The organism is Paenibacillus sp. UMB4589-SE434 (assembly GCF_030226685.1).
Classification (GTDB): Bacteria; Bacillota; Bacilli; order Paenibacillales; family Paenibacillaceae; genus Paenibacillus_B.
Genome location: NZ_JASOYK010000011.1, coordinates 1 through 101896, shown reverse-complemented (window position 1 = coordinate 101896; position 101896 = coordinate 1). Strand labels below are relative to the sequence as shown.

Below are 101896 nucleotides of genomic sequence, written 5' to 3'. Positions count from 1 at the left end.
GGTGCCACGGGCGCTACTGGTGCTGCCGGCGCTACTGGAGCCACCGGGGCTACTGGGGCTACTGGGGCTACTGGGGCTAACGGTGCTACGGGTGTTACTGGAGCCACCGGAGTTACTGGCGCCACAGGCGCTACTGGTGCCACGGGCGCTACCGGCCCCACTGGAGCCACCGGGGCTACTGGCCCTACTGGCGCTACCGGAGCTACTGGAGCCACAGGCGCTACCGGGGCTACTGGAGCCACAGGCGCTACCGGGGCTACTGGCGCTACTGGAGTCACTGGAGCTACCGGAGCTACCGGCGCTACTGGCGCTACCGGCGACACTGGAGCTACCGGCGCTACCGGAGCTACTGGCGCTACCGGTGCCACGGGCGCTACTGGTGCTACTGGGGCTACTGGGGCCACTGGCGCTACCGGTGCCACTGGAGACACGGGCGCTACCGGTTCTACTGGTGCCACTGGTGCTACCGGTGCTACCGGAGCTACTGGAGACACGGGTGCTACTGGTGCCACTGGGGCTACCGGGGCTACTGGTGCCACCGGCGCTACCGGAGCTACCGGCGCTACCGGCGCTACTGGCGCTACCGGTGCCACGGGCGCTACTGGAGCTACTGGTGCTACTGGGGCCACTGGCGCTACCGGTGCCACGGGTGCTACTGGGGCTACCGGAGACACTGGAGCCACTGGCCCTACTGGCGCTACCGGCGCTACTGGCCCTACTGGTGCCACCGGTGCCACCGGTGCTACGGGCGCTACCGGCGCTACCGGCGACACTGGAGCTACCGGTGCTACGGGTGCTACGGGCGCTACTGGAGCCACTGGCGCTACGGGCACTACTGGGGCTACCGGCGACACTGGAGCCACTGGCCCTACCGGCGCTACCGGTGACACGGGCGCTACAGGTGCCACAGGCGCTACTGGTCCTACGGGCGCAACCGGAGCCACTGGTCCTACCGGTGCTACCGGAGCTACCGGAGCTACGGGCGCTACGGGCGCTACTGGTGCCACCGGCGACACTGGCGCTACTGGGGCTACCGGTGCTACTGGGGCTACTGGAGCCACTGGGGCTACCGGTGCTACTGGCGTTACTGGAGCTACCGGCCCTACTGGTGCTACCGGCGCTAACGGTGCTACTGGCGTTACTGGAGCTACCGGCCCTACTGGTGCTACCGGCGCTAACGGTGCTACGGGTGTTACTGGAGCCACCGGAGTTACTGGCGCCACTGGCGCTACCGGTGACACGGGCGCTACTGGCGCTACCGGGGCTACTGGAGACACCGGCGCTACCGGAGTTACTGGCGCTACTGGAGACACGGGCGACACCGGCGCTACCGGCGCTACCGGTGCTACTGGAGACACGGGTGCTACTGGCGCTACCGGTGCTACTGGCGCCACCGGTGCTACTGGCGCTACTGGCGCTACCGGCGCTACTGGCGCTACTGGCGACACTGGAGCTACCGGCGCTACCGGAGCTACTGGCGACACCGGGGCTACTGGCGCTACCGGCGACACGGGAGCTACCGGAGCTACTGGAGCCACGGGTGCTACTGGCGCTACTGGAGCCACCGGCGCTACCAGTGCTACAGGCGCTACCGGTGCTACGGGCGCTACCGGAGCCACGGGCGCTACTGGCGCTACCGGTGCTACTGGTGCCACCGGCGCTACTGGCGCTACCGGTGCTACTGGTGCCACCGGCGCTACAGGCGCTACCGGTGCCACGGGCGCTACTGGTGCCACCGGTGCTACGGGCGCTACCGGTGCTACCGGTGCCACTGGCCCTACCGGCGCTACCGGTGCCACGGGTGCTACCGGCGCTACCGGCGACACTGGAGCTACCGGTGCTACTGGAGCTACCGGTGCTACTGGAGCCACTGGCGCTACCGGCCCTACCGGCGCTACTGGCGACACTGGAGCCACAGGCGCTACAGGCGCTACTGGGGCTACCGGAGACACTGGAGCCACCGGTGCTACTGGAGCTACCGGTGCCACTGGCGCTACTGGGGCTACTGGTGCTACTGGAGCCACCGGTGCTACGGGTGCTACGGGTGCTACCGGTGCTACTGGCGCTACCGGCGACACTGGAGCTACCGGTGCTACCGGTGCTACCGGTGCTACTGGAGCTACTGGAGCTACCGGCCCTACCGGAGCTACTGGCGCCACGGGCGCTACTGGCCCTACTGGTGCCACCGGTGCTACGGGCGCTACCGGAGCCACTGGGGCTACTGGAGTCACTGGCCCTACTGGTGCTACCGGTGCTACCGGTGACACGGCCGCTACTGGAGCTACTGGTGCTACTGGTGCCACCGGCGCTACTGGCGCTACCGGTGCTACTGGTGCCACCGGCGCTACCGGTGCTACAGGCGCTACCGGTGCTACCGGTGCCACTGGCGCTACTGGTGCCACCGGTGCTACGGGCGCTACCGGTGCTACCGGTGCCACTGGCCCTACCGGCGCTACCGGTGCCACGGGTGCTACCGGCGCTACCGGCGACACTGGAGCTACCGGTGCTACTGGAGCCACCGGAGCTACTGGCCCTACTGGCGCTACCGGCGCTACCGGTGCCACCGGCGCTACTGGAGCCACCGGCGCTACTGGTGCTACCGGAGCTACCGGTGCTACTGGTGCCACCGGCGCTACTGGTGCTACCGGTGCTACTGGTGCCACCGGCGCTACCGGTGCTACCGGCGCTACCGGTGCTACCGGAGCCACTGGCGCTACCGGGGCTACCGGCGCCACGGGCGACACTGGCGCTACCGGCGCTACCGGTGCCACGGGTGCTACTGGTGCCACCGGCGCTACTGGTGCCACGGGTGCTACCGGCGCTACTGGCCCTACTGGCCCTACTGGAGCCACCGGCGCTACTGGTGCTACTGGCCCTACTGGGCCCACCGGCGCTACTGGTGCCACCGGCGCTACTGGTGCCACCGGCGCTACCGGTGCTACTGGCCCTACTGGGCCCACCGGCGCTACTGGCCCTACTGGTGCCACCGGCGCTACTGGCCCTACTGGTGCCACCGGCGCTACTGGCCCTACTGGCGCCACCGGCTCCACTGGGGCTACCGGGGCTACGGGCGCTACTGGTACCAGTACAACAGCTACTTCTGCATTTGCTGCCAATACAACTGGTGCGGTTATTGCTGTTATTCTCGGCGGCACAAATATCGCCCTGCCTAACGCGCAGAGCATTGGTCCAGGTATTACTGTGAATGGAGCCAACACCGTGTTTACAGTAGCAGTAGGAGGAAGATACTATATCACCTACCAAATCAACTTAACAGCTGCATTATTAGTCAGTTCACGTCTCCTTATTAACGGTGCTGCCAACCTTGCTTCAACAATTACTCCAGTACTATCTCTATCTTCATTTAACAACGATATTATCGTTCCACTCACAGCTAATTCCACCATCTCATTACAACTATTTGGACTGCTGGGCGCAGCCACACTGCTAGGCGGCAGTGCCGGAGCTGCATTAACAATAATCCAATTAAGCTAGCTAAGTGTTATTATTTCATTATTAAAAAGCTCACCTTTATTCATGAATATGAACGAATAAATACACGTTTTCAGCCATGAAGAGCACCTCGTCCCACGCTTTCTAATGGGGCGAGGTGCTTTGATCATCATGCAAATAAGCTCACCTTATCCTTACGGACTGGTGAGCTTATTCATTGCTATCGCATGCTCAAGTGTTATGTGCTCTTAATCCTCATCGTCAGCCTGTTTCCGGTGTTTGGCCTTATTTTGCAATCGGAATAAAAAAATAAACACAGCAGACAAAACGGATACTGACAAACGGTAGCCAGTGGAAGTCATACCCGTCCATACAGGAACAAGGAGCAGCAGTGCAGCGATCGTCTGAATTTCAGTACTGAGATGTAATACCGCCTTTGTTCGAGCATCCTTTTCCAGCGGGTACAGCTGCCTCCATACATCATGCCGGTGCATTTGATACAACGCGTTACATTGTGCACTAATCGCTGTCAGGAACAACAGTATTAATAGCCCATTCCACATCGTATTCCTTGTCCACCAAAGCAATAGTAGACCAATCGCAATAAGACGCAAAATGATCCCTAACAACTCACTTCGTAAAAATGTCTTCGTCAGTAAGTAACGATAGGCTTGATCCCGTCTAAATGCAAAACGGTTGCCTAACCAATCCAGCCAAGGCCGTGCGAATCTTCGCTCATTCATCGTAGGTAGATCCACAAATCCACTTAAAAAAGTATACACTCGGTTCACGTGAACCCGTTCTGCCTCCATATGAGCTTCCCATGGAAAGCGTAAAGCTGGGATACGACGTGCGCAAAAAACATACATAATTCCTGCAGCCCCTGTAACGATGCCCGCCAAAGACACATCCAGCCACAGCCAACACGCAGTTGCCCCCCATGCCCATATATATCGGGCTGTACGCATGATGAATCGCCAACGCACATCCGAAATATGACGTTCTACCCAAGACCCATACAAAGCAACCAGCTTCAATACCATCAGCACGAGAAGCATAACAACAAATGACTTGGGCTCAGGGTCTGCACGATGGTAAAGCGGCCATAACACAGCCCAACCCATCATAAGAAACAGCATTCGAGGAAACAAGCTGTAACGAAGGCTCTTCCTCAGATAAGTTCCCAATTTATGTTCCTGACGAAGGAGGAACACCAAGTCTGCCGGAACCAAAAATGTTCTTAACGTCATGTAGGCAACCAGAGGTGACATCAGCACCCATGCTAACTCCCTTACTGGAAACTGCGGCGGGATATGTTCAATAAAGGAAGCGTATAATGCAATTCCGGCGACAATGCCAAAAACAAGCACCATGCCAAGGCCACTCTGTACGACATAACGCAGGTAAGGTGCTATTTCCCCCCAGAACGTGCTAACTCGTTTCGCCCACAGATTTTCAGGTGTTAACAGCCGCTTTATGTTCGATCCTGGTGAAGACTGGCGGCTAGCCTCTACTCGTGCCATGACAGACCCCCGTCACTGTCCAAGCCTTCGTTCCCTACCCATGCATAAAATACGTCTTCTAGTCGATCAGTCTCCTGCACATGGCCACCACGTTGAAGCAATTGCTCCTTTAGCTCCTCTGCTGTTCCGGACGCCAAGACTTTGCCTTGATGGAGAAGTACAAAGCGATCACAATAATGCTCAATCGTCGATAAAATATGGGAGCTGACTAGCAGCGAAGCCCCTTCTTGCTTCATCTGGCTCATAAATTGCAGCAGCGAACGAATACCAAGTGGGTCAAGCCCTAGAAAGGGTTCATCGATAATATACAAAGGAGGCCGCACGGCAAAGGCACACATCAACATTGTCTTCTGCTTCATCCCCTTGGATAAGTGCTGGGCCGCTTTATCCAGGTGTGACGTCATATGAAACAACTTGGCCAGGTGCTCTACCCGCTTCTTAAAATCATCCTCATCCACTCCGTAAGCAGTCGCGCTCCAGACAAGATGCTCTCGTACCGTGAGTGCTTCATATAACAGTGGTGATTCTGGCACATAAGCTATCCCTGATCGATACTCCTCTGGTTGTTCCGCCAGTGTCATCCCTTGGAGTGTGACTTTGCCCTTTTGCGGCTCCATTAACCCTAAAATATGCTTCATTGTTGTGCTTTTCCCTGCACCGTTTAAACCAATCAAGCCAACCATCTCTCCTGGATTCACAGTAAAATTTACATCATGCAGCACAGGCTTGCCTATGCTGTATCCTCCAGTAAGATGATGTACATTTAATAAAGGATTCATCTTCCATTCACCTCTCTTCTGTATTATAGCGAACCAAGGGCGAGGAAGCGAACGCTATCATTTATGGTTCCTTAATATTCGCACGCGCGTACTGCCATGAGGAACAGTCTGGTCATCCGCCAACCATGTATGACAGCATGAATTGAAGAGCATATTAGGTGCAGGGTGATGCAGATGAACATAACAAGAATCATGGAATGGGACATATGGGCTGGCGCAATTGTCATCTTTGCAGGTCCATATGGGATGTATCTGCTGATGCAGTGGCTAAAACAACTGAAACGTCAGTCAGGAATGCCATACAACCAAGCTGCTAATTTATATAACAACAGCAATCAACATTCAACATTGGATTCATCCGCTGGCGATTCGTCTTTAAATCAGACAAATGCCGATTATGAGCGGCACAATCCAGCTATAAGCAGCTTTTTGCATCAAAATGTCGACTATGTTTGTAACCAATTGGGCCATAGCAGTGACTTAACCATCAGATATTTGACGTTATGTGACAACAGTTCCCGTAATAGCGCTGTCTTGTTTATTAATGGCTTAGTTGATGAAAAAATGATCAGCGACTTTATTATTTCTCCTATCATGCAGAACCGAGATTCTATCAGCTCAATCCTGTCAAAGCAGCCGGAACAATTACTGTCCACGCTGCACGAGTCCTATATACCGATATGCAAAGGAGAACTTTCTCCTAACTCCGAGGATGTTGTATCCAAGCTTCTTAGTGGGTCAGTCGCTCTGCTTGTTGATGGGGTAACAGAGACACTCGTTATGGATGTGAAAACTAGCAATGGCAGAAACAGCGAGGAACCGATTTCCGAACCGTTGGTCAGAGGACCGCGTATCGGTTTCGTGGAGTCTATTGGGGATAACATCTCTATGCTTCGAATTCGTGCGGCAGATCGAAATTTAACCATTCAACCATATGAGTTAGGAGCTCGGATCAAGACTCAGGCCGCCCTTATATACATAAGAGACCTAGCAAATGCTGAATTAGTGGCAGAAGTGGATCGGCGTATACGAGCGATTGATATCGATGATTTGCCAGAATCGGGTTATTTGGAACAGCTCATTGAGGACGACTTCTTGTCCCCCTTTCCACAAATGCAAAACACGGAAAGGCCAGATCGAGTCATTGCGGCGCTGCTGGAAGGCAGGATAGCCATTCTACTGGATGGAACGCCTTTTGTACTCCTTGCACCTGTGACATTTAGTATGCTGCTGCAGTCCCCGGAAGATTATTACGAGCGCTGGCTGCCTAGTACCCTTATTCGAATGTTGCGATATCTTGCTGCCTTTATCGCGATGTTTGTGCCGGCTATCTATATATCGTTTGTTTCCTTTCATCACGGCATGATCCCAACCAAACTGGCAGTGTCCATGGCGGGGACCAGAGAAGGAGTACCTTTTCCCCCTATTGTTGAGGCGCTGTTGATGGAAATATCCATAGAAATACTACGAGAAGCAGGGTTGCGTCTACCTAAACCTGTCGGACAAACAGTGGGTCTTGTGGGCGGGTTAGTCATCGGCCAGGCAGCTGTTGAAGCGCGTATTGTCAGTCCAATTATGGTCATCGTGGTCGCTTTGACCGCCATTACCTCTTTTGCTATTCCACATTACGAAGCCGGAATGCCGATTCGAATTTTACGTTTTGTGGCCATGTTTTGTGCGGCAACGTTGGGTCTCTATGGGGTACTGTTATTTTTTATTATGCTGTACACCCACATCGTCCGCCTTCATAGCTTTGGTATTCCTTATGATTCGCCCACAGCTCCGCCTCAAGCTGCTGGTTTGAAAGATTGGAAGGACTTTTTGATCAGAGTTCCTCTGTTCCTATTGAAGAGACGGCCAAGAATGAACCACCCGAAGGATGCTGTGCGCCAAGATCCTAATCCTAAGCCCAAAGGATGATACATGTGAAGACACGGTCCCAGTCCTTGTCCGCGATGCAAATAGCCATACTTCTGGCGAATAACATTTTAGGCACCAGCATCCTTCTGCTGCCTGGCAGTCTCTCATTAGCTATGGATACACCTGACGGATGGCTGTCCATTCTAATTTGCGGGTGTCTGGTAATAGGCTGCTGCTACCTGCTGCTCTGGTTTAGCAAACGTTTCCCCGGAATGACGCTATTTGAATGTACGGAGCTTATTATGGGCAGATGGATTGGCAAGTTCATTAACGGGATATTAATAAGTTACTTTATCATATTATGCAGCTATGAGATGCGAATTTTGGCAGAAGTGGTGAACCTGTTCCTGCTCGAGCGAACACCCAAATCAGTTATTATCATCGCCATGATGGCGGTGTCTCTTTATCTACTATTTGCTGGCTTAAATGCGATCACCCGCATGCTGACTTTTATTTTACCGTTAACTCTTTTTGTACTGGCGATTTGTCTTGCACTTAGCTTAAAAGTGTTCGACCTTAACAATTTGCGTCCCGTATTAGGTAAAGGATTTGGACCTGTATTAAAAGGCGTCAAGGAAACGTTTCAATCGTTCCTTGGTATTGAAGCGCTGCTCATCTTACCTGCTTATCTGAAACAATGGAAGAATGCTTATCATGCAGCTTGGGTGGGTGTTGGTATTCCAACGATCGTTTATTTTCTAACAACTGTTATTGTCATCGGCGGGTTGACGTTAGATGGAGCCAAAATAAGCGCTTGGCCAACGATCTCCTTAATCCGTTCCTTTGAATACACAGGCGTTCTCGTTGAACGCTACGATTCTTTTCTCTTGACGGTTTGGATCTTGCAAATATTCACGGTTTATGTCCTCTATCATTTTTTTATGGTAGAAGTATTAAAGACTTTCCTAGCACAGTCTAAACCAACCATTTGGATTTTTGTATCCCTGCCTGTCATTTATATACTAGCTATGCTTCCTAACCATATAGATGACGTCTTTTCTTTGCTGAAATACATCTACATGCTCTATTACTTTATGCTGCTGTTGCCAGTACTGTTGATGCTTGTTAGCTTCTGCAGAAAGGATATTCGATATGGCCGTACATCCTAGTTTAATCAGTAAATGGAAGCTGTTGTTCGCCCTTTTGATCATCATAAATATAAACACCGGCTGTTGGGATAGTCAAAAGATTGAAGACCTCACCTTTTCAATTGGTGCGGGATTCGATCTAGTCACCGAAGAGAATGGCGATCAATCAGCTGCTTCACCACCGTACAAATTGAAGGTCACATACCAGAATCTCATTCCAACCCAGACTAGAGGAAGCTCCAGCGCTGGCGCTAGTACTCCGTCCGAATCCTATCACAACATAACAGCTATAGGTGATTCAATACATGAGTTGACGCGAAGAGTGTCTTTACTAACAAAGCCTGTATCCGGAGAGCACGTAAAAGTAATTGTCATTGGGCGAAAATTAGCCGAAAGGATTGAGATGGAGACGCTGTTAAATTTATTTTTTCGGGATGAGGAATTCCGCGAGAGCTGTCTTATCTTTATCGCTCGCGAGGATGCTGCTCGTACCTTAAGCAGCTCTAAAATAGATATTCCTTCCTATTTAATCAAGTCCATCTCAGATAATCAATACCGCTCCACGAAAATATTGCCAACTTTCACGCTGCAAAAAGCAATTTCCAAGCTGCAAAGCAACTCCAGCTTTATTTTACAGACCATTGATGTTCAAGAGGGCAACATCGTTTTTAGCGGCGGTGGCATTATTGACGGTAACACTCATCTATTAACAAACTTCTTTAGCCCAAAGCACGCGCAAGGCTTGGCATGGATAACAGGGCATAAGCAAGGGGGACTCTTAACGATCCGTAATAAGAACAATCAGACCCAGTTTATATACGAAATATCAAGGATTAAATCTAAAATGAACGCGATTGTTCAAGGAGATAAAATTTCATTTCATATCCATATCCAGTCAACAGGGCGTATTTCTGAAGATTGGCGTAACCTGAAAGTAGATCCCAAACATGCGATACAGCTCGTACGTCAATCGGAAGGACAAATAATATCGGAAGCTAAAACCTATATCCAAGACACTATAAACGAAATGCAAAAGACGAAGGCAGATGTAGCTGATTTCAGTACGACCCTTAGAATTCAGCACCCTCACGTCTGGAATAAAGTAAAACGAGATTGGAACCGTGTATTTTCCACAATCCCGATCACGTACGATATTGCTATTCAGATCGAAGACTATGGACTGGAGAATATGGGGTTAAGTCAAGATTAAACAAATAACCCGCAGGTCGTGGCACCTGGTTTAAGTGCACCTGCGGGCTATTGTTCCTATTCCCTTTATTATCAATTTCATAAATTAAATGGATTTGATGATTGTTACTAATAACACATCCACGAATATTAACTTTTTGCAGGTATAGTGTATTCGATCTCTTTTTAGATCCAGTCATCTTTAACATTATGCTGTCTTCGTTTAAGATACTTCTTGATAAATCGGAACAGCACATATATCACGATCGACAAGAAGTATAGACAATACACCACACCGTATAAGTACAAATAATATATTGAAATACCGCCGTTGTCTTCTCCATCTCGACTCCAACTTGTATTGATCTCAAATTTATTTTCCAGTCTGTTCAATCGTAAATCATTAGGAAAACACAAAAAATCTTCAAGTAAAATATCTTTTCTCCCATATCTGCCTTCTAGGTGTGGAACTTTTGAGGATGTCGTATTCGCGATCCAATATTCCTGTAGCCCACCGGGTAATATCGTCAACTTTTGTATAAATTTAACCTGTACCTCCACAGTTACATCCTCTTTGCAATAGTCTTTATACAACTTGACCAACCCTACTTTAATATCATGCTTCGCTTTATAGTGCAGACCTACTTCCGTGATTAAGGGTAAGCTGATCACTACAAAGATCAATATAAATTTAAATGTTGCACTTTTAAGAAACTTCATGTCTAATTTTTCTCCCTCATAATTCAATAGAGATACTGCTACAATCTGTCGCTATTATGGCGCAGTTTTCTTCGTTTTATCACATTTTTTACTTTATTAACAAAATAAAATACTGCATAAGATACTATAATGATCAAATACATCTCCACATACACAAAAATAATTTCAATCGGAATACCTCCTTTATCATCATGCACCTCCATAAAATTTTCTCTTGGAATAAACCGCTGTAAGTCCTTATCTAGTCTGAACATCTCATTCGAACATCCAAATTCCGAGATTAATATGTTTTTCTTACCATAGTCACCCGAAACAGAAGGAAATCTCTTCGAAGAGGTAACTGCGTAAAACTTGTGCTCCCTATATCCAAACATAAACCCACTCTCTTGGATCAGGTTTGCATTCACCGTAACTTCCACAACTTCATTGCAATACTCTTTATATAATTTTTCCAGACCAATTTTAATTATGTTCTTATTGCTATAATCGACATAGACTTCAAAAATCAAAGGAAGACTGGTAAGTAGCACAAATAACAAAATAAACATTCCTCTTTTAAGATATTTCATCGAATTTCTCCTATAGTTCTTCTTCATGAAAATTATCGATCTTGTACCTTCTCTCTGAACATACAATACCATCCAAAATCTGTATATGAGAACAGATTCCATTTTGAGCAGCACACCTCTATTAATAGAACTGTATTGTATAAGTTCAACAAAACAACACAAATAACCCGCAGGACATAGTACTTAACTTAAGTGCATCCTACGGGTTTATATGAAGCACCATCAGGTGCATCGGTTATAGATTACTTCTTTGGACTGTTCTCAGCAGCATTACGGTGCGTATCCAGCTTCATCTGCAGCTCCTGTTGTATTGCTGCCAATGCTTCATCAATACTTTTCTTATTGGCAACTACATCATCAATAGCTTGTCCCACCAAAGTGCGAATAGTGGTTTCAAAATCTTTGGGTACATCTTTATTTCTAAAATTCCGAATATTTTGTACTAAACTTGGCTTCAGCATGGTAAAGGCTTCCGCACTCTTACCACTACCACCAATTTCTTTTAAGTATGTCGTACGAATCGGAAGGTCACCTAAGTTCTTGGAGGCTGCCTTAGCCATCTCTGGTCCACTCATAAACTTCAAAAATTCCCATGCCAGAGGCTTATTAGGTGAGTCTTGGTTTATGGCATAAATCCCATTAAAGCTAATGTATGGCGACTCATCTGGTCTACTCGGGTTGACAGGCATCGTCACCATGCCCCACTCAAACGGCTTATTATCTTTCTCATATTTGGTCATATTTACAATATTGTAAATAAACCATGAACCTTCCATAGCCATTGCCGCTTTGCCTGACATAAACTCGTTGTTGTTAAAACTCGAGTACCCGCCATTGTTGTTCTGCTCTGGCAGTTTATAGGCTTTGTTCCGTATAGCATCCGTCACCAGTTTAAATGAGTTTTTCCAGCCGTCTGTATGTAGCAGCACTTTCTCATTACGAGAATCCAGTACTTGCAAATTAGTCGATTGAGCCACATCCATCAAAAAATCATAGCTTTCTGAAAACTGATTGGCAATCCCATACGTCTGGTCCTCCCCAGAACCTTTATTAAAACGAGCCGCAAGATTCAACAGCTCCTCCCATGACATTTGGTGTTTTGGCAGTTCGACACCTTGCGCCTTAAATAAGTCTGCGTTGTAGTAAACCGCTGAACCATAATAGTAAGGTGTCAGTGCATACAAATTGCCATCTCCGAGCTCGCGGAACATATCGATCACACCTGGCAGCATATCTTTCATATCCACCTGTTCCTGTGCGAGTATCGGATCCAGATTATATAGCTTGCCTTTCTCAGCCAGCTTAGGCAGCTGCTCCTGATCTAACATGATGATATCTGGCTTCTCCTTCTCAACAAATTCCAGCAGCTTCTGATTCGGATCTTTGAATTCCTTATCCTGATTCTCCTCATCCATGGCGTTCATATTAACGACTTCAAAATCAACATTCTGATACTTGATAGAAAAGAAATTACCATAAAATCGGTAAAATAGCTCCTCATCCCAATACATAACTTTTAACTTGCCACCATTCTCTGGCATTTTCTCCAACACTGGCTTCTCACCCATACATCCACTTAATAACACCAAGATCATCATACTTGCCAACAGGACCTTCCAACTCTTATGTAATTGCAACAACTGTAGTTCCTCCTTTATTTTACACCTGAATGGTTATGATCTATCTATTTTCTTTTCTTCCTTTAACTCAATCCATCCTCACACACGACTTTTCTTCAGCTTGAAATGTCAGTTATAGACCCGGCAATGAATCAAATCGTACCACATAAAAACATGAAAATTATGATATTAATAGAAGGTTAAGAACTATTTAAGGATTTCATAAAAGTATTAAGAAATAATGATCTCTCCCCACTCGCTGAACAACATAAAAAAGCCACAATTGCAATTCATGCAATCATGGCTTTTCTTCCTGGTTACTTTTTGGTTGGTTGTTCTGCCGCTTTCTTCTTACTTGCATCCAGCTTGGACTGTAAATCCTGCTGCAGTGCAGCTAACGCCTCATCTACACTCGCTTTGTTACCTACGATATCATCAATAGCTTTCAGTATGGATGTATTGAGGTTGCCGTAGAAGTCCTGCGGAACTTTATTATTTTCAAATGCACGATACATATTAATGGCAGCTGAAGAAGGCTTTAACATCGTAAACGCTTCCGCGCTCTTGCCACTAATTTCTTTAAAGTAGGTCGTGCGGGTTGGTAATTCCCCACTTATCGTCTTGGAGGCAGCCTTAGCCATCTCAGGGCCATTCATAAATTTCAGGAACTCCCAAGCCAGACGTTTATTAGGCGAGTCTTGATGGATAGCAAAAATATTATAAAAACTAATGTATGGCGACTCATCTGGCTTGGCCGGATTTACAGGCATCGTCACCATTCCCCATTCAAACGGCTTGAGCTCTTTATTGTTGCCGTATCTGTTCATATTGACAATATTGTTGGCATACCATGAGCTTTCCAAGGCCATCGCGGCTTTGCCCTGCATAAATTCATTTTGATCAGATCCCATATAATTGCCGTTGCTATCTGGTTTTGCCGCTTTATAGGCTTTGTTGCGGATCGCATCCGCTACCAGCTTAAACGAATGTTTCCATCCATCTGAATTCAGCAGTACTTTCTCGCCCCGCGCATCCAATACCTGCAGATTAGAAGCTTGAGCGATGTTCATTAACAGTTGGGAACTGTCTGAGAACTGGTTGGCTATGCCGTACATCTGATCTTCCCCAGATCCTTGATTAAAGCGCGCAGCCAAGTTCAGCAGTTCTTCCCATGACATCTTATGTTTAGGTAGGTCGATCCCTTGCTTCTTAAATAAATCCGCATTATAGTATACAACCTGCGTATAATAGTATGGCGCCATGCCATACAAACCGCCGCCCCCAAGTTCACGGAACATATCAATCATACCTGGCAGCATATCTTTCATGTCCACTTGTTCCTGAGCAATAATCGGGTCCAGATTATATAACTTGCCCTTCTCGACCAATTTTGATATTTGCTCTTGGCTCAACATAATGACATCCGGCTTTTCTTTATCGATAAATTCAAGCAGCCGTTGATCCGGATCTTTTTTCTCATTTTCCTTCTCTTGGTTTTGTTCAAACATGGAATTCATACTAACAACTTCAAAATCAACATTCTGATATTTGATGCTAAAATAGTTGCCAAAAGATCGATAGAATTGCTCCTCGTCCCAATACATCACTTTTAGCTTGCCGCCATTCTCCGGCATTTTCTCCAATACGGACTTCTCACCCATACAACCACTTAATAAGACAATCACCATTATACTCGCTAACAATGCTTTCCAACCCTTATGTAATCGCAACAACTTCTATTCCTCCTTTTCCCACTTATATACCAGTATAAAGAGCTATTTTCCAATATTCAACTACAGAACCGTAATATAGGTATCCTAACTCTAGCATATCTTCACTTTTATCTGATCTGATAGAATGCAACATCCCCAGCTACAACGAGGAATATCATAAATTTGTTATTATATGAACGCACTGTTCTGAATGCCCAATTGGGTAGGTGTATCAAGGGAAGAACAACAAAAAGTCCAGCAATATTTAATTGCGGGAGTAGAGTAGAGTCGGTTATCGATGAAAATTACGGCGAAATGATGAACATCAGGCTTCAAGCTGTTGATACCAACATAAAAAGATGAGTTCAATATCGCACTAAAAAAAGACCTGGCATTCTAACCAGATTAGAATAATTGTCAGATAAACAGATGATGATCTTACAATCACGGAAAGAGGCCTGGTATTTTGGGGGTCAGCTAAACTGACAGATCGACCCTAGCGTGCTACCGACCAAAGATAGAAGCTGTCCTGCTGCTTATCTTTTTCCGCAGCGGACAGCTTCTACACATTTATTCAGGCTTCGGTTGATTTTGCTTTTCCTTCAGCCACTTCGGCGCCCCCTTGTTCTTACGGTCACGGTGACGACCATTGGAGCCTTTGTCCCGAACAACCTTCTCACGCGACGGCTTGTCGGATGTAAAGGATGGCTTGGCAGTACGTGGTTTTGCACGGAGATGGTCTGCTTCCGCTTCCGAAATACGACCATCATAGAAGCTGCGTTCCTTAATGGGAATATGCAACTCACGTTCGAACTTGCGTATAATAAAGCGTTCACGTTCCGTAATGATACTTACCGACACTCCCTGTCGTCCCATACGACCTGTACGTCCCGAACGGTGCACATAATGCTCCGCATTCAGAGCAGGCTGCAGGCTGAACACGTATGGCAGCTCGGGAATATCAAGCCCCCGTGCAGCCACGTCCGTGGCAAGCAGCAGTTGGAACTCGCCCTCGCGAAAGCGACGGAGCACGTTCACTCGCTCTTGCTTCGGGGCATCGCCGTACAGCGAGCCAACGGACAACTGTGTATAACTAAGCTTCGACTCCCATTCGCCAATCATCTGCGAATCGTTCACAAAGACGATAGCCTGCTTCGGCTTCCAATGTCGAACCAATCGGCGCAGCAGGTCGATCTTGTCACGTTCTTCCGTGACAAAGAAGAGATGCTCGATCGAATCAGCAACCCGCTTATCTGGCTCGATGCCGATAGCAACGGGTTCGTGCATCCACTTCTCGGCGAGCCGCTTCACATCTGCCGGCAGCGTAGCAGAGAAGAACAACAACTGGCGGTCGCGTTTCGCACGATTCAGTATAATGTCCGTATCGCTGGCTCCGCCCTTTTGTAAAACATGATCCACTTCGTCCACTACAATTGTGTTCACTTCGTGAATTTTCAACTTCTTCATCTCGACCAGCTCGCGGATTCGTCCAGGCGTTCCCACCACTAATTGCGGACGCAGCTTCAGCTTGTCCACCTGACGATGCAGCGCAGCACCGCCAATTAGCGGCTGCACAATCGTATCGCTGCCCTCCAGAAGCGCCTCCGCTTCACGTACAATCTGCATCGCCAGCTCTTGTGTCGGTGCAATCACGGCAGCCTGCGTTCGTTTCTCATCCGCTTGCAATCTCATAATAAGCGGCAGCAAGTAGGCAAATGTCTTGCCTGTTCCTGTCTGGGATTGTGCCAGCACATCTTTGCCTTGCAGCGCTGCTGGAATCGCTTCTGCCTGAATCGGAGAAGCCGTATGGATATCACGGGCTTGCAGGCGTTCTACCAAGCCCGCGTCAACTTGTAAATCAGTAAATGAAACGGTCACATCACTCTTTCCTCTCTATGAAGCAATACCTGATCGCTTGTCTTCTTCGTCTCATTATAACGAATTCCGACGTTTCCTCCAACTTTCATCTGTTGACCAATTATGTTAGCCTGAACATGTCACTCATCTTAACAAAGGAGTTATAACATGGATAAAATATGGAACGATACAATAAATGAAGCGTTTGAGCAGTTGCTGCTCACCTACAGCGAGCGTTTAACAGGCAAGGACGATGAACAGACCATACAAATGCTTAAAGTATGGGCTACGTTTAGTCATATTCACAAAACAATGCCCCACCTGACTCGCCATTGGAACGAGCAGCACCCTGAAGCAAAGGCCGCTATTCGCACAATCTTTGAGCAAGTAAAGTCATTGCATGAGGCCCAGCAGAAGGCTCACCCGACCAACGGAAACACTTAGCTGTCTCAATCCTTTGACAAATTTTTATACATGTCGGTGTGTGGACCGATTGGGGAAAGATCAAACGAATCGCCATGCGCCGACAAGCCAAGTTTAGGGTAATAGCCGCCGACAGATGTACGTCCGCTGCGCAACCACATATGCACCTCTTTCATAACATATGTAAAGAGTCCGCCTTCCCGTCAGGACAGCGGACTCTTGTTATGTAAGCAGCGCGTTATTTCTTATTCAGCATCCTGCCTGCAACGCGGTTTGATATACGCGGAAACAGCTGCATAAACTTGGTTCCTGCCGCAGCCAACCATGGCAGGTCCACCTCCGAAGTGCCGCGCTCCATCACACGAAGAATCCGTTTGGCTACACGTTCTGGAGGCATCATAAACCACTTGATATTGTTCACGTAATGGCCCGTCGGATCTGCCACGTCAAAAAATGGTGTATCTATCGGGCCCGGATTTACGGCCGACACGGTTACCCCAGTGCCTGCCAGTTCCATCCGCAACGAGTTCGTAAATCCGAGTACAGCATGTTTAGAAGCAGAATACGCCGATGACTTGGGTGAACCAATCTTGCCCGCCATAGAAGCCACATTCACGATCCGGCCTGATCGTCGTTCCAGCATCGAAGGCAATACTGCCTTCGTACAGCGGACAGTCCCCATATAATTAACGTCCATCATCGCTTCGAATTGACCTAATGTCAGATCAGTTGCTCGTTCAAACAGGCCAAAGCCCGCATTGTTCAACAAAATGTCAATACGTCCATATGTTTCTATGATCCGTGCCATGACATGCTCAACTTCTTCCGCATTAGTAACATCGAGTTGAACACATTCATGCTGTCCTTGTATTCGGGCAGACACTTGTGCCAGCTTATCTGTAGAACGCGCTGCCAGAACTGGTATTGCTCCCGCTTCAGCGACAAGTTGGGCGGTTAGAGCACCAATTCCGCTTGAAGCACCTGTTATGACAACGACTGATCCTTTTATATCCATCTCGGTCTCTACCTCTCTAACCAATACGCATCATAATATCAAATCGCCCAATGTCCCGCACGTGCAACGGCACCGTCATCGCCGTTGAACCACAGTTCGGCGCTGCCCCGATCAGCAGCAGTTGCGGAGGTGTAATATCAACGTGAATACCTTGATTATACAATAAAGTGGACGCATTACCACTTATCATATTGCCAAGCTCGGAAATAGCACTCTCCCCCATCGTATCCAGAGCCTCCAATTGGAAGCCCCCCATCATAGCCGAGGCCATTTTGAGAGCAGCACCTTCATTTAAGCCGAATGCGACATGAGCGGTCATCTGTCCAGTCAGATTGAATTGAATACGTAGATCATGTGCGCCGCTCCAAGATAACATTTCAAGCTCCCCACGTTCAGGACGAACCTGTACAATCTGTTCGATCACATTGCACGCCGATTGTAAAAAAGGCTGAATCCATTCGGCTTTCATATCTGTAGCTTTCGCCCCTTTCCGACACTAAGGGAGTATATTCGACAAAATCAAACCGTCCTCATACACCCAGAAACTCTAAGACTATTATACTGAAAACGTTTCAGAAAGCACTACTCGTTTTTATATTATTATGTGAAAAAGCTGCAATAACAAGCCCTTATTACAGATCAACAAGCAATTATTCGTGAAAAATGGGTGTTCGATGAACTAAAGAATGGAAATTAGCCAAGTAATACCTGGACGAAGTCAAATCTAAGTGGAGGAATGAAGAAATAGGACGAGAACCCCTCGCCCTATTTCGAATCGTTACAAATCCAGACATGTCCTACTTCTGAATCGCTAAGCTCACGATGATGTTTCTGGACAACTATTTAAGCAGACCACGCTTCATCGCTTTGTACACGAGCTGTGAGAACAAGCTGTTGGACCATGCAAACCATGCACGTGTAAAGATGGAAGGATCATCTGAGTGGAAGCCTTCATGCATAAAGCCAGTATCTGCATCCGTCGCTTCAAGCAGGTTGATCATCTCGACCATTTCTTCATCTGTTGAAGCCGTCAAGCCTTGCATAGACAATGCCATGTGCCATACATATCCATCTGGTGTATGCGGACTACCTATTCCTTTGGCAGCTTTGCCTTCAAAATAGTACGGATTTTCTTTGCTTAAAATAAAGCGGCGCGTATTTTGATAGATCGGATCTGTTTCCGAAGCATATCCCAAATACGGTATGGACATTAAGCTAGGCGTACCAGCGTCATCCAACAAAATCTGGTTGCCAAAGCCGTCTGTTTCATAAGCATATATCTTACCGTATACCGGATGATTAACAACACCGTACAATTGAATACCGTGGTTAATTTCACCCTCCAGCTTCTTCATTTCAGCAACAAATAGCTCGTCGCGGAATCCATACTTAGCAATCTCTTGCATCTGACGTAAGGATACGACTGCAAACATGTTGGACGGAATATTATAATGGAAATCACACGCATCGTCACTAGGGCGGAAGCCCGACCATGTCATTCCGGTATAGTTGACCGGCATACCCATGCCATCGTTGCGAAGCGTGTCGATTTCTGGGCAATTTTCACGATTAAAGCGGTATGGCGACTGTTCGAAATGACGCTGCTCCGTCTTCCATACTTCGACAATTTTCCGCATAGCGGATTTAAAGTTGGAATCAAAAATATCTGTGCGACCCGTTTCTTTCCAATACATATAAGCAAGTCGGATCGTAAAGCACATCGAGTCAAGCTCATATTTGCGCTCCCATACCCATGGAGACATTTCCGTTTGATCATTTGCATCCCAATGCCAGTCGTTCGCTGTTTCATTGAATGCATTTGCATAAGGATCTATATTGATATAATACATATGGCGCTTGATCAGACCACCAATAATACGCTGCAAATCGGCATCATCTTTAGCCAGCGGCACATAATGGATCACCTGCTCAACGGAATCACGCAGCCACATGGCAGGAATATCACCTGTCAATACAAAAGTCGTGCCGTCATCTAACAGCTTCGTTGTTGTTTCTAACGTGTTTGGGAAGCAGTTTTTAAACAATTTTAAGAGCTTCGGTCGATGCGCCAGCTCCTGCTCTGCTTCTGCCAGTACTCGTTTTACGGCCTCTGGCAGTTCGAATTTGGGAACGTCAATCTTAGGTAAGCGGAATTGTTCCATGATGTTTCCTCCATTTTTCTATAGGTTGAAAAGTATATTTGTGAGTAGGTATAAATAGAGTGCCTGGCTATGCTGATAGGGTACTCTCCGTTAGCATTCATGCGCGCGGTCTTTAGGACGCCCTAGCTACGTAATTTAACATATAAAAGAGAACGCTTACGCAAGGAACGGTGGTACCGTTAACCTTATCGTTCTGACCCTATCAGTTTACATGGAAACGCTTTATCAAGCCACCCCTTGCGGGTGTATAAACTTTAGATTATTTGTCAAATAAAAGTTTAGTTTGAACACTCCATCTGCTCGTATATAAAAAAGGCATATCTAGCATCTTATCGCATGAATCTCAACACTTTTACGGAATCTTTTATGGTATTGTGAATATAAAAACATTGACAACTTTATATATGGCCTTCATCGTTATGCCTATAGTGTACAAACTCATTTTAATGTAATACATATGTATTAAAGGAGGACCGGAATGCCTAATATTTGGACACATCTCATTTTTGGACAGGAGGCCATGAGAGCGGCTGGATTAGACACTTGGCTTCAATCCCCCTCTGATCTCAGACTCTTTAATATGGGCTGCCAAGGACCTGATTTTTTATTTTACCATCACTTTCTCCCCTGGCAGACAGATAAAACGATGAACCTGGTAGGAAGCCTGATGCACAATGAACATTGTGGGCCTGTCCTGCTGGACTTTATAACCGAGACAGACCCCAAAGATCGCCAAAGGTCCGTCTATATGCTTGGTTTTATGCTTCATCACGTGCTCGATCGCAACATGCATCCCTACGTCTTCTCCCGTTCCGGCTCGCGAAAATGGGACCATCAGCGCTTCGAAGTGCTGATGGATACGCATGTCGTCAAGCGTAAGCTTGGGCTTGAGACGTGGAACACGCCGGTGTGGAAAGAGATTGATACCGGCGGATCGTTTCCTGAGGCGGTCGTCGACGCTTTCGAGCGGATGACGGAGCGCCACTACGCTGCGTATCGCGGCCTTGTTCGCCGCGAAGCATGGAATGAAGCGAATCGCGCAATGATTGGCGCGCAGAAGCTGTTCCATGACCCGCGCGGCTGGAAGCGGGTCATCACCTTTGGGCAAACCGAACCGCTTGTATACAAGCGCAGGGTTGCCCACTATGATGTCATGAACGAGGCGAATCGCCCGTGGCTTGACCCTACGGGCTCGGGTGAAACCTACACGACAAGTATTTGGGACATGTGGGAGACAGCTGCGAGTGATGCTTCATCCGCTATTGCGGCGGCTTTGGCATATTGGAAAGATTCTTTTAAGCCAGAAGAAGGTACGATTGCTGACGCAGTACCGTCAAACGCACTTGCCAACCTGATCAAGGCAATCGGCAATCGTTCTTATGAGACAGGGCTGTCGCTGGAGCAGAATCGTCCAATTGTGGCTGAAGATCCAATCTGGGAACGTTAAAATAAAAGGCAGCAGCTTCAAAGCTCTCGAGTTAGTCTGACTCGAGAGCTTTGTTTTAGTCTGTATGCTCGGCAGTCTTTCTTTGGTCTACCGCCTGGTTATATCGTCTATCGCCTCGTGGTATTACATCGGCTACGATGACCAGATCATGCTTCAGCCACTTACGGAAGCTGGCTCGCAGCGAATACGCCTCCGATACCTCCAGGAGCAGCGGCGTATCCGCCCGCGCATGCAGAACAACATCTTGTCTGTGTATTTCACAGCGAATCGATTCTACCGATGACGTCCGCATGCGGTCAAAACCGACCGCCAATCGCAGGAGCAGCCCCAGCACCCGTACTGCCTGCTTGTCTTGAGGCAGCAGCAAAGCGTCATAAGCTTTCCAAGATTCGTTCAGCTTCTGCTTACGATCCATGGAAGCAATTAACCCGCTCAAGATAACTTCTCTCGGTGTTAAGCCATACAAATCTGCATTCATAATCATATAAAAAGCATGACGCTCCCGCTCCAAGTGATGGATCGCAATCCCTGAGTCATGCAGCAAAGCACTTGTTCTCACGATTCGTTTCCATTCTGGCCCAAGATCATGCAGCGGCTGAAGTTGGTCAAACAACATGTCCATTAGTTTATCCACTTGATAGGCATGTCGCTCATTTAAATGCAGTCGATGCATCAGGTTGTGCACCGAGAACATCAGCGGCTCGTCAATGCTCAGACCTTCTTTACGCAGCACTTCAAACAGCGCCCCATCTCTGACTCCCTTGGCACTAACCAGCAGCCTGGGAATCTGAAGAGCACGTATCCACACCGATACAAGGGTAAACGAGCCCATTATAATATCTGCCCGGTCCTTTGCCAATCCTGGTACAGCCTCTTTTTGAGCAAGACACATTCCCTTTAATCGTTCATGCCAGTTCAGTACGTCATTAGAAACCACTTCGTAATGATGCAGCGAGTCAAATGGATATCGGCGCTCTGCCTTGTCCATCTTAGCGATCGTACGCATCGTTCCCCCGACGCCAATTAAAGGAAGTCCCTTGGTTCTCTCCAGCCATGGAACCTGTTCAAGCCACTGCAACGAGGCAGCAGTCAAATTGTCTTCTTCTTCCGCAGACAGCTGATCTCTGACATCGAATTCCCCTGCAAGTGTCAGCGCGCCTACGGGCAAGCTGATGCTTGCTCTCATCTCCCGATTCTCAATCCATACCAATTCGAGTGAGCCGCCACCAATATCAAGCATGAGCGCATCCTTAACGTTCATTGTTGATATTACAGCCAAGTAATCCAAATAAGCTTCCGCTTCACCGCTAATGATACTGAGCTGGATACCTGTTTCTTCTTTAATTCGGTGCAAAATAAGTTCCTGATTGGTCGCTTTGCGCAGCGCAGCCGTAGCAACAGCTATTATTTCACAATTCAAATAACTTTCGCCTAGACGTTTAAATAAGAGTAGCGTTGAGATCAAATGATCACATTTATGCTCTGGAATTGCTCCAAGCTCATCGTATTCATCCCCGAGTCGAAGCACTTCCTTCCATTGATCTACAACCTGAAAAGATAAATCCGAATGAACCTCTGCTAACATAAAGCGGACCGAATTCGAACCAACATCTACGATACCGATATGTCGAAGCGGCTGACTCCCTCGGGCCAACTGCAAATTTGTCATATACCCTCACTCCTGACGCTAATAAACTTACGGTCTATGATCCTTGTACAGCCCTGCTGCGTTACGAACCATTTAATCATGTATTTCGTCAAATGACCATTATATGATCTATTTATTTACATTTTCTTTATATATAAGCCTGTAAAATAAAATGAGCTATGCCAGCGGCTTCAGCTTGGTTCTAATAAATGTTTACTTACCTACTGCATACACTACGTAATAAAGTTTCTATGTTCCCACCCACATTGGCTAGTACATTTCTTTCATTCCATTGTCCTGCTTTCCTCAACCGACATCAGTAATCGAAACCAGCAAGCAATGAAATACTCTCCCGCTCTGCAATCATACAGAGGGCCGTCATATCCGCTTTCATTCAAGGCGTCCGCACGCTATTCCTCTTATCCTTATTTAAGTACGTCCAATGCTTTCATCATGATTTACACATTCATATTAAGTATTTGTAAATCTATGACCTGCATAGGAAAGATGCATTAATCTACATTTAAAGACGCATAAGCCGAGTATCTCATATACGTTGATAAATTTCGGCATTTTTTGCGTAGTCAAGACATCGGTTAAGGAGATGTGCAGATGAGTCAACCGAAAATAGCCGCAGCAATCGATATTGGTTCTAATGCGATAAAGATGCTCATTGCAGAGATAGAGGGCCCAGGGCAGCTTCGGGTGCTTGAGGACGTCAGACTAGACTCTCCCATCGGCGATGACACCTTTACAAATGGGCGGATCCGACCTGAGGCCATGTTTAGCGTGTGTCGCTCTCTCAAGCATATGTCACAGTTGATGAAGGATTACGGCGTAAGGCATTACCGTGCTTATGCCACTAGCGGAGTTAGAGAAGCCAGCAACAGCTTATATTTTTTGGAACATGTCCGTCAGGCAACACAGATGGACGTAGAGCTCATCGATCGTTCGGTTGAACGATTTTTGACCTATCAATCTTTGAATTATGGCTTGACAGCTATGCCGACCCTACGAGCAGAAGGCCTGCTCATGGTCGAGATAGGCAGCGCAGGGGTGCAAATGAGCGTATTTGCCGATGGCAAGCTCCGTTTCTCTGACCATGTAAGAATCGGCACTCTTAAGCTGAAAGAAATTCTCGATTCCCTCCGGGGGGAATCGCTTCAATATACAGAAGTATTGCAGCAATACATCGAAAGCCAGCTTGGTATGCTGCATGAGCGGATACAAGCCTATAATCTCCCCCATTATCTTGTGTTAGGTGGAGAAACGGCTTCCTTGGTTCAACGCACACATGAGCTAGTGCTTGACGTCCGTGGCATGAGTACTGATGTGTTTAATCGATATCACCGCGATATTATTCAGTCCGGCACCTTTAAGCTAGCTCACAAGTTTCAGTTGGATGAAGAGCGTGCTGACCAGATGATTCCGACCAGCATTATTATGTCCGAGTTATGGAAAGCAACAGCTGCGGAGCATGTTTTGATTCCTGACCTGTCGCTGAGACATGGCGTGCTGCATCAACTCGCAGCGGAATGGTCCGACGGTACGCTGAGCGATACTTATGTCGCAGATATGATAGCAACAGCTCTCCATACGGCTGAGCGCTACCAGCTTGACATCGCTCATTCTTTAAAAGTCAAAGAACTAGCAACGAAGCTCCTGCACAAGTGCAACGCTTCTTTTCATTTAGACGCATCATACGAACTATGCCTCCAACTGGCAGCTATTTTACACGATATTGGCAAGCACATTTCACAAGAAGGACACGCAGCTAATTCCTATCACATGTTGAAATCGATGGACATGTTAGGGATAACGGACAAGCAGAAAGAGATTATTGCGAGCATCGCACTCTATCATCCCCGTGGCACGATGGTACCTATTCGACCGGAACTGTCCACTGAAGAAAATATCGCTTTGGCTCGACTCACTTCCCTACTTAAGTTGGCTGATGCCTTGGACTGTTCCCATAGACAGAAAGTGCAAGACATTAAGATAACTTGGCAGCATGGAGAATATCTGCAAGTGAAGCCCCTTTACGAAGGAAGCCTTGAACTGGAAACTTGGGCCTTTATGCAGGAAAGCCCATCCTTTGAACAAATAAGCGGATACCCGATCCGTCTAAAACCCTAACTTCCGGTAAGGAGTGATACGATGCGAAAGACACTGATTAATCGAGAATGGAGCTTGCTCGCCTTCCATCGGCGCGTATTGGAAGAAGGCTATGACAAGTCAAATCCATTAATGGAAAGGTGTAAGTTTCTGGCGATTAGCTGCTCCAATGTAGATGAATTTTTTATGGTGCGCGCAGCATCCGTTGTTGATCAAATATTAGCCGATTACCATAAACAGGATCACTCCGGATCAACGCCACAGGATACACTGCGAGGCATCGAGCAGATCGCACGGCAGATCGTAGCAGACCAATACAAGCTGTATGAGCATCTGCGCACCAAGCTCCGTGAGTCAGGAGTACACCTGAAGAGAGCGCACCGCTTAAGCTTACCCGAGAAACAATTTCTAAAAAGTTATTTTACGGAGCATATCTTTCCCGTCCTAACCCCTATGGTCGTCGACCAGAGTAGACCGTTTCCACTCATTCAGAACAAGAGTCTGAATATCGGCCTGCTCGTGCAAGACCCCGAAGATGGCGAAACCGCTTTTGCTACCGTAGCTGTGCCTGAAGTACTGTCTCGATTAGTAGAGCTCCCTTCACATGGCCAAGGGCGGGAATTTGTGCTTTTGGAAGATGTGATGAAAATGCATATGGATATGTTGTTCAGCGGCTATGATATTACCGAGATAAAAGCTTACCGTATTACACGAAACGCTGATCTTGATATAGACGAGGACGGTGCAGAAGATCTCCTGAAAGAGATCGAGCAATCGTTAAAAATGAGAAAATGGGGTAATGTGGTCAGACTTGAGGTGGAAGCTGAGTCAAGTAAAGAGATGATCCGCATGATTACTCAAGATGGAGAAGACGATCCTGATGCAGGCATCAATTACGTTGATGGTCCGCTTGATCTGACTTTTATGAATAAGATCACGCAGCTTACAGGATATGACCATCTGCATGACGCCCCATTCCAGCCACCTATGCCGCATGAACGTGAGGTTGACCTGCTGGAATGGATTCGAGAACAGGATCGGCTGCTTCATCATCCATTCGACAGCTTTGGCGTAGTTGTTAATCTAATCCGACGCGCCGCTAAAGACCCGGATGTACTTGCCATCAAGCAGACACTTTATCGCGTATCTGGCAATTCACCTATCATCCAAGCCCTGATTGAAGCAGCCGAGAACAAGAAGCAGGTTACTGTGCTAGTAGAGATCAAAGCGCGCTTCGACGAAGAGAACAATATTCATTGGGCCAAGCGGCTTGAACAGGCAGGCTGCCATGTCATATACGGCCTTGTTGGCCTGAAGACACACCTGAAGATGCTTCTGATCGTCCGCCGCGAAGAAACCGGCATACGTCGATATGTCCATCTCGGTACAGGCAACTATAACGATGTGACGGCCAACTTCTATACCGATATGGGGCTTCTGACTGTGAATGCCCAGATTGGGAGTGATGCCTCCACCATCTTTAACATGTTGTCCGGCTACTCCGTCCCTTCCAGTTTGAACAAGTGCTCAATCGCTCCCTTGTTCCTCCGCAAACGTTTGGAGCAATTGATTGAATATGAGATCGACGTCGTCAAAAAAGGCGGAACGGGACGAATCATGTTAAAAATGAATGCGCTGGTTGACGTCAAACTGATCCACCTTCTCTACAAAGCGTCCAAAGCTGGTGTGCGTATTGATCTTATTGTACGTGGAGTATGCTGTCTGCGACCCGGCGTCAAAGACCTAAGTGAGCATATTACAGTCAAAAGTATTGTCGGACGCTTTCTGGAGCACACACGTATATTTTATTTCCATCATGGCGGAAAAGACTTGACCTTCCTGAGCAGCGCAGATTGGATGCCGCGTAATCTGGATCGGCGTGTAGAAGCGATGTTTCCGATTGAGCTTCCTGAATTAAAGCACCGTATTATGGACATTTTGTCCCTCTATATGAAAGATAATGTCAAAAGCCGTTATCTGCTGCCCGATGGCAGCTATTTAAAGCAGAAAACCAAACCGCAGCTGCGTATTCATGCCCAACAGCTGCTCATCAAAGAAGCGTCCCGCTCGCATCTGCAGCCTGTCACGTTACAATTACAACCACGTCAAGCTCCTGATCGCGTTATGACGTTAAAGGTATCTGCGTATGACCACTGACCCCTTTAAATTAAGCCATTTTTCATATGAATAATCATTGGAGATATTTGCAGGAGCTTGTTCCCGCTTTGACGGCCAATCTGTAACGGTGATCAGCCAAGTGCAACCAATCTATGCGCGAACTGTATCATTTCGATCAAAGGGGAAAGATGAGCAAACCATAATTATGATCTCGTGCGGATTGCCTGACGGCAGTCCGTTTTTTTGATCGAAAAATTTTGAATTTCTCGCACCTATCCAACCGCGCATTCCCTCATCGTCTAACTAATCACAATGCCAAGAATGAAGATGAATATTTATATATGATAGCTTCTATCTTCTGTCTGCTGTAGTTTCTTATGTGTTCTAATCAATCTATTGAGCACCTTTTTCCTCAGCAAAGTTACCGAACTAGTTGTGCTGCTATCGTATGCAATAACAGCCCTACATCTCCCAACATCTTTATTTATATGTGGAACGCTGTCCGGCTGGTAATATTTACACCCAATGTTCATACATGTATAGAAAGCGCTTACAGAATGTGTGTTTACAAACCCTTTATGCCCAGATGACACCCGTTTAACTTTGATGATTTACGATTGTGAAGGTAAAGACAAGATGTATGCCTTACAAAGCAACACAACCAAACATCTTAAATCAAAGGAGTCCACACATGAAAAACGCATTTATCATTCGTTGTTCCACTGTATTGCTCGTCTCGATCATGTTGTTGACAGGATGCACCAGCGGTTCCACTAGCAGCGAGAGTCTGGATACATCCAAGCTTACGCTAGAACAGATCACAGAGAAGGCAAAAAGCGAAGGTGAAGTGAATTCTGTCGGAATGCCGGATACGTGGGCAAACTGGGTGCAATCATGGAACGATCTGAACAAGAAATACGGCTTGAAGCATATTGATACAGACATGTCGAGTGCCGAAGAACTGGCGAAGTTCGAATCGGAAAAAGATGATGCAACAGCAGATATCGGAGATGTTGGGATTGCGTTTGGTCCATTAGCCAAAGAAAAGGGTTTAACTCTCCCTTACAAGACTTCCTATTGGAACGATGTCCCGGATTGGGCTAAAGACGAAGAAGGCCACTGGCTGCTTGGTTATACGGGCTCACTTGCATTTATTACAGATAAAAATAAAGTTGCCTCTCCTCCAAAATCATGGGCAGACCTGAAAAATGGCGGTTATAAAGTATCTGTCGGTGACGTGATGAAAGCCAACCAAGCTCAATTTGGCGTACTTGCAGCTGCTTTTGCTAACGGTGGTGATGAGAAGAACATCCAGCCTGGTATCGATTTCTTTGCAGAACTGGCCAAGGCAGGACGTATTAATCCTATTGATTCAAGTGTGGCTAATCTCGAAAAGGGTGAAGTCGAAGTTGGTATCCTGTGGGACTTCAACGCCCTAAATTATCGTGACCAAATCGATAAAAATCGCTTTGAAGTCACTATCCCTGCCGAAGCTTCTGTCATTAGTGGTTACACAACACTGATTAATAAATATGCCAAACATCCGCATGCCGCGATGCTTGCTCGTGAATTCATCTTATCTGACGAAGGTCAAGCCAATCTGGCGCGTGGTTACGCGCGACCTATTCGTGAGAATGCCAAGCTGCCAGATGACGCCAAGAACAAGCTGCTACCAAGTGAAATGTACCAAAATGTTCGCCCAGTCAAAGATATGAAAGCGTGGGAAGCAACGACCAAGCAGCTTCCGCAGCTATGGCAGGAACAGGTACTTATTCATGTTAAATAATATGCTAACAAATCAACTTATCTTTATTATGCTAGACGGCCTGAAATACAGCACGGCCGTCCAGCAGTTGGGCTACATGCATCATCTTGTTGAAAACGGCTTAGCGGCAAGATTCAAGGTCAAATCCGAGCTGCCGAGCCTTTCTAGACCGCTTTATGAAGTACTGCTCACAGGCACACCTGTCTACCGACATGGCATTACGACAAACCACACCGTTAGACTGTCTCATGAGCAAAGTCTGTTCCATCTCACACGACAGCATGGCTTAACCAATGCAACCGCTGCCTATCACTGGGTCAGTGAACTGTATAACAAAGCACCGTTTAATCCTATGACAGACCGCTACCAATGGAACACAGATCTTCCGATCCAGCACGGAACCTTTTATTGGGAGGACCATTATCCGGACTCGCACCTATTTGCAGATGCCCAGCATCTTCTACAAACCGCTAAGCCCGATTTCTTATACCTTCATACGATGAACATTGACGACGAAGGTCATAAACATAGCGGCAATTCTGCGGCTTATCGTAATCGAGCTATAGCAGCTGACATGCTGTTAGCACATGCATTGCCTTATTGGACATCACTTGGTTACCAGATCATTGTCACAGCCGATCATGGCATGAATGATGATGGCATGCACAACGGTACCACAGACGATGAGCGTTCCGTACCGTTATATGTAATTAGCAGCAAAGTTCAGCCAGGTGTATATGAAGAGGCTGTATCCCAGCTGCAAATAGCGCCGCTTGCTTGTCATCTGCTGAATATACGTGCTTCAAACGTAATGCTGCCACTCACTATACTTCAAGCAGAGCCTGTGCCTTCCGTGTAACGGGGGCACTTGTTATTTCCTCGGAAATAAGTGTGGTTTGTCGTACATTGTCTATTCGATAACAAAGGAGTGTCAGCTATGAGAAAGTGGAATGGACTGCTGGTAACCACACTAATTCCTTTCTGCTGCTTTATCGTTCTATTTATGCTTGTGCCGCTGCTGTCTATGGTCATTGGCAGCTTTCAAGTGGAAGGCGGCACTGGCTGGACATTGACGCACTATAAAGAGATTTTCAACAATCCGTTCTATAACCAGGCCTTTAAGAACAGCTTACTCATTTCAGTTTGGTCTGCTACAATGGGTATCATTTTATCGGTGTTTGCTGCATATGGCGTCACTCAATTCCCGATAAAATGGCAGCAGCGCATTTTGGTATTTACTAACCTAACGTCGAATTTTGCTGGAATTCCGCTCGCATTTGCCTTTATCGTCCTGCTGGGAAACAGCGGCTTATTTACAATCCTGCTGCAGCATTTTGGCATTAATCTGATGGATTCATTTCATTTATTTTCATGGAGCGGATTGACCGTTATTTATATTTATTTTCAATTGCCGCTAGGTGTACTGCTGCTATTTCCTATCTATCATGGTATTCAAGATAGTTGGAAGGAATCAGCCTCCCTGCTTGGTGCCTCCCCCTTTCAATTCTGGCTGCGCGTAGGTGTTCCAGTGCTGCTGCCAAGTATTGCAGGCACATTCAGCATTATGTTCGCCAACTCCATGGGGGCATACGCTACCGCATACGCACTGACGGGGAGCACGTACAACTTGCTGCCAATCCGCATTAGCGGATTAGTATCGGGTGACGTGTTCGCACGACCAGAGCTGGGCAGCGCATTAGCCACTATGCTTGGGCTCACTTTAGTCGCAGCCCTGCTCATTAACGAGTGGCTCACACGCCGAATTCGGAGGGATCTGCGATGACAAGTGCAACGAATCATTCGAATAATCAATCGCTGAACAAATGGCGTCGTTTTCATTTCTACCATTTGGTGCTGCTCATTTGTGGTCTATACTTACTCCTGCCGCTGCTCGCAACTGTATTGTACTCGTTCGCTACCGAATGGAATAAGACTATATTGCCAGAAGGATTGACTTTGCAGTGGTTTGCGGCCTTATTTCAGGATTTGCGCTTCCTAAATTCCTTTGGACGCTCCCTGATACTTAGTGCCAGTGCTACTGTTATTTCGTTGATCGTGACAGTTCCAGCCATATTTGCAATCGTTGTATATGCACCTCGATTAGAACGATATGTACAGGCACTAGTGATGACCACTTATGCCCTGCCTGGTGTAATTATGGCTGTCGGATTAATTCGTGCTTATGCAGGCAAAGGAATCTCTATGCTAATCGTAGTTGGTGGCGCATATGTAGTTGGTATGCTTCCGTTTATATACCAGGGTACACGCAACAGCCTACGTACAGTGAATGCCGCCTCCTTAATGGAAGCCGCTGAATTACTCGGTGCAAGCCGCTGGCATGCATTTCTTCGGATTATCGTTCCGAACATTATGCCAGGCATTCTTGTATCTGCATTACTTTCTTTTTCGATGCTGTTTGGCGAATTTGTCCTAATCAACATTTTAGTAGGGGGCAAGTTTGAGACATTGCAAATTTACTTATTCGGTGTTTTAAACCGCAGCGGTCATATAGCAAGCGCGCTTATCGTGTCGTATTTCATTATTATGGCTATCATTAGCGGCCTATTGATGAAGCTGGGTGCAATCGGACAATCACAACAAAAGGGGGATTCCCAATGACATACGTGACAATTGAGCAGTGCTCCAAATCTTTTGGCAAACAAGCCGTGCTTCATCACCTCGACTTAAGTTTTGAGCAAGGCGAATTTATTACTTTGCTCGGTCCAAGCGGATGTGGGAAAAGTACACTGCTGCGTATTATTGCGGGTCTAACGACGCAAGACAGCGGCAAGCTATATATAGATGGCAAAGAAGTCACTCATACCGCTCCACGCGATCGACAGGTAGGTATGGTCTTTCAGTCTTATGCTTTGTTCCCCAACTTGACGGTTACGGACAACATTGCGTTCGGATTAAAAATGAAGCGACTTGAATCAAAGAAGATTGAACGAGAAGTAGCCGCAATTATTGAGCTTGTCGGCCTTCCAGGCAAGGAAAAAGCATTTCCACGCGAGCTGTCCGGCGGGCAGCAGCAGCGAGTCGCACTCGCACGGTCATTGGTGACTAAGCCTAAGCTCCTGCTGTTGGATGAGCCGCTAAGCGCCCTAGATGCTCAGATCCGCAAGCATCTGCGTAAACAGCTTCGTGATATTCAACGCAGTCTAAATATGACAACCGTGCTCGTCACGCACGATCAAGAAGAAGCCATGTCAGTAAGCGATCGTATTTATCTGATGAACGGCGGTCGGATTGAGCAAGCAGGTACACCGCATGATATCTATACGCGACCCCGGAGTCCATTTGTTGCAAGGTTTATCGGCAATTACAACGTAGTCTCACGCGAAGAGCTGCGTCGGATGCTGCCATCCCTTGCTGACACAGGCAGCCTAGTGGAATCTACTGCTTCCTTGTATGCAATCCGACCGGAAACACTGAGTGAAGTGCCCTTTGAGCAAGGCATCGCACTGACAGGCAAGGTGGATCATCTTTCCATGCTAGGCAACATTACTCGCTGTGAATTTATTACAGAAGGCTGTCGTCTTTATGCCGACCACCTGCATCGCACATTTGAACACGCAATGATAGGAGAGACCAAGACTTGGTATATTGACCCGAAGGATGTGATTCCCCTCTATGACGATGCTGCCTGAAGAACGCAAGCAATTTATACTGGAAGAAATTCAGCGGCATGGCAAAGTAGGCGTCGTAACCACGGCCAACACCTTGCAAGTGACCCCAGAGACGATACGCAGAGATCTAGCTGATCTAGAGGGACAACAACTTTTAAAACGAGTGTACGGTGGTGCCATCGGCTTCACGCATGCCAAAGCGGAACCTCGATTTGAGAAGAAGCAAAACATGATGCGCGAAGCCAAAGTCGCTATTGGCAGCAAAGCCGCTTCTTACATTCAGGACGGCGATACTATCGTTCTAGATGTTGGCACCACTACACTAGAGCTTGCACGCGCCATCAGAGGCGTGGTGCGGGTCACCGTTGTAACCAACTCGCTTGCCGCCGCCAATGTTCTGATGGAAGCGCTTGAGGCGCGCCTGTTCGATGGCCGTGTTATCATGCTGGGCGGTACAACCCAGCCTGCCCAGAAATCCGTCACCGGCGCATTGACGTATCAGATGCTATCGAATTTCCGCTTCGACAAGGCGTTCCTTTCCTGTGGTGGCATTACACCAACTACTGTTAGCGACTACGAAATGGAAGAGGCGTTATGCTCCTCCGTCATGTCTGCTAATGCAGAGCAGGTATTTGTGCTTGCCGACCATACCAAGCTCGACAAATCGCAATTTTACAACATATGTCCGCTTGCTCATGTCAGCACGGTCATCAGCAGTGACAGGATGCCGACCAACTGGACAACACATGGCATTGATACCGCTTGGATTGTTGCTTAAAGTACCAGACGAAACTACTTTATAGGCCGAATACTAAAATGACCCCTGCCAGACAAGCTGCCTCTCAGCAGTCTATCCAAACAAGGGTCTTTTTTATAAATTATAGACAGTAAATGTCATATTAGAGCAGACATATCCAATGTGAATCAAGAGTCCAGCTCTAACACGAGCGCTTCAAATGGACGAAGCCTACAATCCTGCATCCTGTCGATCTGCGTATCATCATAGTTGCCTGTCATGCGGGCAAAGCTGCGGCCTTGCCAATGATCCGGACAACTGAAAGATACTTCGTGGCGGGCAAAGTTAAGCACAATCGCCCACTCCTTGCCTTCCCATTCACGAGAATAGGCATAGATATTTTCATCATTTTCAAGATAAAGAGAATACGCCCCATACACCATGATTGGATGCTGCTTACGGAGTCGAATGAGCTCTTTATAATAATAAAATATAGAATTAGTGTCCTGAAGCGCGGCTTCCGCATTGATGTCCGTGTAATTAGGATTAACCCCCAGCCAAGGCGAGCCTGTCGTGAATCCGCCATTAGCTGATGCATCCCACTGCATTGGTGTACGTGCATTATCCCGACCTTTCACATGGATCGAACGCAGCACATCTGCTGGAGCTTTGCCATGCAGTTCAGTCGCTTCCCGATACATATTTAACGTCTCAATGTCTTGATATTGGTCAATACGCTCAAAGCTTACATTCGTCATTCCCAATTCTTCACCTTGATAAATATAAGGAGTTCCCTTCAGTGTATGCAGAAGTGTGGCCAGCATCTTAGCGGACAGGACACGATATTCACCATCATCACCGAAACGCGACACCATCCGTGGTTGATCATGATTGTTCAGGTAAAGGCTATTCCAACCTTTGTCAGCCAATCCAATTTGCCACTTGTGCAAGATGCCCCGTAGTTCATGCAGCGTCCACGGCTTCAAATCGAACTTGCCTCCTGGACCTGATCCGATATCAACATGCTCGAATTGAAATACCATGTTAAGCGCACCGTTCTCTTCATCTGTAATCTCTACGGCCTGATCCGCATTAACACCCGGCATTTCCCCTACCGTCATGACCTCGTAATGATCCAGCACTTCTCGTTTCATCTCCAGCAAGTAATCCATCAGTTTCGGCCCGTTCATGAAGTGATCGCCGCCCCATGCGTAACGGTCTTCCCCGACACTTGGAAGCTCTGGTGTTTTCGAAATAAAGTTAATCACATCCATGCGAAAACCGTCGACGCCTTTATCGAGCCACCACCGCATCATCTCATATACTTCGCGGCGAACTTTAGGGCTCTCCCAATTGAGGTCTGGCTGCTTCTTGGAGAACAAATGCAGGAAATAGGCCTCAGTTTTCTCGTCATACTCCCATGCAGAACCGCTAAATACGGAAGTCCAGTTATTTGGCTCCTGACCATCCTTGCCTTCACGCCAATAATAATATTCCCTAAATGGACTATCCTTCGATTCCCGCGATGCCTCAAACCATGCATGTTCATCAGACGTATGGTTAACGACCAGGTCCATTACTAACTTCATCCCTCGTTTATGAAGACCTTCAGTAAGCGCTTCCCAATCAGTTAATGTTCCAAACTCTTCATGAATATTCCGGTAATCACTAATATCGTAGCCGTTATCATCATTAGGTGAAGAGTAAACGGGAGACAACCAAATTACATCGACCCCCAGTTCCCGCAAATAGTCCAGTTTTGAGACAATGCCTGGAATGTCACCAATGCCGTCACCGTTGCTGTCTTTAAAGCTGCGTGGATAGATCTGATACACAACTGCTTCTTTCCAAAATGTCTGTTTCATCGTTCTCCACTCCTTCTCCCACTCTGCGTTAGTATGCGTGTTGCCGGGATAGCTCCTGTTCGCGTAACACTTTGAATACGAATAATTATCAAACGCTCAAAGGTACTTTCCATCTTTTAATGGAATGCATTTATTCTTACCGTAAAATTTCTCGTGTCTCATGCAAGCGCCTCACACACATCGTGCAAACGATTGCATAAAAATTATATCATGCTTGCCCAACTATTCAAGTTACGAAATGCACACCATCTATAAATGCTCACTTCTATATTAAGGTATAGTTATTATATTTGATTATTTCCGAATCCCTTTCTTGCTTGTCAAATGGATAACGTAACTTCCCTATTCCTTAAACATATGTTGCCTCTCCCAAATTCAGAAGATAGAGTACTGAGCCTACAGGACACTGTGCAAGCGCAAATTAGCTTATTTTGATTCTCTTCATGCGAATCCCAATACCGATTCCATTCCTTCTTTATCCTATATGCCTGCTTGTTCAATGCTAATTTTCACCAACTTCAATTTAATGACATCTATTAACTGCAACCATATGCCATTCAAGAAGTAAGACTGAACTGGGGATCTGTCATAAAATATGATAATTTGCATAAGATACAGCGCATCCGACCTGCTACCACTCGCTGCTATACCGCTTACGCTCCATCACTCCACCATTAGATCCATCCTCGCTGTTAACGCACAGCTTGAACCGCCTGATTGGGGGTATTATAAATATAAATGCTCATATTTTCCCCCATACATAATCTGACGAATCTACACTCAAAATAGAAGTGGATAGGAGATGACAGTATTGGAAAATGAACAATCTCACTCACAGCAAGACCAACCCATTCAGCCTTATCATACGTGGAGTACATCCGACACGCTTGATCATCTAGGCAGCAGTGAGCAAGGGTTATCTACTGCTGAGGCAGCTAACAGAATAAGCAAGTATGGCAAAAACGCGTTGCAGGAACAAGAAGGCAAATCTATAATCGCCAAGCTGCTGGCCCAGTTCAAAGATGTAATGATCGTTATTCTTCTGGCTGCCGCCTTGATCTCTGGCATTTTAGGAGAATGGACAGACGCCTTTATTATTTTGTTTGTTGTCGTGCTAAATGCCGTACTTGGTGTCATTCAGGAGAACAAGGCAGAGCAAGCACTCGCTGCGCTAAAGCAGATGTCTTCCCCTAATGCTCAGGTGCGTCGCGGTGGCGAGACGATCACGATTCGAGCGGAAGATCTTGTTCCTGGCGATATCGTTCTGCTTGAAGCTGGCAATGTTATACCAGCAGACATCCGAATTTTGGAGTCTGCATCTCTAAAAATCGAAGAAGCAGCCCTGACCGGTGAATCTGTCCCGGTGGAGAAAGATGTTGAACCGCTCGACAAAGCCGACGTCGTCATCGGCGATCGCAAAAACATGGCCTATATGAGCAGCAATGTTTCCTATGGACGTGGTGTAGGTGTTGTAACCGGCACAGGTGCCAATACCGAGGTTGGTAAAATTGCAGGCTTTATCTCGCAGGAGGAAGACGAGGTCACGCCTCTCCAGAAGAAGCTTAATGAATTGGGTAAATATTTTACCATCATTATCGTCGTAGTAGCTGTTATCATCTTTGTAGTTGGCTACATGCAAGGTCGAGAACTGCTGGATATGCTGCTTACCTCCATCTCGCTTGCTGTGGCTGCCATACCTGAGGGACTGCCTGCTATCGTGACGATTATTTTGGCGCTGGGCGTACAAAAGATGGCCAAACGCAAAGCCATCATACGCAAACTGCCTGCTGTTGAGACACTTGGAAGCACCGAGATTATTTGTTCAGATAAGACAGGAACACTAACACAGAACAAAATGACGGTACTGCAAGCCTATGTGGGGGACGTGATGCAGCCTTCTCAAGAACCTGTGCAGCAGCTAGCCGGGCATGAAGTATTTCTGCAAGTCATGGCGCTTTGCAACGATTCAAAGATTACAAGCGGCGATCGTGCAGATGGTATCGGCTTTATTGGCGATCCAACAGAAACGGCCCTGGTCGATTTTGCGTTAAAGCAGAGCTTTGACAAACGTGATGCAGAAAGCCGTTATCCACGCCAGGCGGAGCTTCCGTTTGATTCAGACCGGAAGCTAATGACAACCATACACGATATGACTGCGGATCATGCACAGCCATATCGCGTCATGACAAAAGGCGCGCCAGACGTGCTGCTTGAACGATGCAGCGGCATATTACGCGATGGCAGCATTGAGCCGATGTCAGACGTCCATCGAACAGCAGTTGCTGCTGCCAACAAAGCACTTGCAGACAAGGCGCTGCGTGTGTTGGCCCTTGCCTATCGTGACTGTGAGTCTCTGCCTGAGCAGCTGACACCTGATGCGGTAGAACGCGATCTCGTATTTATCGGTCTCGTCGGCATGATTGATCCACCGCGCGAGGAAGTCAAGGAAGCCGTCCGTGTGTGCAAGGCGGCGGGTATTCGTCCGGTCATGATTACAGGCGATCATCGGGATACGGCTGCTGCAATAGCCAAGGAACTCAACATTATCCAAGATGATAGCGGCGTACTGACTGGCAGCGAACTGAACAAGATCAGCGAAAAAGACTTTGAGCAGAAGGTAACGGAGTATTCGGTATACGCGAGAGTGTCTCCGGAGCATAAAGTTCGAATCGTACAGGCGTGGAAGAAACGTGGCAAAATAGTCGCGATGACAGGCGACGGTGTCAATGATGCACCCGCTTTAAAGACATCTGATATCGGTGTTGGCATGGGGATCACTGGAACGGATGTGTCAAAGGGTGTTTCTGATATGGTGCTCGCCGATGATAACTTCTCGACAATCGTAGTAGCTGTTGAAGAGGGACGTAAGGTGTACAGCAACATCCGCAAGACTATTCAGTTTCTATTATCTGCTAACTTAGGCGAAGTGATAACCTTGTTTATAGCTACAATGCTCAATTGGAAGATTTTATTCCCAATCCATATCTTATGGATTAATCTTGTGACAGATACTCTGCCGGCATTAGCGCTTGGATTGGAAAAAGCTGAGGCCGATATTATGAAACGGCCGCCGCGCAAGTCATCTGAGAGTGTCTTCGCAGACGGTGTTGGCAGTGGGATTATTTATCAAGGCCTAATGGAGGCCGCCTTGACGTTGTTTGCCTACTACTGGGGCCACACACACTACGCCGAGAATATTGCGGTGACGATGGCATTTGCCACACTAGGCTTAATTCAATTAACGCACTCATTTAACGTGCGATCCAATCGAAAGTCGTTGTTTACGATAGGCTTTTTTTCCAACAAATATTTAAACGGCGCTGCAATCGTATCTGGCTTGCTTGTTGTGCTCGTTATCTTGCTGCCATTTATGAATGAGCTGTTTGATGTTGTGCCGCTTAACGGCGAGCAATGGCTAATCGTTATTGCTTGTGCAGTTGCGATCATACCAATCGTGGAGATCGTAAAACTTATCGTTCGGGCAAGAGGGCGCGATTCCTAAGGCAGCAGTAGTTACTCCTTAAAAAATAGGGGCACAGTCTTTAGAGGGATTGCTCACTGCGAGGACTGAGCTATCACACGTTGCAACGTCTATGCGCTCATCCGCAGCGAGGTTCTACTCTCGTCATTGCGAGGCATAAGCTACCAATCGAGGCGAGCCTCCTTAAGGCGGTTATCCCGCCTTATCAGGCGCTCATGCGCATCTGGATCCTCAACTAAGGCGGAATATCAGCCTTAGTTGACCTTGCGGGGGATAGGCCCGTTGCCATGCTTGAGCTTTAGCTCGCTGCGAGAACTGTGCTATCACACGTTGCAACGTCTATGCGCCCAACCGCGACAAGCTTCTACTCTCGTCATTTCGAGGCATTAGCTACCACTCGAGGCTAGCCTCCTTTAGGCGGGTATCCCGCCTTATCAGGCGCTCATGCGCATCGGGATCCTCAACTAAGGCGGAATATCAGCCTTAGTTGACCTTGCGGGGGATAGGTCCGTTGCTATGCCTGAGCTTTAGCTCGCTGCGAGGACTGATCTATCACACGTTGCAACGTCTATTTGCCCAACCGCGGCTAGCTTCTACTCTCGTCACTGCGAGGCTTTAGCTACCACTCGAGGCTAGCCTCCTTTAGGCGGGTATCCCGCCTTATCAGGCGCTCATACGCATCAGGCTACTCAACTAAGGCGGAATTTCGGCCTTAGTTGACCTTGCGCGGGATAGGCGCGTTGCCATGACTGAGCTTTAGCTCGCTGCGAGGACTGCGCTATCACACGTTGCAACGTCTATGCACTCATCCGCAGCGAGGTTCTACTTCCGTCACTGCGAGGCATAAGCTACCAATCGAGGCAAGCCTCCTTAAGGCAAGTATCCCGCCTTATCAGGCGCTCATGCGCATCTGGCTCCTCAATTAAGGCGGAATTTCGGCCTTAGTTGACCTTGGCGTGGGATACGCGCGTTGCTATGCCTAAGCTATCGCACGTGGCGAGCCTCCTTTAGGCGGGTATCCCGCCTTATCAGGCGCCCATGCGCATCTGGATCCTCTACTAAGGCGGAATTTCGGCCTTAGTTGACCTTGCGCGGGATAGGCGCGTTGCCATGCCTGAGCTTTACCTCGCTGCGAGGACTGCGCTATCACACGTTGCGAGCCTCCTTTAGGCGGGTATCCTGCCTTATCAGGTGATCATGCGCATCTGGATCCTCAACTAAGGCGGAATATCAGCCTTAAGTTGACCTTGACGGGGGATAGGCCCGTTGCTATGCCTAAGCTATCGCACGTGGCGAGCCTCCTTTAGGCGGTTATACCGCCTTATCAGGCGCTCATGCGCATCAGGATACTCAACTTAGGCGGGATTTCGGCCTTAAGTTGACCTTGCGTGGGATAGGCGCGTTGCCATGCCTGAGCTTTACCTCGCTGCGAGGACTGCGCTATCACACGTTGCAACGTCTACGCACTCATCCGCAGCGAGGTTCTACTTCCGTCACTGCGAGGCCCGTTGCTATGCCTAAGCTATCGCACGTGGCGAGCCTCCTTTAGGCGGGTATCCCGCCTTATCAGGCGCTCATGCGCATCAGGCTACTCAACTAAGGCGGAATATCGGCCTTAGTTGACCTTGCGCGGGATAGGCGCGTTGCCATGCCTGATCTTTACCTCGCTGCGAGACCTGCGCTATCACACGTTGCAACGTCTATATGCTCATCCGCAGAGAGCTTCTACTTCCGTCACTGCGAGGATAAGCTAACACTGCGGCAATCCTCCTTAAGGCGGTTATACCGCCTTATCAGGCGCTCATGCGCATCTGGATCCTCAACTAAGGCGGTATATCAGCCTTAGTTGACCTTGCGTAACAGAAATATATCGATCATAGTAGCGGAAACCTACTATATATCGTGACATGTGGCATTTGTACATACGGCACGTCCACAGCCAAATGCAGCCACACAGCAAAACGGAGCTGCCCCAACAACATCACACATAGGGCAGCTCCGTCTCTTATACAGTCGGCGTATGCGGAGGAGAAGATGATGAAGACGTATGACCATGTGTGTCATCCTGCTCTTCATTATGTTCCGCTTCAAGGCGACCTTTCTCAATATTAACGGTAACGAGCATCGCGATTCCAATGATAAAGAACAAAACAATCGATAAGATAGCCAGACGTGAAGAACCCGTCATAAACGCTACCGTCCCGAACACAAATGGTCCGATGGAAGCAGATACTTTACTTGATAAGCTCAAGAAACCAAAAAATTCAGACGAACGCTGCTTCGGCACTAATTGGCTGTAAATGGACCGGGCTACAGCCTGGCTCCCACCCTGCACCATGCCAACCATAAAAGCAAGAATGTAAAAGTGTACAGCCGTTTGCATAAAGTATCCAAAGCATACGATAACTACGTACATGCTGAGTGATAGATATAATGATCGCTTAGAGCCTAACTTTTTTGCATATTTTGCAAATATAAAAGTAAACGGAATGCCGACGAACTGGGTAATAAGAAGTGCCGCGATCAAATGCGTCGTTCCAATGCCCAACTCTGCACCATAAATCGCAGACATGCCAATAATTGTTGATATCCCGTCGTTGAAAAACCAAAATGCAACGATATACTTTAACAACTCAGGATACTTTGGCAGACGACGTACAGTCCGTATGACACGCCCGAATCCATTCTTGGCATACGTTCCTGCTGGTAATCTTACAGTCCGCTGAGGATCTTTCAGTGAACGGAACATCGGTAGTGAGAACAGCAGCCACCATATACCGACAGTTACAAATACGGCTTGTGTAGCTGCAAGCTTATCTGGGAAGCCAAACCAAGCGTACTTTTCCAGCATGACGATGTTAATTGCCAAGAGTACACCGCCACCGATATAACCAAACATATATCCTTTTGCAGAGACTTCATCTCTCTGATCCGGAGGTGCAATGTCAGGCAGCAGCGAATCATAAAAGGTATTGCCACCGGAAAAACCAATCGTACCAAAAATAAACAGGATCGACACGAGAATCCAGTCGCCATTACCTGCAAACACCATCAAAATGCAGCTCAATGAGCCCAGCCAAGTAAACAATCGCAGAAATAACATCTTCCGCTGTGATAGATCCGCCATTGCACCAAGCAGCGGCGAAGACAATGCAACGAGGATCATCGCGATCGTCTGGGTATAAGACCAGAAGCTGGTTGCTACATGCTTATCTAGTGAAGATGCCGCAACCGTCTGATAAAATACCGGCAGTACAGCTGCCATCATCGTGGTGGCAAAGGCCGAATTGGCCCAATCGTACATCATCCAGTGACGTACTTGCTTCGTCTGCATAAAGTTCCTCCAGTAATTGATTTCAAACTGTGACGTGCTCTTTGTCCAGCTTGAGCAGTTTAATAACTATTACAGCCTAATTTTGCAGCAAGTCCATGAAATGGTCAATTCAAGGATTTGTGAAGCTTGTACATTGTATGTTCAATTAGTCGAGGCTATGTAGGCAACATTGCTCATTTGTAACCGTTACTCTATAATTTAAATTGTGAGTATTGCTCATGAGTGCTCATCTACACTTGTTGTATGGAGATCACAATGACCGGCTAGTCGTCACCACATACTGGAAGGAGGGTAATGGGTATGAACTTAAGCCAATTGGAAACGCTGATTACAATATCCAAGACAATGAGCTTTCGCAAGGCGGGGGAACTGCTTAACTTGACGCAACCTGCCGTGTCCGCTCAGATCAAAAGCTTGGAGGATGAGTTCAAAACGGTGCTGATTGACCGCAATCAACCCGTCACGCTGACGGATAGCGGAAAAGTATTTCTAGCGCACGCCGAACAAGTACTGAATATCGTAGATGATCTAAAACAGAAGCTTGCCGACTTGAATCAGATTCCACAGGGTCATATTGTGCTGGGAACAACAACTTCCATTGCGATTCAGATTCTGCCGCGCATCCTTTCTTACTTTCAAGACCAGTTTCCACTTATTAAGACAACGATCCTGTCTATGTCCTCATCTCAAGTCGCTACTCAGATTGAGAACAGCACGGTTGATATTGGGATCGGTTATTTAACGGACAAGAACCCGAATCTCATTACTTCCGTCCTCTACTACGACACATTTGAGCTTGTGGTTAACCCACAACATCCACTGGCACAACACAAACGTGCCACAATCGACATGTTAAGGGACGTCCCGCTTATTATGCTGTCACCAGATACAGTAGGCCGACGTTTTGCGGATGAGGCGTTCCGCCAGCATGGTATACAACCTCATATTGTGATGGAACTGTCAAGCAGCGAGGAAATCAAGCGTATGGTTGAATTGAATATGGGTGCTGCCATCATATCCAAACTGTCTGTCAGCAGTGAGCTTAAACGGGGCACTTTGCAGATCGTTCCCATTTATGAGTTGGAAACTTCGCATCCTGTGGGTGTTATTTATCGGGCTGGACGTTATTTAAATACGGCGATGCAGCAATTTTTGAGCGACTTAAAGGGTATGCCGGAGAATCAATTTTACGGATCGGAATAATAAGACGAGGGACGGCATACAGCACGCATCAATGAAGAAGGAGCTACTTGCTGATGAAATTTGACTTACATACACATCATGTTCGCTGCGGCCACGCTAACGGTACCATTCGTGACTATATTGAAGCCGGAATCACATCAGGGCTTGACGTGATAGGCATTTCCGACCACACACCCTATTTTGGTCATGAAGACGATCAACCCTTCCCCAACATTACGATGAGAAAGAGTGAATTCGGAGCCTATGTTGACGAAGTATTAAAGCTAAAAGTCGAGTATGCAGGGCGAATTGACGTACTCCTTGGCATTGAATCCGACTTCTTCCCAGAGTATGCCAAGCTGTATCATCAGACACTTTCTCGCTATCCCTTTGATTATATTATTGGCTCTGTCCACCATACACATGGCGTTAGCATCTTTAACAAAAATCGTTGGCGCGACTTGTCGGAAGAAGATCGCATCGAAACCAAGACCGCATACTACCGTCTTATTCGTGAGTCTGCCCAAGCTAACATGTTCCAGATTCTCGGGCACATCGACGCAATGAAGGGAAACTATCCTGCCTTCTCTGACATTCAAACGCCAGCAGCCATTGACCAAACGCTGCAAGCTATCGCTCAACATGGCATCGCCATTGAGATCAACACCTCTGGCAAAACTAAGCTAAGCGGTGGCTGGTACCCGTCTGATGATATATTGGAACGAGCACTTTATTACGCCGTTGATGTCACCTTTGGCTCGGATGCACATAAGCCAGAACGTGTAGGTGAAGAATGGGAAGATGTGCGACAACGACTGCTGGAGATCGGTTTTAAGTCTTGGGTGTATTTTAAGCAGAAACAAAAACAAGTGGTAGCGTTAAACTAGATGATCGCTTGCCCTCAAGCATTCAACATCTAGAAATGTTTATCGCATGATCAGATTTGTCAAAAGGTAAAGAGGCTGCCTGAGAGAGCAAGCACAACGCTTGTTTGCTCCCTCGGATAGCCTCGTTTTTATTTCATACATATTCAACAGCATCAGATTATCTTCACATGCAGTGGGGGCGGACGGCACAAATTAGCTTGACGCTTCCGCATTACGGAGGTATTATGTAGTAAGTAATTATTTATAATAAATATAAGTTAATAATAATTATCATTTAGAAAGAAATGCTGTTCTAGCATCTATTACTGCCTTTATCATTTTACTAACATTCCAGTATGTACAACGTATCATTTGTCACTTCTGTTTCTTTTAATGATTGTAAAAAAAAGAGACCTGCATATCGCAGGTCCGACAAAAGGGATATATTTTCATCAAAAGGGGGTCTTGCTATTACTATACCCCTATTACATTATATAACGTTAACAACAAGATTACGGTTATGTAACAAATACTAAAGAACGGTTAAAAAGAAAGGTGATCCTATGGGCAACATAACTCAAGAACATGTAGATTTCCATCATCTCCAGCATAACAAAGTCCAATCCGCTTCACTTAAGACGTTATGGATTACGCTTAGCTTGACGTTGTTTTTTACAATTGTTGAGGTCATTGGCGGCATCATGTCCAACTCACTCGCCCTTTTGTCCGACTCGGCTCATATGATCTCCGATGTTCTGGCTCTTGGTCTCAGTATGGCAGCCATTTATATGGCTAGAAGAGCCTCTAACTCGAAGTATACATATGGGTATTTGCGATTTGAAATATTGGCTTCTTTCCTAAATGGCCTGGCACTAGCTATTATTGCTGTCGGGATCTTTATCGAAGGGGTCAGACGTTTCATTACGCCGCAAGACATTAACTTTCAATTAATGCTGATCATCAGCTCCATTGGCCTAATTGTGAACATCGTTCTAACAATCATACTCAGCCGCAGCATGAAGGAAGAAGAAAACTTAAACATTCAAAGTGCCTTATGGCATTTTATTGGTGACTTATTAAGCTCCATCGGCGTTATCATATCTGCTGTGCTTATTTATTTTACAGGCATGCTCTGGTTTGACCCACTGATTAGTATGGTTATTGGCTGCATTATTTTTGTTGGCGGCTTCCGTATTATTAAAGAATCCTACCTCATTCTTATGGAAGCAGTTCCTGATAAGTTTGACCTGGAACAGATTAGACAGGACCTTTTGGAAGTTGAGGGAGTTGAAGATGTACATGAAATGCATCTATGGGCGATCTCTAGTGATCATTATTCCTTGACTGCACACGTATTTGTTCGCGAAAACATTCAACCGTTCTGCATCATATTAGCCATTAACGAGACGCTTGAGAAGAAATATAGTATCACCCACTCAACGATTCAAACGGAACATGCAGATATTCATCCGCACGGTGATTACGGAAGAACATTTTCACAGCGCAGCAGCCGAAACACGTAGGCTGGACCTTAATCTAACTAAATAACGGCCTTCGACCACTCAATAAGATTGGACGAAGGCCGTTATTTATATTATGACGCCGTTTGGTTAGAAACGTCCTTCCCGGTTGTGGGCCCGTCTAGATAGTTCTTATCGGCTGCTTGGGCAGGAGATCGATTTACGACCAGAATTCCCGCCACAACGAGCAGCAGGGCCGCTAAAGTCCATACATTAAAGTGCTCGCCCAGCAGCATAACTGACAAAAACACGCCAAATACAGGTATCAAAAATAAATACATCGAAACTTTACCCACGGCATTATACTTCATAATCATATTCCATAGCCCGAATCCAGCCGCAGACAAAAATGCCAAATACGCGAGCAGCAGCAGGGTCTGCATTTCCCACTGAAACGGTGTTATGCCAGCCTTCATAGCCCCCACGATCATGAGGCCAATACCACCAAGCAACATCTGCCTGCCTGTCAGCCACAGCACAGGCAAATCGCGCGATTCATGTTTGGCCAGCACGTTGCCTAAACCGCCAAACAAGGCAGACAAAATTAAACATATATCCCCGAGGCCAAGTCTAAAATGGAGACCGCCTTGTGTTAACGTAACAACAGCTACCCCAGCAAATCCGAGCAAGAGCCCTACTGTCTTGCGGCGGGTAAAATGCTCATTTTTGTCAATAAATCTTGCGACTACCATCTGGAAGAAGCAAGTGGCTCCCGATATAATCGCGCCTTGCATGCCCGTGCTTAAACTCAAACCGATATAAAAGCATAAATATTGCATAAAAGTCTGCACCGCGGCTAATCGCGAAACTCGGAACCAGGTCAATCTAGGTGTCCCCGTTGTCCCCTTATGTTCCGTTGTTCCTGCACCATCCCTGTCCGCTTTGTTGAGAGTACGTTCCACTACAGACGCAAATATAACAAGCATAATTCCCGCCAAAGTAAATCGATAACCTGCGAATACCCATTGTTCAAAGGTTTGCCCTGTTGCGATTTGTAATTTCTCATATCCAATCTTGACTGCCGGCATCGCGCTGCCCCACAAGAGCGTAGTCATAACAGCGCTCACCGTAAGTCCAACAGGATGGGTGAACCATTGTTGTGCTTTCAATGCTGCTGACACCTCATCTTTCTTCTCTCTATTCCTTCACATCTTCCGTGCTCCATTCACTCCGGTAACCATCGACGCTTATTAAGCAACAGCGAGAAAGCCAGCGTCATATACGCTGGCTTGTGCTGGATTCATTCGTTTATCGTATCACTGATTGTTCCGGTTGAAAAGAGAGGCTATGTTAAGATAAGATATGTTATCCTTCATCAACAGACTTCTGCAAGCCTCGGTACACCCCTGTACGGAGCTCACGCACATAATGCTTAACACCTGGTATATCCGTATGTTCGGCTGCCCATACTGCCTGCTCAATGTCATAAGGAACCCGACGAAATTGGATTGAGAATGGAGCTTGATCTACATCCCCATATTCGCCTTCCAAAATGACATAGGATGCCTGTGTCATATCAAGCGGGTTGCCCACACTGCCGCAATTAAGCAGGGTCTTCCCCTGGATATGCTGTAAATACGCTTGATGAATGTCTCCATAGATGACGATATCTGGTGATTGGCAAGGATGCAGCGGCTCATGCAGCGAAGAAGTAAAGTCAAACATACCCAATCGCTTTTCTATTGGATCCCATGGCTGTACACGGTGATACACGCTCTGCGGAGAAGCATGCACCATACGGATATGCCGTCCGCTTATGATGCAATCATACGAGAACGGCAGCGATGACAGCTGCTTCACGCGCTCTTTTCCTAGTTGATCTGCATGCCAACGGAACTGCATGTCATCTTCGATCCGAGCTACAAGTTCATCCCAGTTTCCTCTGACAATAACATCGCATTCCTGTAATACAATATCGGTCACTTCCACAGCATTTGGTCCTTTTCCCACCAAGTCCCCAAGGCAAAAAATACGGTCAACTCCCAGCCGTTTTAGATCGCTCATTACGGCTTCAAGCGCTTGCAAGTTACCGTGAATGTCTGAAAGGATGGCCACTGTCTGCATGGTGATTCTTCTCCTCTCGTTATCCGCTTTCCATCAAGCTCTAATTGTTGTCTTTCCCCTAATCAAGTTACGGCTTTGAACGTTCTGTATCTATCTGATCATGCTATATCCATACTACATCTCCGATTGGAGTGTTATCATCGTCCATTCAGGCGGGCAAAACAACCTCAGCGGCAGCAAAGTCGTGCCAAGGCCTCTGCTCGTATGTACCATTAAGGGATGGTCATGCTCTCGCGGAAGGGTATATACGCCGTCGGGATATCGTTTGCCCATCTCCGGTAAAAATATAGGGCCGTAAAACGGAGCCCTGATCTGCCCCCCATGGCTGTGGCCAGATAATTGCATATCAACGTGTGAGCTAACCGTATAGTCGGCCCAGTCTGGCTCATGAGCCAGCAGCAGTGTCCACATCTCGTCCGGCACCGACGCAAGCGCATTCCCCATTTCAGGAGTTCCGTCAAGCGCATCATCTATTCCTGCAATTGCCATTGAGGAGCCGATATGGCTTAATATTCGCGCTTTGTTGGTCAACACATCAATACCTGCTTCTGTCAGCACTTCCGTTGCCAGATCTGTGCCGCGCCGATAGTCATGATTGCCAAGTACCGCATACTGGCCGAATGGAGCACGCAGCTTCTTCAAATAAGGAATAATGGCCTTCCCTGATACTTTATGATCTTCTACCAGATCACCTGTAAAGCATATCATATCAGGCCGTGCTTTCATCACACGACTAATTAATGAATCCACTTCTTGTTCGGATGTATGGTCGCCAAAGTGAAGATCTGACAAATGTGCAATCCGCATGCCTTGAAATGCCTGCGGCAAACGCTGCGTAGCTATCGTCAGCTCTCTGCTTCTAATCCACTTAGGCTCAACCCATCTTGAATAGGCTCCCATCAAAAATGGAGCAGCTACAATACTGCCTATCATACTTTTTAAAAAGCGACGCCTGCTCACCCGCTGCTGAGATGTACGCAACTTAGAAGTTTCAGATGAAGTGTCTACCGGCGGGTCCGCTTTATCGGACGTAAGAGGTTGCAATTGAGATCCCCCGCTTTCACTCACTATCTTTTTATTATGAAGCAGAGGACCATGCAATGCAAACGAATATCCAGTATGATAGCAAGAGAGCATGATTCGTTAAGGAGGCTGAGACGGATGAGCCGTGAACAGATCAATCAGCTTATACAAGCACAGAAGCAGTATTTTGCTGAAGGGCATACGCGGGATATAACAAAGCGTCAACAAGCGTTATATACGCTTATTGACGCCATACAACAACATGAAGCAGCTATTGTTCAAGCCTTGCAGCTTGATCTACGGAAGAGCGAGACAGAAGCATACGTAACTGAGATCGGGTTTACGTTAGCAGAAGCTCGTCACTTAGCCAAACGACTCACACGCTGGGCGAAGCCACGCAAAGTGAAGACCGCGCTAACACATATCGGCAGCCGCGGGATGGTTGTTCCCGAGCCTTACGGCACTGCACTGATTATTGCGCCTTGGAACTATCCATTCCAGCTTGCGCTTGCTCCGCTTATCGGCGCTATCGCAGCCGGCAACACCGCTGTGCTGAAACCATCAGAATGGACACCGCACACAAGCGCGGTGCTGTCCACCATCATAAGAGACAGCTTTGATCCACGATATGTCGCGGTTGTTGAAGGCGCGGTTGAGACCAGTCAGACACTCCTTGAGCTTCCATTTGACTATATTTTCTTTACAGGTAGTGTTGGTGTTGGCAAAAAAGTGATGGAAGCAGCCGCTAAACGTCTAATTCCCATCACGCTCGAACTAGGGGGCAAGAGCCCTTGTATCGTACATCAGGATGCCGATATCCAGTTGGCAGCACGTCGTATCGCGTTTGGCAAGTGGACAAATGCAGGGCAAACTTGTGTTGCACCCGATTATATATATGTACATCACACTCGTCGTGAAGCACTTGTGCAGGCGCTTCATGAAGCCGTTGTATCATTCTATGGACAGAAGCCGTTGGAAAGCAATCTGTATCCTTCCATCGTCAGCAACAAGCATCTTGCCCGGCTCACGACTTTCCTTGACGAAGGCAGCATTGCTTGGGGGGGACATGTCGATGCAGACAATCGTCGTATGGAACCTACCGTCTTAACAGATGTGGACTGGACGATGAAGGTAATGGAGGAAGAGATATTCGGCCCTCTCCTTCCAGTCCTGACGTACGAACATTTAGATGAAGTCATACACGCCGTCCGTGCTCGTCCGAAGCCACTTGCACTGTACTTGTTTACATCTGAACGCGAGGTGCAGCACAGCATCATTGAGCAACTATCTTTCGGGGGAGGTTGTGTCAATGATACATTGATGCATCTTGCTACGCCATATCTGCCTTTCGGAGGTGTAGGCGAAAGTGGAACTGGTCGCTATCACGGCAAATACAGCTTTGATACGTTTAGTCACAACAAAGCCGTATTGTATCAAACCACTGCGTTTGACCTCTCACTTCGCTATCCCGGTGTTAAGAATGGTCTTCGCTGGATGAAAAAGCTTCTGCGCTGATTTAACCTATATCGTTGCAATTAAGCGGCTGTCCCCAATACGTCGATCTTTGTCTCCATTTAATTGATCGCGTATTGTGGGTACAGCCGCTGCCTACATCTGAGTCATATCAGCTCGTACGTTCTATTATGGAGGGCTATGAATCCTGAGGTGAGGACGAGGTACATGCGGTTCTCAATTGCGGCAGTTGTTCCACAGGAGGATGAGCTTCTGTAAACGATTGCAAATATTCCGATAGTGGCTTTCTCAGAGCTATCATCACGGAACAAAATGATTCGATCTGCATTCGCCATCGCTTAGCTCGCTCTGACTTCATCATAGCAGGACCCACACCGAAGTGTTCCTCGATAAAGTTCTCTAGCTCATCGGCAAATTGGAAAGCATCATACTCGTTGAAGAATATCCCCGCTAGAAAAGCTGTCAAACAATCGTATTCATCTTCAGGTGCTCCTTTGGCAAGCAAGCTCAATGGGTCCCAATCGTCAACGAGCGGCTTGAGGCACTTGCAGAGACGAATAACAGGCCAGCTTAACCTATCATCTTCACACCAGCGAACCATCATTAATGATGTCCCCCCATCGTTCAACTACTTATTAATTTAAGCTTAGGCATCCGTATATGGGTTGACACACAATAAGCATGCACGCAAGCTCTATCCATTTCTTACTATATCGCAATTAAAGTTATTCGCAAACTGTAATTTGTATTATCTATGAATTTTTTTAAAGCGATTACATTTATGATCGAACGGGTCGCTTAGGGAATGCTTAAACCTGAGTATCGTTAACCCGAAACTATCATTACTCTAAATATGCAGCATCAACTTGTTACAAAAACAGGGCTGTTTCCTCATGAAGAGGAGACAGCCCTATTGCTTCCACCTTTCAATCAAAGTGGCATCTATTCATTGTGATAAGCATTTCCCTTTGGATTACATCTTGAACCAACGCTTAAACATCAGCTTGGTTGTATCCTTGTTCATTTCCGCTATGGAAGTCGTAAGCGGAATTCCCTTTGGACAAGATCGAACACAGTTCTGCGAGTTGCCGCAGCCTTCGATGCCGCCGTCTTCCAGCAGCTCTTCCAGCCGTTCCTCTCTGTTCATCTCACCAGTTGGATGAGCGTTGAAGAGACGCACCTGCGAGATTGGTGCTGGCCCGATAAAGCTCGTCTTATCGTTTACGTTCGGACATGCTTCCAAGCAAACACCGCACGTCATGCACTTGGAGAGCTCGTACGCCCATTGCCGCTTCGGTTCAGCCATACGCGGCCCAGGTCCCAGATCGTAAGTTCCATCGATCGGAATCCATGCTTTAACCCGTTTCAAGGAGTCGAACATACGCTGACGGTTAATGACCAAGTCGCGCACGACAGGAAACGTCTTCATCGGCTCCAGGCGAATCGGCTGCTCCAGCTTATCGACCAACGCCGAACAAGCTTGTCGAGGCTTGCCGTTGATTACCATCGAACATGCTCCGCATACTTCCTCCAGGCAGTTCGATTCCCAGCAGACAGGCGCCGTCTTGCCACCTTTTGTGTTGATCGGATTCCGTTGAATTTCCATTAACGCGCTGATGACGTTCATGTTCGGGCGATACGGAACTTCGAATTCTTCCGTGTAAGCCTTTGCATCCGGAGCATCTTGGCGCGTCACAATAAACTTAATCGTGTTAGGTCGAGTCATCGTGTCCGCCATCGTTATTCTCCTTTCTTCTTGTCGGTCGTGTAGTCGCGCTTACGCGGCTTCAACAAGGATACATCGACTTCCTGATACGTTATTTGCGGACCTTCTGCCGTCCACGCCGCCATCGAAGTCTTCAAGAACTTCTCATCATTCCGTTCCGGGAAATCAGGTTTATAGTGAGCTCCTCGGCTCTCATCACGCAGCAGCGCACTGAGTGTCATTGCGTCAGCGAGCTCCAGCATGTTCCATAATTGACGAGTAAAGGCCACCCCTTGATTGCTCCAACGAGCCGTGTCGTTAATGTTAATACTCTGGTAACGACTCTTCAGCTCCTTAATCTTATGAATCGTATCCTGAAGCTTGCTATTATAACGAACAACCGTCATATTGTTCGTCATCCATTCACCAAGCTCTTTGTGAATAACGTAGGCATTCTCGCTGCCATCCATCTTCAGCAATTTCTCGTACTTGTCGGTTTGACGTTTAGTTTCACGGTCAAATACAGACGAAGCAACGTCCTCCGCAGATTTTTTCAAACCACGTACGTACTCGACCGCCTTCGGTCCAGCTACCATGCCGCCGTAGATCGCGGACAAGAGCGAGTTTGCGCCTAGACGGTTCGCACCATGGTATTGGTACTCGCATTCGCCAGCCGCAAATAGGCCAGGAATGTTTGTCATCTGATTGTAGTCAACCCACATGCCGCCCATCGAATAGTGAACGCCAGGGAATATTTTCATCGGAATCTTGCGCGGATCGTCACCCATGAACTTCTCGTAGATCTCAATAATGCCGCCAAGCTTGACATCGAGTTCCTTCGGATCTTTGTGAGACAAGTCAAGATACACCATGTTCTCGCCATTAACGCCAAGCTTCAAGTCTACACAGACACTAAAGATCTCACGGGTTGCGATATCACGCGGCACAAGGTTGCCATACGCAGGGTATTTCTCTTCAAGGAAATACCATGGCTTTCCGTCTTTGTACGTCCAGATGCGCCCGCCCTCACCACGTGCCGATTCCGACATCAAACGAAGTTTGTCGTCACCTGGAATGGCAGTCGGATGAATCTGAATGAATTCGCCGTTGGCATAATGAACGCCTTGCTGATATACCGCACTTGCTGCAGTTCCTGTATTAATAACAGAGTTGGTCGTTTTCCCGAATATAATACCCGGGCCGCCGGATGCTAGAATGACCGCGTCTGCAATAAATGTCTTCGTCTCCATTGTGCGCAGATCCTGAGCACTAATGCCTCGGCAAATGCCTTCGTCATCAAGGACTGCAGACAAAAATTCATAATGCTCGTATTTAGTCACCAGACCCGCTGCTTCCCAGCGTCTTGCCTGCTCGTCTAGAGCGTACAATAACTGTTGGCCTGTTGTGGCACCGGCAAATGCCGTACGATGATGCTTTGTGCCTCCGAAACGACGGAAATCAAGCAATCCTTCCGGTGTACGGTTAAACATAACTCCCATCCGGTCCATCAAGTGAATGATGCCTGGTGCTGCCTCGCACATCGCCTTAACAGGTGGTTGATTCGCTAAAAAGTCGCCACCATATACCGAATCATCAAAATGCTCCCATGGGGAGTCACCTTCACCTTTTGTATTTACAGCCCCATTAATGCCGCCCTGCGCGCATACGGAATGGGAACGTTTTACAGGTACTAAGGAGAACAGCTCTACGTGCACGCCTGCCTCCGCTGCCTTTACCGTTGCCATCAGGCCAGCCAAGCCGCCTCCGACAACTATAATTTTCTGTTTAGCCATTGCGCGTCATCCCCCTTAACCTATCATCGATTGTGCAGCATTCCATACATGCGCCGCTTCGAATTCCGTGCCACGGAAAGCGAACAGCGACATCACAAACAAGACGGACATCACGACGAATAAACCCGTGCAGATAACAGAAGACACCTTCTGAGCACGTGGGCCAATCGTAATTCCCCAGCTTACGAGGAATGCCCATAATCCATTTGTGAAATGATAAGACGCCGCTACAACACCGATTACGTATAAAATGAACATAGCCGGCTGCGTTACGATCTCATTCATATGAGTGCCTAGCTCCTCATGTGTAATGTTGCCGACCGCAACTTGGAATCGAGTCTGGTAAAGGTGCCAGATAACAAACACAAATGTAATGACGCCAGTAATCCGCTGCATCATAAAAGCAACATTGCGTCCATAATTGTAATTGCCCACATTGTTGCGGGACGTATAAGCGATATAAAGTCCGTATACCCCGTGATATAGGAGCGGAAGCCAGATGCCAAACAACTCCAAGAAGAATACCAGCGGTAAATCATTTAGAAACTTAACGCTCCCTTGAAACGCTTCCTTTCCACCTTCATAGGCTGCATAGTTCGTCAGCATGTGCTCAATGATAAAAAATCCCAGCGGCATGACGCCGAGCAGCGAGTGGAGTTTACGCGAGTAAAAATATCCCCGTTTCATATGTGTGCCGTTTCCCCTTTCCGATGCGTACCAGTAGATTTTGGTAGTAAAACATCCTCATTTTACCTGTGCCTGTCGAAAGCGTCAATATTTTGTCACATGGCTTCTACAATCTATTTAACGCTATTTTCGCCGGTTAAGCCAGGTTTTTGTAACCGTTTTCTCTATTTGTGACCAAGTTGTGACACTACCATATTACTCCTTAACGGCTTATAATGGAATTGCAATGTTTTTATATAAATCATAACTAAAATGCATAAGCCAGTTCTGACAAGGCCTGAGGCAGCCTGTAGCAGCAATATATCCGAGCGCTTTATATGATAAATATCATTGAACATATTTTCACAAGTATAACTCCAAACTCAAGGAGGAATTCTATATGCTTGATCTGCTAGAGGCATTTGCCACTGTCGTTGAACATACCAGCTTGAATCAAGCCGCCAAGCGGTTGAATATTTCGCAGCCTGCCTTGTCTCGACAAGTGTCACGTCTGGAAGAAGAATTAAATGTCGAATTATTCGCCCGCCATGGCAAACGACTCGAGCTTACCCGGGTTGGTCAGATGACTTATGACTTTGCGCTTGATATCCGCAGCCGACAGCTTTCCTTTATGAAATCAATTACCGCCTACAAGACCGAAGGACAAACCAACGTTACAATAGGCGCCAGCCTTACGACGTTACAAACTACACTGCCGTTATTTGTATCTATGTTTAAAGAGCAGTACCCCGACGCTCAGTTAAAGGCCGTTACGGGCAAGACACATGAGATCGTCTCTTATGTCCGCAACAAGAAAGTCGACTTTGGTATCGTAGGCGACGCCATTCGCGAGCAGGGACTCGTCTCTATTCCGCTGCTGTCCGACCATCTGATGCTCGTGCTGCCGAGCAGCCATGAGCTAACACGAGTTAAAGATTGGACAATGTCACATCTAAACGGTGTCCCTATGCTGCTATTCTCTAACGGAACCTGGTATCGCAAGCTTATTGACGACCTGTTCCGGCGCTATCGAATCATGCCTGATATCCGAATGGAAATTGACTCATTCGAAGCGATCGGTCGACTGCTTGCCACATGCGAAGCCACTGCCTTGCTTCCCAAGTCCTACTTGCGTCCCGAATGGCTGCTGGACAACCGCCTTATTGCTGTTCATCTCAAGGAGCTTGAACAGACGGAACGTGTCACGTCGCTTGTATATGCGGAACAGGCCATGCTGACTGAATCCGTCCGAAAGTTCATTGCGGAAGCGGTAATCCGTTCCGAGTGGCTGGGCAATTAAAAAATAAGAATTCTTTCATTCTTTGTCAAAATATATGGTTATAATAGGATATGTACTTATGATAATAGATTCAAATTCTAGGAGGTAAATAAAAAATGAATTTTTGCAATCATTGCGGCGCCAAGTTGGAACAGGATGTGCCCCATGCGTGCAGCGAGATCGCAGCGTCAGCTGGCGCTTCTCATCCTGCTTCGTCAGAATCTTTCAACCTAAGGAAGGAACCTTGGGGATCAGCGGCGTCAAATGGCACCGACGGGCAGACAGCACAGCAAACCTATACCGAGCATTCACAGCCTCAACATTCGATGGGTCAATTTGCTCGCGAGGCAACCTCTGCCTTTGAGACACGAACGCTCTTAACTCTGCTTAAGCAACCGACCGAAGCTGCCCGGCTTCACCCGCAGCGCGATTGGTTATATGCCGTGATCGGCATCCTGCTTTCCAGTTTAGGTTTCGCAGTATGGGCATATATCGTTTCGAAACATTTCTTTGGTTTCTTATTTGGAGCATCTGACATTTTATCGTTACTTGATCGTGGTGCGCCTAGTATCCCGTTCTCATTCTTTATCCGTTTTCTAGTGATCGCTATCCTTTCTATTGGTGCGTTGATTGGTGCTCTCTGGCTTACCTTATCTTTTAAAGGCAAGGAACGACCAGGCTTATTGCCTGCCTTTGTCCGCTTAGGGGCTTTACAAATGCCCTTTGCCGTAGGCTTCCTGTTGGCTGGTCTCGTTAGCGTCATTTCATTCACACAGCTATCTTTCTTCATGGTCGGCTGCTTGCTCTTGTCTTCCGTCGTTCTAACGACTACTGAAATGGCGGAACTAGGCAAGGTTGAGCGCTCAAACCGCTTTGCTTTTATTACCATTGCTATGGGGATGCATATGATTATTTCCCTGATCCTGTTTAAGATATTTTTCTAATCTTATTTGGTATGCAACATTGTGTTATATAACAAGAGGCTCTTGTGCCTCTTGTTTTTTTTATATTCCAGTCTTATAGTCAAATACATAAGTAATGAACCAGATATCTATTAAGAAAAATGACAACGGCACCTAACAATCGGGTTTAGATTGTGCTTTTGTCCTTTGTAATGGCAAAGCTATTTGGCCTGCTGTATGAAATGGTGGTGTACAAGTAATTGAGAAATGAGGTAGCGATTATGCAGCTAGACGAGTCTAAATCAATTTATTTACAGATAGCGGAAAAGATTGAAAATGATATATTAAGCGGTGCTTCAATGGAGGAGAGTCAGGTTCCTTCTACCAATCAATTTGCAAAAGTACTGCAAATCAATCCTGCTACTGCTGCCAAGGGTATTCATTTACTTGTAGATGAGGGCATTCTATATAAAAAAAGAGGAGTTGGCATGTTTGTAAGCCCAGGGGCTAAAAAGCTCGTGCAAAACAAACGCAAAATTCATTTTGCGGATATTGAGCTGCCCCGTATTTTGCGAGCAGCATCAGCACTGGATATCAACAAAGAACAACTGATTAAAATGATTAGAGCTGCCGAATAATCCTACATGTATTGCCTATCGCCGAAAACAACCGTACAACTTCAAAAGCCACCTGACAGTTCCAACACAACAATCTGGACACTGACAAGTGGCTATAGTTCTATCCGCTATTGATGATGATGACGAAGCCTGGCTGACCGACTGAACACCTGCTACACCAAGAGACGTTCTTCAAAAGCTTCAATTTGCCGATTCGTACCGATCATGACCATAATATCCTTCTCTGCCAACGTATCTTCAGCTGAAGGTGCGATAATGATGCCCCCAGGCTTATTTAAGGCTACGATACTGCAGCCGTACTTGGCACGTGGATCCAGCTCCTTGAGCTTAAGCCCGTGCAGGCACTTTGGTACACTCAGCTCTGCAATCGTATAATCCTTAGACAATTCAATATAATCGAGCAAATTAGGCGACACAAGGTGATGCGCCACCCTTATTCCCATATCCCGCTCTGGGTAAATCACGCGATCTACGCCCAATCTTTCCAGAACACGTCCATGCAGCTCGCTTAACGCTTTGGCCACCACTTTCTTGACCCCAAGCTCCTTCACCTGGATACTGATCAAAATACTAGTCTGAATGTCATCACCGATCGCAACAATGACGCAATCAAAATTACGAATGCCCAAGGAACGCAGCACTTCTTCATCAGCAGCATCCGCTACAACCGCATGGGTCATCTCGGAACTCAGTTCGTCAATGATTTCTTCATCCTTGTCAATACCAAGAACCTGATGCCCTAACTTCATTAATTCTTTTGCCAGACTGGAACCGAAGCGTCCCATTCCAATTACCGCAAACTGCTGAGCGTCCATAATAGATGTTATCCCCTTCATCCTTGCTTACTATATATCTATATATTCCAACTAAACATAATCCTCATGCTTACGCCGTACTCTTAACCTATCGTTATTTTACCTTCCGGGTGGCGATACAATTCACGTTCTGCCTTCGGTCCAAGCGCATACGCAAGCGTAATTGGTCCGAGTCGTCCTGCAAACATCGTAAGGGCAATTAACAATTTCCCTACATCCGACAGACTAGTTGTGATTCCCATCGTGAGTCCGACCGTACCAAATGCCGATGTTGTCTCGAACAAGATGGCAAGAAATTGCCGATCTTCTGTCGTAGACAATATCATAGACACGAAGAGAACCAGCCCCAGTGCCAGCAAGGTTAATGTAACTGCTTTGAAAATACGGTCTTTAGCCAGACGGCAGCGGAACATAACGATGTCTTCCTTGCCGCGCATCATCGCAAAGACGGCACCAATCAAGATCGTGAACGTAGTCGTCTTGATACCGCCCCCTGTTGATCCTGGAGATGCACCGATAAACATCAGAATGACCATAAAGAACTGAGATGCCTGTCTCATAGCACCAATATCAACCGTATTCGCCCCCGCAGTACGCGGACTGACCGACTGGAAGAACGATGCCCATATTTTCTGCCAACCATTCAGTTGACCGTACGTATGAGGATTCGTAAACTCAAATATAAATAGGACAACAGCTCCAAACACAATTAAAAAGCTGGTCATGGATAATACAACTTTGGTATGCAGAGACAATCGACGTGTACGACGGAAATCCATCACATCAGACATGACTATAAAACCAATACCACCCGATACGATCAAAAACATGGATACAAAGTTAATAATCGGGTCCCCTACGTAACTTGTTAAGCTGGAGAAAGGACCGCTAACTTGGCCGAACAAGTCAAAACCTGCGTTGTTAAAGAACGAGATGGCATGAAAAATACCGAAATACAATGCCTGCCCGAATGGCAGATCGAACGACCATCTTAACGTAAACAGCACAGCGGCAGAACCCTCAATGACAAAAGCATAAAGCAGTACTTTGCGGATTAGTCGTACAATACCTTCCATCGAGCCTTGATTCAGCGATTCCTGGAGGATCAGCCGTTCTTTTAATGAAATTCTCTTCTTAAATGCCATAGCAAACAGCGTCGCCATCGTCATAAACCCTAGACCGCCAACCTGGATTAAACTAATAATGACGATTTGACCAAACATCGTAAAGTGTGTGCCTGTGTCAACAACCACAAGACCTGTTACGCAAGTGGCAGAGGTAGCTGTAAATAAGGCGTCGATAAACGGCAACGGTGTGCCGTCGGCATTGGATATTGGCAGCATGAGCAACAGTGCGCCAATCAAAACAATGAAGGCAAATCCAATGACCAAGGTGCGTGAAGGGGTTAGCCTCCGCAGGTTGTTACGCTTAACAGTCTTCAAGGATGCTTTTCACCTCATACGTAAAATGGCACGAAAAAAAGCACTGGAGACCCCAATGCTTATCGCTGGTATCCTGACGTTTACGCCTACGAGGTTAGCTGACGGATTCGGGCACGTCAAGGTCGCCCTATTCAAGTGGCTTGCAGCACACTCAAAATTCACCCCAAAATTCGGTTCCCCCGCTTTCGTCGCATGACGAAACTCGGCTGTATTCAATTCATAACGAGATTATATACGTTTCCTATGTTCTTCACAAAGTCTTGAAAGGAGCAAATACACGAGAAAACGCCCGAAAACATCATTATATAACGCTTACATTCACTTCTTTTCTCGTAATACATCGGCGCAAGGCCCTTTTTCTTGACGTTGCTTGTTCATTTCGATAATGTGGGAAGGAACAACTGTCTTTATCGTATTTCAAATTTAAGATTGAAGGGGGATTCCCTTGAAATTTACATACAATTCTACTGCTGGCAACCAAAGATATGGGCAGGGTGCATCCAGGGCGCTCATTGGCGCAGCAGTTGCGGGATTCTTATTATTCTTAGTCATTCAAGTTATCATTCCATTTTTGTCCAGTTCAAATACAGAGCAGCTTACTCCTATGTTAACCAAAGATGAAGCTATCCGCCGCGCGGAAGTCGCTTACACCTCGGCTATATTTTCAGCAACGCCCAGTTTCTCTAACACGAGCAAAGGCTCATCCATTCCATCATCCGCTCAATTCAAAAAAGGTGCCATATATTATACCAATGATCTCCTGTCTGGCTACTTAAGTAAATATGAGCTGCATACTGCGTATAATCGTTGGGAAAAGGCAGCGCCATATGATATTTATCGGGTCTTTTTCGACAAAGAAGCCCCCCTACAACACAAGCGTGAGCTCGTGACAATCGACATCCATATGCGCACTGGACAGATCGTCGGCTATCAACAAGTGTTGTCCGATACCATTGATGCCGACAATAGCTCCACTACATCCGAAGTGGAACAACCTAATCCAGATCGGGCTTACATGTTAGCCCATTCAGATGAAGCTGTACTACAGCTTGGCTACACACCTGCACAGCTTGCCCGCAAATCCGAGCAATTATCGAATGAAATTCGCTATACTGTCAAGAATGGGCAGGTCGGCGATGCCAAACTGGAAGTTGTTGTGTGGTGGCAAAATGGCAAGATCAGCCAGGCTCAATCCATTTGGACATTACCTGAAGCTTATACACAGCTTATGCAGGAGCAAAAGAGCACTGCTGAGCAGATCTCCTCCATTGGTTATGTACTAATGTCGGTAATATTTGCAGCTGCCGCCTGCATAATGGCCCTTATATATCGCAAGCGTATTCGCTTTAGATCCAGAACGATGCTGACGTTGGCTGCCTTGTCGTGCCTGATCTCTATTCTGCATGGCTGGAACGTGATACCAGGTACTATTATGGCTGATCGACTGGAGCCAATCGGGTATGATCGCTTGCAGATGACCATTACCATACAATCGCTTTTCCTCGTCGTTCAAGCCGGTATTACGTTATACCTCGCCTTGATCGTTGGGCGTTCATGCTGGGACGTGAGTCAGCACAAGCAGGTTGTGATCTCATGGAGCGACGCCGATTTCGGGCAACAGCTTGTGCGTTCTTTCTGGGTTGGCCTGGCATTCACGGGTGTGTTGCTGGGCACGCAAAGTATTATTTACACAGGGCTGGAACTGGGTATGAAGGCTTGGTCCTCTACAGACGCTTCAAGCTCTCCACTCAATCTAAGTTACATGTTTTTGTATCCTTTAGTAGCGTGGGTAGCCGCCATTTCAGAAGAAGGCTTTTTCCGGTTGTTTGCAGTGGGATTGTTCCGCAAATTTCTGCGTAATACATGGGTTGCAGCTATTATTCCTACTTTTGTGTGGGCTGCTGGTCATGTGACTTATCCGATCTATCCGTACTACTCCCGTCCGTTGGAATTGATGATTATCGGTTTCCTGTTTGTATGGATTATGGTGCGTTATGGTTTCTGGAGCGCAGTAGTCGCTCATCTCATGTTAGATACTATATTGATGGTGATCCCTTATTGGATTGATGGCAGTTGGTCTGGCATCGTGATAGGCACTTTCTACTTGCTGCTCCCCATGGCTGTTGTCTATGGGATTAACACGCTTCATCGGCATAAGACTCTAAAAATAAGACCGTCGCACGAGCCTGTCTCCTAACTGAAATATGTATAAGAGGCCAAAAAAATGAACTACCATGCTTCATTTTTTTGGCCTCTTATTGTGGTGATTTATGATCTTGCTTGCTTCAGTTATAGCGTTGAAGGATCTAGCTGTTGCAACTGTAATGCCTATTCTGCTGGCATATTCGCTGAATCTGTCCCAAGTTCAGGTTCGCTCTCATCGTAATCTGACAGCTTCTCTACTTCCAGCTCGGATTCTTGGGCTGCATCCTGATCATCATCCTCCCGTAAATGGGATAAGATCGTACGTGCCAACTGCTCGCCTATCCCCACTTGACGAAAATCTTCTATCTCAGCCTCACGAATCTTCTTCAAAGAGCCGAAGTGCTTCAGCAGCGCTTTCCGCCGCTTTTCACCAATACCTGGTATGGAGTCAAGTGCAGAAACAACCATCGACTTGCCGCGCTGCTCCCGATGAAACGTAATTGCAAAGCGATGCACTTCCTCCTGTACCCGCTGCAATAAATAAAACTCCTTGCTATCTCTGCCGAGCGGCACAACCTGTGCAGGATCCCCGGCCATCAATTGCGCTGTCTTATGCTTTGTATCTTTAACCAGACCGCATACCGGAATGTATAGTCCCAGTTCATTCTCCAATACATCGATAGCTACCGCCATCTGTCCTTTACCACCGTCAACAACAATCAGATCAGGCTGCTCCAAGCCTTCCTTCAGCACACGCTCGTACCGTCTGCGTATCACTTCACGCATCGTCTCATAATCATCCGGCCCTTGCACTGTGCGCACCTTGTACTTCCGATATTCTTTCTTGGCAGGCTTGCCGTCAATAAAGACAACCATCGCGGATACAGGGTCAGAGCCTTGAATGTTCGAGTTATCAAAGGCCTCGATACGATGCGCCGATCTGATTCCAAGTGCCTCGCCAAGACGTTCTGCCGCACCTGCTGTCCGTTCCTCATCACGTTCCAGAAGTTTGAATTTCTCCTCCAGCGCAACACGTGCATTATCCATCGCCATCTTCACCATCTGCTTCTTTAAGCCGCGTTTCGGCACAAGAACCTTCACTTTTAACCATTGGTGCAGCGCCTCTGCGCTGGACTTTATTGGTGGTGCAGCCTCATCGACCTCATCTGTTTCATCGTGATCAGCTTCCTGCTCATCCGTGAGCAATGTAGAGTCGACATGAAGCAGCGTATCACCACGTACATCAGCCTGAGCGGTCAGCAATTCGCTTGTATCCGCATCCAAACCTGATTCTTCCGTTACCCATTCCGTCTCATCCGGCAGCAATATCGCCCTCGGAAGTGCAGGATTGTCACTGTAGTACTGTGTTACAAATGTTATAAAATCATCATATGCATGGCCGTAATAAGGAAACTTAGTCGCATGACGCTCTATCATCTTGCCTTGCCGCGCGTATAAAATCTGGACGCACATCCACCCTTTATCCACTGCAAATCCAAACACGTCGCGATCCATCTGATCTGCCGTATTAATTTTTTGTTTTTCCATAATCGCTTCAATCGCCAATAACTGATCGCGGTATTCTTTCGCCCGTTCGAATTGCAGCTCCTCTGCCGCTTCTTCCATCTTGCGCCGCAGCTCTTTCTTAATCTCTTCATGTCCACCATTGAGAAACTTGGCGATCTCCTGCGTCATTACCTCATAGTCACTTGCTGTAACCTCGTATTCACAAGGCGCCAGACACTGACCAATGTGGTAATAGAGGCACACCCGATCCGGTATCGTGCGGCACTTGCGCAAGGGATACAATCTATCGAGCAGCTTCTTCGTCTGCTGCGCCGCAAATGCATTCGGGTAGGGCCCAAAATACTTGGCCTTGTCCTTCAAAACACGCCGAGTTACTTCCAGTCTCGGGTGCTGTTCGTTCGTTATTTTAATATATGGGAAGCTCTTATCATCCTTAAGTAATACGTTATAACGCGGATGATGCTGTTTAATCAGATTACATTCCAGAATAAGCGATTCCATATTGCTGCCTGTAACAATATATTCAAAGTCGCGTATCTCGGAGACAAGCCGCTGCGTCTTGCCGTCGTGGCTGCCAGTAAAATAGGAACGGACTCGGTTCTTGAGCACTTTGGCCTTGCCCACATAAATGATCGTACCTTCGCTGTTCTTCATCAAATAGCAGCCAGGCAGATCAGGCAGCAGCGCCAGCTTGTTGCGTATCCGCTCCAAAGCACGCTCACGCGCATCCATCTCTTCTGCTGTCAGCACAGCCTGCTGCTCCGGCGCATAACGTTCGTTCCAACGTTCTTTCCAACGTTGTGATTGCCCATAAGCACTCTTGTCTGTCTCGTTCTCTCGGCCTTCCTTGTCCTGATGAGACGATCTATCATCATGTTTCAACCGGGTCCCTCCTTTCCATGTGTTCGCTTTTTTGTTCCCCTCCTCTTATTGTATATGAGCACAAGCAGAAGAGAAAGCCCTTGCCAGAGCTAATCTTAACCATGGAAATCACGGAAAATCAATCGATACACTGCATGTTGCAACCTTTTCTACTAGTTGATGGATGATATTGTTTTTATTTAAATTATATTACATTTTCCTGTGACAACTATTGGATCTGCTCCATTCTAATCAAAAGCCAATACATTTTATAAATAATAAGATTTGATGTAGATCTCATGTTAGATCCAAATAGGAACATTTTTCTAGACAAGCTAATCATTATATGATAATACTAACGTAATATGAATTAGTATAATTTAGGAGGCCACCATGAGTTCTCGCTCACAATTGCTTAGATCGTTTGTTATTGGCATCGTTGCTATGATACTTATTATTCTGATCGTATTATTTCCAAGACAGTTGGACATTACAGTAGAACGCTATAAAGTAATGGCTGAATATCAATTCAGCTGGGATGTGTATTGGAACAATATTAGCGAATTTTTTAAAGGTGTAGTTAAAGATCACAGTCTCGGTATGACCCGTCATAACGATGAAACCGCTGGTGCAGCCGTATTACGCTCCATGTCCTTCAGCCTGATCATCATCGTAACAGCGTTTACAATTAGCTTTGTGCTTGGCATATTAAAGGGTATCCTTGACTATCAAGGATCAAGAAGAAAGATCGGTTTTTTTGGCAATTGGACTACCTGGCTGTTTCAATCTATCCCTGATTTTCTGCTGCTGCTATTGATACAATGGCTGCTGATCCGCTACGTGCCTTCGCTTCGTATATTCGCACTGGAGGGATGGACCGCTTTTTTGTTGCCTTCTTTGCTGGTATCCGTTTATCCACTTGTTTATATTGCACGTATTACCAGTGCCTCGCTGGCATCTCAGGAGGGGCAATTGTACATCAAAGTAGCGCGTGCAAAGGGATTAACGCGTGTGCTGGTCTTATATAAACATATGCTCGCGAATTGTGTCGGCAGTATTTTATCGCACTTGTCTTCCTTATTTGTATATATTTTGTCCAATTTGTTGATGGTTGAGTATTTTATGAACTATCCTGGAGCAGCGCTCCGCCTATTTTTGGCTATGGACTACAGCATTTCATACGGAACCGGACAAAATTATGAGCCTGGGGTCATTATTGGCATCTGCTTCTGTTTTATGTTCCTGCTCTTGCTTGTGCAATGGATCAGTCAGATGTCCAGAATCTACTTGGACCCAAGGAAGGGGCTATAGCACATTGAAAAATATTACATTGTGGATTGGCGGCATCATGTTTGCTTTACTCGTATTTGTCATGTTTGCAGGACAGTACTTACCATTTATCGATCAGACGTTAACACCTGAGAAACACAGGTGGTCCCAAGATGAGCGCCTAATTCTCCCTCCATATGAGCCTTCAAGCAAGAACTTGCTTGGTTCTGACAAAGACGGGGTCGACAATCTAAGCAAAATTATTATGGGCACCAAGGAAACGCTGCTTATTATTTTCTCCATCACCGCTTTAAGATATATGATCGCAGTCCCGCTTGGGCTCTCAGCATACCGAAAGAGCGGGGTCGCGAACAGCATTCTGACAGTATGGAATCAACTATTTTCCTATTTGCCTACATTATTCTCTGCTATTTTATTACTTAGTCTTCCCTTCCTACTGTTTGCTTCATGGCGGTTGCTTTGGGTTATTCTCATATTGGCTGCTATCGAAGTTGGACGTGTCGCCTATCTTATTCAACAGCAGATCCATCAAATTTCTCGGGAGCCATTTGTTGAAGCAGGCCATGCTTTAGGACTTAGTCCATGGCGGCTAACGAGAAGTTACTTCATCCCGACTATGATCCCTGAAATCGTCGTTAATTTCTGCGTAGACTTAGGCAAAGTAACGCTCCTAATCGGTCAATTAGGTGTGCTAAGCATATTTCTTTCGCAAGAGTGGGTGGAGGTAAACGAAATGTCTATGATATTGATGAATACGAGCAACAATTGGATGTCATTGCTTGCTTCGATGCGCGCTGATATTTACGTCAGCAAGTTCACCTACATCTTCTATCCTGCTCTTGCCATTATGTTTACGATTTTGACGTTTAACGTACTTGGTGAAGGCATTAGAAGACATTTTAATCGACGCATACACAATTATTTATAAATGCATAATTTCGTCAGCTGCGCTCACTGCTGCGAGAAAGCAATCAGCACAAAAAAAGCCCTCCCATTACGGGAGGGCTTGCTTAGTTAAACTTATTGGTGCTTAGCGACTAAGCTCTTTAATGCGTCTTTGGAATTCAAACCAACAACCTTATCAACAGGTTGGCCGTCTTTGAAGACGATAATAGTCGGGATGCTCATCACGCCAAAACGAGAAGCGGATTCTGGATTCTCATCCACGTTCACTTTTGCGATTGTAGCTTGTCCAGATACTTCGCCATCCAATTCTTCCAGGATTGGAGCGATTGCCTTACAAGGACCACACCAAGGTGCCCAGAAATCAACCAATACGACGCCTTGGGATGATTCTACGTCTGTGTTGAAGGATTGGTCAGATACATTTACTATTGCCATGAGTAGGTTCCTCCTTTATAGTCAGTTACTTTTTTTTAGAGTCAACAACTAAAGTATACCACAACTCATCTTATTATGCGAAAGCACATGATGAATTTTGTTTATATTTTGTCACATGATTGTCAAGCCTAATCTTTACAAATCATTGCCACATTCGCTATACTAGAGACGATAATTGGGTTAAAATACCTGTCTTGGTTGTGAGATGCATCATTGCAACGAGACGCAGACAGTTAGGAGGACTTGCTATGGAAGCGAGATCAATTGATCCTCGTGAACACGTGATGGAAGAGCCGCGAGATGATTTGTTTGATGTGTTTACAGGCTTTAACGTCATGCTCGGGTTTATGACCGTAGTCTTTTTCGGAATGGTGATTATCAAGTTCATCGTATCCTAAGCATGTCTCACGCCGTATGAACTGCTGAAGTCCGGTCCTCTGCTTGACGAGAGGCACGGACTTCTTTGTTATGTCATATTAAGATTAAAGATCAATCATCCAAGATTAATTAAGAACCTCGCTTATTACGGCCATTAACAGCCACTACCTCTACATAAGGGCGTATGCGATCCATAAGGCGTTCAGCCTTGTACACATCCTCACCTTCACGGGTATAGCTAAAATGCTTAAATAACGCATCCATATCATAATTTGAAGTGTAAAAAGTAGGCTTGCGGTTCATCCGATGATTTAAAATGGACCCCAGCACATGATCTCGAATCCATGGCGTCATATTTTCTGCCCCAATGTCATCAAATACAAGCAGATCTGTCTCCTTCATCATCTCAAGCGTATCCCGCAGCTTCTTCGGCTCCTGAAACATAGACTTCAGATCCTCGACAAACTCCGGCATATAGACGATAACACCCGTATAATCCGCTCTCGCCAACTCATACAGCATATAACTCATCAGGAACGTCTTTCCTGTACCAAATGAGCCGCTCAAATACATACCAATCGGAGAAATACCATTTTTATGGGTCTCCTCAATATAGTCCATTATACTGGCCACAGCAGGTATTCGCTCATAATCCCGTTCCATAATCTCTTGAGCGGAGTATCCTTGTTTCAGTGCCATCTCATCCACAAAGAATGAACGAACTCTGTTATGGACCGTCTGCTGCCGCTCATGGGTGAGCTGTTTCTGACAAGGCACTTTACGATCTTCAATTAAAGAACGCCCATTTACATCAACAACAGTAAGCTTTGTAAAATGTCCCTCAAAATCATTTGGGCATTTCTCCAGACCCGGGCAATGCTCACAGGCACGCTGCTCTTTTACATACTGATACATCTTATTTAAGCTGGTTTTGAGCGTAAAGTCATCCAATTCAGGATGGTCTGCTCTGAATTGCTGGATTAAGGGATGATGCAGCAATTCATTCATCTTCGCCTCTGCTTGCGCCCGTCGTTCACGGAATGGAAGCTGCTTTAACACGTCACCTAATGATTCCATCAGCGGCACCTCCTTTCCAAGCTGACATTGCAGTTATACATTTCTATATCATTTATAAATTCTGTATGAACAGGTCAAATTATCTAGTCTTTCGATTCGCATCCAAGCGACGAGCCAGTTCGCGTGCACGATCAATTTCCTCTTGTGACAGCTGGGATGCTTCCCCTGTCGGCTGTACAATCGGGATGATCGGCTTCTGCTGCTGCTTCGTATATCGACTATTCGTACGATTGCCCTTGCTTGTACGGCCGCTGCCGTTCTGTGTACCTTGTCCACTGTGATCTGGATTAGATTGCGTGCGAATGTATTGCACCGCTTCTTCGTACGACTTTACTTGCTTCAGCAACATATTCGAGACGATTTGATCCACAAATGCACGGTTCAATCGTTGATTACCACTGCCTTGGGCCAGCATCATCATCAAATAATGGATGAGGACGTTGATGACTTCATCCTTCAGTTTATAATTCAGATCCATCTTGGTGAACATGTCCAGAAACGTATCCGGGACCGCTCCCGGGAAAAACTTCTCCAGCAAACGGGTGTACGGCGTATTTCGCAGCATCATATTATATTGATGAATATCGCACTTGCCACCGAATTGTGGAGGCACCTCTAAATAATATTCCATCTGTACGGCTATTTCAGGCTCCTCGACGTGAGCACCGTTGTCCGCAGCGGCCTCTGCCGACTGCTGCACATGATTAATCTTGTGCTGCTCGCGTTCACGCCATTCCTCGCGCTTCTTATTCTGTCTAAAGTGCAAATGCGCTCGATGCTGCAGCTCGTCCAACAGCAGCCTGCCATCCGGGCTGAACACACCGTCCTCATCAAGAAGTCTGCACAACTCCTGAGGTGTCAGTTCAAACTTGCGTACGACATAATTAATAATACCCATACCTTCCCGATCATGACGCAGCCTCTCCACACAAGAACGATTATAGGAGTATTTAGGGAATCGAGTAATGATATCCGAATAATTTAACTCTGGTGTCTGACCTTGCTGCTCCATTTGCGTCAGGTTTCGACTTGGTGCTACTTCTTGCAGCGCCTGCTCCAATTCATAATCGATGACCTGTGTATTTAGGCGGAACAATTCATAAAATGGAATTGAGATATTTTCCCGATGCGCATCTGCATGTGATTCTGCAAACGGCTCCTTTGTATTAAATTGCTCCCGCAGAGACAAAACCATGTATTTGCCCACTTTATCCCGCAACAGCAGCGTAAGATGCTGTGTATCAAAAAATTGTACCGGCGATAATGGCGGCTGCAGTTCATACTCAAACATATAATCTTCCGCCTGGGGCAGCATAAGGCGGGAAGTCTGAAGCAGGCCTACTGCTTCAAGCTTGGATGTCTGTTCTATGAGATAAGAACGCCCCTTCTCACTTGGCTCCATTCCAAGCAGCAGGAACAACTTACGCTGAGCATCCATGCCGGAGAAACCCACCTGATCAGCAGGCACATGTTGATAGAGAAGATGATACAAACTGATAGCGAAAGCACCTATCATCGGTTGGTACACATGGGATAACATTTTATGGTCTAGTTCGCTTAAGCTGAACTCCCGATAAGTGACATACCGATGTTGCTCGGTATAATGAAACAAATTGGACATTCGCATCGAAGTATCTCTTCTCCTTCCGTTCGAAACATAGTGGAACTATTGTAACATAAATAGAGCAAACTCGTCCGTCATAAATGGTGGTAATGAACGAGTTTGCTCTTTTGTTTGATGATGCTAACTATTCATGTGCTTACCGCCAGCTTGTGTTCAGCACATGCGCTTCTGCGATGGCTTCAGCATCATGCAGCACCTCGCCAGGCTTTGTACCTCTTCCAATAATGTAGTCTTCCAACGTCATGCCCATAAAATCACAAATATGTTTGAACTGCTGTACAAGAGCCAAAGCTGTTAATTTTGCCTTAGGTCCTCCTACAATAACAACGTACACCTTTTTCCCCTGCATACGCTCTTTGAATTGTAATGAGTCGTCACGCAGGCATTGGGACCAGCGGTCGATGAACAGCTTCATCTGTCCTGACATGCCATACCAATATAATGGCGTCGCTAGCAGCAGCGTATCATGATTCAGCATAGCCTCAACAATTTGATTCATATCATCCTCAACTGCCTGAAAGCCTTCTGAAGCATGCCTTTCATCTACAATTGGCATAATTTTATAATCCCGCAGGCGAACCGTTTCCACTTCAATCCCTTGCGTTATCCGTTCTGTAAGCTGTTCTGTATTTCCGCCTTCACGTGAGCTTCCTTGAATAATGAACATACATATCCTCCTTATCCGATTATGATTACTAGTCATCATAGCTAAAATAGCAAGCTGCGACAACCGAGTAAGCATATCGTTAAACGCCCACAATAACCTTGTATTGGCTAATTAGAGCCCGCTAGCGCTTAATCTGACCTAACCGATACCGTAAGTTTTCCGAAATTCGAGCATCTCTTGAAAACGCCGCTCCAACTCCTTCTTCTCTTCTTCTACGTGCGTCGCTGATAGACGAGCCAGTAGACTGGACCATTCGAGTTCGAATCTCATTCGATCCTCCGCAGTCAGGCAGCCGTCTTTGTTATCGGCTGCAGAGGAATCGAGGGTGGAATTGTTACTGAGAATCGGGTCCTGATGAGTTTCCCCCCAAGCCATGATGTGCAGTGAACCACCATCTAGACGCAACTCATGTGTAGCTACCTCAGACGTAAACATACGGTCATGCGACACAAAGATTAATGTTCCAGGATACTGTTTCAACAGTACCTCTAATTGTTCACATGCTTCCATATCCAAATAATTAGTAGGTTCATCTAGGATGAGCAGGTTGGCTTCACTTAAAAATAGCTTTACCAGCAGTACCTTCACCCGCTCACCACCGCTCAGGTAGGAAAGCGGCTGGAGCGCCCGATTTCCTGCCAGATTTAATCTAGCTAAAGCCGTTCTTACCATATGTTCTGGATAACGGCTGGAAGTAAGCACATTCTGGACTGCATTTGCTTCGGCATCTAGTCCTAGCAAAAGCTGATCAAAGTAAGCGATGTTTACTTTGGGCGCATACTGCAGCTCGCCATCTAACTGCAAACCTTCAGCCGCAGTCAGATAGGCCGCACGCTGCTTATCCCCGTCAAGCCTAACGCGCTTATACGTATCGTGCAGAACGCGGATAAGCGATGTCTTGCCTGCCCCATTCGGACCTGTTATGGCTATTCGCATGCCTGGCCTAATCCTAAAGGAACTTGGCTGGACCAACGTTCTCTCCGTATTCTCTATGCCAATGGCAAGTTCTCGGGCCTCGATAACAATTTTGCTGTGTATCGCTTCATGGAACGCTAAATCAAATATTAGCTCTGGCTGTTCGTAAGGACGTTCAAGCTGAGGGAGCTGAGCAATTCGTTGCTCCAATGCTTTGACGGTTTTATCAACTTTGGCTTGTTTGCGATTAAAATGTGGCCTGGCGCTACGAATCTCCTTGCTTGTCAGCCTATTCGTATTTGGAGCCCTGCCGACTCGCTTTGCATGTTCTTTCTTATCAACCATCGCCTCTAATAGTCGGCTCTTCTCCTCTTCGTTGCGCTCATACGCATGCAGCTGCTCCTTGTACAGCCGCGATTTTTCTTGTCGGTAAGCTTCATAAGCACCTGGACGTCTTCCTGCATAGGAATAAAGCTGTTTGTTTTCCACTTCCCATATTTTTGTGCATACACGATTAAGACACATACGATCATGGGAAATAATAACGACCAATCCACGATGTTTCTTCACCATGCGCTCCATCTCCTCAATCGCTTGCACATCAAGATGGCTTGTTGGTTCATCCAGAAACCAGATTGGTGCCTTACTTTGATAAAGAAGCTTTAGCTTATGTTTAGTCCATTCTCCTCCGCTCAAACGATCCAGTTCAGGCGACGCCTCCCCAATCGAACGATCATCCCATTGAGTAACAACGCTGCAGCTGCCGTATCTGATCACACTTCCCTGTTCCGGCTCCAGTTCACCGCTCATCACGCGCAGCAGCGAACTCTTTCCAGCACCATTAACGCCAACGATCCCGATACATTCCCCCCCATATAGCTTTAATATCTCATCATTCTCAAATAGAATGCGGTCGCCAAATCCTATACGCAGTTGTCTTGCTTCTATCAATAAAGTCATAAAAAAACCTCCCTAGGAACATTCCTAGAGAGGACTATATGTCTTGTCATCATTACAAGTCAGGTTGGCACAATATTGCCCTGCTCATGCGCAGATACGCAAATAAACACGGCAACAGCTCTGCTTAAACAAGGATTCCTCTAATGCGAAGGAAACCAGTTAAAAAGCATAGGGCACTGTACGAAACACTGAAAATAGACAGACTAATCCTCTCAGAACGTTCATTTTGATTTATACGTGGGTCAAAATGATGCATTAAGATCGAATTAGTTATTCATCAGCCTCGTACCTTGCCTTTCATCAGAATAAATTACCTACAATAATATATTATACACAACAGCTTATTCAGTTCAAGTCAGAACTTAAATAAGGCGCTGATGTACAACTTTCCCCTATAGATTGATCTGTTCCAGCTTAGCTAATACATTATTACCTGTATGCTTCCATGCAGCAAAATCAGCAGTATCAGCTTCTGCCCACAACTCATAAATTTCCGAAGCTCCCGTGTTATCCACATTTAAAGCAACCCGGATCAACTGGGTAATCTGTGATAATATTTCCTGTGTTAACTGTGACTTAATGGCCTCCAGATCAATATCCGCTGTAAGCGGGTGAGTAGGTTGAATGCCATAAGCGATCAAAACAAGCTCGCCAAGCGCAAGAATAGATGACCCCTCGTCCACTTCCATATATTCTTCTTCAAGCCAAGTATTCTGTATATATTGTACTTGCTCTTGGATAGAGGCAGGATTATGTTGTATCGCTATTAAGCAATCTCCAGCTCCATCGTTATCAAATATGCCTGTGTCCCATGCTCCCATTATCAAAATACCTCCCCAGTAATGTCCCTTACTACCGCAACCGTTGTTGATTCAAAGGTTCATTGTCTCCGACCTGTTTAGCAGTTCGAATTGTGTGCGTGATATCAGCCACCTTACTCGAACGAAAATCTTGCTCTGATTGCTTCTGATCTTAGACAAAGAAAACGAGTTATGAAGTCCACTTTCACAGGTAAAAATGCGTGGTTTCCTCAACACTCGTTTATCCAACTCAAAAGAAATAATGTTTGCGATCTTTATTTGCAACTATGTTCTGCAGCGTAAAGATCTCAAAATTAGAACATCTGATATCCGCTCTTCCGCAAAAAATGAATGGTCTTGCCACTTATGATCGCACCTAGTACCCCCGCTAAAGCCGTTAAATAGTCCACAAGTCCATAACTGAACAAGTTACCGGCAAACGTCTCATTTTGGTTCCACTGCATAATTACAGTCGCAGGTAAGATGATGACAATATACACACCTACGGGGAACCATGTGGTCTTCATCAGCATGTTCAGAATAAAGCCTATGCCAAACATCATCACAAAAAACAGTACCATTAATATAAATACCATGATTAACCCTTCCACTACACAAGCCCCCTTGCGCATATGACATCTCACTATGTATGTCGCAAACTTTCCTCATTTATCAACATTTTCCTATTGACTAGTCCTAGTTTACTTCCATAACCTGCAAAAATCAACGAACATTCAGTGACATTTCGCACATCAAGTTGCTCACTCAAAGTGAAATAAGATACAATGTTAGAGAATGAGCAAATTAGTATAGTTATCCATTACAGCACATTGGAGGCTTATATATGAATGAAGCGGCGTTAACGCTTGAAGGCTGGTATGCCCTGCACGATTTCCGCACCATGAACTGGGCACTTTGGAACAAGGCTGACGATGAAGAACGCGCACACGCACTCGATGAACTGCACAGCCTGTGGGAACAATGGACGCAGACAGAGAATGACAATCAAGGCAGCACAGCTGTATACAGCATTCTAGGCCAAAAAGCCGATTTTGTGATGTTCCATTTGCGCGAGACGCTCGAGGAACTGAATGCGCTTGAAGTTCAATTTAATAAATCTGCTTTCGCCCGCTTTACGATTCCTACCTACTCTTACGTTAGCGTAGTTGAATTAAGCAATTATTTGGCTAAGCCCGGCTCCAACGAAGATCCGATGGACAACCCTGAGGTTATCGCTCGTCTGAAGCCCGTGCTGCCAAAGGCTAAGCATCTCTGCTTCTATCCAATGAACAAGAAGCGAGACTTACAAGATAACTGGTACATGCTCTCCATGGAAGATCGCCGTACTATGATGCGCAGCCATGGCATGATTGGCCGCAGCTATGCTGGCAAGGTCAAACAGATTATTACAGGTTCTGTTGGATTTGATGATTGGGAATGGGGCGTTACGCTGTTCAGTGACGATCCGCTTCAATTCAAGAAACTTGTATATGAAATGCGTTTCGACGAGGTTAGTGCTCGTTTTGGCGAGTTCGGTTCGTTCTTTGTCGGCAACCGTCTTACGCCAAGCGAATTGAGTACGATGTTAAAATAGTATGATTTAAAGGGGTGTATTCCTGAAGTCCAGGGATACACCCTTTCTTTAATGATAAAACCTATGAAACAAAAAAATGGGTAGGCAGTGATAATCCTCTGCCCACCCATTGTCTTTAATGACTAACTATCATCCTCAGCGCTGTCATTACGAAGCGATGCAAGATATTCCTCCGTCATTTTGTCGCGTGCGCGGCTTTTGTCCTTCAACCGTTCAATCGCAGGTTGAATCAAAAGGTCCACTTCTTGCTGTACCGTATACGCCAAATCATAACGAGTCTGTGATTCCAAATAGGAACCCACCTCCATTAATGCGTTATAACGATCCAGCTCATCACGCGTCAGCAGCCCTCTGACTTGTACGCTGCAGTGTCTCATGACTTAGAAGAACTTCCCTTTGCGCATAGCAAGCGATACGCCGCCGATAATAAACAACCAGCGGATGTCGATTACTTTCTTAAGCTGAGCTGCCCAGAAACCTTTGAGCTTCTTGCTTCCTACTACGCCGATTGCTTCGCCTTTACCCAAAGAAGCAACAGTACCTTTATTTTGGTATGCAAACTTCTTTAATGGCTGGTTGCGGATCGAAGCCACGATATTGCTGGCAGCGACAGGGCCTTGCTGCATTGCCATCTGTGCTGTCGGCGGGAATGGACGCTCATTTTCCGGATTAATCATCAGCGAGTTATCGCCGATAATAAAGATATTATCTTGGCCTGGCACACGCAAGAACTCATCGACTTTAACACGTGCACGCATCGATTCGAAGCCTGCTTGTTCGATGAGACGGCTGCCACGGATACCGCCTGTCCATACAATTGTAGCTGCCTTAATTTCTTCGCCAGTTGCCAGAATGACACCTTCAGGCGTACATTCCTTAATTGCAGTTGCAATCTTGAATGTTACCCCTTTCTTGGCCAATAACTTCATCGCATAATCAACCAACTCAGGATCGAAGCCTGGAAGTGCAGTCGGAGCAGCTTCAATGTTGTAAATCTTCACAAGTGAAGGATCAATGCTGTGTGTGCGGCACAACTGTGGAATGCGGTCTGTCAATTCACCGACGAACTCGATTCCTGTAAAGCCTGCTCCGCCTACTACTAAGTTCAAGCGGTCTTCACGCTTGTCTTGCTTGTATTGAGCAAACTGTTGTTCAATATGTTCGCGAATAGCGCGTACAGAGTTGATGCTGCGGATGCTCATCGCATATTCAGCCAAGCCTGGAATACCAAATGTCTCAGTCTCGCCGCCCAAGCCGATTACGAGATAATCGTAAGACAAAGTTCCGTCTTCAAGAATAACCTTCTTCTCTTGTGTGCGGATTTCTTTAACTGTCGATTTCACAAAGTCAATCTTAAATTCGTCAATTAGCTTGGAAATGGATACGTGAGCATTGTCGAGTGTATCTGTACCTGCTGCTGGCATGTGGAGATGCGTAGTAAAGTAGTGGTAGTCGTGCTTGTTAACCAATGTTACGTCTGCCTCGTTGTAGTTCAATTCTTTCTGCAAGCGTTGAGCCGTCATAATGCCCCCATAGCCCGCGCCTAAAATAACAATTTTTGGAATATTACTCATTTTTATTTCTGCTCCTTCCAACCTGAATCCTGCTTTTATTCTATATGTTTGTACCTCATTAAACTTTGTGTGTGTGAAAAACACCACAAAAATGTGCAAACGTTCTGGAAATGTAGTCAACTTATTATGTGATCCACTTTTAAGGTGACTTGCAGTTCAGATCACATCATCCTGTTAAGTTCAGTTACAAAAGTCACTTACAACCCATCGTCGAATTCCTTAATATATAAATGTTACGTTCTGAACGTTTGGATTTGTGACATCTATCGACACGTACTAGACCATGATCGACATCATTGCACACAATTATGCAATTCAACTGCAATCATAGCTATTTTCAGCCTAAAATTCAAGCCCATTTTCCAATGTTCTTAAAATTAAAGCGATTTACTTTTGGTATTTTGTAAAACTACGCTAAATATCGCAAGATATAACTAAATTGAGAAACTGCTCCCATGCAAGAACAGGAACAATATCTCTTCTTTGTACGATAGACAATGGACGTACAAATCGCGATCCAATCAGAGTAAGTTCTCTTAATTGTCCTGCATCCACCTCTCTTTGTACAACATGCCGCGATAACAAAGACAAGCCCAGTCCGGCACGAACCGCTTCTTTTACTCCTTGATTGCTGCTTATTTCAAAGCTTCGTTTCATTGATAAATCATAGTCAGCCATAAACTCTTCGCTAAAAGAACGTGTCCCAGAACCTGTCTCCCTCAGCACCCAAACCTGCTCTTGAAGCTGATCAATCTGTACACTTTGAAATATGGCAAGCGGATGACTTGGTGCCACCACCAAAATCAATTCATCTTCAGCAAATACCCGCATTTGCATTTCCTTGTGTTTGACTCGTCCTTCCACCAATCCGCCGTGTAATTGCTGCTGGTATACTTCCTGTACAATATCATGAGTATTGTGAATACTTACTCGAATCTGCACTTGCGGGTACATCTCACTAAATTGGGCAATAAGCCGTGGCAGCACATACTCGCCAATTGAATAGCTGGCACCTATACACAGCTCGCCCGTAATCTCTTCGCTTAATCGTTGAATGTCTATGCGCGTTTGTTCCATAATGCGTACACACTCTCGTGCCCGTTCTACGAATAGATGCCCAGCAGGAGTCAAAGAGACCTTCTTTGGCGATCGTTCCAGCAAGCCGACGTTAAGCTGCTGTTCAAGTTGACGAATACGCATACTGACGGTAGGCTGTGTCAAATGGAGCAGTTCCGCAGCCCTTGAGAAATGCCGCTGTTCTGCGACAGTAATAAACATTTTAAGCAACTCTAAATCCATCACCTGAATGGTGCCTCCAATCGTTATTGTTCCCTTTCATATCCAGTATCATGCATTTTATCATAGATATAATTGATGATTATGTTCAATATTATCAATTTCCATTTATGATTAAAACAAAATATAGTGAACTTATAAGTTAAATCATTTTATACCCCTTGCACCTAGAGAAAGGAGATCCCCATGTATCCCAATATCAAACGTTACGGATTTATATATGGTATCGTGCTAGCCCTTATCTTATCTTTGGCAGCTCGCTATATTGGCAAGCTTCCAGGCCTTCATATGTTAGGTCCATTAGTCATTGCCATCCTATTAGGAATGGCATGGCGGCACTGGCTTCCACTGCCACACAGCACGGAAAGCGGCATTCGGTTTGCAGCCCAAAAGGTGCTCCGTTTAGGCATCATTCTGATGGGCCTGCGTCTTAACTGGCAGGACCTTGCAAGCGCGGGCTCTTCCGTGCTTTGGCTAGCTGCCGCTTGTTTATTATTTGGCATCTTTGTCGTATATGCGATCTCCCGATGGTTCGGCATTGATCATGACCTGGCCATGCTGGTTGCCTGCGGTACCGGTATCTGCGGAGCAGCCGCCGTAGTAGCCGTTGCTCCCCAACTTGATGCTGATCGTGCCAAGACAGGAACGGCCGTAGCTATAGTTTGTGTGATGGGCACGTTATTTACTATGTTATATGCCTTAGTATTTCCAATGCTCCCTTGGGACGCATCACAATACGGACGATTTGCTGGCGCAACACTGCACGAAGTAGCTCATGTTGTAGCGGCTACCGATCCGCTGACCAGCGCAGCAGTGAATCTTGCCATTATGGTTAAGCTGAGTCGCGTCGCGCTGTTAGCTCCAGTTGCACTGCTACTTGGCGTCATGACAACACGTCGCAGCAAGCCTATGCAGAATGCGAATACCACAGCTGGCCATGAAGCCGCTTCAGCAGCTGCAACAAGATCATTTGCTGCCAAATTGCTTGCTCTGCCGATCCCTTGGTTTGTGTTCGGTTTTTTGGCGGCGGCCGCGATTCGCAGCCTCGGATGGGTCCAAGCAAGCACAGCGGCTAGTATGGTCGACTTCGCTTATATTCTGTTGGGCATGGGGATGGCAGGACTGGGGCTGAACATGCGTGTCGAAGATATTCGTCAGCATGGGGTTAAGGCGTTTGCTGCCTGTTTTATTGGTTCTCTTCTGCTTGCGGGATTAGCTGCTATTTTGATTATATAGATTATTCACTGTATATCGGGCAAAACAGCACGTATTAGAACGGTGTGGAAGCAGTATGCACTAGCAGGCTGCATGCCAATGATGATGGTAAATGTCGGGTTTGTCACGATATAGCTGAAATTGTTGAAAGATAGTTCTCATCCATAGTTTCCATTATGGAATGTAGGGTTTATAATGGTGTATGTGCCTAAGGGCTATTTAAACATGATTTTAGTCACAATGCCATTTGGAGGTGCTCAGCCTTGAATACTACTGATACACAACAAGATATTGTCGATATATTAATTATCGGCGGCGGCCCCGCTGGTATGTTTGCAGCCTTTTATGGCGGCATGCGCCACGCTTCGGTACGCCTGATCGAAAGTATGCCGCAGCTAGGAGGCCAATTAGCTGCGTTGTACCCTGAAAAATACATCTATGATGTAGCCGGATTTCCGAAGGTAACCGCTCAGGAACTGGTAAATTCTCTGAAAGAACAGATGGATCACTTCCATCCTGACGTTCGCCTTGAAGAGAAAGTTACCAGTGTTAAGAAGCTGGATGAGCGTCTGTTCGAAGTTACTACAGACAAGGGCGTACATCAATCACGCGCTATTATTATTACCGCAGGCGTAGGCGCATTTGAACCAAGACGACTTGATCTTCCTGGCGCCGCGACATATGAGAAAGCCAATTTGCACTATTTTGTCAGCGATTTGCAGAAATTCAAAGGCCAGAAAGTGCTTATAAGCGGCGGCGGCGATTCCGCATGCGACTGGGCGCTGATGCTTGAACCGATTGCAGAACAGGTTACGCTTATTCATCGTCGTGACAAGTTCCGCGCGCATGAGCATACGGTACAGCAATTGCAAAATTCCAAGGTGCAAATTCTTACACCAAAAGAGATCACACATATGCACGGTGAAGATCGGATTGAGCGTGTCACGATTGAAGACGTCAAGACAAAAGAAACGACAGATATCGATGTCGATGCCGTCATCGTTAACTTTGGCTTTGTTTCTTCTCTTGGCCCGATTTCTGAATGGGGACTTGAGATTGAGAATGGCTCTATCGTTGTTGACTCGCGTATGGAAACCAACATTCCAGGTTTGTTCGCAGCTGGAGACATCACCACTTATCCCGGCAAATTAAAACTGATTGCCGTCGGTTTCGGTGAAGCACCTACCGCGATTAACAACGCCAAAGTATACATTGATCCAACTGCAAAGTTGTCCCCTGGACATAGCAGCAGCATGAAGAGATAACCCTTGTCTGATCTCACATAGACAAGGAAAGAAAGGGTATCCTACTCCATATCTATATATACTGGAGGAGGATACCCTTGTTTGATGTTTGTCAGCTATGCAACGGCATGATCAGTCCTTGTTGGCTATGCCCGAACTGCTTGAACCCAACCATTGATAGCGGCAAACGGGATGATTATGATGGACCCTATGCGCCTTATCAGGTAGAAGGCCGATTGACAGCAGTGGATAAGAGCACATTCGACTCATACCGTTCTAATGTCGGAGTCTGTATGCATATCATGTACTGCGAGCATTGTCATTCGATGACAACGGTAAACGGGCTTCAATTCGATGCAAGCTCATAATGTCGCATAGCACACGCCGGTACTTTCTTAGTTGATTACCGGTAAATGTCGAACGGTCGGACGAAGGCGGCGTCTTTGCATTTCCGCGAGCAGCAACGCAATGAACTCTTCGTCTAAACGCAGTCGGATTGCCTGTAGATAAGAATCTACGAGCAACTCATCGGAAAGTAAAGCCATCTTAATCACAACCTTTCCTTAGTTTTCCTTTACTGCCTCATCATATCATGATGATGAAAAGCAGAACAAGCGTTCCAATATCCACAGGCCGCTGTGGAAATATTGTGTATATATTGTTGACAACCGTCGATTTCCCACAGCTAGCAAGGCATAAAGTGTGGATATAGTTATCAACAGTTTATTTACACTGTTAATTTATAACTAACTTTAATGAATATTCCTCTTAAAATAAATAAAATCTATCAAATCGATTAATAGGCACCAGCTAATAGGATAGACTCAAAAAAAACCGCCCCCTATCTACTGAGGGCGGGTATTTACTTCAAAAATCCACATCTTGCCGCTGCGTTCGATCCCATAATCAAAGCCTAATTGCCCGATGCCGGGATATTTGGCTTCTAAGATAGCTGTACAGATCCTAGTAACATGTCTCATCTCGTTCTTTTTTGACCGGACCCAATTTCCTGATAACGATCGGCGGATACCCTGTCCAGCAGTCAACATCGTGCCGCCTTTGCACAAATTCGTCACAAACAACCCTTTCCGCGCCACACGACCAACCAACGAACGGAACACCCATGCCCCATTCGTTTTTACTACTTTGACCCGGTAATCTATTGGGCGTCCACCTATGGTGGCCAAACGTATCCCGCGTTGTATTAGATAAGACCTCTTCTTCTTCGCTGATGACAAGGAACGGAACATAGCATCAAAGCTCGTAAAGGAGCGGGTATTAGCCAAGTTCGTGTAGCGGTAAGTTGCTCCTTCTTTCGTTACTTTGATCACACCAGCGCCACCGCCGCCGACAACCGGTTTAATGACAACAAATCCATATTGATTTAACATTTGATGCAAATTAGAGGAGTTATACATACGTGTCGCAGGGATATAGTCTGCTACGCGTGAGTCTGACAACAGCGCTTCCGTCTTCAGCCATTTACTGGCCAGCTGCCTACCATCCATGCGCGTATCCCCTTTCTTCGTTATACCTATACAGTACTCATGGTCCATGTCCACTTCTTGTATGATTGTCCACGGCGTTCGCCTTATTTTAATAGACTCGTATAGTTCTCCTAAGGAGGAACAGGATATGGCTTGTCAGTATCTGCCGTGCAATGGTATCGTATAGGTATATTCAACCAGCAGATGAACTTTAATCCTGCTGTGCCGATAGGAGAGACTAGAATGGATACAGCAAGTGTATTTCACGTCTTATATTGGATTGCTATTATCTCGATGGCCGTTGTGCTTGTTCTTGTCAATATTGGAATTTTTGCGATCAGCTTTCGTTTTATGAAACAGCGTAAATTTGTACTTGGTGCGGGCGCTTGTCTGTTTTCGATCTTTTGTTTTTATTTAATAGTATTAATGATCAACCGCACTTTTTTGTAAAATGGACGGCCTTCAGCCATTTATCGTTCCTTAAAGTTTTCTTTCGAACCTTCACGGCGCAGGAGCTCGCACCAGGAAGGTTTTTTGGCATGACCATGCTCAATGATTTGAGGTGTGATTTGGATGTGCTAGCAGGTTTATTGTATAATACAGCCGTTCATTCTGGGGCTGGTGCCATCACATCTGGTGATAGTCTAAATGGTTTTGGTGGTTTTGGTGGTTTTGGTGGTTTTGGTGGTTTTGGTGGTTTTGGTGGTTTTGGTGGTTTTGGTGGTTTTGGTAGCTTGGGTGGCTTGGGTGGCTTGTCATGGAGAATGGTATGACCTTTTGGTTTGAGAAGCTGATACTTGATGAACCTACGGCTTACAAGATCACAAAATACTTGATTACAGAATATTTGCTGGGATTTGTCCCTTTTAATCAGTTTGGAGGTTATATAACAAGATGCAAATACGTGTATTGATTGCAGATGACGATCCTAATATCCTCGCACTTCTCCGATTAGTATTAGAGTCAGAGCAATATGAAGTCGTAGAAGCAACTGATGGTATACAAGCAGCAGCAATGCTGGAACAATCCATGATACATCTTGCTGTGATAGATGTAATGATGCCAGGTAAAAGTGGCCATACGCTATGCTCCGAGATTCGTGCGCAGTACGACATCCCTGTTATTCTACTAACTGCCCTAGGCGAGATCGAAGATAAGGAAGCCGGGTATAAAGCAGGAACAGACGACTATATCGTAAAGCCTTTTGAGCCGAAAGAACTGCTAATCCGAATGAAGGCGCTGTTGCGACGCTATCAGCTCGTATCAGATACCGTTATTCATTTTCCACATACACTCATTGATCGATTCGCATACACCGTTTCCACTAACGGTCAGATACTAACATTGCCTCGTAAAGAGTTCGAGCTGCTCGTGCAGCTTGCGAGCTACCCTGGGCGAATATACACGCGCGACCAACTGCTTGATTGGATATGGGGCATCGATTATGAGGGCGACAGCCGAACTATTGATGTGCATATTAAACGGCTAAGAGAGCGGCTGCATCCGTTGACCACTGATTTTCGTATCGTCACGATACGAGGGCTTGGTTATAAGCTGGAGGCTGCAGAAGGATGAAGTCTTTATACGGCCGTATAGTACTGTTTTCCGTTGTCATCGTGATGATCAGCTTCGTTGTCGGGTTGGTTGTGGCCAATCTTGTATACGCTCACGGACTCAAAAATCACTATGAACAGAAGATGGAGGCCGTTGGCCAGTCCATGCTCACCTTACTTGAGTCTCATGATGGAAGCAGCACTGAATGGAGTACACGCTTGCAAACGTTATCTGAACTTGGATATCAGCTATATCTGGTTGATGGACAATATAACGGTACGATGTATGGGCGTCCATTTAAGGACTTGACTCTATCAAAAGATGTGATTGAATCTGTACTGTCAGGCAAGCGGTACCGCGGTTTAACAGAAAAAAATTGGAATTGGTTCGTGCCTGCTGTATTTGAAAACAAGCTGGATATGGCTGTAGGTTTCCCCTTATCGTGGAATGGGCGATCTTATGCGTTATTTGCCCGGCCGGATATGGTACAGCAGCTGCAAGAACTTAGACAGATGCTCGCCATCTTATTTACTACTACTTTTGTTGTAAGCTTAGTGCTCATTGCTCTCAAAACACGTTACCTGGTCAGACCTCTAAATCGGCTTATGCTCGCGACTGGTCAATTAGAGAAGGGCCGCTACGATATTCATGTAGACATGGCTAGGCACGATGAGATTGGTGAGTTGGCACGGCGCTTTACACGGATGTCCCAAACATTAAAGCAAGTGGATACGATGCGTAAGCAGTTTGTAGCAAACGTGTCCCACGAGATTCAATCCCCACTCACTTCAATCCGCGGACTCGCGGAGCAGCTCCGGGATCGTCCTCTTCCTCCTGATGAGGAGCGGAGATACTTAAATATTATCGCCGAGGAAAGCGAACGGCTATCATCACTGAGCAGGCAGCTATTGACCCTTGCTGCACTCGAACGCGGCACCGAAACGCTGAAACGACAGCCCTTTCGACTTGATGAGCAGCTGCGCGAGGTCATCATCCGCATGGAGCCAGACTGGTCTGCTAAGCAGATTGAGCTGGATCTTGAATTGGACGTCACCGAGCTGTCTGGTGACTCAGGACTGCTGCATCAGGTGTGGGCCAACATTGTTGGCAATGCGATTAAGTTCACAGATAATGAAGGTATTATCTGTGTAACATGTAAGTATGAAGAGGCTGACAGCACAGTTAAAGTGTGGATACATAATACGGGCGCTGTGATTGAGAAGCAGGATTTACCGCATATATTTGATCGCTTCTATAAATCGGAAGCTGCCAACAGTCGTAATCGCAGTGGTACTGGCTTAGGTCTAGCCATTGCTAAGCGTATAATCGAGCTGCACGGCGGTAATATCACCGTGGACAGCTCGAGCGGACAGGGCACAGGCTTCATGGTTAAGCTGCCTGTGAGCTAGCTGATTTAAAGCGGCTTACAGGCTGCCGATGTGGGCGGCTTGCTCACTGCCGTTGTGGGCAACTTGCTCGCTACCGTTGCCGACGCGGATCGGCGCTTCACCCCGCTTAGGGCGGTTTTTCCGCCTTAAGCGGGGCGATTTCCGCTTAGGCCGCCCTTGTAAGGCCGGAACTCCGCCTTAGGCTAAGCGCTTCAAGCTTCGGCTTACTTGCTGCCTATGTGGGCGGCTTGCTTGCTACCGATGTGAGCGACTTGCTCGCTACCATCGCCGACGCGGATCGGGCACTTCCCCCCGCTTAGGGCAGCTTTTCCGCCTTAAGCGGGGCGGTTTCCGCTTCGGCTGCTCTTGTAAGGCCGGAACTCCGCCTTACTTCGGCTTACTTGCTGCCGATGTGGGCGGTTGCTCGCTACCGTTGCTGGCGCGGATCGGGCGCTTCACCTCGCTTAGGGCGGCTTTTCCGCCTTAGGCGGGGCGCTTCCCGCTCCGGCCGCCCTTGTAAGGCTGGAACTCCGCCTTACTTCGGCTTATTTGCTGCCGATGTGGACGGCTTGCTCGCTACCGTCGCCGACGCGGATCGGGCGCTTCACCCAGCTTAGGGCGGTTTTTCCGCCTTAGGCGGGGCGGTTTCCGCTTCGGCCGCCCTTGTAAGGCCGGAACTCCGTCTTACTTCGGCTTACTTGCTGCCGATGTGAGCGGCTTGCTCGCTACCGTTGCCGACACGGATCGGCGCTTCACCTCGCTTAGGGCGGCTTTTCCGCCTTAAGCGGGGCGATTTCTGCTTCGGCCGCCCTAGTAAGGCCGGAACTCCGTCTTACTTCGGTTGACAGGCTGCCGATGTGGGCGACTTGCTCGCTGCCGTTGTGGGCGGCGGCTTGCTTGATACCGTCGCCGACGCGGATCGGGCGCTTTCCCCCGCTTAGGGCGGCTTTTCCGCCTTAGGCGGGGCAGTTTCCGCTTCGGCCGCCCTTGTAAGGCCGGAACTCCGTCTTACTTCGGCTGACAGGCTGCCGATGTGGGCGGATGCTCGCTGCCGTTCCTGGCGCGGATCGGGCGCTTCACCTCGCTTAGGGCGGATTTTCCGCCTTAAGCGGGGCGATTTCCGCTTCGGCCGCCCTTGTAAGGCCGGAACTCCGCCTTACTTCGGCTTACTTGCTGCCGATGTGAGCGACTTGCTCGCTAACGTCTCCGACGCGGATCGGGCGCTTCCCTCGCTTAGGGCGGCTTTTCCGCCTTAAGCGGGGCAGTTACCGCTTCAGCCGCCCTAGTAAGGCCGAAATTCCGCCTTACTAGGGCGCATTACGCACATCAAACGGCCCCGCGCCTTAGCCATCGCCCGGAACCGTTCGACGCCAGCAACTGGCGTCCGCTTTCTAAGATTCAGAATGTAACATTCCGTTCACATTCCGTTCATCTTAGCGAGATATACTCCCTTCATCAAGTTGTGAGGGGAGTATTTCTCTTATGTTTCGCATTAAAGCCATTGCTACTATCATCTCAACCCGTAAACGAGCGTGGAGCATAATCGCGATCTGGCTTACAGTTATCGTATTGCTAAGCGCGATTTCACCATCTTCCAAGTCTTATGCTGTGCAAACCGGCGAAGGCTCAGCTTTCAGTGCTTCCTTGTCTGAAGAAGCAAATCGAATACTGACTCAACAGTTCCCTTCGGATAATGGACTACCTGCTTTGTTCGTATTTCATAGAAGCGAAGGCATGACAAAAGAAGATATACAACATGTGACCCGATGGAGCGAATGGCTCGCTTCGGATCAGCGGCCTACAGAAGTCGCAGCAGCCCTGCCCTTTCATCATCTCCCAGAAGCTGCACAAGCCGCCTTCTTTTCTAAGGACCGCACCACCTTACTTTTCCATGTCAGCTTGAAGCAAGGCCTGGATACAAAAGTGTTGGGCACAACTCTTGATAAGCTAACTGATCAGGCCAACAGCATCCGTTCACAAGGACTCGAACTGAATGTCACCGGGCCTGCTGGCATCGCAGCGGATACGTCCCGCTTGTTCCGCAATGCGGACTTTATCTTAATGGCAGCCACCGTTGGGCTGATCCTTGTGCTGCTTATCATCATCTACCGCTCACCTTTACTGGCCATTTTGCCGCTGCTGATTGCAGGTGTCGTTTATCAGGGTGTGGATCGTACACTTGGTCTCTTCGGTATGAATGGGTGGATGACGATTGACCGTTCTGCAACATCGATAATGCTGGTGCTGCTATTCGCCGTATTAACCGACTACTGCCTCTTTATCTTTTCTAGATATCGCGAGGAATTAAGGCGTCATCCATCACAATATGTTGCCATGCAGCAGGCTGTCAAAGGAGTTGCTGAAGCCATTCTGTTCAGCGGGGGCACCATACTCGCAGCCATGCTGGTTTTATTTGGTACGGTTTTTAAGCCTTATCATGCCTTTGCAGGTGTGTTTACGATCGCTATCTTGTGGATGATCGCAGCTGGACTTACGTTAATACCAGCTGTATTTGCAGTGGCGGGACGCACCAGTTTCTGGCCATTCCAAGCAAAAGTCAGCTTCAAGCCCGCAGACCATGATCAAGTACACCATCACGGGTTTTGGTTCCGTATTAGTCAAAGTATTACAAAGCGCCCACGCACAATTGCACTTGTTATGCTGATTGCACTTGCTGCAATCGGGACTAACGCATTTTCGATGAAATACTCCTATAACCTGCTTCACTCATTTCCTAAAGAGATGGGAGCACGTGTAGGCTTTGAACAAATGTCAGGCGCTTTTCCGCCAGGACAGCTGGCTCCCGTTACGGTGCTAGTACAAGCAGCAAATAAACCGGCTAACCCAGAAGAACTGCAGAACCTAGCAAAAAATCTAGGGGTAGTAGAACAAAAGCTTTCCAACCAGAAAGGGGTTTATTCCTTTTCATGGAGCAAAGTACGCGGTACTGCTCCGATTGAAGATCAATTCGCATGGTCTGCAGACGGAACGACATTGACAGGCCAATTAATAATGAATGGAGATCCATATAGTGTTGAATCTATTAATCAACTCACTGAATGGCGTCTTGCAAGCGAGGATTGGCTGAAAGCCGCTGATCTGCCTTCATCAGATTTCAAGCTTCATTTTGCAGGGCAAACAGCAGTTCAAGCAGACGTTCAACAAATGAACAACCGCGACACGATGTTTATTTTTGCAGCTATTACCGTCACCTTACTCATTATGCTTACAGGTCTGACCCGTTCAATCAGCACATCCGTCATCATGGTTGGGACGATGCTGCTATCATATGGAGCGACACTAGGGGCTGGTTGGTATATATTTCAGCAAATACTTGGGCTTGACGCAATCAGTTATCGTCTTCCTGTGTATACGCTGCTCTTTATGGTTGCCCTTGGCATCGACTACAGCATTATGCTTGTGACTCGCATCCGTGAGGAAGCACAGCACTATTCGTGGAAGGATGCTGTGCAGCGAGGGGTATCCAAGACAGGCGGCGTTATTTCTTCCGCCGGCGTTATTCTGGCCGCAACCTTTGGCGTGTTATCCACACAGCCTCTGCAGGAGCTTATGTTATTTGGAGCAACGATGGTATTGGGCATATTGCTGGATACGTTCTTCATTCGCGGTATACTGCTGCCGGCTTTATTTATTGGTTTTGAAGGTTTGTTTACAAGTCGTAGTCAACATAAACAGCACCATCATAATCATCGACACTCATCTTAAGGAGGCATTATTCTTATGAAATTAAAACAACTCTACTATACTTCATTGCTCTATGTCATTCTTGGCCTCATCAGCGGTGTGTTTTATCGAGAATATACCAAATGGAGTGAATTTGACGGTCAGACGCTGCTAAAAGGTGTGCACACGCATATATTAGTACTCGGATTTCTTTTCTTCTTAATTGTGCTGATACTAGGAAAATTGTTTGCCGTCCACGAAGCACGTTCGTTCAAGGCGTGGTACTACGTCTACAATCTAGGGCTGCTGTTCACCATCTCAACGATGGTAGCTCGCGGTATCGGTCAAGTGAACGACCTAACCTTAAACGGGCTTAGCCATGCCGCAGGGCTTGGACACACTATACTTGGAGCAGGACTAATTTGGCTTCTCATTTTACTTGGCAAACGAATTAAACAATAGGCACGCCCAAGCTGGGTTTAGGATTAGCAATCACGCCCTGCCAAAAAGGCGGGGTCCCAAAAAGTCAAACTCGAAATTTCTAACCCCCAGTTTATTATACAGGTTGGCATGAAAAAGAACCTCTACCTCCACACTCATACGTGGATTTGGAGGTTCTTTCGCCAATTTATTGGGATTCATTAATTTGGATGCACCCTTTTTGGGACAACCCCTTTTAACCTTGATGCCTGTGCATAACGAATGATTCACTTATCATTCACAGTCCTTAAGTGCACATACACTCAAATGTCTACAAGTTCAACACGCTAAACTCATTTATTAATGTGTAAATGCCATTGGAAACTGTTGAACGATTCCACTCGTCATCATATCGGCCATTTCAAGCGCTTGTAGTTGTATTTGATCACCTATTGCTATGTTTTCAGCATATTTCCCGGCAAGCCGGGAAGAGACTTCACTGCTCAGCAGCTCCAAATGTTCGTAAAGCATTTTCCTCCATTCTTCTTTAGACCAATACGGATTAATGGTCCCGAGGAATTCAGCAATATCATCTGCATTCGCATACCACCGCTGCTTAGCATCAGCCGCGGCTGAGGTGTTGCCGGCTTGTAAAGCCTTTACAAGCTCAGCCGCAATCGTTAAATGCTCTCCAAACAACTCCGCAAATTTATTAGCAGCAGCTGGTCCATACAAGGGCTTAAGCGCAGCTGCAAAATCATCGGGGTTACGAAGGAGCCTTGCAATCGTTTCTTTTTCATCCGGCTGTCTACCAACGATACTGTTTACCGCCAATCTTGTCCAGTACACATGCTGCTCCCATAAGGCTCGTAATTGTTGGTTCAACGCCACACTCGTTGGTGTCCAAGCAAGAGGAACCTGCCTGAAGTCATAATGGTAATATCTCGGATAGTAGTAATACATATCGAGTCATTAGCTCCTTTACCTCATTTTGTACAGTATATAGACGAAGTGCCTATTACGTGCAAAAAATGAAGCGAACCAACTCATGCAGTTACCCTAAAACCTATTCATATTGATTCGTTATGGATTTTCCAATTCTAAATAAAACAGGGATCAACCCTACCAGCAATACTGCTACTAAAAGCGTCGAGAAAATCACTTCAGTAAGTGTTATTTCGTTACTCTTAATAAATCGATATAAAATAAAACCGTTTATTGGAATATTCAAGAGAATACCCGTTAACAATCCTGGAGCGTATCTTTTTTGCAGGATGGTTACAAGCAAGTGTGGGAAAATCGCATTCAAAAGCATCGAGCCTAGAAAACCGGAAAGAATATACTTAGCCAGCAAGGAGTCTGGATTATATAGATAAAAAAAGGCAGAAAGATAGGCCAAAGCAGTGATACAAATGACTGCAAAGTGAAATTCATTTTTCCCCACAGGTTTATGATATTTTGAAGCATCATTCGACCATGCTGGCAGCCATATTGCTTCTTCTAAATTATGCAGTGTTATAGCAAATAAAAATAAAATGATGAGTACTTCCATTAAAATTACCCTCCTCTTCACTTATTTCGCGACCATTTCTTCTCAATGAAAACGTCAATCTTTTGTTACATTCCTGAATTGTCTAACCTAATACAAAGAAAATAGCCTCGGCAGAACCGAGGCTTTTGAATTGCAGCAAGCTGCTGCACAATCAGTATTCATTCATACAGGATTAGATTTCTTTGAAATGAAGTACAAATCCTATTCTTCCTGCATTTTCAACGTCGCATGTATAGACCACGTTATCTAGAGAAACAACAGCCGGCATCGTGTACTCAACAAATTCGTAGGTTACTTGTTCCTTTTTACAATAGCGTTCAATTTCATCTAAAAACTCTTGTTTATTGGCAGGAACTTTTTCCAGTTCAACTGTGAATCCTTTTTTCAACAGCTTCTTGACAAGATCTTTCATCATAGCTCCCACTCTCATCTTTGATGACTACTGATCATTTTATTATACCATAATCGTTAATTATTTCTAACTACAATGACCAGCTCTGGAAGTTAATTTTCCCTATAAACTTATAGTTTGAAATCGATTACACTACATTAGCCAAATAGGCAGGTCAGTGCAGGTACGCCAGAGAAGAGTAACGTATACCCGTATAATTTCTGAACTGAACTCAGAGGTGCAGGCAATGAATAAATAGCTTTTGGCTATATGACGGAGCTCGGTTACAGCACGGTTTTATGGTAAGCATTATTGAATACCCATCTATCAAAATAAAGTGTAAAGATTTTCACTGGTGCTGTACGGAGGTCAAACTCTGTTCAAACATGTCTATAATGGCGAGAAACCGTTCAGCTTCACGATACACATGATCAGCGAGTAAAGGATGAATGATACTTTTGATACGACAAGCTTCAATTAAATCTCTAGCTGTTTTTTTGAAATCACGCAGCGATGCCACAGAGACACGATTCTGATCCAAGAATTGGTCCAGTAATGGTATCGTTTGAGATTGTGGCCGCATGGAATCCAAGTCTCTTGCTTGAAATAGAAGCTCGTCAAAATCATGACTAAAATTGCGAGCTTGCTCAACTAACTGTCGTTCAGAAGGATCAAGCAAGTGTCCAATAAATTTGGCATGATCCGCCATAATCCTTAAGAAAAATACATTTTCATCTATAATCGCATCAGGTAATGGCTCTAGCCTGCCATTATTAAGCTGTTCCAGACGGTTTCTAAAATAGTTTGCTTCTCTGCTTGTATGGTCAATAAGTAATGGGAAGTTATTGGCTCCTGGCATCTGGCAACTGAGCACTAAGCCTAATACTCTCCGTTTAAATGCCCATATGTGGGATGCAGCAGAATACACTTCGATGTTGAATCGACGAATCTGTTCTGGATCTGTCTCTACTGTAAATTCGTGTGATTTTCTTTCGATCCCTTCGAATATTGCGTAGAATTGATTAGCTTCATGTATGAGCTGAGTATCTTCACATCTAAACCCCAACTTGAGAAATAGTGAATGTTCTTTCATGATTCGCGACCAAAACCGAACCTCATCCAATGAGTGTGCCACAAACGCATTCGACAACAAGCGCCACCCCCTCCATAAATAAAAACGATGTTCAATAATAAAATGTATTCAATTATATTCTCCGGTATGTTAAGGTGCACGCTCGTCCACACTATCGAATTTGGTATCGTCTGTGGCTAACTCTCAGTCTACCTTCACCTTATTGCGCTAATGACAAAATCTAACGCCTGCTGGAAAGTCATATGTGGTTACTGCTATAAATTAAAACGTTTAGAAACTTTCTTCATTGCTTCCGCTTTAACATAAAAAGACGCCTCCCAACGAGTTAATTCCAACGAAATTAACCGTCCAAAGACGTAATTCACAACCCGTTTCAGCCTGATTATAGGTTGGGTACATTCCATTTCCACTAATATCTTTTACTTCAAAATTCTATTTAGAGGGCACAAGGATAATTCCGTCCATATACCATATTTGAGAACTAGTGATTTCCGTTATCATCGGAATTACAACGTAAGAACCATTAGCTTTTTTCCCAATAGACCAAAGCCTGTGACTTATCAAGACTAATAAGTAAGATTGACATTTTGTCGCCTACATCAAGATTCTTTCTTCTCTCTTCACTATAAATGTCTTCTAGGAAACGGCTTTCATTTTGAACTTTTGCGTATCCAATTCGACACACCTGTCCCTTTTTTCTACGTAAAAGTCCCCTCCAAGTTTACTCATTTCCTCATGTTAACACACAAGGTTTTATATGAGTGTCTACTTAAAGGGGATCATACCACTCGGATTGACTAGAAGGTGTATTTACAATAACAAAGTACCAATAAATTGTATAAAAGATACATATACTATTAACAATAAACTAATAGTTATAGCTAGCATCGACTGGAAAAAAGTGTTCATATTAACTACGTTTATTAAACTAACAAATCCAGCAATAAAGGAAAGGCACGATAATAAGAAAACTAATACTAAGGGATTAATATGGATAATACTCATGATTAGCCTATATTCGCAAGAAGATAGCATTAACACAAAACATAATATACTCAACATGGTTAATACCAACGACCATTTTATTTTTTTGCACACATGCATGAGATTTACTTCACCATTTCTGATCAGAGATGTCCACTGACTTATTACTTTCATCCCCAATAATGAGCCAAGTAACTCAACTGTTGTTGATAGGTTATTTTTCTCACTATCTCATTATTCACTATATAACGATGCAATGCTTGTGTATCTGACTGACCAAGGCTCGATGCTGGGCTTACACCAACTGTAGGTGTCGCAAAGACTTCGTTGGAATGACTACTTTCTCCGCCTTTACCACTAGCTGTTACTACATAGTAATAAGTAGTATCATTTATGAGATTCATGTCAACAAAACCATATGTGCTTCCTGTCACGGTTGCAATTGTCGTATAGGGACCACCAGCTGTGCTGCCCCGCTTAATATGATATTGTGATGCATCGTTAACCAATTGCCAAATCAACGTCACAGTTGAGTCTCCTGCTGATGCTATCAGGTTGGTTGGTGCTGGAGTTGGTGGAAATTCTTGTTTTGGGGTGGCGTACGCTTCGTTGGAATTTCCGCTTTCACCACCTGGGCCATTAGCCGTGACTACATAGTAATAAGTTGTATTGTTTGCAACACTGGCATCCAAATAACTATAAGTGTTTCCTGTAACCGTGCTTATTGTCGTATACGGACCGCCTGATTTGTTGGCACGCTTAATATGATATTGTGATGCATTGTTGACCAATTGCCAATTTAGCGTAACCTTTGTATCTCCTGATGTCGCTTTTAGATTGGATGGCTTAGGAGTTGGTGGAACTTGATCATATCCAAATACATTCCACTCAATTACGAGATCCGTTTTCGATGGTTTTAACACAACCATACTCACGTTTTTTATAGGATTCGGTAGCGTTTGTACGCCATCTTTTATGAGCGAGTTGAACGTATACAACAAATTGTTGTTAGTATCATAAAAATGGATACTGGATTTTGGTTCTTCGCTATTAATGATGACGGACGTGATTTCTTTTGGAGAGTTGAACGTATACCAAGCTAAGTTATTCGTTTCAATTCGAGTGTAGGTGGCCACATTATTATCTGTGATCGCTCTCGTGGTTGTTCTTGGATTTGAAATGGATGTACCTATATTTAGCGTTGCCCCATCCAACAAACCACCTGTGTACTTGGTCACATTTGGTTTTATTGCTGCTTGAGGCGAGTCTGCGCTTAGACCCGCTTCATTCCCTGACGAGACAACATAATAATAAGTTGTGCCATTGGTTACGGCTCTATCTGTATAGGTAGTGCCTGTAATATTGGAGGCAAGCACAGCGTATGGGCCGCCAGACGATGTCGAGCGTTTGACCGTGTAGAATTTAGCCCCTGTAAGATCCCAATCAAAAGTGACAAGCTTATCCCTAGCTTGAATCCAGTTAATCTTAGTTGGTGCTGGGGGGGCCGAGGCTGTCGTAAAGACATTCCACTCGATTACAAGATCTGTTTTTGATGGTTTTAACACAACCGTACTCACATTTTTTACTGGATTGGGCAGCGTTTGTACGCCATCTTTTATGATCGAGTTGTACGTATACAGCAAATTGTTGTTACGATCATAGAAATTAATACTGGATTTTGGCTCTTCGCTATTAATGATGACGGATGTGATTTCCTTTGGGGAGTTGAACGTATACCAAGCTAAGTTATTCGTTTCAATTCGAGTATAGGTGGCCACATTATTATCTGTGATCGCTCTCGTGGTTGTTGTGGGAGTTGAAATAGAAGCACCAACGTTTAACGTAGCTCCATCTAATACGCCGCCTGTGTACTTGGTCGCACTTGGTTTGATTATTGCTTGAGGAGAGTCTGCGCTTTGGCCTGCTTCATTCCCTGCTGAGACAACATAATAATAAGTTGTGCCATTGGTTACGGCTCTGTCCGTATAGGAAGTACCGTTAATAGAAGCAAGAATCGCAAACGGACCGCCAGGGGATGCTGATCGTTTGACCGTGTAGTGTTCAGCACCTGTATTATTCCAATCAAAAGTTACAATTTTATCTCCACCCTGTATCCAATTAATCTTGGTTGGGGATGGCGGGGCCGAAGCAGTCTTAAAGACATTCCATTCGAATACGAAATCCGTTTTCGATGGCTTTATCACAACCATCGTCACATTTTTCACTGGGGTAGGGAGCGTTTGTATACCATCATTTATGACTGAGTTGTATGTATACAGGAGATTATTATTGCTGTCATAGAAATTCATACTATACTTTGCATCTTCGCTTTTAAGGATAACTGAGGTGATTTCTTGTGGAGAATTGAACGTGTACCACGCTAAGTTATTTAATTCTATTCGAGCATAGGTAGTTGCATTATTATCCGTCATCTGGGTAACACCGGTGCCAGTCGGTTGACCGATTTTTTTACCGAATTGAATAACTGCCCCGTCTAACAGGCCTCCTGTGTACTTACTTGGCGTTGCATGCACAGGACTGATATTGACTACTGTCAAAAATAATACAAGCGTCATCACTATACCCAAGATTCTTTTCAACAATTTTCCCTCCCAAAATTCTCATTCCAATCACTATACACAAATATCCATTATTTATGTAACAATGACTTGGTAATAATCAAAATAACACACCTCTTTTAGCAAGTCTATGGACAAAACATTTAAATTCCACACGTGCTATTGAATTCTTTCTACCCACCTTATTTTGTTATACCTTTGCTCAGTTTTTGACTGTGAAATAGCGCTAAAATCACTTCCTCCAGCTCCTAATCAAATATAACGAACCCTTCATAGATAAACCCCTCACTTAGCTTGATGGGCCGTCGCTTAGCAAAAAATGTTCCAGGCATTTTTCTATTTTTTCAATTGAATGTATAGAGAATTTCTTATTTTTATAACTTATAACGCCCTCATTTATGCACTCAGCTATCGAACGATTTAAGCTTCGAATTGGTGCACAGATCTCACTTGATAAAATCTGTTTTGTAAGGTTATGTAAATCACCGACTTTATAGTGATTATGAATACTTAATAAAATACGATCTTTAACGGTTAGCAGTGATAATTTTGCCGACGTATCTGAACTTAATATTAATTTTGAAGCAAGTTGTTTAATGATGTACAAATTAAAGGTAAAATCCATTTTCATCCACTCATAAACCTTTGTTTTATGGATAGCTATCGTTTCACAATTTTGTTTTGCAATAACACTGAGCGTTTTAATGTTTTCATTAAAAATTTCGATCTCCCCAAAACAACTATAGGAGTCATAGATATATAGCGAGAGCATCGTTCCCTCATAACTTTGTCTATACACCTCTGCTACCCCTGCGGTAAGAATATAAAGGTAATCATTTTGCTCATGAGGGTGAATAATAAGACTGCCTTTTTTGTGTTTTCTATACATAAAATGTTTCGTAATAAGCGTTGGGGCATCATTTACAATAGCTTTAAAATCCATATTTCCACCTTCTTTTTACTTTTGGTCATTTGACCTATTTTCATTATAAATTGAAATATATAATAAGGCCAAATAAGAAGTGGAGGTCTTGTTATGAGAAAAATAATTATTGATACAGATACGGGTAGTGATGATGCTGTCGCGTTAATGATGGCATTAAAATCAACTGATCTTCAAGTTGAAGCCATAACAACAGTTTGTGGTAATGTCCCTATTGAATTAGCAACAAAAAATGCACTAATGACGATCGAAGTCACTAATGGTCAAAAGCCGCCACTTTATGTTGGAGCAGCTAGACCACTTATGCGTGATTTAGTTACGGCTGTAAATGTTCATGGTGAAGATGGAATGGGGGATTGTAACTTAATCCATCCTACCTCTTATCCAGAAGAAAAGCATGCCGTAGACGCTATCCTTGACATTATTGAGAGTAATCCTGGTGAAATCGAAATTTTAACTATCGGTCCTGTTACAAATATTGCCCTTGCTATTTTAAAAGCACCAGAAACGATGAACATGGTTAAACATATATACACTATGGGCACTTCTGGCTTTGGACCTGGAAACACTACACCTGTCGCTGAATTTAATGTCTACGTTGATGCAGAGGCCTATAAGATTATGCTCAACTCAGGCATACCTACTACGATTATTGGATTTGATGTATGTCTAGGAGAAGCTGCTTTAAACAAGGACGATATGGATGTATTACTATCAAGTGGTAAGGAAGAAGCAGCGTTTTCCGTTCATTGTAACCGCTCCTTGCTCGAATTTAATTTACAAAGAAGTAATGAACATATTGTTGATTTACCAGATGCTGTGGCAATGGGCGTTTTATTATGGAATGATATCGTTCTTGAAGACAAGTTATGTTACTGCTATGTATGTACCACAGAAGAAGCAGCCTATGGACAAGTTATAGTTAACGACGGTAGTAAGCTTGCCATTTCTGATGGCTATGCAGGTCATGCTCCTAATGCAACAGTCTGCAAAACCATTGATAATCAACTATTCAAGAAACGGATGATCGAATTATTGGTAAGTTAACATGAAGAGGTGCTTAGATGAGATTTCTAAATTTTGGATCATTAAATCTAGATAAAGTGTATACCGTGCCTCACTTTGTTACTGGAGGAGAAACGTTATCATCAGTTTACTATGCTGAATATGCTGGTGGAAAAGGGTTAAACCAATCAATAGCCCTTGCCAGATCTGGTTCACAGACTTTTCATGCAGGTAAAATTGGGAGCGATGGTCTGTTTCTTAAAAACGAGTTAGCATCCGAAGGCGTTCATGTTGAGGGAATATATGAAAACGGCCTCATAACGGGGCATGCCATTATTCAAGTGGCTTCAACAGCTGAAAATTGTATTTTACTGTATGGTGGAGCGAATAAAGAAATAACTAGTACACAAATGGATAAAGTGATAGAGAACTTTGATTCGGGTGATTTCCTAGTTCTACAAAACGAAATAAATGATATAGACTACCTAATTAGTGCCGCTCATAAAAAAGGGTTAACCATTGTGCTTAATCCCTCACCAATGAGTGAGTCCATTAGGAACTTAGATTTTTCTAAAATTGATTATCTAATCCTAAACGAAATAGAAGGGCATGTTATTAGTGGGGAAAAGTCACCAAGCCGAATACTCGACTATTTGCTTTCACACTATAACCATTTAAAAATTGTGTTAACTTTAGGTGCGCACGGTGCCGTATATAAAGACAATACACAAGAATACAGACAAGAAGCTTATCAGGTTAAAGTAGTAGATACAACGGCAGCAGGCGACACTTTCTTGGGTTATTTCCTTAGCATCGTTTCCCAAAAATCTGATGTTAAACTCGCACTACGTGTTGCCACAAAAGCGGCTTCATTGGCCGTATCCCAAAAAGGTTCATCTTCTTCGATCCCTTTTTTAGCAGAAGTAATCGGCTAATAAGTTCAAATTTGTTATCCCTGCACACTTACATGATTATAACCAGGGGGATATATGACTAACTAAACCAGCTAACTTATGGAACATAAAAGCTCTATTTGAAGTGCCTGATGAGGTATTTATGGCTGTACAATTTACTGAAGGTTCTCTTGAAAATGTTCAAGGTGTCGTTCGTTATTCAAAATTTTGTTCAGAATGCAGATCGTTTGACTAGGCTATAAAAGTAAACAAGGCAGCTCTGTAAAATTAATCATTTTACAGGGACTGCCTTTGTTTTTGTTTGTTACTTTATGCTTTGTGATAGCCAACCTAAGAGCTTATATATCGATTACTAGCTGCACCTAGGCCAAATATAAAGAGCAGAACGGTTGAACCAACCAATATGAACAGCGGAGTAGTCCAACTATTCGTCACATCGTGTAGAAATCCGAAAAATAGGGGACCCGTTGCTGCTAGCAAATACCCAACTGATTGAGCCATTCCAGACAATTCGGCAGCTTCGTGGGCATTTTCTGTCCGCAAACTGAAAAACATCATCGCTAGCCCAAAAGCAATGCCGCCCCCGCTCCCTATGAGTATAATCCATAACACGATCAAATTAGAACTTCCATAAAGTAATCCAAGAGTTCCCATTAAAAATAACGTAAACATAGTGACTACGAGCAGACGTTGATTGGACATCCGCTCAGAAATAACAGGAATAATAAAAGTAAAGGGCAGCAAGGATAATTGCAAAATGGACAGTACCCAGCCCGATTGATCAGAACCAATTCCCTGGCTTTTTAAAATTTCAGGTAACCACGTAATAAGTACATAAAAAATCATAGACTGCAATCCCATAAACAACGTTACTTGCCATGCTAAAGGAGAACGCCACATATTTATCTGCTGATTGTCATTAACCTCTTCCCTGTCAGATTTCCCCCCACTACGTCGTTTCATTTGAGGTAGCCATACTAAAATGGAAATGAAAGATAAAATACCCCACAACCCTAATGCCCCCTGCCATCCATATCCCAGTCCGATCGCAATCGGAATACTAATACCAGAAGCTATGGCTCCCATTAAGTTACTAGAGATAGTATACACCCCTGTCATCGTACCTATGCGATTGGGAAATTGTTGTTTAATAAGACTAGGCAGCAATACATTTAAGACGGCAATAGCTATTCCAATAATAGAAGTGCCTACAAACAAATAAGCAACCCCTGCTAAGGAGCGTAAAATAATCCCCATTGTGAGAACGACAAGGGCTGCCAAGAGTACAACTTCTATACCAAATTTCCTTCCTAATTTTGGTGCAAAGGGCGAAAAAAATGCAAAAGCTAATAGAGGAATGGTGCTAATCATTCCAGCTACTGCATTGGACATATTTAAATGATCCCGAATAAGACCCACTAATGGCCCTACTGAGGTTATAGCCGCACGTTGATTAATGGCAACAAAAATAACCGCCGCAACCATTAGCCACGGCACAGATTGACTAACCACCTTTGAGATTAATTTTTTTTCCGTTTTGCTAAATTGATTTAATACCTTCACGAGGCAGCCTCCTTCAACATACACTTTTTAATGAATTTATAGTCTTGTACTTGTATAACAGCATCTAATCGTACAAGCGATTACTATGCCCACTTCGCATCTCATTAAGTATATTATAATATATTTAATTTCAATAAAGTATATTATAATATATATTTTTAAGTTCGTCTATTCCTTTTTAAACTCTGTGACATAACGTTAACGCTTCCGTCGGATCAAAAAAACAAGGAATAACTCTCTATCCCTGCTAGGGATAATAAAGAGTTATTCCTTGTTTTTTAACATCTATAGGATCAAAATACCCTCATATTACAGGTTGTATTTTAACAATATATGGAGAACTGCGACGTCATTAGCGTTATTTATATACGAATGTGTGCAATCTGCACGAAAACTAATAGAATCATATTGGTTTAATGTATATAAGGTCTCATTCACTTTTATTGATATTGCCCCTGTCATCACGGTCGTAAATTCCACCGTGTTAGGATGGTGCTTTTCTGTTTGGTATGAGCTGTTTGGTTGGATGTAGGCTCGGAACATCTCCATCTCATCACTAGTATTTTGAAAAATCGGTTCAAATACACAAGTAGGTTGATCCCCTGGAATTTTTAATCCAACCCCTGCTTGAGATATGTTAACACTGCTTTTTGTTGAAAATAATGCCATCAGAGGGATAGATAATCCTTTTGAGATTTTCCACAACATGCCCAGTGTTGGATTTGTTTCTCCACGTTCTATGTTACCTAGTGTTAGTTTGCTCACTCCTGCTAATTCAGATAACTCTTCAAGACTTAATTTTTTTTCTTTCCGATACTTTTTCATTATTGCACCAACTTGTAAAACCACTTGTTTTGGATCATCGATATCCATTTGATTTATTACCCCCGTTATAAACCTATATATTAGTGTATTATAATATATATTATTACCAAAAAAAGAGCAGTAAACCATACTTTTTTTTGTGATGGGACCCTGCTTATGATTTGGATTGCTTTCTAAAGTTTGTTCCATGACAGCATAAAACGCCTTCTAATCGATAAATATCATAAAGATATCAACCGCTAAAAGGCGTAATCCATAACCTAAAACATATAGTTCAAGGCTGTTTACAATTACCAGTCTGCTATGCACAACCCATTTTCATAAACAATTAACAGCTCTCAAACGTATATTCCCACATTGAACAGCCAATGTCACGGGCCCAGCCATAACCGCCCAAAACCAGCGCGTCTGATCAACGTATTGATATATATTTTCGGGGGTAATTGATTGCGTTTTCTATTGTGAATGCTTCGGCTAAACTCCGGTAGATGTCGCTGATATCACGGGAAGTTTTTCGATGTTCTCGTCGATGATCAAAACGGAACTAGGCGTAAGGATGCGGGACTTACCATTTGTTCTGATGAGAGTTGGAATGGAAATAAGAACCAAGTGCGGCGTAAGTATTTTGCGTCACACTCGTAATAACAATAATCCACGGATCGAATCCCCCCGCTTATTTTCTTGATCATATTATTTTCCCCTTAGCTGGCCCTCTGTGCTCTCCACTGCCTTGTAAATCGGACTATAGCGTGGATTGATTTGCAATCATCCATTTCTATTGCACTCATCTACCTAAGTCGTGTAATTACAAGGTGTGCTGAAACAGGCTCTGTTCCTCCAGCGGTGGGAGTGATGGTTAGTGCAGTCGATTCGGTAGCAGGATTCCTTACAGTGAGTATTGAATTGATCACTGTCGTCGTCACGAGAGCCATTCCAACTAGCTGAGAAGTACCTGTTGCTCTCCCGACCACCGTATAAGCTAACTCGAGAGCCCCTCCTCCCGAATCGAGAGTTAAAACCAATTGTCCCGCTTCGGTCACACTTACCTGAAATAAGACCTGATAGGTGCCAATTAAAGATAAATTAAATGTAGATGCACTGGTGCGGAAAATAGCACCGCCACCAGAAGGACCGTTTTGTGGAAATTGTACATCCGAACCGGCCGCAACTGTTGCTGCATTATCAGGAGGCATCAACGCAAAGAAATCTGCAAAGTCAAATACTCCTCCCGTAACTCCAGTGGCACCTGTCCCACCTGTAGCCCCGGTAGCTCCAGTGGCTCCGGTAGCACCCGTAGCTCCAGTGGCTCCAGTGGCTCCAGTGGCTCCGGTAGCACCCGTAGCTCCAGTGGCTCCGGTAGCACCCGTAGCTCCAGTGGCTCCGGTAGCACCCGTAGCTCCAGTGGCTCCAGTGGCTCCGGTAGCACCCGTAGCTCCAGTGGCTCCGGTAGCACCCGTAGCTCCAGTGGCTCC

Annotated in this window: 81 protein-coding genes, 1 pseudogene and 1 riboswitch; of the genes and pseudogenes, 38 read left to right on the top strand and 44 right to left on the bottom strand. The window is 45.8% G+C overall.

Annotated elements, in window-relative coordinates; genetic code table 11:
• A partial coding sequence (locus QP775_RS25915) for a BclA C-terminal domain-containing protein (protein ID WP_483312046.1) occupies window positions 1-3495 on the top strand: 3495 nt, incomplete at its 5' end.
• Between the two features lie 206 nt (window positions 3496-3701).
• Here the strand turns inward: QP775_RS25915 and QP775_RS24405 are convergent.
• Together QP775_RS24405 and QP775_RS24400 are read right to left on the bottom strand one after the other, a co-directional pair.
• The gene (locus QP775_RS24405) at window positions 3702-4976 is read right to left on the bottom strand and encodes an ABC transporter permease (protein ID WP_285109253.1); all 1275 of its coding nucleotides are present in this window, start codon (window positions 4974-4976) and stop codon (window positions 3702-3704) included.
• On the bottom strand, window positions 4964-5755 hold the full coding sequence (locus QP775_RS24400; RefSeq protein WP_285109252.1) for an ABC transporter ATP-binding protein: 792 nt from the start codon (window positions 5753-5755) through the stop codon (window positions 4964-4966). The genes QP775_RS24405 and QP775_RS24400 overlap by 13 nt, the downstream gene beginning before the upstream one ends.
• A gap of 294 nt (window positions 5756-6049) precedes the next feature.
• On the opposite strand from QP775_RS24400, the gene QP775_RS24395 reads away from it, so the two are divergent.
• From QP775_RS24395 to QP775_RS24385, 3 genes are read left to right on the top strand one after another with little or no spacing between them, the layout of a single operon-like run.
• Entirely contained in the window at window positions 6050-7675 is a 1626-nt protein-coding gene (locus QP775_RS24395) for a spore germination protein (protein WP_483312048.1), read from the top strand.
• Between the two features lie 5 nt (window positions 7676-7680).
• Window positions 7681-8784, top strand: a complete 1104-nt coding sequence (locus tag QP775_RS24390) for a GerAB/ArcD/ProY family transporter (protein WP_239332423.1) — start codon at window positions 7681-7683, stop codon at window positions 8782-8784.
• Window positions 8768-9973 carry a Ger(x)C family spore germination protein gene (locus QP775_RS24385; RefSeq protein ID WP_239332422.1) on the top strand — a complete coding sequence of 402 codons (1206 nt, stop codon included), beginning with the start codon at window positions 8768-8770 and terminating at the stop codon, window positions 9971-9973. Before QP775_RS24390 ends, QP775_RS24385 begins: the two co-directional genes overlap by 17 nt.
• Window positions 9974-10137: 164 nt before the next feature.
• Here QP775_RS24385 and QP775_RS24380 read toward each other — a convergent pair whose 3' ends face one another.
• The 5 genes from QP775_RS24380 to QP775_RS24360 all read right to left on the bottom strand — a co-directional run bounded on the left by QP775_RS24380 (window position 10138) and on the right by QP775_RS24360 (window position 16449).
• A complete protein-coding gene (locus QP775_RS24380; RefSeq protein ID WP_239332421.1) occupies window positions 10138-10671 on the bottom strand; it encodes a hypothetical protein in 534 nt (177 codons plus the stop codon).
• A 38-nt stretch (window positions 10672-10709) separates the two neighbouring features.
• Entirely contained in the window at window positions 10710-11240 is a 531-nt protein-coding gene (locus QP775_RS24375) for a hypothetical protein (protein ID WP_239332420.1), read from the bottom strand.
• 242 nt (window positions 11241-11482) lie between these two features.
• Complete coding sequence (locus QP775_RS24370) at window positions 11483-12880, bottom strand: ABC transporter substrate-binding protein (RefSeq protein WP_239332419.1); 1398 nt, start codon at window positions 12878-12880, stop codon at window positions 11483-11485.
• 296 nt (window positions 12881-13176) lie between these two features.
• Window positions 13177-14592: an ABC transporter substrate-binding protein gene (locus QP775_RS24365; RefSeq protein ID WP_239332418.1), complete on the bottom strand. Its 1416-nt coding sequence runs from the start codon at window positions 14590-14592 to the stop codon at window positions 13177-13179.
• Window positions 14593-15141: 549 nt separating this feature from the next.
• Entirely contained in the window at window positions 15142-16449 is a 1308-nt protein-coding gene (locus tag QP775_RS24360) for a DEAD/DEAH box helicase (protein WP_239332417.1), read from the bottom strand.
• A gap of 147 nt (window positions 16450-16596) precedes the next feature.
• Here QP775_RS24360 and QP775_RS24355 point away from each other — a divergent pair, with 147 nt between their 5' ends.
• The gene (locus QP775_RS24355; protein ID WP_239332416.1) at window positions 16597-16872 is read left to right on the top strand and encodes a DUF2573 family protein; all 276 of its coding nucleotides are present in this window, start codon (window positions 16597-16599) and stop codon (window positions 16870-16872) included.
• Between the two features lie 217 nt (window positions 16873-17089).
• Here the strand turns inward: QP775_RS24355 and QP775_RS24350 are convergent, their stop codons facing one another.
• The 3 genes from QP775_RS24350 to QP775_RS24340 form a co-directional block, all read right to left on the bottom strand.
• Window positions 17090-17866, bottom strand: a complete 777-nt coding sequence (locus tag QP775_RS24350; protein ID WP_285109250.1) for an SDR family NAD(P)-dependent oxidoreductase — start codon at window positions 17864-17866, stop codon at window positions 17090-17092.
• Window positions 17867-17882: 16 nt separating this feature from the next.
• Entirely contained in the window at window positions 17883-18335 is a 453-nt protein-coding gene (locus tag QP775_RS24345; protein WP_239332414.1) for a chemotaxis protein CheX, read from the bottom strand.
• Between the two features lie 370 nt (window positions 18336-18705).
• On the bottom strand, window positions 18706-20028 hold the full coding sequence (locus tag QP775_RS24340) for a glycoside hydrolase family 125 protein (RefSeq protein ID WP_239332413.1): 1323 nt from the start codon (window positions 20026-20028) through the stop codon (window positions 18706-18708).
• A gap of 478 nt (window positions 20029-20506) precedes the next feature.
• Between QP775_RS24340 and QP775_RS24335 the strand changes: the two genes are divergently transcribed.
• Window positions 20507-21475, top strand: coding sequence for a zinc dependent phospholipase C family protein (locus tag QP775_RS24335; RefSeq protein WP_285109249.1), 969 nt, complete (start codon window positions 20507-20509; stop codon window positions 21473-21475).
• Window positions 21476-21530: 55 nt separating this feature from the next.
• On the opposite strand, the gene QP775_RS24330 is transcribed toward QP775_RS24335, so the two are convergent.
• Complete coding sequence (locus QP775_RS24330; protein ID WP_239332411.1) at window positions 21531-23144, bottom strand: Ppx/GppA phosphatase family protein; 1614 nt, start codon at window positions 23142-23144, stop codon at window positions 21531-21533.
• Between the two features lie 591 nt (window positions 23145-23735).
• On the opposite strand from QP775_RS24330, the gene QP775_RS24325 reads away from it, so the two are divergent.
• The 8 genes from QP775_RS24325 to QP775_RS24290 all read left to right on the top strand — a co-directional run bounded on the left by QP775_RS24325 (window position 23736) and on the right by QP775_RS24290 (window position 33528).
• Entirely contained in the window at window positions 23736-25259 is a 1524-nt protein-coding gene (locus tag QP775_RS24325; RefSeq protein ID WP_239332410.1) for a Ppx/GppA phosphatase family protein, read from the top strand.
• Window positions 25260-25280: 21 nt separating this feature from the next.
• On the top strand, window positions 25281-27395 hold the full coding sequence (gene ppk1 / locus QP775_RS24320; RefSeq protein ID WP_239332409.1) for a polyphosphate kinase 1: 2115 nt from the start codon (window positions 25281-25283) through the stop codon (window positions 27393-27395).
• Window positions 27396-28098: 703 nt separating this feature from the next.
• A complete protein-coding gene (locus QP775_RS24315; RefSeq protein WP_483312047.1) occupies window positions 28099-29142 on the top strand; it encodes an ABC transporter substrate-binding protein in 1044 nt (347 codons plus the stop codon).
• 1 nt (window position 29143) lies between these two features.
• A complete protein-coding gene (locus QP775_RS24310; RefSeq protein ID WP_285109247.1) occupies window positions 29144-29980 on the top strand; it encodes an alkaline phosphatase family protein in 837 nt (278 codons plus the stop codon).
• A gap of 78 nt (window positions 29981-30058) precedes the next feature.
• Window positions 30059-30904: an ABC transporter permease gene (locus QP775_RS24305; protein WP_285109246.1), complete on the top strand. Its 846-nt coding sequence runs from the start codon at window positions 30059-30061 to the stop codon at window positions 30902-30904.
• Window positions 30901-31740 carry an ABC transporter permease gene (locus tag QP775_RS24300; RefSeq protein WP_285109245.1) on the top strand — a complete coding sequence of 280 codons (840 nt, stop codon included), beginning with the start codon at window positions 30901-30903 and terminating at the stop codon, window positions 31738-31740. The genes QP775_RS24305 and QP775_RS24300 overlap by 4 nt, the downstream gene beginning before the upstream one ends.
• Window positions 31737-32771, top strand: a complete 1035-nt coding sequence (locus QP775_RS24295) for an ABC transporter ATP-binding protein (RefSeq protein ID WP_285109244.1) — start codon at window positions 31737-31739, stop codon at window positions 32769-32771. The genes QP775_RS24300 and QP775_RS24295 overlap by 4 nt, the downstream gene beginning before the upstream one ends.
• On the top strand, window positions 32755-33528 hold the full coding sequence (locus QP775_RS24290; protein WP_285109243.1) for a DeoR/GlpR family DNA-binding transcription regulator: 774 nt from the start codon (window positions 32755-32757) through the stop codon (window positions 33526-33528). The genes QP775_RS24295 and QP775_RS24290 overlap by 17 nt, the downstream gene beginning before the upstream one ends.
• A gap of 146 nt (window positions 33529-33674) precedes the next feature.
• Here the strand turns inward: QP775_RS24290 and QP775_RS24285 are convergent, their stop codons facing one another.
• On the bottom strand, window positions 33675-35351 hold the full coding sequence (locus QP775_RS24285; RefSeq protein ID WP_285109242.1) for a glycoside hydrolase family 13 protein: 1677 nt from the start codon (window positions 35349-35351) through the stop codon (window positions 33675-33677).
• A gap of 802 nt (window positions 35352-36153) precedes the next feature.
• On the opposite strand from QP775_RS24285, the gene QP775_RS24280 reads away from it, so the two are divergent.
• Entirely contained in the window at window positions 36154-38853 is a 2700-nt protein-coding gene (locus QP775_RS24280) for a calcium-translocating P-type ATPase, SERCA-type (RefSeq protein ID WP_285109241.1), read from the top strand.
• A gap of 1984 nt (window positions 38854-40837) precedes the next feature.
• On the opposite strand, the gene QP775_RS24275 is transcribed toward QP775_RS24280, so the two are convergent.
• Window positions 40838-42166, bottom strand: a complete 1329-nt coding sequence (locus tag QP775_RS24275) for an MFS transporter (protein ID WP_285109240.1) — start codon at window positions 42164-42166, stop codon at window positions 40838-40840.
• A gap of 300 nt (window positions 42167-42466) precedes the next feature.
• Between QP775_RS24275 and QP775_RS24270 the strand changes: the two genes are divergently transcribed.
• The 3 genes from QP775_RS24270 (at window position 42467) to QP775_RS24260 (ending at window position 45737) form a co-directional block, all read left to right on the top strand.
• Complete coding sequence (locus QP775_RS24270) at window positions 42467-43369, top strand: LysR family transcriptional regulator (RefSeq protein ID WP_239333392.1); 903 nt, start codon at window positions 42467-42469, stop codon at window positions 43367-43369.
• 53 nt (window positions 43370-43422) lie between these two features.
• A complete protein-coding gene (locus tag QP775_RS24265; RefSeq protein ID WP_239333390.1) occupies window positions 43423-44235 on the top strand; it encodes a histidinol-phosphatase in 813 nt (270 codons plus the stop codon).
• A gap of 542 nt (window positions 44236-44777) precedes the next feature.
• On the top strand, window positions 44778-45737 hold the full coding sequence (locus QP775_RS24260) for a cation diffusion facilitator family transporter (protein WP_285109239.1): 960 nt from the start codon (window positions 44778-44780) through the stop codon (window positions 45735-45737).
• Window positions 45738-45808: 71 nt separating this feature from the next.
• Here QP775_RS24260 and QP775_RS24255 read toward each other — a convergent pair whose 3' ends face one another.
• The 3 genes from QP775_RS24255 to QP775_RS24245 form a co-directional block, all read right to left on the bottom strand.
• On the bottom strand, window positions 45809-46843 hold the full coding sequence (locus QP775_RS24255; RefSeq protein ID WP_285109238.1) for a DMT family transporter: 1035 nt from the start codon (window positions 46841-46843) through the stop codon (window positions 45809-45811).
• 196 nt (window positions 46844-47039) lie between these two features.
• Window positions 47040-47798 (bottom strand): metallophosphoesterase family protein, encoded by a 759-nt coding sequence (locus QP775_RS24250; RefSeq protein ID WP_285109237.1) that lies wholly within the window; start codon window positions 47796-47798, stop codon window positions 47040-47042.
• 114 nt (window positions 47799-47912) lie between these two features.
• Window positions 47913-48842, bottom strand: coding sequence for a metallophosphoesterase (locus tag QP775_RS24245; protein WP_285109236.1), 930 nt, complete (start codon window positions 48840-48842; stop codon window positions 47913-47915).
• A 75-nt stretch (window positions 48843-48917) separates the two neighbouring features.
• On the opposite strand from QP775_RS24245, the gene QP775_RS24240 reads away from it, so the two are divergent.
• Complete coding sequence (locus tag QP775_RS24240; RefSeq protein WP_285109235.1) at window positions 48918-50336, top strand: aldehyde dehydrogenase; 1419 nt, start codon at window positions 48918-48920, stop codon at window positions 50334-50336.
• Window positions 50337-50472: 136 nt separating this feature from the next.
• Here the strand turns inward: QP775_RS24240 and QP775_RS24235 are convergent, their stop codons facing one another.
• The 4 genes from QP775_RS24235 to QP775_RS24220 form a co-directional block, all read right to left on the bottom strand.
• Window positions 50473-50898 (bottom strand): hypothetical protein, encoded by a 426-nt coding sequence (locus tag QP775_RS24235; RefSeq protein WP_285109234.1) that lies wholly within the window; start codon window positions 50896-50898, stop codon window positions 50473-50475.
• Between the two features lie 369 nt (window positions 50899-51267).
• On the bottom strand, window positions 51268-52032 hold the full coding sequence (gene sdhB / locus QP775_RS24230; protein WP_028546937.1) for a succinate dehydrogenase iron-sulfur subunit: 765 nt from the start codon (window positions 52030-52032) through the stop codon (window positions 51268-51270).
• Between the two features lie 2 nt (window positions 52033-52034).
• Window positions 52035-53792, bottom strand: a complete 1758-nt coding sequence (sdhA, locus tag QP775_RS24225; protein WP_239333376.1) for a succinate dehydrogenase flavoprotein subunit — start codon at window positions 53790-53792, stop codon at window positions 52035-52037.
• Between the two features lie 15 nt (window positions 53793-53807).
• Window positions 53808-54479 (bottom strand): succinate dehydrogenase cytochrome b558 subunit, encoded by a 672-nt coding sequence (locus tag QP775_RS24220; protein WP_239333374.1) that lies wholly within the window; start codon window positions 54477-54479, stop codon window positions 53808-53810.
• A 379-nt stretch (window positions 54480-54858) separates the two neighbouring features.
• Here QP775_RS24220 and QP775_RS24215 point away from each other — a divergent pair, with 379 nt between their 5' ends.
• The 3 genes from QP775_RS24215 (at window position 54859) to QP775_RS24205 (ending at window position 57277) form a co-directional block, all read left to right on the top strand.
• Window positions 54859-55758 carry a LysR family transcriptional regulator gene (locus QP775_RS24215; RefSeq protein ID WP_285109233.1) on the top strand — a complete coding sequence of 300 codons (900 nt, stop codon included), beginning with the start codon at window positions 54859-54861 and terminating at the stop codon, window positions 55756-55758.
• A 95-nt stretch (window positions 55759-55853) separates the two neighbouring features.
• Window positions 55854-56681 carry a hypothetical protein gene (locus QP775_RS24210; protein WP_285109232.1) on the top strand — a complete coding sequence of 276 codons (828 nt, stop codon included), beginning with the start codon at window positions 55854-55856 and terminating at the stop codon, window positions 56679-56681.
• Between the two features lie 239 nt (window positions 56682-56920).
• A complete protein-coding gene (locus QP775_RS24205; RefSeq protein ID WP_285109257.1) occupies window positions 56921-57277 on the top strand; it encodes a GntR family transcriptional regulator in 357 nt (118 codons plus the stop codon).
• Window positions 57278-57429: 152 nt separating this feature from the next.
• On the opposite strand, the gene QP775_RS24200 is transcribed toward QP775_RS24205, so the two are convergent.
• Together QP775_RS24200 and QP775_RS24195 are read right to left on the bottom strand one after the other, a co-directional pair.
• Window positions 57430-58092, bottom strand: coding sequence for a potassium channel family protein (locus QP775_RS24200; RefSeq protein WP_239333429.1), 663 nt, complete (start codon window positions 58090-58092; stop codon window positions 57430-57432).
• Window positions 58093-58175: 83 nt separating this feature from the next.
• Window positions 58176-59534, bottom strand: coding sequence for a TrkH family potassium uptake protein (locus QP775_RS24195; protein WP_239333367.1), 1359 nt, complete (start codon window positions 59532-59534; stop codon window positions 58176-58178).
• Between the two features lie 68 nt (window positions 59535-59602).
• Window positions 59603-59752, bottom strand: a riboswitch (cyclic di-AMP (ydaO/yuaA leader).
• A 227-nt stretch (window positions 59753-59979) separates the two neighbouring features.
• On the opposite strand from QP775_RS24195, the gene QP775_RS24190 reads away from it, so the two are divergent.
• Window positions 59980-61731 carry a CPBP family intramembrane glutamic endopeptidase gene (locus tag QP775_RS24190; RefSeq protein ID WP_285109231.1) on the top strand — a complete coding sequence of 584 codons (1752 nt, stop codon included), beginning with the start codon at window positions 59980-59982 and terminating at the stop codon, window positions 61729-61731.
• A gap of 131 nt (window positions 61732-61862) precedes the next feature.
• On the opposite strand, the gene uvrC is transcribed toward QP775_RS24190, so the two are convergent.
• Window positions 61863-63938 (bottom strand): excinuclease ABC subunit UvrC, encoded by a 2076-nt coding sequence (gene uvrC / locus QP775_RS24185; RefSeq protein WP_285109256.1) that lies wholly within the window; start codon window positions 63936-63938, stop codon window positions 61863-61865.
• A 522-nt stretch (window positions 63939-64460) separates the two neighbouring features.
• Between uvrC and QP775_RS24180 the strand changes: the two genes are divergently transcribed.
• Both QP775_RS24180 and QP775_RS24175 read left to right on the top strand, forming a co-directional pair.
• Window positions 64461-65378, top strand: coding sequence for an ABC transporter permease subunit (locus QP775_RS24180; protein WP_239333363.1), 918 nt, complete (start codon window positions 64461-64463; stop codon window positions 65376-65378).
• A gap of 4 nt (window positions 65379-65382) precedes the next feature.
• The gene (locus tag QP775_RS24175) at window positions 65383-66285 is read left to right on the top strand and encodes an ABC transporter permease (protein ID WP_285109230.1); all 903 of its coding nucleotides are present in this window, start codon (window positions 65383-65385) and stop codon (window positions 66283-66285) included.
• Window positions 66286-66377: 92 nt separating this feature from the next.
• On the opposite strand, the gene trxA is transcribed toward QP775_RS24175, so the two are convergent.
• Window positions 66378-66698, bottom strand: a complete 321-nt coding sequence (gene trxA, locus QP775_RS24170; protein ID WP_239333359.1) for a thioredoxin — start codon at window positions 66696-66698, stop codon at window positions 66378-66380.
• 248 nt (window positions 66699-66946) lie between these two features.
• On the opposite strand from trxA, the gene QP775_RS24165 reads away from it, so the two are divergent.
• The gene (locus QP775_RS24165) at window positions 66947-67096 is read left to right on the top strand and encodes a YqzM family protein (RefSeq protein ID WP_239333357.1); all 150 of its coding nucleotides are present in this window, start codon (window positions 66947-66949) and stop codon (window positions 67094-67096) included.
• Window positions 67097-67205: 109 nt separating this feature from the next.
• Here the strand turns inward: QP775_RS24165 and dnaI are convergent, their stop codons facing one another.
• From dnaI to QP775_RS24135, 6 genes are all read right to left on the bottom strand, one after another.
• Window positions 67206-68153 carry a primosomal protein DnaI gene (gene dnaI / locus QP775_RS24160; protein WP_239333355.1) on the bottom strand — a complete coding sequence of 316 codons (948 nt, stop codon included), beginning with the start codon at window positions 68151-68153 and terminating at the stop codon, window positions 67206-67208.
• A gap of 79 nt (window positions 68154-68232) precedes the next feature.
• Window positions 68233-69780, bottom strand: coding sequence for a replication initiation and membrane attachment family protein (locus tag QP775_RS24155; protein WP_285109229.1), 1548 nt, complete (start codon window positions 69778-69780; stop codon window positions 68233-68235).
• A 133-nt stretch (window positions 69781-69913) separates the two neighbouring features.
• Complete coding sequence (locus QP775_RS24150) at window positions 69914-70444, bottom strand: flavodoxin family protein (RefSeq protein ID WP_285109228.1); 531 nt, start codon at window positions 70442-70444, stop codon at window positions 69914-69916.
• Window positions 70445-70582: 138 nt separating this feature from the next.
• Window positions 70583-72319 carry an ABC-F family ATP-binding cassette domain-containing protein gene (locus QP775_RS24145; protein WP_285109227.1) on the bottom strand — a complete coding sequence of 579 codons (1737 nt, stop codon included), beginning with the start codon at window positions 72317-72319 and terminating at the stop codon, window positions 70583-70585.
• Window positions 72320-72711: 392 nt separating this feature from the next.
• Complete coding sequence (locus QP775_RS24140; protein WP_285109226.1) at window positions 72712-73140, bottom strand: DUF4259 domain-containing protein; 429 nt, start codon at window positions 73138-73140, stop codon at window positions 72712-72714.
• A gap of 293 nt (window positions 73141-73433) precedes the next feature.
• Window positions 73434-73751 carry a YuiB family protein gene (locus QP775_RS24135; protein WP_239333345.1) on the bottom strand — a complete coding sequence of 106 codons (318 nt, stop codon included), beginning with the start codon at window positions 73749-73751 and terminating at the stop codon, window positions 73434-73436.
• Between the two features lie 212 nt (window positions 73752-73963).
• Here QP775_RS24135 and hemQ point away from each other — a divergent pair, with 212 nt between their 5' ends.
• The gene (gene hemQ, locus QP775_RS24130) at window positions 73964-74713 is read left to right on the top strand and encodes a hydrogen peroxide-dependent heme synthase (RefSeq protein ID WP_028546920.1); all 750 of its coding nucleotides are present in this window, start codon (window positions 73964-73966) and stop codon (window positions 74711-74713) included.
• A 122-nt stretch (window positions 74714-74835) separates the two neighbouring features.
• Here hemQ and QP775_RS24125 read toward each other — a convergent pair whose 3' ends face one another.
• The 3 genes from QP775_RS24125 to QP775_RS24115 form a co-directional block, all read right to left on the bottom strand.
• The gene (locus tag QP775_RS24125; RefSeq protein ID WP_239333343.1) at window positions 74836-75090 is read right to left on the bottom strand and encodes a hypothetical protein; all 255 of its coding nucleotides are present in this window, start codon (window positions 75088-75090) and stop codon (window positions 74836-74838) included.
• Between the two features lie 3 nt (window positions 75091-75093).
• Window positions 75094-76287, bottom strand: a complete 1194-nt coding sequence (locus QP775_RS24120) for an NAD(P)/FAD-dependent oxidoreductase (protein ID WP_239333341.1) — start codon at window positions 76285-76287, stop codon at window positions 75094-75096.
• Between the two features lie 414 nt (window positions 76288-76701).
• The gene (locus tag QP775_RS24115; RefSeq protein ID WP_239333425.1) at window positions 76702-77586 is read right to left on the bottom strand and encodes a LysR substrate-binding domain-containing protein; all 885 of its coding nucleotides are present in this window, start codon (window positions 77584-77586) and stop codon (window positions 76702-76704) included.
• A 183-nt stretch (window positions 77587-77769) separates the two neighbouring features.
• On the opposite strand from QP775_RS24115, the gene QP775_RS24110 reads away from it, so the two are divergent.
• The 3 genes from QP775_RS24110 to QP775_RS24100 all read left to right on the top strand — a co-directional run bounded on the left by QP775_RS24110 (window position 77770) and on the right by QP775_RS24100 (window position 80410).
• Window positions 77770-78819, top strand: coding sequence for a YeiH family protein (locus tag QP775_RS24110; RefSeq protein WP_285109225.1), 1050 nt, complete (start codon window positions 77770-77772; stop codon window positions 78817-78819).
• A 242-nt stretch (window positions 78820-79061) separates the two neighbouring features.
• On the top strand, window positions 79062-80063 hold the full coding sequence (locus QP775_RS24105) for an NAD(P)/FAD-dependent oxidoreductase (protein ID WP_285109224.1): 1002 nt from the start codon (window positions 79062-79064) through the stop codon (window positions 80061-80063).
• A gap of 77 nt (window positions 80064-80140) precedes the next feature.
• Window positions 80141-80410, top strand: a complete 270-nt coding sequence (locus QP775_RS24100) for a hypothetical protein (protein ID WP_239333337.1) — start codon at window positions 80141-80143, stop codon at window positions 80408-80410.
• A 27-nt stretch (window positions 80411-80437) separates the two neighbouring features.
• Here the strand turns inward: QP775_RS24100 and sda are convergent, their stop codons facing one another.
• Together sda and QP775_RS24090 are read right to left on the bottom strand one after the other, a co-directional pair.
• A complete protein-coding gene (gene sda, locus QP775_RS24095; RefSeq protein WP_239333335.1) occupies window positions 80438-80587 on the bottom strand; it encodes a sporulation histidine kinase inhibitor Sda in 150 nt (49 codons plus the stop codon).
• A gap of 300 nt (window positions 80588-80887) precedes the next feature.
• Window positions 80888-81550, bottom strand: coding sequence for a YheC/YheD family protein (locus QP775_RS24090; protein ID WP_285109223.1), 663 nt, complete (start codon window positions 81548-81550; stop codon window positions 80888-80890).
• A 132-nt stretch (window positions 81551-81682) separates the two neighbouring features.
• Here QP775_RS24090 and QP775_RS24085 point away from each other — a divergent pair, with 132 nt between their 5' ends.
• The 6 genes from QP775_RS24085 to QP775_RS24060 all read left to right on the top strand — a co-directional run bounded on the left by QP775_RS24085 (window position 81683) and on the right by QP775_RS24060 (window position 88617).
• A complete protein-coding gene (locus QP775_RS24085; protein ID WP_239333331.1) occupies window positions 81683-81979 on the top strand; it encodes a hypothetical protein in 297 nt (98 codons plus the stop codon).
• On the top strand, window positions 81916-82302 hold the full coding sequence (locus tag QP775_RS24080) for a hypothetical protein (protein ID WP_285109222.1): 387 nt from the start codon (window positions 81916-81918) through the stop codon (window positions 82300-82302). Before QP775_RS24085 ends, QP775_RS24080 begins: the two co-directional genes overlap by 64 nt.
• 121 nt (window positions 82303-82423) lie before the next feature.
• Window positions 82424-83104: a response regulator transcription factor gene (locus QP775_RS24075; RefSeq protein ID WP_239333327.1), complete on the top strand. Its 681-nt coding sequence runs from the start codon at window positions 82424-82426 to the stop codon at window positions 83102-83104.
• Window positions 83101-84492 carry a sensor histidine kinase gene (locus QP775_RS24070; RefSeq protein WP_285109221.1) on the top strand — a complete coding sequence of 464 codons (1392 nt, stop codon included), beginning with the start codon at window positions 83101-83103 and terminating at the stop codon, window positions 84490-84492. Before QP775_RS24075 ends, QP775_RS24070 begins: the two co-directional genes overlap by 4 nt.
• A gap of 1461 nt (window positions 84493-85953) precedes the next feature.
• Window positions 85954-88197, top strand: a complete 2244-nt coding sequence (locus QP775_RS24065; protein WP_285109220.1) for an MMPL family transporter — start codon at window positions 85954-85956, stop codon at window positions 88195-88197.
• Between the two features lie 15 nt (window positions 88198-88212).
• Window positions 88213-88617, top strand: a complete 405-nt coding sequence (locus tag QP775_RS24060) for a DUF2871 domain-containing protein (protein ID WP_239333321.1) — start codon at window positions 88213-88215, stop codon at window positions 88615-88617.
• A 318-nt stretch (window positions 88618-88935) separates the two neighbouring features.
• On the opposite strand, the gene QP775_RS24055 is transcribed toward QP775_RS24060, so the two are convergent.
• The 6 genes from QP775_RS24055 to QP775_RS24030 form a co-directional block, all read right to left on the bottom strand.
• Entirely contained in the window at window positions 88936-89538 is a 603-nt protein-coding gene (locus QP775_RS24055; RefSeq protein WP_285109219.1) for an acetylglutamate kinase, read from the bottom strand.
• Between the two features lie 103 nt (window positions 89539-89641).
• Window positions 89642-90127 (bottom strand): HXXEE domain-containing protein, encoded by a 486-nt coding sequence (locus tag QP775_RS24050; protein ID WP_239333319.1) that lies wholly within the window; start codon window positions 90125-90127, stop codon window positions 89642-89644.
• A gap of 172 nt (window positions 90128-90299) precedes the next feature.
• On the bottom strand, window positions 90300-90557 hold the full coding sequence (locus QP775_RS24045; RefSeq protein ID WP_239333317.1) for a DUF4318 domain-containing protein: 258 nt from the start codon (window positions 90555-90557) through the stop codon (window positions 90300-90302).
• 310 nt (window positions 90558-90867) lie between these two features.
• Window positions 90868-91668 (bottom strand): DUF2935 domain-containing protein, encoded by an 801-nt coding sequence (locus QP775_RS24040; protein ID WP_239333315.1) that lies wholly within the window; start codon window positions 91666-91668, stop codon window positions 90868-90870.
• A 1097-nt stretch (window positions 91669-92765) separates the two neighbouring features.
• On the bottom strand, window positions 92766-95195 hold the full coding sequence (locus tag QP775_RS24035; RefSeq protein WP_285109218.1) for a fibronectin type III domain-containing protein: 2430 nt from the start codon (window positions 95193-95195) through the stop codon (window positions 92766-92768).
• Between the two features lie 268 nt (window positions 95196-95463).
• Window positions 95464-96117 (bottom strand): Crp/Fnr family transcriptional regulator, encoded by a 654-nt coding sequence (locus tag QP775_RS24030; RefSeq protein ID WP_285109217.1) that lies wholly within the window; start codon window positions 96115-96117, stop codon window positions 95464-95466.
• A 93-nt stretch (window positions 96118-96210) separates the two neighbouring features.
• On the opposite strand from QP775_RS24030, the gene QP775_RS24025 reads away from it, so the two are divergent.
• Window positions 96211-97164 (top strand): nucleoside hydrolase, encoded by a 954-nt coding sequence (locus QP775_RS24025; protein ID WP_285109216.1) that lies wholly within the window; start codon window positions 96211-96213, stop codon window positions 97162-97164.
• 17 nt (window positions 97165-97181) lie between these two features.
• Window positions 97182-98057 (top strand): ribokinase, encoded by an 876-nt coding sequence (locus tag QP775_RS24020; protein WP_285109215.1) that lies wholly within the window; start codon window positions 97182-97184, stop codon window positions 98055-98057.
• 309 nt (window positions 98058-98366) lie between these two features.
• Here the strand turns inward: QP775_RS24020 and QP775_RS24015 are convergent, their stop codons facing one another.
• The 3 genes and pseudogenes from QP775_RS24015 to QP775_RS24005 all read right to left on the bottom strand — a co-directional run.
• Window positions 98367-99599: a CynX/NimT family MFS transporter gene (locus QP775_RS24015; protein ID WP_483312045.1), complete on the bottom strand. Its 1233-nt coding sequence runs from the start codon at window positions 99597-99599 to the stop codon at window positions 98367-98369.
• Window positions 99600-99908: 309 nt separating this feature from the next.
• Window positions 99909-100472, bottom strand: coding sequence for a helix-turn-helix domain-containing protein (locus QP775_RS24010; protein WP_285109254.1), 564 nt, complete (start codon window positions 100470-100472; stop codon window positions 99909-99911).
• 740 nt (window positions 100473-101212) lie between these two features.
• Window positions 101213-101896 (bottom strand): annotated as a pseudogene (locus QP775_RS24005) (collagen-like protein); the annotation flags it as partial.

Excerpts from the sequence above, each read along its gene's own strand:
- sda (WP_239333335.1), bottom strand. The coding sequence starts at position 80,587 with ATGGCTTTACTTTCCGATGAGTTGCTCGTAGATTCTTATCTACAGGCA.
- QP775_RS24055 (WP_285109219.1), bottom strand. The coding sequence starts at position 89,538 with ATGTATTACTACTATCCGAGATATTACCATTATGACTTCAGGCAGGTT.
- QP775_RS24300 (WP_285109245.1), top strand. The coding sequence starts at position 30,901 with ATGACAAGTGCAACGAATCATTCGAATAATCAATCGCTGAACAAATGG.
- QP775_RS24155 (WP_285109229.1), bottom strand. The coding sequence starts at position 69,780 with ATGCGAATGTCCAATTTGTTTCATTATACCGAGCAACATCGGTATGTC.
- QP775_RS24215 (WP_285109233.1), top strand. The coding sequence starts at position 54,859 with ATGCTTGATCTGCTAGAGGCATTTGCCACTGTCGTTGAACATACCAGC.
- dnaI (WP_239333355.1), bottom strand. The coding sequence starts at position 68,153 with ATGGAATCATTAGGTGACGTGTTAAAGCAGCTTCCATTCCGTGAACGA.
- QP775_RS24270 (WP_239333392.1), top strand. The coding sequence starts at position 42,467 with ATGAACTTAAGCCAATTGGAAACGCTGATTACAATATCCAAGACAATG.
- hemQ (WP_028546920.1), top strand. The coding sequence starts at position 73,964 with ATGAATGAAGCGGCGTTAACGCTTGAAGGCTGGTATGCCCTGCACGAT.
- QP775_RS24180 (WP_239333363.1), top strand. The coding sequence starts at position 64,461 with ATGAGTTCTCGCTCACAATTGCTTAGATCGTTTGTTATTGGCATCGTT.
- QP775_RS24355 (WP_239332416.1), top strand. The coding sequence starts at position 16,597 with ATGGATAAAATATGGAACGATACAATAAATGAAGCGTTTGAGCAGTTG.
- QP775_RS24125 (WP_239333343.1), bottom strand. The coding sequence starts at position 75,090 with ATGAGACACTGCAGCGTACAAGTCAGAGGGCTGCTGACGCGTGATGAG.
- QP775_RS24060 (WP_239333321.1), top strand. The coding sequence starts at position 88,213 with ATGAAATTAAAACAACTCTACTATACTTCATTGCTCTATGTCATTCTT.
- QP775_RS24340 (WP_239332413.1), bottom strand. The coding sequence starts at position 20,028 with ATGGAACAATTCCGCTTACCTAAGATTGACGTTCCCAAATTCGAACTG.
- sdhA (WP_239333376.1), bottom strand. The coding sequence starts at position 53,792 with ATGGCTAAACAGAAAATTATAGTTGTCGGAGGCGGCTTGGCTGGCCTG.
- QP775_RS24345 (WP_239332414.1), bottom strand. The coding sequence starts at position 18,335 with ATGAAAGCCGAATGGATTCAGCCTTTTTTACAATCGGCGTGCAATGTG.
- QP775_RS24315 (WP_483312047.1), top strand. The coding sequence starts at position 28,099 with ATGTTGTTGACAGGATGCACCAGCGGTTCCACTAGCAGCGAGAGTCTG.
- QP775_RS24395 (WP_483312048.1), top strand. The coding sequence starts at position 6,050 with ATGCCATACAACCAAGCTGCTAATTTATATAACAACAGCAATCAACAT.
- QP775_RS24290 (WP_285109243.1), top strand. The coding sequence starts at position 32,755 with ATGACGATGCTGCCTGAAGAACGCAAGCAATTTATACTGGAAGAAATT.
- QP775_RS24110 (WP_285109225.1), top strand. The coding sequence starts at position 77,770 with ATGTATCCCAATATCAAACGTTACGGATTTATATATGGTATCGTGCTA.
- sdhB (WP_028546937.1), bottom strand. The coding sequence starts at position 52,032 with ATGGCGGACACGATGACTCGACCTAACACGATTAAGTTTATTGTGACG.
- QP775_RS24265 (WP_239333390.1), top strand. The coding sequence starts at position 43,423 with ATGAAATTTGACTTACATACACATCATGTTCGCTGCGGCCACGCTAAC.
- QP775_RS24030 (WP_285109217.1), bottom strand. The coding sequence starts at position 96,117 with ATGGATTTTAAAGCTATTGTAAATGATGCCCCAACGCTTATTACGAAA.
- QP775_RS24145 (WP_285109227.1), bottom strand. The coding sequence starts at position 72,319 with ATGACTTTATTGATAGAAGCAAGACAACTGCGTATAGGATTTGGCGAC.
- QP775_RS24050 (WP_239333319.1), bottom strand. The coding sequence starts at position 90,127 with ATGGAAGTACTCATCATTTTATTTTTATTTGCTATAACACTGCATAAT.
- QP775_RS24065 (WP_285109220.1), top strand. The coding sequence starts at position 85,954 with ATGTTTCGCATTAAAGCCATTGCTACTATCATCTCAACCCGTAAACGA.
- QP775_RS24165 (WP_239333357.1), top strand. The coding sequence starts at position 66,947 with ATGGAAGCGAGATCAATTGATCCTCGTGAACACGTGATGGAAGAGCCG.
- QP775_RS24220 (WP_239333374.1), bottom strand. The coding sequence starts at position 54,479 with ATGAAACGGGGATATTTTTACTCGCGTAAACTCCACTCGCTGCTCGGC.
- QP775_RS24150 (WP_285109228.1), bottom strand. The coding sequence starts at position 70,444 with ATGTTCATTATTCAAGGAAGCTCACGTGAAGGCGGAAATACAGAACAG.
- QP775_RS24075 (WP_239333327.1), top strand. The coding sequence starts at position 82,424 with ATGCAAATACGTGTATTGATTGCAGATGACGATCCTAATATCCTCGCA.
- QP775_RS24025 (WP_285109216.1), top strand. The coding sequence starts at position 96,211 with ATGAGAAAAATAATTATTGATACAGATACGGGTAGTGATGATGCTGTC.
- QP775_RS24240 (WP_285109235.1), top strand. The coding sequence starts at position 48,918 with ATGATAGCAAGAGAGCATGATTCGTTAAGGAGGCTGAGACGGATGAGC.
- QP775_RS24115 (WP_239333425.1), bottom strand. The coding sequence starts at position 77,586 with ATGGATTTAGAGTTGCTTAAAATGTTTATTACTGTCGCAGAACAGCGG.
- QP775_RS24295 (WP_285109244.1), top strand. The coding sequence starts at position 31,737 with ATGACATACGTGACAATTGAGCAGTGCTCCAAATCTTTTGGCAAACAA.
- uvrC (WP_285109256.1), bottom strand. The coding sequence starts at position 63,938 with ATGGATGCGCGTGAGCGTGCTTTGGAGCGGATACGCAACAAGCTGGCG.
- QP775_RS24325 (WP_239332410.1), top strand. The coding sequence starts at position 23,736 with ATGAGTCAACCGAAAATAGCCGCAGCAATCGATATTGGTTCTAATGCG.
- QP775_RS24335 (WP_285109249.1), top strand. The coding sequence starts at position 20,507 with ATGCCTAATATTTGGACACATCTCATTTTTGGACAGGAGGCCATGAGA.
- QP775_RS24205 (WP_285109257.1), top strand. The coding sequence starts at position 56,921 with ATGCAGCTAGACGAGTCTAAATCAATTTATTTACAGATAGCGGAAAAG.
- QP775_RS24260 (WP_285109239.1), top strand. The coding sequence starts at position 44,778 with ATGGGCAACATAACTCAAGAACATGTAGATTTCCATCATCTCCAGCAT.
- QP775_RS24045 (WP_239333317.1), bottom strand. The coding sequence starts at position 90,557 with ATGAGAGTGGGAGCTATGATGAAAGATCTTGTCAAGAAGCTGTTGAAA.
- QP775_RS24070 (WP_285109221.1), top strand. The coding sequence starts at position 83,101 with ATGAAGTCTTTATACGGCCGTATAGTACTGTTTTCCGTTGTCATCGTG.
- QP775_RS24210 (WP_285109232.1), top strand. The coding sequence starts at position 55,854 with ATGAATTTTTGCAATCATTGCGGCGCCAAGTTGGAACAGGATGTGCCC.
- QP775_RS24305 (WP_285109246.1), top strand. The coding sequence starts at position 30,059 with ATGAGAAAGTGGAATGGACTGCTGGTAACCACACTAATTCCTTTCTGC.
- QP775_RS24235 (WP_285109234.1), bottom strand. The coding sequence starts at position 50,898 with ATGATGGTTCGCTGGTGTGAAGATGATAGGTTAAGCTGGCCTGTTATT.
- trxA (WP_239333359.1), bottom strand. The coding sequence starts at position 66,698 with ATGGCAATAGTAAATGTATCTGACCAATCCTTCAACACAGACGTAGAA.
- QP775_RS24400 (WP_285109252.1), bottom strand. The coding sequence starts at position 5,755 with ATGAATCCTTTATTAAATGTACATCATCTTACTGGAGGATACAGCATA.
- QP775_RS24310 (WP_285109247.1), top strand. The coding sequence starts at position 29,144 with ATGCTAACAAATCAACTTATCTTTATTATGCTAGACGGCCTGAAATAC.
- QP775_RS24250 (WP_285109237.1), bottom strand. The coding sequence starts at position 47,798 with ATGCAGACAGTGGCCATCCTTTCAGACATTCACGGTAACTTGCAAGCG.
- QP775_RS24135 (WP_239333345.1), bottom strand. The coding sequence starts at position 73,751 with ATGCGCAAGGGGGCTTGTGTAGTGGAAGGGTTAATCATGGTATTTATA.
- QP775_RS24200 (WP_239333429.1), bottom strand. The coding sequence starts at position 58,092 with ATGGACGCTCAGCAGTTTGCGGTAATTGGAATGGGACGCTTCGGTTCC.
- QP775_RS24275 (WP_285109240.1), bottom strand. The coding sequence starts at position 42,166 with ATGCAGACGAAGCAAGTACGTCACTGGATGATGTACGATTGGGCCAAT.
- QP775_RS24285 (WP_285109242.1), bottom strand. The coding sequence starts at position 35,351 with ATGAAACAGACATTTTGGAAAGAAGCAGTTGTGTATCAGATCTATCCA.
- QP775_RS24140 (WP_285109226.1), bottom strand. The coding sequence starts at position 73,140 with ATGGGAGCATGGGACACAGGCATATTTGATAACGATGGAGCTGGAGAT.
- QP775_RS24405 (WP_285109253.1), bottom strand. The coding sequence starts at position 4,976 with ATGGCACGAGTAGAGGCTAGCCGCCAGTCTTCACCAGGATCGAACATA.
- QP775_RS24385 (WP_239332422.1), top strand. The coding sequence starts at position 8,768 with ATGGCCGTACATCCTAGTTTAATCAGTAAATGGAAGCTGTTGTTCGCC.
- QP775_RS24330 (WP_239332411.1), bottom strand. The coding sequence starts at position 23,144 with ATGACAAATTTGCAGTTGGCCCGAGGGAGTCAGCCGCTTCGACATATC.
- QP775_RS24090 (WP_285109223.1), bottom strand. The coding sequence starts at position 81,550 with ATGGATGGTAGGCAGCTGGCCAGTAAATGGCTGAAGACGGAAGCGCTG.
- QP775_RS24010 (WP_285109254.1), bottom strand. The coding sequence starts at position 100,472 with ATGGATATCGATGATCCAAAACAAGTGGTTTTACAAGTTGGTGCAATA.
- QP775_RS24380 (WP_239332421.1), bottom strand. The coding sequence starts at position 10,671 with ATGAAGTTTCTTAAAAGTGCAACATTTAAATTTATATTGATCTTTGTA.
- QP775_RS24120 (WP_239333341.1), bottom strand. The coding sequence starts at position 76,287 with ATGAGTAATATTCCAAAAATTGTTATTTTAGGCGCGGGCTATGGGGGC.
- QP775_RS24350 (WP_285109250.1), bottom strand. The coding sequence starts at position 17,866 with ATGGATATAAAAGGATCAGTCGTTGTCATAACAGGTGCTTCAAGCGGA.
- QP775_RS24280 (WP_285109241.1), top strand. The coding sequence starts at position 36,154 with ATGACAGTATTGGAAAATGAACAATCTCACTCACAGCAAGACCAACCC.
- QP775_RS24020 (WP_285109215.1), top strand. The coding sequence starts at position 97,182 with ATGAGATTTCTAAATTTTGGATCATTAAATCTAGATAAAGTGTATACC.
- QP775_RS24375 (WP_239332420.1), bottom strand. The coding sequence starts at position 11,240 with ATGAAATATCTTAAAAGAGGAATGTTTATTTTGTTATTTGTGCTACTT.
- ppk1 (WP_239332409.1), top strand. The coding sequence starts at position 25,281 with ATGCGAAAGACACTGATTAATCGAGAATGGAGCTTGCTCGCCTTCCAT.